This window comes from Paenibacillus sp. TCA20 (assembly GCF_000732325.1).
In the GTDB taxonomy this organism is placed as follows: Bacteria; Bacillota; Bacilli; order Paenibacillales; family Paenibacillaceae; genus Paenibacillus; species Paenibacillus urinalis.
In genome coordinates this window covers 57,672-171,314 of sequence record NZ_BBIW01000012.1, presented here as the reverse complement: position 1 = coordinate 171,314, position 113,643 = coordinate 57,672, and the positions used below count along the sequence as shown (strand labels likewise).

Genomic DNA, 113,643 nt, shown 5'->3' with positions numbered 1-113,643 from the left:
GGTCCGATACTGCAGAAGCAGATGTCGGACCTTTTTTATGAAATTCGTGTTAGCTGGCTGTTCCGCTTCGATAGCGAAAGGTACGTTCGATCGTTCTTGGTTTGGAGAGCTCTGATTGGATTATCTAAGGTTATCTCTCCAAACCAAATACGAGCGCTGGCGCTTCTCTCTGTACCCCTTCGCTCTCTTCGCTTATCAGCCAACCTCCGTTAAGAGCATCCCCCACACTTCTTATTAACTGATGTGGGGGAATTATGAAAAAGGTCCGATACTGCGGAAGCAGATGTCGGACCTTTTTTCTACTCCGAAAAAAATACAGCATGAAGGATTGCTTTCGCTTTCTTTAAATCACGTGAATCCAGCTTATTTAGCATCTCAGTGACTTCGCTCATTTCCTTGGAAACAATAGGATTACCTAGTACTTCGCTTGTACTCTGGCTGAGTTCATTTGGATTCTCATTTGTCTCCGGATAAATCCATGATGTCTGCCATGTTTCATGTAGAACCTTAACGAGAAATTCCAACTCCTCTTCGTTATACCGCTGCAAGAATCGATGGACCCCAAAATCTATTTTTTGATGCAATGCTTCATGCAAACGATTAATTTCTCTGCCTAGTGATGTTGTACGAAACAGAACTTCCTTTTTATTTCCAGGAATATATTCAAAATCAATAATTTTTTTATCTGCCAATCTTCTCGTGATTTTAGAAACATTCCCTTTTGAAAAGCCGAATTGCTTCGATATCGTTATCCCATTGACAGGCTCAAGCTTACCAATGGCGCTCAACACATGCAGCATACTGACAGTCATATCCTTCATCAATTCTGCAATGACTGGATTAGGACTATTTTGAATAAGCCACTGTTTTTCTTCATCCTCTTCTCCTTGAAATTTTTGCTGTAGAGCATTCACTGTTCCCATCAATTCGTTTATAAGTCGATCTTTTTTTGTACTCCTAAATCATCTGTCATCTATTTTCCTCCGGAAATGGTGGTTAACTTAAAATCCAGTATATCAAGAAGAAGCTCACCAATAAAGTTTCCACGAAACTATGTTGACATAAATCATTAAGCTCTTTAATATTGTTCATTAGAAACTTTATTATTTCTTAGAAACAAAAAAACGAATACAGAACAAAACAGGAGTGAACACTGAGATGACGATCAAACCCACCGACCAGCATTATATCGACGTACTTATTGCTGGAGCAGGTCCTACCGGCTCCACACTGGCTGCGGATTTACTCCGACGCGGCCTTCGCGTCCGTCTAGTCGACAAGGCAGCACATGCTTTTAAAGGCTCCCGTGCTAAGGGGATTCAACCCCGGACCCAGGAGGTCTTCGAAGACCTCGGCGTACTTGAAGAAGCTCACAATGAAGGCGGACCATACCCGCTTGCAGGACTCCACATCGGACCGATCACTATACCGTGGCGTATGCAAATGCAAAGCAAGCCAACTCCAGATATACCTTATCCAAATATCCTACTACTGCCACAGCTTCGTACTGACGCTATCTTGCACCGTCTCCTCGAACGTCAAGGACTATGTATTGAGTTTAATACCTCGGTGGAAGACTTTGAACAAGATGCAGATGGGGTGACAGTGACTCTCTCTACAGGAGAACAAATACGCAGCAGATATCTGGTCGGGGCCGACGGGGGTTCGAGCACCGTTCGAAAAGTACTGGGTACGCGATTCATCGGCGATACCGATGAATCCGACCGAATGATCATTATCGATGCTACAATTGATGGATTATCAAGCAAACGGTGGCATATATGGCCACGAACTCAAGGTAAATCTGTCGCAGCATGCCCCTTGCCCCACACGAACCAGTTCCAGGTTATGATTAAACTGGCACCAAACGAAACACCCGACCTTCACAATACCGCGTTGGCAGCCCATTTTTATAAGCTTACCGGTTTGAAGCTCCATGACATCACTTGGAGTTCGATATTCCGGCCAAACGTCAGGCTCGCTGAGCACTATCGCTCAGGAAGGATTTTCGTGGCCGGTGACGCCGCCCATGTCCATACTCCGGCTGGAGGGCAAGGTCTTAATACTGGAGTCCAGGACGCCTACAACCTCGGCTGGAAGCTCAGCCAGGTGATTGCAGGTGCTCCTGACCGTCTCCTTGACAGCTATGAGAACGAACGACTGCCAATTGCCGCATTCGTACTTGGCAGATCTAATGAGCTATACTCCGGACTCAAGCAGCATCGTCTATCCAGCCTTAAGCGAGGAGACGAAGAACGACAGCTCGGTATCTCTTATCATGGTGGTCTACTTGCACCAATGGAAGCACCTGCTACCAAAACCCTCCGTGTTGGTGACCGAGCACCGGACTCAACTTGTATCGGACAGGATGGGATACGGCGACTCTTTAACGTCTATCAAGGGCCGCACTTCACTCTGTTGGCCTTTGGAGCTAACGCTACCAAGGCACTTCACGAGCTGACGTGGCCAGCTACAGGTGCCAAACTACATCGCTACTCAGTGGAGACCCATGGCAGAATTGATCATAATTGCATCATTGACAGCACCGGTAATCTGAACAGTATCTATGGCATCACTAGAGACACATTAGTATTGATCCGACCAGATGGATACATTGGAAGCATTATTACGAAAGACTGGCATGCAGCTTTCGACGCTGCAGCCAAAGAGCTTACCCCACCACTACAATGAGGAATATATAAATGATTGCCCTTGAAGAGGGATTTTCTAGAGGGAATGATATTTTCATTATGCGGAAGATCAGCGAAAATCAATAAAAGATCCGAGACTGCTGTGGCAGATTTCGGACCTTTTATTGTGAAGCTGGTTCGTAGTTGGCTGGCTGCGCCGCCTATTTTTCCACGAGTATATTTGCAGCCGCATCAAGGGCCTGAATTACTTTATCGCACCAAATATCAAATTCCTTATCCTCTTTTTGCAGTTCTGGATGTGCAAGTATATGTTGGACAGTCTCCTTGATCCCTTGATCCAGCCGAGTCGTAGCCACATAATCAGGGACCAGTCGCTTCAGCTTGGAATTATCAAACACGACGGAGTTGGCTTTATCGCCAAGCAGACCTCCTCTATAGTCCTGAGTGCTGCACGCATCCAGAAACTCCGACGCCACATGAACGGCATTCAGCTTCACACCGAGGCTGTCGGCTATAATTTCATAGATTTGATTCCAGGTGACCGTCTCATCCGAGGTAATATGGACAGCTTCTCCAATGGCATGGATATTCCCCATTAGACCGATAAAGCCTTTCGCAAAATCACGATTATGGGTCATCGTCCATAATGATGTACCGTCTCCATGAATAATGACCGGCTTATGCTCAAGCATGCGCTTTGCAACCTGCCATGAACCGCCGCTGCCATGAACGCCGAGCGGAATTGATCTTTCATCATACGTGTGGCTTGGCCGAACGATCGTGATTGGGAATCCGTGCTCCCGATACTGCTGTGTTAGATACTCTTCACATGCGATCTTGTTCCTGGAATACTCCCAGTACGGATTGGATAGTGGAGTTCCCTCTGTAATACGGTAGTCCGACAACGGTGTCTGATATGCTGAAGCTGAGCTGATAAACATATACTGCTTGGTTTTATCCTTAAACAAGCGGTAGTCCCGCTCCACATGAGCTGGATGAAATGCAATAAAATCCGCCACGACATCAAACTGCAGATCCTGAATCAGTCCAGCGACCTGTTCTTCATCATTAATATCCCCTTGCAGAACCGTTGCTCCTGCTGCAAAGCTTTCGTTCCGATTCCCTCGATTGAGCAGATACAGCTCACAGCCTTGTTCGAGAAGCTGACGAGTGATCGCAGAACTGATGGTACCTGTGCCTCCAATAAAAAGCGCTTTCATGTTATCCACCTCCGCTAGATTATGACCGCAAGTACTTTTAATATTTCGGTGCAAGCATCAACTAAACGATCTATCATTCTAATGATAGCACGGGCTTATGACGTAAAACCACATTCATTGCCTTTCCAAATGATTTTGCATCTCTATGCCCATCAAGACCGTATTTCGACATCCGTCTGCATATCCCTCCTATTGTCTGACTTCTATTCGGGGCACTGCCATATTTACAAACCAAAAAGCATCCTGCAAAATACCTCCTTCTGCAAGATGCTTCAATTTAGCTTCGTTCACTATGCACATAGTCACTTAACTGCTTGTAGATATCGATAATTTCCGCCATTGGCATTCGAACCAGCCCGCTGGAGGACGGTGCCACAAATTCATGCATTCCTTTTAGATAAGGTTCAGATTGGAAACCCCAATCGGCTTTTGATCTTTTGGAATACTGGGCATATACACCCTTGCCAACGAAGCAGGCGACTTCTGGTCTATACTGTTCCAGCTTATTCTTCAGCAGGATCCTGCCTTCCGCATACTCCTCTTTCGTAATATCTTCAATACCTTTCGTCGGTCTTGCGACGATATTGGTGAACCCGTAGCCCAGCTTCAGTAAATCCTGATCTTCCTCTGCTTGATACAGACGAGGAGTCAGACCTGCCTGATATAGTATCCGGTAAAAATTGTTCCTTGGATTGGCATAATGATGACCCGTTTCCCCTGAACGTATGCTTGGATTAAACCCGATAAATACGACTTGGAGCCCTGGCTCCAAATGATCTAGAATTGCCTCCATATGTAACAAGCTCCTTAGCTAAAAAATATACATTGATCTCTGGTAGATCGTTGCTCCGATTATTTGATAAAGTAGATTCTATAATAACAATACCCGAACGTTGATAAAAGAATCCAATCTTCCAAGAAGCTCTTCCCATCCTTGTGCTGAAATGTTTGCTATAGAACAGAAATGAAATGGAGGCTGAACAAAATGGATATCACTCCGTTATTGAATAAGGTGACAACCCTTCTATCCCATGTTCCAGGCATTGTCGGTATCGTTCTTGGCGGCTCCCGCGCGAGAGGAACCCACCAAACGGACTCGGATATCGATATCGGCATTTATTATGATTTGCAGGCAGGATTTAGCATTGATGAGATCAATAAGGCTGTGATGGATCTAAATGATGAGCCAGTCCGCGAGCCTATTTCCCCGATTGGAGGCTGGGGACCATGGGTTAACGCTGGGGGATGGTTTGTTATCGATGGATGTCCTGTCGATCTGATCCTGCGGGATCTTGTACGTGTGGAGCACGTGATTCAGGAATGTCTCGGCGGAAAAATAGAAGCCAGCTATCAGCCTGGTCACCCTCATGCTTACATCAATGGGATGTATATGGGCGAACTCGCCATTGCTCAAATTTTGATTGATTCTGACCAACGTCTTGCCTCACTAAAACAAAAAATAACCCCTTATCCAGGGGCGTATAAACAGAATATGATCGATTTCTTCTCGTTTGAGTCCTCCTTCTCCTTGATGCTTTCCCAGAAAAGTGTCACCAAAGACGACAGCTATTATGTGATGGGTCATGTATTCAGAAGCCTGTCCTGCTTGAACCAGATCTTGTTCGCCAAAAATGAACAGCACTGCATCAACGAAAAACGGGCCGTTCAGTTGATCGAAGGTTTTGACTTGAAGCCTGCTCACTATAAGCAGCGTATTGATGAGATTATAGAGCTGCTCTCCCCTGATCCACATCAGCTGGGGCTCGCGGCGGCGAAGCTTCAAAGCCTAATCGAAGAAACCCATAATTTATAAACACAGGCTTATTAAAAAAAGAATGAAACTTACCATCTCCACAGCTTCGCTAAAGTGCTATAATGTAACGAGTGTTTGAAAACATTCAGAAATGTTACATAACTTGATAGAAAGAAGCTGAAAACTTCATGATTGCTGACATCTTGCTGGAAGTGGTTCTGCCTGTATTTGTGCTTATTGCGGTCGGGTCACTGATGCAGCGTGCGTTCAATCTCGATCTCTACACACTTTCGAAGATTAATTTCTATTTTATTACACCTGCTGCCGTGTTTATGAGCATGTACCTATCCGAAATGTCTGGGAAGCTGCTCGGGACCATCGTTTTATTTTATTTTTTGTATGCATTCATTTTATATATTATCGGGTCCATCGTCTCCAAATCCTTTAAATTCAGCAAAGGTATGAAGGCTGCCTTCAACAATAGTATTATGCTGGATAATGCCGGAAACTATGGAATGCCCATCAGTGCGCTCGTGTTTAAGGGAGATCCGATGGCTGCATCGGTTCAGGCCTTCATTATGTCGATGCAAAGCCTGCTGACCTTTACGTACGGGGTCCTGTCTATTCAAGGGGCCAAGCTGAAAGGGAATTATCGAAGTGTCATCATTGGTTTTTTAAAAATGCCTGTTCCTTACGCGCTTCTGCTCGGTATCCTGTGGAACGTACTTGATGCACCGCTGCCGACCTTTCTCTCCATGCGTTCGATTATGCGAGAGATTCCATGGTAGCCGTTGCGCTCCTCACGCTTGGAGCCCAGATTATGAAATATCCGCTCCGGTTTGGACGGCTCAGCGTATACATCAGTATGATCATTCGTCTGCTTGTGGGTCCTGCCATTGGTATCACATTGGTATTTGCACTTGGTCTTGAAGGCATTACAGCTCAGGCATTAATTATCGCTTCTGGGATGCCAACAGGCGTTAACTCCTCCATCCTTGCAGAAGAGTATCAGAACGAACCGGATTTTGCAGCACAGACCGTGCTTATCTCTACACTGTTTAACATCATCACCCTGATCGGACTTATCGCATTGGCTAAATCATTTGCATAAACAGAAGCAAAGCCTGGTATCGACAATTGATGGTCGATCCAGGCTTTTTGTAATTTAAAAGAAGGTAAGTATTGTGTAATTCCTTTTAAGGTAGTAACTATCCCTTTCATTAAATATAGACATTGGCTTATAATCACTTTGAAGTTCAAGCTCACACGTATCCACATAGATCGTCTTTTTAACAGCATCCGGAAACCGCCGATCAAAGTCTTCTACAATTTCATCTAAATAGTATCATATCTAATAATCTAGGAGTCGCCCATTATCATGCCATTGTCCGTACATCTTGTTTTTTTTCGTGTGAGCTAATAATTTGACTAACCTGCTGTTATACAGATCAGGCTCGTTCCGGACACTTTGTATCGTGTCGATTCGTATTCTTTGATACAGGGCTGGAAAAGCCAAGAAATTATTATACACTCTCTTATCCTCTTTGAGCCTGCTGTCTATAATCTGGTCGATTACAAAAGAATCAGGATTCATATCAGGAAGCACCTTTCTCCCTTCATTCATCATCAAGCCCAGCTTCTCGAGACGGCGGACACGTTCTTTATTAAGCTCCGTCCAAGAGCTCTTTTTACTTCTGGGCGACAACCTCTGCGCCATTTCCGTCTGCGATATTTTCTTCTTAAGCCCATCAATCCATCCAAAACACAAACATTCTTCCACCGCGTCCAAATACAGAATGGTATCTGGCTGTAGTGTCAGGCTCACGACAACCCAGCAAGATTTTTCACTGTTTCCATTCTCCTGCAGCCACACCCTCAAACCTTCTCTTGATGTAACAGACAGCAGATTATCCATCTTCATCAAATAAATCATCTTCCTTTATCGATTCATACCTTCGCAGCTTCCTGGTACCAATAAAACGAATAATCGTTCATCGTAGATGCATGACCGAGCTGACGCAGCATGGTCGATACATTGCCCCTGTGATAGGTTCCGTGATTAACGACATGCATCAATATTTCCGATAAGCGGGTTTGACGGACTCCGGCGAATGGATTATTTAGCAGGATCGTCTGTTCTAAATCGGTTTGGGCTGAGAGCCATTCTGAATAGCGCTCCGCTAACTCATCATAAGAGCTCGCATATTCATCCACTGAATGAAGAACACGCTCATTGATCGACATACATGCTTGAAACGCATCTGGCATTTCCATGCCTGTTAACACCAAATACCACATTTTATCCACGGCATAGATATGACTGAGTGCATGGGCAATGGTGGGAAACGAGCTGTTCACATTTTCTGAGAGCACAGAGGAAGGAAGTTCCTTCATTCTACGTAGTATGGTTTGGGTAGCCCAGGTATGATAATTAAACATTTCTACAGGATAATTCGTCATTCGTATCGACTCCTTTTGGGTTTTTATAAATTATTTGAATCGTTCCTGTAGATATAATAAAAAAAGATGTATGACAGCTGTCTGTCACACATCTTCATATAATTGGAGTGCTTTTTGGAGCTGTTCTTTGAGGATACCACGCAGAGAAGGAGGCTCAAGGACCTCAGCGCCGCCGCCAAAACTGAGCAGGATTGTCCACAGCCAGCGAGCTGTTAATGGCTGATAGACAGGGATCCGCATCGTCATGCTTCCATCCGCATGAGGCTCTTTGTCTACCTGATGGAACTGATCCATCGCTTCTGCCAAAGCCTCCGGCCCCACTCGAACTACAACTTCCTCCAATTGTTTCTCCCACCGCTTGTTTGATACGTCGATCTCCTTCAGCACCCCTTGATGCGGCTCAAAGGTTAATTCCGTCTTGTTCAAATTCATCAGCCGCGACAAACGAAACTCCCGATAATCCTGACGAGCTCGGCAGTATCCATAAATGTACCAATTCCGATATTTAAAATGAAGCTGCAGCGGTTCAAGCTCACGGGTCGTACGTTCATTATTTGCATTAATATAATCAAAGCGAACAACATTCCGCCCGGCAATCGCTGTTCGCAAATGACGAAGTGCATCATGATCTGTACGGCGGGTATCCAAATTCACCGACAGAATCGTGCTTTGTTGCGCGGGCGCAACCGTCTGTAGTCTTTCAATGGTTCCTTGTACTCGCTCGTCCTCAAAAATAGTGGAGAGACTTCTCAGCACCGTAATCAAGGAATGCACGTCAAACGAGCCGAGCAGGCTTTTATCCATTTTGTAACCGTCCATCATACCGTATCCGCCATTCGTCCCTTGATAGGATACGACCGGAAAGCCTGCCGCACAGATCACATCAATATCCCGATAAATGGTTCGTTGGGATACCTCATACTCTTCAGCCAGCTTGGAGGCTGACAGGACTTCGTGATTCAACAGCTTGTATATGATCGAGATTAACCGCTCCAGTTTCATAAAATAGCCCGCCTTACCCTTATTATTGGCCGCCACATCTTTCTAAAAGGAACAATCGATATCGTACCCCTTATCTGAGTAGAATTTCTCTCTATTAGAAAACAAACCAAAAGCTTTGAATTTCGGATCTAACGTCCATTCACATATATCGATCGAAATAGATTTTCCCTTCGAATCAGGGAATCTATAATCAAAATCCTGCACGATTTCATCCAGTACAATATCCGGTCTTTCTTCACCCTCACCCAAGAGTGTCCGGCTGCCTCACACGCCGGACTTCTCCAAACTCCTCTTCCAATCGAAGATGAGGAAGAGATGCTTCTTTTGCTGGCTCCCCTGCGGAGGGAGCGAAAAGTTGTCGGGAGAAGCGTAGCGCTCGTATTTGGGAGGGAATGGCTTCCTTCCTATCTAATCCTATGCCATTCCCGGACAAGAACGATCGGACGAAACTTTCGCGAACGCAGCACCCTTGAGCCAGCACTATCTTTTAATCTTTTATTCTTTTACTCATCATCACCCACAGCAATAAATCCGCCCTCTTCCACAACCTCCTGACCTTCCTCTCCTTGAAGCCACTCCACTATCTCCCGTGCTGCATGATCCTCCGGCAGATCCGATCGGGTTACAGCATAGAGCTCAGCAGTGTACGGATATTCGCCAGAACGTATCGAGTCCCTGTTCGGCATCACGTCATCGATTGCCAAAAATTTAACGTTTTCTTTCTGATACATCTCGCTCGCATAATAATGAAATGAATACCCGATGGCGTTCTCTTCATTGTTATATGCGGCAACTCGGTCAATCAAGCCGCCCATCAGGCTGACCTTCTGTTCCTTCGGCACCTCCGTAAGTACCGCATCGACCATGACTCCTTTTTCCATAAAGGTCTGACTGCCGGAATTGGCCTCACGCTGCAGAGCTAGTATCGGCTCATTTCTGCCTCCTACCTCACTCCAGTTCGTAATAAATCCGCCATATATATCCTGAATCTGCTCTGTTGACAGACCGCTGATCGGATTATGATCGTTGACCAAAAATATAAAGGCATCCTTCCCCACGGGATGAAGTTCGAGCTCTACCCCATTTTTGGTTGCCGTGGAAACCTCATCTTCAGAAGGACCTGCCACAAAGATAAGATCCGCTCTGCCTTCGATAAGGTTTAGATAGGCCTGATGCGTCGTGTTAAACCGGGTGTCATCCGCTGCCCTTAGCTGATTAACACCCGTTAATTCACTCTTCAGCTTCTCGGCAAAAGGAATGGCAGCTGTCGCACCATCAATTTGCGGATACTGGTGAACGGTATAGCTCCCCTTTGGCACCACGATGAAGATCAGCAGAGCGAGGACACTCAGTATAGGGAACGCCCCCCATACGAGAATGCGAGTACGATTACTCACGGCTACCTTAACTTTCCTTTGCAGCACGATACCAAGCAAGATACTAATACTCGGGACAAGCGCCATAACTAACGTGACAACAGTCATCCCCCCACCATAAGCAGATAATACTTTCAATACCGGGTTAGCCCAGTAGAGGTTCAGCGAATACCACATCCAGGACGAGCTCCACAGCTCCCTCGCATCTCCATCTGACAGCTGCATCCCCAATCCCCAATAATAGAGAGCAAATCCGAGCAGCGGAATAATCGACAGCAGAAGTATTCGCGAATACGCACCTGTATCTCTAGTTACATAAGCCCCAAAACTTACAAACACAGTAACCATTAAATAGAAATAAACTGCCGCAATCAGAAAAACGCCAAGATCTGGTACTTGATGATGCAACAGCAGCTTTCCTGCCGGAACCCCTACAACCCCCCCGATAAAGAATGTCAACACAACATACATTAAGCAGATTTGAATGCTTTTTCCAAACCATAAACCCCACTTGGAGGATACTGGCTCCCCTTGATTTGCAGTTTTCTTTATATCTGACACTCAAATGCCCCCTATTTCTCTGCCGTATAACGTCGTCTTACCTAATATAAACGTAACTTCCCTTGAACACTCCCACCACCTAAAGAGGTAGGGGATTCTTGGATTGTCAAACCCATCGGTTTGAAGTTGTCCTGCTTGTGCAGTCCCCCAAGAGAAGCTGCGGTTCCCACAACTTGTTAAGCGAGCAGCTATATAGCAACTCGCTTAATATTTTGAGCGGCATTGTTGTCCCGATCATGGCTCGTCTTGCAGGATGGGCAATTCCATTCCCGTATAGACAAATGTTTGACCTTTGGATTTACAAAGCCACATACATGGCAGGTCTGGCTTGTCGGTGCGAAGGGTTCCGCAAACTTCAACGTACGTCCATACCATTTCGCTTTATAAGTAAGCTGGCGTTCAAATTCACCCCACGACGCATCCGCGATTGATTTCGCAAGCTTCGTGTTTTTGAGCATGTTCACCACATCTAAGCCTTCTATGCTGATCGTTTGGTTTTCGCGAATCAGCTTGGTTGTCAGCTGCTGCAGGAAGTTCTGGCGAATGTTCGCGATCTTCTCGTAAATGCGAGCGACGTTCACCTTGGCTTTATGCCAATTCGAGCCTCCCTTTGTACGGCGGCTCATGCGGCGCTGCCAGAAGGCTAACTTCTTTTCATAGCGGCAAAATGCCTTTGGGCTTTCTACACGCAGCCCATCTGAACAGACGGCAAATGCCTTTAAACCCAAGTCAATGCCGATATGCTTATGTGCGGCAGGAAGCGGCTCTTGCTCCACTTCACAAAGGATGGAGACGAAATACTTGCCTGACGCATGGCGCCGCATCGTCGCTGAAATGATGCGACCTTCGCATGCCCTGGAGTTGGCAAAGCGCATCCACCCGAGCTTCGGAAGCTTGACCTCATGGCCACGGATCGCAATATTCCCGTTCGTTTGCTTAGCCGTGTAGCTCTGAACAGGATTGCGGCGGCTTTTGAAACGCGGAGCACGGCTTGTCTTCTTAAAGAACCGATCGAAGCTGTCTGCAAGATGGCGTACGGCAGTTTGAAGCGCCGTACTGTCTACTTCTTCAAGCCATTCCAGTGAGGTTTATAATACAGGTAGTTGTTTGGCACATTGGTTATAGGACAACCCCTTGCCTGTTTCGGCATATGCTGTATTCCACTTTTCCAGGAAGTGATTGAAGACAAAACGACAACAGCCCAGCGTTTTTTGAATGAGCAACTGCTGTTCATCGTTAGGGTAGATGCGATACTTGAAAGTCTTTTTTACCAACACGCCTAACACCTCCTTTATATGGATGATAAGACAGATTATAGCACACATGTTCGTCTAGTGGGCAAAAAAAGACGCGATTCCCCCCCCCCTTAGCAAGCACTTGAAGCGGGAATCTTCTCGCTAGGTTATGATAAAAAGTTGTACCGAGAAATTTTTATTATAAGTGATAAGTGAATCAATTTCATAAAACATTTAGCTGCTTCAATCAAGGGTATATAGATCAAAATGATTTTATTTGTCTATATAGTTTCAAATTCACCGATTTAATAATTTATGAAGTTGTGATAAATATCATTGCAAACCACAAAATTACAAAATTCAAACAACACGAATTTACATTGCTGAACGATACCGGGAAGTGGTATGATGCTAATGCACACTATTCCAACTAATTTAGTAGGTTATTTATTTATGCTCTTTTGAAGCTTGAATTCTACGACAATGGATACTGAGGATCTATCCTTCTGTCGTTTTTTGTTTATGTAGACTACGGAGGAGGCTTATTCATGAAAAAGAAAAAACGTTCCACGATGGCTGTGATTACCTTGGCTTTATCTCTGGTCGTAAGCGCATGCGGAAGCGACAATAGCAGCTCGGAAGGCGGTAAAGTAAAGATCAGCTTTATTCATTGGAACAGCGAAGCCGCTGTATGGAACGAGCTTATCAGTGAATTCGAAACCGAGAATCCTAATATTGATGTCACCATGCAGACCTTCCCGTCCGAGCAGTATCAAACGACGGCCCAAGCCAAGCTCATGGATGGTTCGGTCGGTGATGTGTTCGCATCCTTCCCGGGAGCCCAGTTCGAATCCATTCTGAAGGCCGGTTTATATACGGATCTGACGGGTGAGGCCTTCGTCGATAACTACAAGCCCGATCTGATTGAATCCGGTGCAAAGGACGGCAAACAGTATGCATTGCCCTACAATCTGATCTACAATGTGCCGGTATATAATGCCGGACTCTTTGAACAATATGGCCTTACGCCGCCGACCGATTGGGAAGGCTTTCTCGCACTCTGTGAGAAGCTGAAGAGCGAGGGCATTATCCCCATTGCCTTCCCTGGAGCAGATATCGGTCCTGGTCAATTCATGAATCCGATGATGATGAATAATGCACCGGATGAAGAAATCTTCGACAAGCTTGAATCCGGAGAAGCGAAGCTGACAGATGAATGGTGGGTGAAGACGCTTGCTCAGTTCAAGGAGCTTAATGATAAGGGCTACTTCCAGGAAGGCGCGCTGGGGACGAACACGGATGGTGCGATCGCCCTTATGGCTCAGCAAAAAGCAGCCATGATCGCAACAGGCTCCTATTCCATGTCTGCCATTCTTGCAGGTAACCCTGAATTAGATCTGAATCTGCTTGCACCGATCACAGTGCCTGCTGATGAAGCGACATATGAAGGTATTCATACAACGACGTTCATGCTGGGCATAAACAGTAAATCGAAGCATCCAGAGGAAGCGAAGAAATTCCTTGAATTCTTAAGTACGGCAGAAGCTGCAGGCAAGGTAGCTAACGAAACAGAGCAGGATGTCCCTGTCAAGGATATTGAATATACGTCGCCAGCTCTGACAGCGATCAGTGACTGGAGTACGAAGAACACTCGTTTCCAGCCTCGTTACCTCATTACTAATATTGAGATTCAAAAAGCGGTAACCAGCTCGATTCAGGAAGTGATGTCAGGAATTACACCGGAGAAGGCTGCTGAGAATGCCCAAGCCATTGTTGACCAGCAGCTGAACCTGTAATTATGGGTGTACGCAAATCAATCTACTGGTTTTTCGTACCCGGCCTGCTCTTGTATCTCGTGTTTTTTATTTATCCCACCTTGCAGGGGCTCTACTACTCCTTCACAGATTGGGACGGCATGTCGGATACGATGAACTTTGTTGGGCTCAGCAACTATGTCAATGTCGCGGAAAACACGATCTTTCACAAAGCCATCGGCAACAATCTGAAGTTCATGTTCAGTGTAGTTATTGTGCAGACGCTTGTATCACTGGTCCTATCGCTTCTGCTCGTCCGTAATTCCAAAGCCAACATCGGCCTGCGGGCATTGTATTTCTTCCCGACAATATTGTCCTCAGCGGCAGTAGGGTTTATCGGAACTTATATCTATGATCCGAATCTGGGGCTGCTCAATGAGGTACTGAATCGTATTGGCTTGTCCTTCCTTGCTAACAACTGGCTGGGTGATCCGTCCATCGCGATTTATTCCGTTGCAGGCATCCAGGCATGGGCGCATATCGGTCAGATGGTTATTCTGTTCGTGGCCGGTCTGCATGGAATTCCGGAAGAAATTAATGAAGCGGCCAGACTAGATGGCGGCAACCGCTGGCAAATATTTCGGTTCGTCACCTGGCCTCTGCTGGCACCGGCAGCTACACTGGTCATCGCCTACACAACGATTCAATCATTTAAGGCGTTTGACCTGATATATGTCATGACCCGCGGGGGTCCGGCTTACTCTACCGAGATTTTATCGACGTATATTTATTCTTCGGCATATCAAAATTACAACTTCGGGCATGCTTCGGCAGCATCGATTTATTTCCTAGCTATTATTGCACTGGTCACCTTCTTGCAGTTCAAAGCGATTCGCTCAGACCGTGCTGTATAACAAAGCCTAGCATGTGAAAGGAGGATGATATCCCTTGTTTGCTCGTACGCTCGGCAAGCTGCTGCTCACGCTATATGCCATTATTATTCTGCTTCCGCTGCTTGTTGTCGTTATGGCAACGATGAAGGACCAGCAGCAGTTCTATATGAATCCGATCGGAGTGCCTTCCTCCTTCTCGCTGGATAATTATATTCACTTATTTCAAAGCCAGCCGATGCTGATGTATTTCAGCAACAGTGTCATCGTCTCGTTCTCGACAGTCGCTGTGCTGCTTGTTCTCGCAAGCATGATCTCGTTCGGACTGTACCGTCTCAAGAATAAAATATCCAAAACGATATTGCTCCTGTTCGTCATTGGTCTCATGGTGCCTTCTCAGGTTAACATGATTCCGATTCACTCCTTCCTGCGGGATTTGGGGCTGACGAACAGCCGGATCGGTCTCATCCTTGTCTCCGTATCGGTTCTTATGCCGCTCTCTGTGTTCATGATCAACGGCTTCATGAAATCCTTGCCTAGAGAGGTATTTGAGTCCGCCAGTATCGATGGAGCTGGAGAGTCACGCATGTATCTCCAGATTGCGATGCCGCTCTCGGTCCCTTATCTAGCAGCGACGGCTACCTTCTTGTTTGTCTCGGTATGGAACGAGTTACTGTTCCCGCTCCTGCTGATTACGGATCAATCGAAGATGACCCTCCCGCTGGCGCTGCTGCAGTTCCAGGGTGAGTATTCTACGAATTATCCAGGACTCTTGTCAGGCGTTGTCATCATATCTCTGCCTATGCTGGTCATGTTCTTGTTCCTGCAGCGCTTCTTCATCTCAGGCGTGACGGCAGGCTCTCTCAAAGGTTAAATAAACACACAAAAGGACAAGTCAAGGGTTATCCCCTCAGAGCTTGTCCTTTTGTGTGTTTTTCACGGTATTTGGCTGGTGAGACGCCCTCATAGCTCTTAAAAGCTTTGGAGAACGAGAACAGATCGGGATATCCCACAGATTGGGCAATTTCTCCGAGCTTATAGTTCGTGCCTGTGAGAAGCAGCTTCGCCTCATTCATTCGCAGCTCCTGCATATATTTCATCGGAGAGATGCCATACGTTTTATGAAATGTTTTAGTAAAATGTGTGCGCTCAACGCCAACATAATCAGCTACACTCTTGATGGTAATGCCTCCAGCGTAATGAATTTCCAGATACTCTTTACCCTGCTGTACCCAAGAAGGCTCCTCCGGCGTCTCAGCCAGACTCGATTCATTCACAGCAAGCGCGTCAAATACCTTCTGAAGATAGGTCAGCCGCGATAAATCGGTCAGCTCCATTCGGCAGTGATCGAACCACGACTTCATGATCTCAACGGCTTCATCATTCAGTCCTCCCTGCAGATGGGGTCTTGACGGCCCAAGACCTGCTCTTGCAAGCAAGGACAGCGCATGCTTTCCGTCAAAGGCAAAAAAGATTTTCCGTAACGTCTTGTCCTCTGCGGTGTAATATTCGTGTGTAACTTGAGGAAAGAGACAGAACAAGTCCCCCGGGCGAAGCGAGTAGGTCTTCCCGCTCTGAATGAACGTCCCCTCGCCTTCAAGCACCATCAGCAGGTAGTAATATGGCGTTACCCGCGGTCCAATGCGATAGGCTGGCTTGGCAGCATTAGCCCCTAAACGGATAGGCCATGCAGCACTCCCCTTCTCATAAGCAGAAGGATTAAAAAAATGAATCTCCAGAAATTCGTGAACGTCTTCCTTCATATTTGTAAACATCTAACCCCTCCGATACCCACAAAATGATAAATCTGATTCCCTTCTATTGATATGGTTCGATTCGTTCAAGGTTGTTAAACTGATTAATATACTATTCCTACCGTATTAGTTGTAATTATTTTTATACCAAATATATAGAGTGAATGACAATAATGCAAGCATACCTTGAAAGGAGTGCATGATAATGAGCACAGCAGCACAATCCGTAGAGTTTGGTTGGTTTATTCCCACGAATGGGGATGGAAGATATATTGGTACCTTACTCGAGCGCAAGCCTTCCCAGGAGTATTTCGTACAGGTGGCACAAGCCGCAGAAAAAGCAGGGTACGAGTTCACACTCATTCCTGCCGGAGGAGATTGCTGGGATGGATGGATCGTCGGCTCTTGGGTCGCGGCTCATACCACCAAGCTGAAGCCGCTTATTGCAATGCGTCCAGGGCTGATCTCACCTGTGCTTGCAGCCCGTATGGCCTCCACTCTGGATCAAATGTCCGGTGGCCGTGCGCTTATCAATGTTGTTACTGGCCACTATCCTCAGGATCTCAAGGCAACCGGCGACCCGCTTCATGGAAGCCATGATGAACGTTATGAACGGACGAAGGAATTTTTGGATGTCGTTAAAGGTGTCTGGGGCGAAGATGGCAGCGGAGCAGGATTTGATTATGAAGGCAAACATTACGCGGTTGAAGGTGGTGTAAGCAAGCCTGCTCCTGTGCAGAATCCACACCCACCGCTATATTTTGGAGGAAGCTCTGTTTCAGGCAAGAAGGTTGCAGCGGAGAGCGCGGATGTCTACTTGATGTGGGCTGAGCCGGTGGAATGGATTCAAGGACAAATTGCCGAGATGGAGCAGCATCTTGCGGAGCTGAAAGACAACACAGGTGTAGAACGCACGCTTCGGTACGGAATAAGAGCTCAGCTTGTCGTACGTGAGACAGAGGAAGAAGCTTGGGCAGCCGCCTGGAATATTCTAAGCAAGGTTGAACCGGATCAGCTGAAGAGTCAGGAGAAGCTTCATGCCAAGACAGATGCGACGAACCAGAAACGCCAAATGGATCTGTATGAGCAATCGAAGGAGCAGGACTATATTATCGGACCTAATCTATGGTCCGGCCTATCTGCTGTCCGCGGCGGGGGTGCCGTAGCCTTCGTCGGAACACCAGAGCAGGTATCGGACAGACTGCTGGAATTTGTGGATGCGGGAGTCAGCTCCTTTATCCTCTCCGGATATCCACATTTGGAGGAAGCCGAGATTTCAGGTCGTCTATTGATGCCTTTAGTTAAGAAAAAGCTGGCTGACCGTTCCATTACAGTCAGTGTTTAAATGACTTAGAGCCTAATCTCGATTAGAGATTAGGCTTATTTTTGCTGCATCACCAGCGGACTTCTAATCAACAGATCGGTTTCCAGGGCATTAATTCTCCAAGCCTATCGAATTCCCCCTCCTTCCTGTTCCTGCTTATCTATCATTTAAAGTTACATTGTGATCAATCAATTTATTGAGATATGATAGTAAAGAACGACAATACTTTCCAACGACTTCGATTTAGGAGGATCATACGTATGAGTGATAAACGAGGCATTACAGCAGAAGATCTGTATCAATTCATCTGGACAAGCGACCCTTCTATTTCTCCCAATGGAGAACGTGTGGCTTATGTATCCAAGACCGTTAACAAGGAACGTAACGGATATAGCTCTCATATCCGGATGGTAGAGCTGGGCAGTCATGAGGATATCGTATTTACAAGCGGTGAACAGGATCGTCAGCCGATGTGGTCCCCCGATGGAGGAAAGCTTGCTTTTATACGTAACTATCAAGATAAACCACAGGTCTGGGTCATCCCTGCTAATGGCGGTGAGGCGCAGGTCGTTACCCATGCTGAGCATGGCGTAAGCGGATTTGCCTGGTCACCGGACAGCAGCAAGCTGTTGTTCCGTACGCAAGTTGAGCCACAGTCCACTGAGACAGATTCGAATACATCGGAAGATGCAAAGACAGAAACAGCAGATTCCAAGAAGCCGCTGGAAGAAGAAATCATTGATCGAATTCGTTATAAAGCAGACGGCACCGGGCGCTGGAACGGGCGCAGATCTCATTTATACATACAGCAATTAGGGTCCAATGCCGACGCAGCTCCGTTAACAGGTGGAGACTATGACATCGGAGATTTCTGCTGGTCACCGGATGGAGAGAATATCGCCTTCGTTGCAAAAATACCAGAGGATGATTCAGACCCAGATCTCAGTCTAATTACCGACGTCTACGTCATAAACGCAAGTGGAGAGAATCGCCGGAAGCTCACCTCTTCCGAATGGTCAGTATATGCAGTCAGCTACTCTCCGGATGGCGAGAAGCTAGCCATCTTCGGAAGTGATCGTTCTCATCATAATGCGACTCAAGTGAATCTGTTCATTCGTCCTGTTCAGGACGGTGAATGGCTATCCGTAACGAAAGCGTATGATATCCAGCTCACAAACTCCATGGTAACCGACATGCGATCCGGCACTCGTTCTAACGGACCCGTGTTCAGTGAGGATGGTCAATCGGTGTACAGTCTGGTCTCGCGTGAGGGCGGCGTTCATCTAGTGAAGATCGCAGCAGATGGTTCGGGCTACGAATGGATCTCGCAAGGCAACAGAGACATTTATCAATTCGAGAAGTCCTCTGATGAGAAATTCATTCTTGCTGCTGCAGATCCGGCTCAGCCAGGAGATCTGTTCCTCCTCGATACCGAATCACAGCTCGAGAGCAGACTTACACAGCATAATGAGGTCTTCCTCCAAGAAATCGAGCTCATTCAGCCGGAAGAATTCTACTATAAGGCATCAGACGGGGAAGCGATTCAAGGCTGGGTGATGAAGCCCGCAGGAACACCGAGCGGGACGAAAATTCCGACTGTACTCGAAATTCACGGGGGTCCGCATGCCATGTATGGATTTACGTTCATGCTTGAATTTCAGCTGCTGGCAGCTCGAGGCTATGCCGTCATTTATACGAACCCGCGCGGCGGCCACGGATACAGCCAGGAATTCGTTAATGCCGTGCGTGGAGATTACGGCGGCAGAGATTACGCAGATCTCATGGAAGCTGTAGACTATGCATTAACTAAGTACGATTTTGTTGATGAATCTCAGCTCTTCGTAACAGGTGGAAGCTATGGTGGATTTATGACCAACTGGATTGTAGGGCATACGAATCGATTCAAGGCAGCCGTTACACAGCGCTCCATCTCCAACTGGATCTCCTTCTACGGCGTCAGCGACATCGGATTCTTCTTCACAGAGGATCAAATTGGCGGTGACGTATGGAAGAATACCGAATTATTGTGGAAGCACTCTCCCCTGGCGTATGTCGAGCAAGTGGAGACTCCACTTCTGATTCTTCACGGCGAAGAGGATCTTCGCTGTCCGATCGAGCAGGCAGAGCAGCTCTTCATCGCACTCAAACGGCTTGGCAAGAAGACACAGTTCATCCGGTTCCCGAAATCCAGTCATGAGCTGTCACGCGGGGGACATCCAGGTCTGCGTGTCAAACGCTTGAATCATATTGTCCGCTGGTTTGACGAGCATAAATAAGCTCGCGATCTATTTCGAGACTTCGAATAGAAATAGAATGATATTGAGGTAAGGCTGCACATCGTCACGACTTCTTCATGAATGGTGATATATGACGTGCAGCCTTGCTTCATCTTCAATATAAAATGAGTATGAGGAGGATTAGAGCAGCTTGCCCGCTCCTGCGATGACCTGCTTCACCTTCGACTCTAGTTTATACTGTTCTTCCTTTTGTCTTACGATGTCCTCTGCAATGGTACATAATGCTGTAATCGATGAGAGAACCGCTGTGCCCTCCTTCTTCTTCGTCACAACATTGAAGTTCTTCATTTCCTGTGTAAATCGTTTCTTTGCTGCAGATATATTGCTCTTGGCTGCTCTAATCTGTACCTGGACCGGATTTTTCTGCGCAAGTGCTGTCCTGACCTTCTTGACTTCGGCATCTCTCGCCTTTTTAGCCGCGGTCAGCTTGTCCTGTTTACGCTTGATCTCTTCCTTTGCGAGCGTAACCGCGACTTTGGTTGAGTCTACCTGTGACTTCACTGCAGCCGTCAGATTCTTGTTCTTCAGCTTTCTTACGAGGGTCAGTTCCTTGTTCAGCGAGGAATAGAGGGCAAACAGCGGTTCATACCGTTTCTTCGTGCTCGTTACATCCTGTGTTAATTTATCAATTTGTGCAGCTTCATGCTGTCTGAGTCGTTCAAGCAGTCTCGTTTCCGATTCCTTATTCGCATAATAGATCGTCCGGATCTGCTGATCAACGGATTGATCCTGCTGATGGAGGGTCTTCAGCCTGCTCTCCTGCTTACGCAGCGCTGACGAGATGGCAGAGCCCGACGACGATACGGTTTGATCCAGCATCTTCTTGCCCGTAATGGACAATTCGAACCCTGCCGCAAGAGCTGAAGGTACAGTTAGCGTTATCGCTAGGCCGATGGAGGCGAGCAGCAGCCCGCCTTTTTTCCACCATGTACTTCGCACGCTCCCCTTCCTAATCCCTGATGTTTGAATCTCACTAGACTTGTTCACGTTCGTTCATTCTCCCTTCTCACTTCGATTGTTTACTCTGATCCACTTCAATAAAAACGCATAAACACAAAAAACCCGCAAGAATAGGCATCCTGCCTGTTCTTACGGGTTCTTCCTCATAAGCCGCTCATATTCAAATCGGATCTATTCATATATACTTCATTTTCCACCTAGCGTCAAGCTGCACGCTCTACATACCCTCTGGAAAATGCTCCATGCCGTTAATAAATACTTCGCCTGTATTCAGCTTGATCTTGACGAGATAGGGGGTATCCAAATTGTAATCATCGTATACGGACAGGTCCTTTCGATGTGTTAGCACATCCCACTGACTGACCTCCTCTGTTACGCTCGTTTCCCCAGATAGCTGCGCCATATGTTCATAGTATTTCTCGTTTAATTCCATATCCTCTTGACTGCCGGAGAAACCGGTGTTCGGAATGTTTCTTGTCACTGTCATTTCGCGGATATCTGAAGGATTCATTCTGGCTTGATCAGCAAGACCCTTCTCTACCATCCAGGCTTCCAGCTCCTCATAGGATTTGCTCCATTCTTGATACTGATAGCTTCCGTAACGTAGATTGGGACTCGTTAGCTCAATTGTCGCCCAGCTGTTTCCCATCTCAAGCTGTTCCTCATAACTCATGCTCACTATTTCTTTAAGTAAGATCTGCTTAAATTCCTTAATGTCCTCTGGATCCTTAATTGTAACCTTCTTATTCGCCTCCCAGCTTGTTAATGTAATTCTCGATGTATCTTCATCCAGAAGGGTGCTCTGAACATACTGCTTCTTATACTCTTCGTGCTCCATAACCTTCCTTAGACTGTTCTCCAGCTGACCTTCTTGCAGCTCATACTCGCGAACCCATTTATTCCCACTCTCTAGCTCGTAAGCAATAACTAAATTTCTTGAACGGTCTGAAGTCTTTACAGGTGTGATCTCACCTGCTTCATATTGGGCAATAAGCTCTTGATGCAGCTGAAGCACCGCTTCAATATAGGCAGGATTCTGACTGAAGCTCTTGCTGGTCAGCTTCGCTGGAATTTGCATTTGATTTACCTCATCCATATCAATGAGGTTAGTAAAATGCTCAGATACAGCGACACCTTTAATGTCCTCCGCCTTAGGGACACGAGTTTCAAAGCCATCGATATTGGATACAGGCAGATATAGCAGCAGAAGAAGCAAGAGACTGTATCCTATCGAGCTTGCGAGTGTGCGTTTGCTCCATATGAGCCAAGTCTTGCGGACGACCATCTCAGCAATAAGACAGCCTAGAATCCCTCCGATGAGATAACCAATTATTAAACCACGAGTACTGTATCCATTCGCCTCGGACAGATAGGCCCCTAATGCCATGGATATAAACAGCATGACCAGCAGACGGAACAGGAGTGTCATAAATGGAAAGACAATAGCTCGTCCTGAGGCGGCCGTATCTCTTTTTCGATATAAGAAATAACTGATTATAATAAACATGACACCTAACAGCAAGTAAATAAGAATCTCCATCCAGCCGAACGGTTGACCTGACAGTCCTGTCAGCCTCAGAAATGGCGAAATAGTGCCCAGTTCAAATCCAGTGCTATATCCCATTTCATAATATTCACTAGAGAAGCCGAATAGAAATCTCTCCATATGAATGACACCCAGCACAAGGATCCAGGCCGGGGTCAGGAGCAGACCATAGGTTACAATCAGCTGAAGGATCGTTTGTCCAAGACTTACTGCAAGCAGGACCGTGAGTCCAGACAAAAATAATATGATCGCTGTAGACAGCCACGCCCATTCCCAGACAACGGACAGCTCATATATGTAGTGATTACTTGCAAACAAACGAATCAATGCGGTTACGACAGCAATTACCCACACCGGTACTAACATGAGGATCAGTGCACTGAACAAATGTGATGTGAGCAGCTGGTTCCGTGTAATCGGCAAGCTGTGATATAAATCGGACGGAGCCTTACTATGCAAATATCGAAAAATAAAGCTTACGGTAAAGATCGGAAAAATCAGCAGCAGATTAAGCGTCAGATCGTCTGAAACATCAAACAAAGAATCGATCTCTCTGCCCTGGCCTCCACTAACGGGATGAACCAGCATAACAAATGGCAGCAAAAAGGCCAGAGCCAGCAGATACAAGATTCCAATCCATCCATGCTGCTTCAGATCTTGGAGAATCACTCCACGGTTAAAGAATAATCGGATGGATGTCATAGCCAGCGTCCTCCATTTCATAGATAAAAATCTCTTCCAGCGTGAGAGGCAGCATATCAAGCACATAAGGATCGTAAGCCTTGAATGCTTCCTTCACTTCCTGCTCATCGCCTTTCACGATATAAATTTCCACACTTCCCCGCTTCTCTCCATGCAGTATGCGAACATGGCTGGACAGGGTCTCCTCATGACGGTCATCTCGGAAGGCTACTTGAATCTTGTGGGTATCGGCCTTCAGATCATCCAGGTCCTTCTCAACCATGAGCACTCCGTTATGCATGATCCCGATATGATCGCACATATCCTCGATTTCTCTTAGATTATGAGAAGAAATAACGACGGTCAGCTCTCGTTCAGCTGCCTCCTGGAATAATAAATTCTTGATCATCTTGCGCATGACCGGGTCAAGCCCATCGATGGGTTCATCCAGCAGCAATACATCCGGCATACAGCTAAGAGCCAGCATAATTGCAGCCTGGTGCTGCATCCCCTTAGACATTCGGTACAGCTTCCGTGTAAGGTCCAGCTTGAACACCAATTCCAGCTGACGAAACCGTTCTTCATTCCACCCGGGATACATTCGCTTGTAGAAGGCAGCCATCTGGCGAATCGATGTATGAGGGAAAAAGTAAGGAATATCGGACATAAAAATAATCCGGCTTTTTAATTGTGTATTCTCATAAACGGGTACGCCGTCAATGGAGACACTTCCCTTGTCAGGCTTATAGATTCCTGCCATTGTTTTTAACAGCGTCGTCTTTCCTGCTCCGTTCGATCCCAAGAGGCCGAATATCGAGCCCTTCCGAACAGTAAGGGACAGATGATTCACCGCTGCCTCTGTCTCAAATACTTTCGTTACACCCGATACTTCAATCATGCTCTTCCCCCTCTACCCGATCCAAATGACGATCCTGCTGTGCCTTCTGATAAATCTCCCTGATTTCACCTTCTGTCATTCCCAGATAGACTGCTTCCGTAAGCAGCTTATGTATCTCCAGCTTCAGTTCCTGTTTTCTCTGATCAAGAGGTCTATGCTCCACCTTAGCAACAAAACTTCCCTTGCCCTGCAAAGAATAAATATACCCGTCCCGTTCCAGCTCACGGTAAGCCTTCTGAATCGTATTCGGATTCACGGTAAGCTCGGCTGACAAATGCCTCACAGAGGGCAGCTGCTCATCTGGCTTCAGCATTTCCATCATAATCAACTCCTTAATGCGTTCAATTAACTGCTCATATATCGGTTTACGGCTGCGCACGTCCAGTTCAAACATCGGATACCTCCTTCATAAATAATCAATACCAATGTAACGATGTAGAGCCCAAAGTTAATGCATAACACTGAATTAACTGTACTATTACTTATAATACAGTTAACTATTAAACTGTCAATAATCACTTTGTCATGCCACTTTCTCAAAAATGATATAATTAAATCGCATTACACACCTGTTTCTATGTCACCAGAAGGAGCTGAGCTGCATCATGTCATCTCGAATCTTGATCGTCACTGCCGTTGAGGCAGAGCGGAAGGCTATAGAGGACGGCCTGAAAGTCCCGGAGTATTATCACGTCATTGCAGGAGGAGCCGGACCTGCGTCCGCCGCGGCAGCAACCGCAGCAGCACTGGCTTCTGATTCGTACAAGCTGGTCATTAATGCAGGAATCGGCGGCGGCTTCCCGGGGCGTGCCGGAATCGGAGACGTCGTTATTTCTACAGAAATGATACAAGCGGATCTAGGCTCCGAGACGGCGGAAGGATTCCGCAGTGTGGACGAGCTCGGTTTCGGCAGATCACGAGTGACCGCCGATTTCGAAGCGATTCAATCCATTCAATCCGCATTACAGACATCAACAGATTTACCTGTCCACTACGGCCCCATTATTACGGTATCAACTACAACGGGAACAGCTCACACCGCCGAGGAATTGTTAAGACGTGTTCCAGAAGCATACGCAGAATCCATGGAAGGGTATGGCGTCGCCGCTGCGGCAAGCTATATGAATGTACCCGTACTCGAGATTAGAGCCATCTCTAATACCGTGGGTCCCCGTAACCGGGATGCGTGGCGCATTCCAGAAGCACTGCAAGCTCTAACCACAGCCAGCCAGAAATTATCGGAGGTCTTGTAATTATGAACATGAACATTGTTTACTCACCATGTCCCAATGACACATTTGTCTTTCATGCTCTAGTCCACGGGCAGATCCCAAATACACCGGATTTCACGGTTACATACGCAGATATTGATGTGACAAATACGCTTGTTACGAAGCCAAGTGACTATGATATCCTCAAAATTTCTTACGCCGCCCTGCCATGGCTGTCTGATGAATATCGCCTCATTCCATGCGGCGGTGCCCTTGGCAGAGGCAACGGTCCCCTGGTGTTGACAGCAGATCAGAATACCAAGCCGGAATCACTCTCTGGAAAAAGAATTGCTGTGCCTAGCGAGCGTTCTACCGCTTATCTTCTGTTCCGGCTATGGGCTGCCCAGAACGTGCCTAGCGGCATCGGCGAAATTGTGGTTATGCCATTTGACCAGATTATGCCTGCCGTTCGCGATGGTAAGATCGATGCGGGTCTCGTTATTCATGAAGCCAGATTTACGTACCCGTCATACGGCCTCTCACTAATGGCGGATATGGGTACTTGGTGGGAAGCGGATACGGGTCTTCCGATTCCGCTCGGTGCCATCGTTGCGCGCCGCAGTCTTGATCCTGCTGAGATCACCTCCTGGATTCAAGCTTCCGTTGATTATGGCTGGAAGCATCCCGAGCAGTCCAGACCCTATATTCTTTCTCATGCACAAGAAATGGACCCTGAAGTTGCACAGCAGCATATCAATCTCTATGTCAATGAATTCACCAGAAATCTGGGTGAGGAAGGCTTCGGAGCGATTGAAGCTCTCTTGGGCCGTGCTGCTGCCGAAGGTCTCGTACCTGAAATTGACTTTGAGAAATTGAGAAGCTAAATACATGAAGCTCGGGTTATACACATGTAGCTGTATCCCGATCGAGCACAGCAAGAAGAAGCCTGCACGGATATCCCCGTCAGGCTTCTTTCTTATTGCAGCAGTTGATCAGGACTCGGGGCCTGATTCATCCGTTAACAATACAGGCAATATCAATCGAAACGTCGAGCCTTCTCCCAGCACACTATGTACCGTAATGGAGCCTTTGTGATCCTGGGCAATCTTCTGGCAGAGAGACAGACCAAGTCCTGTTCCATCCTCCTTTGTCGTATAGAAGGGATTGAAGATCTGATGAAGCTGATCAGGAGCAATTCCTGTTCCAGTGTCTTGAATCTGGATGACCGCTTTATTGTCAGCCCGGCTCACTCTAATCTTCACTTCACCAGGAGTCTCCATCGCCTCAAGCGCGTTGCGCACGAGATTAAGCAGCACTTGAACAATCTTGTCTCGATCCATATAGATGTACATCGACTCGTCCTCAATGTCCAAAGTCAGCTGATGTCCTCGCGAAATCGCGTCTGACTCCGACAGGGAAATAACCCTTTCCGTACACACTGTCAGCGACTCTGATCTCATATTGCTGGCATGTGGCTTGGAGAACTGAAGAAATTCGGCGGTCAGCTCCGTTACTCTCGTAATCTCACTCATAATAACCTCATACCAGGGCTTGATATTGTAGGACTGAATCTTGGACAGCTGTACAAATCCCCGAATCGCAGTAAGCGGATTGCGGACCTCGTGAGCCATTCCTGCTGCCAGTTCACCGACAACCTTCATCTTCTCCGATCTGAACAAGTCCTCCTCCCGCTGAAGCCACTGCTCCCGCCTCATCTGAAACAGCTTGTCCTCTGCCTTCATAATGAGCTGATTATGATCTTCACTCTCCTCAGGATGAGACACGAAGCTGTACGATACCTGGTAACCGAGTGAATCCATCTCCAGCAATGCACCAATATGATCCGGCATATAATATTCAGTGGGCAGCAGTAAGGCATAACGATCTCCTGCATATCTGGAAACACCATACGCGTTAGGGAAAGTGGAGGTAAGTGCCTTACCCAGGTTAATGAGCGCCTCATTCCCGCTTTCCAAGCCATCATGATTGTAAGATTTGAAATTTTGCAGATCTAGCAGAATTAAATAAAAAGGAACCTTTTTGGATATCAGCGCTTGTATCTCGTTCATATATCCAAGGTAATTAAGAAGGCCGGTCAGCGGATCGTGAGTGGTGAGATAGTCATTCTTATCGAGAAGGACCTGCTTCTCTGATTCGGCACGAATGACATAATGAAATAGAAAAACGATAAAAATTAAAGTCAAGAAGTCAAAAATCGTAACGAGGATATTATACGCCCCTATAGGAACGTAACTAAACCGAATAATGGTATACTGCAGGATAAGCAGTACAGAGACAGGCAATGTTTTCTTGTAGGATTGTTTCTTATCAAAAATCGTCATGATCATAATGTAGTACAGCAGTACACACCAGTTCAGCTGGGTGATATATTGAAAAATGCCGAGCAGAATCAGCTGAACCCAGAGAAACCGCGGATACTTATGATCTAATACTACGGATAACAACAACAGAATGCTCACGACAATCATGGCACACAAACGATGCGTGCTCTGACCCAAAATAGAAGATGCGATAATGATCAGCAAGCAGCTAATCGGAAAGAAAATTAACTTGAGTCGATGGATTAACAATCGTTTTTGCACTCCCCTATGCCTGTTTTCAAATTTAGCAGTTATAGATAAGTGCATTATATACCATGAATGTGAAGATTGTTGTCGAATAGTGGCAAAAAGCGGTTGCAAAATCTGCGATCTTGCCGAAATGTTATATCACGCTGCTCTGCCGCCGATTCTTAGCCTTAAGTTCGTAGGTATTATATCCCTCCTTTAGCTTGCGATGAATTTCTTGTATTTTCTTTACATCCTCAAATGAATATCTTCGACTTCCCCCTTTCGTTCGTGCTGGAAAGACAAGCTGCTTCTCCTCATAATAACGAATTTGCCTCTCCGATAACCCCGTCAATTCTTTCACCATGCCAATGCTCATAATTTGATCATTCATCACAAACACCCCTAATGTTAGAATACTTGCCATATTACTGGAGTATCTTCTCCTGAAACTATGTTTGATGAACAGATTTAGCAGGGTATTTAGCTGTCGATGATAGTAACTATCGTTATGGCAACAATTTTAAGGATTTTCCGAACAAAATTCAATAGATTGAAGCAAATTGATAAGAAATTAATCGATTCGAAGTTACTATCACAAAAAAAGTGTGTTAGATTTCCTTACAAAAATTGAGACAATAGAGCTTCTTGTCTGCTAATATCTTCTCCACAAAGGTTCTTAATACGCACAAAGGAGATGAAGTATAGTATGAGCAATGCTGAACAGCCTCAGGACATGACAAGAAGACAATTCCTATCGACAGTTGGCAAGGTCGGGGGTTCTCTTGCCGTCTTCAGTCTAATGGGCAATTTGGGTCTTCTCTCTCCAGAAACGATGAAAGCTCAGGATTATACGCCTCCCGGGAAGAACGATCTTGCGCTGAGCAATCGAAACGGCAAGAAGATTATTATCCTGGGTGCCGGCATCGCAGGATTAACCGCGGCCTATGAGCTTGGCAAAGCCGGATATCAGTGTACCGTGCTGGAAGCGAAGCCTTTTGCGGGCGGCCGGAATTGGAGCATTCGCAAAGGAACCACGAATCAGGAAATCGGCGGAACACGGCAATACTCCCAATTCGGCAGCGATCTGTATTTCAATGCAGGACCGATGCGGATTCCCCAGTTTCATTCCACTCTCGAATATTGCAGGGAGTTCAATATCCCGATTGAGCCCTTCAACAATGTGAACGACAGCGGCTATTATTACAATGAGAATGTGGGGGCACTCTCCGGACAAAGAATTACCAAGCGTGCAGCCAAAGCCGATGTGCGCGGTTATGTCTCCGAAATGCTCGCCAAGGCTGTCAATCAGTCTGCTCTTGATCTCCCTATTACCCCAGAGGAGAAAGAAAAGCTGGTTGAATATCTCCGGCGGGAAGGGGATTTGAATGCCGACCTGTTCTACCGCGGCTCTTCCCGCGGCGGATATAAGGAAGAGCCGGGCAGCCGCCTGGATGCAGGCGTTGTAAGAGATCCGTTTGATCTCACAGCCATTCTTCAATCCGGATTCGGTAATTATTTCAGCAATGAATATGGTTATGACCAGCAAATGATGATGTTCCATCCTGTCGGCGGTATGGATATGATCGTGAAGGGATTTGAGAAGCGTCTTGGCAACCGGGTCAAGCTGAATGCTCCTGTTACCGAGATACGGCAATCCGGGGATGGCGTGCGGGTTCGCTTTACCCAGAACAAAAAGGAACAGGAAATAATCGGAGATTATTGTATCTGTACGATTCCCCTCTCCGTTCTTCGAACGATTCCAGGTGACTTCTCTCCATCCATGAAAAGTGCAATTCAGAACGCAAGATACGCATCTGCGGGTAAGATCGGCCTGCAATTCAAACGCAGGTTCTGGGAAGAGGATGAGCTGCTCTTCGGCGGCAACAGCCTCACCAATATGGACATCACCCAAATCTATTATCCTCCTACAGACTACTTTGGCAAGAAGGGCATCCTGCTCGGCTATTATGCAACCGGAGCAAATGCGGACAAGCTGGGCAGTATGAGCTACATAGAACGGGAACGGCATGCACTGAATCAAGGAGCCAAGATCCATCCTCAATACAAGACAGAATTCGAGAATTCGTTCTCCATCGACTGGAAAAAAATTAAATATCAAGAAGGTGCCTGGGTATCCTATAATGCCGAGGAGCGTGCAGGAATGTACAAGACCCTCTGCCAGCCGGACAACCGAATCTATCTTGCAGGAGATCATATCAGCCATATCGTAGCTTGGCAGGCCGGGGCCATTGATTCCGCAAGAGCTGTTGTTAAAGATATTCATCAACGTGTCATGAAGGCTTAATGCATACGGGATAGCCTACAGTTATCACAGAATAGATTGGCAATAGTGTATTTCAATCCAGGTATATGAATGTCCAGAGGAGGCAGAAGTTTATGATGAACAAAAAAATAAAAAGTTTAACGCTCGCAGCTATACTCATGGCAAGCTTAAGTGCAACCGCTTATGCAGCAGATAAAGCCCCTATCGAAGTTCAGGGAACCGTATCGGTGCCTGAGCCCGCCCCAATACAAGCCGCAGCACCTGATAATGGTACTGTCTTCTATGGTAATCCAAGCTCTAGTATTTCGGGTGGTGTCGTTGTACCGGAAGGGGCTGCCTATCTGTACACGAGCGGCACAGTTCCACCTGTACTGAATAAAGAAGGTAAGACCATCTATGAGCGATATGGAGATACCAAGACTCAGGCGGCCGGTGTTCTGGCATCCATTGAGAAGCAGCTTAAGGATCAGGGTCTCTCTATGAAGGATGTTGTCTATCTCCGCGCCTACTTGACGGCGGACGCCGCGAAGGAAGGCATATTCGATTATGCAGGCTGGAATGAAGCTTATGGCGAATTTTTTAACAACGAAAAAAATCCAGTCAAGCCCGCTCGCTCCACTGTTGGTGTGGCCAGTCTCGTAAGCTCTGATTGGCTGATCGAAATTGAGGCTGTCGCTGTATTTCCCAAAAAATAATCAATTACTACATGAGGAGGACATCTTATGTTCCAGAATATAGGAATAACCGGAATCATTATGATTCTGGTACTGGTCCTGATCTTATTCGGACCTTCCAGATTGCCTGAGCTTGGACGCGCCGTAGGTCGGACCTTGTTCGAGTTCAAATCTTCTGCTCGTGATCTCGTCGGTGATAGTAAGGATGAGGATGAATCGTCACCGAACAAAAAGTAGTTGCTAAATTTTGGATTCCTATGTTATTATGCTTTTAATAAATTTATAACTATTCCAGTCGGAATATACTACATTCAACCGGACAGCCGGAGATCATTCTTTTCTATTTAGGAAAGAGTCTGATCTTCGGTTTTTTTTGGTTGTCAGGAGGAGGCAAAGTATGTCCAAGAGAGAAATGAAGCTAGGCGCCTTTCTGATGGTTCCAGGTCATCATGTGGCTGCATGGCGCCATCCCGATGCAGATGTGAATGGTGTGCTGAACTTATCGTTCTACAAGGAGCTTGCTCAAACCGCTGAGCGGGGTAAATTCGATATGGTGTTTCTGGCAGACAGTCTTGCCGCAAAAGGAAATAAATCAATAGAAGGCCGGGCGGTGAATGCAACATTTGAGCCGCTGACCTTACTATCTGCTCTCTCTGCAGTTACAGATCGTATTGGACTGGCAGCCACCGTCTCCACCACCTACAACGAGCCTTACCATGTTGCCCGCAAGTTTGCCTCCCTGGATCATCTCAGCAATGGCCGGGCAGGCTGGAATGTGGTGACCTCCGGCAGTGAAATTGAAGCGCTGAACTTTGGGAAAGAGAATCATCTGCTCCATGAGCTGAGATATGATCGTGCCAAAGAATTTGTAGATGTCGTATCCGGATTGTGGGATACCTGGGATGACGATGCGGTTGTTAAGGATAAAGAATCGGGCGTGTTCTCCGCTCCTGATAAGATCCGCGCCCTCGATCACAAGGGAGAATGGTTTCAGGTGCAGGGACCGCTGAATATCTCCCGCCCTCCGCAGGGCAACCCTGTCATCATTCAAGCCGGAGCTTCGGAATCTGGCCGGGATTTTGCCGCACAGTACGCGGAGGCGATCTTTACCGCCTGGCAGACATTTGATGAAGCGAAGCAGTTTTACACAGATGTAAAAGGCCGGCTGCAGCACTATGGCAGAATGGCCGAGGATGTAAAAATCATGCCGGGCGTGTTCCCTATCATCGGAAGAACCGAAGAAGAAGCTGATGAACTAGAATCCAAGCTGAAAGAGCTGATTCATCCTACAGTCGGTGTAGCACTGTTATCAGGTCTGATCAGCTACGACCTCTCCCCTTATCCTGTAGATGGTCCCCTGCCTGAACTTCCTGATCTCTCGCAAATCAATGGTCAGAAGAGCCGCTTCCTTCTTCTCAAAGACATCGCTGACCGCGAAGGCTACACGATCCGCCAGTTGTACCAGCACATCGCCGGTGCACGCGGACATTGGAGCATCAAGGGAACGCCCGTTCAGATTGCGGATCAGCTGGAAGCTTGGTTCAATGGCGGTGCTGCTGACGGATTTAATGTGATGGCCCCGTATCTGCCTGGAGGCTTAACCGACTTTGTCGATCTCGTCGTACCTGAGCTTCAGCGTAGAAATTTATTTCGGAAGGAGTATACCGGAAGTACACTGCGGGAGCATTTGGGTCTGAGAAGACCTGTCTCAACCGGCACACAGCAGCCCCTCCAGCATTCTTAACTGTATAGCATATATGTCGGCATTTATCCTCTTCACGTTCCCCCGTATCCCCTCTCATACAAAAATAACCTTTGCTCGCCAGAGCAAAGGTTATTGGCTGTTTAGGAATTTTTGCATAGTGACTCGATGCAAAATTCCAGTTTATATCACTTTAGCTTACAGCAAGCTACTCACTACGCATAAGAAATGCCTTCGTCCGTTCAAGCTGCGGATTCCCGAAGATTTGCTCGGGTGTACCCGCCTCGGCAATCTCACCTTGATCCATGAATATAACACGGTCCGCGACATCTCTCGCGAAATTCATCTCATGCGTAACGATGATCATGGTCATGTTCTCATCGGCCAGCTTGCGGATAACCCGCAGTACTTCTCCCGTGAGCTCGGGATCAAGCGCCGATGTCGGCTCATCGAACAGGAGAATCTCGGGATTCATCATGAGTGCCCGAGCGATGGCAACACGCTGCTTCTGACCACCGGACAGGCTAGCCGGATACACATTCGCTTTATCTGATAAACCGACCTTAGCGAGCAGGTCTGCCACCCGCGGTTTAATGGCCGCTGCATTCTCCTTCTTGACCATTTTGGGAGCAAGCTCCAGATTTCCTTGAACCGTGAGATGCGGAAACAGATTGAAGTGCTGAAATACCATTCCCATTCGGGAGGTAATTCTTTTGATTTCAGGTGCACTCACATATTTGCCTTCGCTCACGAGTGACTCTCCCCCGATGCGTATCGTTCCGCCATTCACCGATTCGAGGTTAACCAGGCTGCGAAGCATTGTACTCTTGCCTGAGCCTGACGGCCCGATCACTGCGATAACTTCGCCTGGCTTTACATCAAAATCCACTTTTTTTAATACCTGCAAATCTCCAAACGATTTTTGCAGATTCACGACTTCTATCATATTGGTCATCACGCGACATTCCTTTTAAAGTTTATTCAAACCGAAACCGCTTCTCCAGCGCTTTAAAGAAGAGAGTAAGTACAAGCGTCATTAACAGGTAGACAACAGCTGCCACGGCAAAAGGCATAATGGTTGCATCCCGATTGACTGCGGTCTGTGCAAAGTGCAATACCTCGGGAACAGCAACGGCATAGAGAAGCGCGGTGTCCTTGACCAGGGTTATAGATTCATTCGCTGTGGAGGGAAGCACCACTCGAATCATCTGGGGCAGAATAACTCTGATCATTGTCTGCCATTTGCTTAAGCCAAGCACCTGTGAAGCTTCATACTGACCTTTATCAATCGACAGCAGACCGCCTCTGAAGATCTCTGCAAAATACGCAGCATAATTCAGTACAAAGGCAATTCCGGCCGCAACGCCGCGATCCAGTACCAGATACTCTCCGACCACCGGAAGCATCGGCAGGCCGTAACAGAAGAACAGCAGCTGAAGCAGCAGCGGCGTGCCGCGCATGACGTAAATATAGCTGTGCGCAATTGCGGACACCGGCTTAAATCGGCTGTTTGCCATTAAAGTAATGCCAAAGCCGAGCGGTATAGATAATATAATGGCTGTAAAAAATAACAGCACGGTCGTTCTTGCCCCTTCCAGCATGGGCAGAGTAATACTCCACAAATATTCTAAACTCATCGTTATCTTCGACTCCTACAATCCGGATTATGGATTCATGATTCCATTCATTGAAGTAAAAGAAACCGGGATAAACCATCACCCGGTTTCCAGCATATCATCTTTTTATTATTGCCTAGTTTAATACTTTGTCCTCTCCAAACCATTTCTCGGAGATGCTGGCCGCTGTTCCATCTTCACTCAGCTCGTCAAGAGCACTTTGCAGCTCATTCAGAAGCGCTTCGTTTCCTTTTTTCACACCGATTCCGTATTCTTCAGGAGCCAGTGATTCATCCAGCAGCTTGTAAGTCCCTTCTTCTAGAGACATGTAATACTTCGCAACGACCTCGTCTATAATAACAGCATCCAATCTGCCGCTCTTCAGATCACTTAGAGCAAGTACATTATCCGGGAACTCGGATACCGTACCAACCTTCTCGTTAATCGGGTGTGCACTCAGCGCATCCGATGCAGAAGAGAGCTTCTGCAATCCGATATTCTTACCTTCAAGCTCTTCCAATGAAGCAAGTGGTGAATCTGCAAGCACAACAGCGACCTGACTGTTTGACATATAAGGCTTCGTGAACAGCACCTTCTCTTTGCGCTCATCAGTAATGGTATAACCATTCCAGATCAGATCAATGCGTCCGCTGCTCAGCTCCGATTCCTTGGAAGACCAATCAATCGGCTGGAACTCTACTTCCTTGCCCATCTTCTCGGCCGCTGCTGCTGCATAATCAATATCAAATCCGACAATGTTATTACTCTCATCACGGAATCCCATCGGTGCAAACTTATCATCAATCCCGATGACGAGTGTATTCTCATCCTGTCCGCTTGTTGAGCAGGCGCTCAATACAAGAACGAACATACTTATCATAAGTAACCATGCTGACTTTTTCACGAGTTTCCCTCCACTAGATGTATATTAAATATAGAATAAATTGCATCCATTTCCAAACGCTTTAGTCCGCTACCATATTAGCAGAATGAAAACATCATAACATAGGATGAGAGATTACGCCACTGCAATGATGAAATTTGTTGAAATCTGTTGAAATGGGGCCGAGATTGGGATAGACAGATCATTGATCCAAGGATTACATCCACATAAAAAACAACCCCATGAATTGCGGATAGACACTGTTGTCCATCCCGATCCATGGGGTATCCTTATATTCACTACCTTATTTCTGCTTCCATTCATCCAACAACAGCTCGGCATGATGAGTCAGGTTCAGCCTTGCCCGCTCGCTAATCTTGTCCTTGCCGCCTCGCTTGTCCAGCTCTGCCATATATTTTTCCAGGAAGGAAGATGCTTGCTTATAAGCTCCTTTATTATAATGATGCACTGCTTGTTCTAGCGTATTGGCCAGCTGCTTCACTACAGCTCCTGACAAATCTCCTTCTTCTGCATATTGATCATGTAATTGCTCCAGCACAGGCAGCAGCCCGGCAATGGATAGATTCGGAAGCTTCACCTGAGCAAAATCCATATCGGACGCAAAATAGTAACTTGTATACACCGGCTGATTATAGCCCGTATTCTGCGTAGCTACACCTGCACGATATTGCGGATCATGCAGCAGGGTGTGCAGCTTGTGACTTGTCACTTCCGTATTGGAATAAATACGGATTGCGCTGCTATCTGCCGTACGGACTAACATCTCTTCCCGCCAATCTCCAAAGACATCCGCCACAAGGGACGGCGTGCCCTTCGTATGATTATTTGTACGGGTTCCTTCTGCAGTCAGCACCGTTCCTTTTTTCCAATCATCAATGGTCGGCGTATTCTCTAATGAGCCGTTTATGAGCTGGGTCGTCATATCCTTGGACCATTTGATGCTCATGTTGGTACCCGGGGCCGTGTCACTAATCTTCTGACCCGCTGCTGTATACAATCCGACAGCCCATGTTTCAAGTCCCGGATGATCCGGATCTACATCTCCAATCATGCCGCGTCCGGTATCACGTCCGGTATAAGCGCCGTAGATAACCTCACCTGTCCTCGCATCTCTAAGCGCATATCCATAGGGAGCATAGGCCCCGCCTTCATGCACCATATACACTTCAAGACCTTCGCGAGCTGGATCAATATTAGCAACATGCAGTGCATCTCCATGTCCCAAGCCTGCTACAGCCCCAGGATTGGCGCTTTGCGGCGGCATCACAGATGACGAATTCGACAAGACAGAACCATCATGATCAATGGTAGCCGAGCCATATACAATCTCCTGCTTGCCGTCACCATCTACATCCGCTACGCTGAGTGAATGGGCTCCTTGCGTTGTAATCTGCCCGTACTCAGGATCTGTACCTGCTCTACCATGCGGACCATCTCTGAACGGATTCGTCATCGGTGTCCATCCACTATCTACGTACCAGTACTCATTCAGCTTCTCTCCATCCCAGCTGTAAGAGACCAGTGTTGTCCGGGTATAGTAGCCTCTCGCAAATACTGCATAGGGCTGTTCTCCGTCCAAATAAGCTACGCCGGACAGAAATCGATCCACCCGGTTCCCCGGCTCGATCCGGTTCATCGCGTAATCTCCCCAGCGCAGTCCGTCATCATACCGCCCCGGCTTGTAACGTATGGTCTCAAGCTCTTCTCCGCTCTCTCCTTCAAATACGCTTAAATACTCGGGACCCGATAATATAAATCCTTCAAATTGCCGGAATTTATTCCGATTGGCATCCTTGGAAGGAGCAAATACGTCCATGAAATGATCAGCTAGATGCCCCGCATCCTCCCGGGATAAAGGATAATCATAAGCTGGAGCAATTCCGAAGGCTTCCTCCAGTGTTTGCGGCCAGCTTCCATCCTTAACCTCCTCATATTCATGCCAGTTCATGAACATCTCGACAATATGCTCATAGTAGCCCTCAGCGCTAAGTCTATAATCATCCTCATTAGAGTAGCCTGCAGCAAGGTCTTCCTTCAGCATCGTAATATGCCGCTCAGATATGACATCCCCTTGGTCATTATAACGAAGAGTCTTGGTACCCGGGGCAGTCTTGAACATGAGCTCGGCTCTGCCATCCCCATCGAAGTCATATACAAGGAACTGAGTATAATGGGCTCCCGACCGAATATTGACACCAAGATCTATACGATACAGCAGTCTGCCTTCATAAGTATAAGCGTCAATATAAGTGTTGCCTGTATAGCCGACTTGGGACACGTCCTTCGCATTACTCGGCTCCCATTTTACAAAATACTCTAGCTTGCCGTCTCCATCCACGTCTCCTACACTCATGTCGTTAGCTGAATAGGTGTAGGCCTCCCCTGCCGGTGTAATACCGTCCTGCGGCTTCTGGAGTGGAAGATCATAATAAGAATTCCCCCACGGTATAACGGCCTCACTCTGATCGACTTCTTCGCCTTTCACAACGGCAGATACGTAATAGCTGGAATCTGTCTCTCCCGCTGGATCCAGATAATTCGTACTGTCCGTCACTTGGGCAATTCTTTTACCATCCCGGTATATGTTGAAGTCCGTACCCGTAAGCCCCGTTTCATTACTGCCGGTTGCCTCGTTAGCAAGCAGTCTCCAGCTTAGAAATACACCGTTATTGGCAGGTACAGCGATAAGCCCGCGATCCAGATATTCCATTTGAATACGCCTGTCCATGTCCGGTTTCCCCTTCCTGCTTATATCATTAGCTGCAGATGCAATTCCTCCTGTAGTGATCAAGATCACACTTATGCCCGTCACAGCGATCTTTTGGAACAGTCCCATACTGAAATATGCCATCTTAACACCTCTTCATCCTATAGTGATCAGCCACCCCAAATTATAGACATGCCCTTCCCGTACCACCATTCAAATAACAGAGTTTATTGTTCAAAAATCAGTGTTTCTCTTATTTCCAAATCTCTCAATTGTTGCAGAAAAGTCACAACATATTTACCAATATTCGTGAATTAATCTATAATATTCTAATAGAAAGGAGGATGTAATGGAGTATCAGCGCACACTTGCCCAACCTATTGAACTGAACAGCATAACCCTGCACAGCGGAATTCCGGCATCCATGACCCTACATCCTGCTCCAGCAGACAGTGGAATTCGCTTCAGACGAGCGGATCTATCCCCTGGCGAGATCATCTGCGCCGTGCCGTATAATGTATCATCGACCGATCGGTGCACACAGCTCGCTAATGAACGTCACTATTCTATTTCGATGGTCGAGCATGTCATGTCAGCCCTTCGCGGCATGGGAGTTGATAATGCGATTATTGAAGCAGATGGTGAAGAGATCCCCGTCCTCGATGGCAGCTCTGTAATGATCAGCGACAGGATCGCCGAGACCGGGCTCGTAGAGCAGCATGCCCCCAAGAAATACATGCGCTTAACCAAAGCCGTCCGAGTACAGATCGGCCGTTCGTATCTGGAAGCCATTCCTGCTGAAGAGATAGCCTATGAGATCCAGTTTACGAACGATCATGAGCTGCCCTTTTTGACGAATCAAACTGCTTATTTTAACCCTGCCATCCATGATTATCGAAGCGAAATTTCTCCGGCACGCACCTTCGGATATGAACAAGAAGTAAACCTGCTGAGAAGCAAAGGCCTAATCCAAGGCGCATCCATGGACAACGCAGTACTCATCGGTAACGACCGAATTATGTCAGACCTTCGATACCCGGACGAATTTGCCCGCCATAAGCTGCTCGATGTGATGGGTGATCTGGCACTGGCACCTCCTGTTCTAGCCCAGGTTAGAGGCGTGCGGACTTCCCACCGTCTAAACACTCTTTTGGCACGGGAGATCATGAACAATCTGTATTCACAAGGAGATAGCAAAGATGGAGTACAAGCTTAAAGTCATTGCACAGGAACTGAACGGAGAGTTAATCGGTGACGGAGAAGTGACCCTACATAGCATCGCTTCCTTATCCAGTGCAGAGAGTGGACAAATCACTTATGTAACGGAGAAAAATATAAGCAAATTAATAGACTGCCGAGCCTCAGCCATCGTGGTTCCCGAGAAGATTACCGATGTGCACCTGCCTGTGATCCGGGTAAAAAACCCCCGGCTTGCCTTTATTCATGTCATGAACATGTTTCTACAGGAGACTAGAGCAAACGGTCTTATCTCTTCTTCGATGGTCGATTGTTCACTCCAAGCCGGGGAGGGCACACAGATTGATGAAGGTACCGTTGTCAAAGAGAACGTATCGATCGGTGAGGGAACACGGATCTCCTCGAATTGTTTTATTGGGGATCATGTTACGATTGGAGATCATTGCTTCATTCATCCTCATGTCACGATTCTGAGAGATACCTGTATCGGGAGCAACGTCATTATTCATTCCGGTGCCGTTATTGGCTCTGATGGATTCGGTTACGAGTGGGATGGGCAGCAGCATGTAAAAATTCCTCATGTCGGCAATGTTGTCATTCATGATGATGTCGAGATCGGTGCCAATACTACGATAGACCGCGGAACAATCGACCCCACTATTATTGAAAGGGGAACGAAGATCGACAATCTGGTCCAGATTGCTCATAACGTTCACATCGGCAAACACTGTATTATCGCAGGTACAACTGCAATTGCAGGTTCAGCTTCCATCGGGGATCATGTCGTGCTGGCCGGTGGATCTGCAGTCGTGGGTCACCTCACCATCGGGGCTCACTCCACGATCTTGGGCAAGTCTAACATTACGAAGAATGTACCTGCACAATCCCTCATTTCGGGCTACTATGCCCGTCCCCACCATGAACAACTGAGAAAGCAAGCCGCTATTGAACGTCTTCCGCATACATTGAAGAGATTCAGCACGCAGTTAGACTCCTTAGAGAAGAGCATAAAGAAGCTGACGAAGGAGGAATAACCATGTCTCTCCCTACTACAACGGTTCATCCTACTGCGATCATTCATCCTACCGCTGTTATTGGAGATCAAGTCGAGATCGGCCCTTATTGCATCATTGAGGAACACGTAAGGATAGGAAATGGATGTACCATTGAAAGTCATGTGCGAATCGGTTCGAATACTACACTGGGTGAACACAATCATGTATACCAGGGTGCTATTATCGGCTCTCCTCCCCAGGATCTTAAATATAACGGAGAGAAAACACAGCTGATCATCGGGGATCATAATACAATTCGAGAGTATGCAACGATAGCCAAAGGAACAGGCTCCGGCGGCGGAGTCACACGGGTAGGGAATCATAATTTTATAATGAACTATGTTCATGTTGCACATGATGCGGTCCTGGGAAATCATATCGTCATTTCCAACAGTGTGCAGATTGCAGGTCATGTGGAGATCGAAGATGAGGTTACACTTGGGGGCTTGGTTGGTGTTCATCAATACTGCAAGATTGGCGCATATTCCATGATTGGTGTCGGGAGCTGTGTCACTCAAGATATTGTCCCCTATTCACTTGCGAGCGGCGATCATGCCAGAATCTACGGCATCAACCTCATCGGTTTAAGACGCAAAGGCATGTCGGGGGATGACATTCGAATGATCAAGCAGATACATTCCCTCCTGTTCCGTAAGAACCTGACGCTGGCCCTTGCAGAGGATGCCATTGATCATTTGCCTCAGAGCGTGTTTAAAGAACACACCATTGCGTTCTTGAAGAAATCCAACAGAGGAATCGCAAGAATAGGAACGCGTCCTATGTAAAACTATTGTAGAGGTCTAACAGAAAAAACGCGATGTGTCGCGTTTTTCTGTATAGCCTGTTCTTACTTCTATCCCTGAATGCTGAGGATATAAGCTCCTCCAGCTTGTACAGGGAAGACCAGAACTCCGTTCTCCTTGACCTCTGCCTGTACTTCTTCGCCGGCTTTATTGGTTATCTTAATGACGGCAGCTCTCGTCCGAACCGCACACACTCCATCATGATCGGCACGAATCTCAGCTGCAGACAGCTGTCCGCCTTCCCATGCAAGATCAACCTCATAGCCGCCCCTAGCACGAAGTCCACGGATGGAACCTTTCTCCCAAGCCTGCGGCAGAGCAGGAAGAAGTTCTACATAGCCTTGATGTGATTGAAGCAGCAGCTCAATAATGCCTGAGGTTGCCGCAAAGTTACCGTCGATTTGGAATGGTGGATGTGCGTCGAACAAGTTCGGGTACACCCCGCCGCTCTCGTATCTTTCGGAGCCGTCACGAACGAGCTGAAGCAGATTGGACACAAGGCGATGCGCCCGATCTCCATCCTGGAATCGTGCCCACAGACCAACCTTCCAGCCAAGGCTCCAGCCTGTTCCACCGTCACCGCGTCTCTCCAGTGATACGCGTGCAGCCTGAAGAAGCTCCGGTGCAAGCCCCTCGGTAATTTGGCGTCCAGGATATACCCCAAATAGATGGGATACATGTCTATGGTGAACATCTTCATCCTCATAATCATGGAGCCACTCCTGCAGCTGACCATATTTGCCGATTCTCAGCGGCGGCAGCTGATCTCTGGCTGCGAGGACTTCTTGCGCAAATTCAGCATCTTCTCCCAAGACTTCGCTCACCTCAGCAATATTGGTGAACAAATCATACATAAGAGCAAGATCCATGGTCGCTGCTGTTGTCACCCCATACAGCTCACCGTCGATTCTGTATCGATGCTCCGGCGAGGTAGAAGGTGCGGTCACGAGCATCCCGTTCTCATCCGGAATGAGCCAATCCAGGCAGAAGAGCGCGGCGTCCTTCATGATCGGATACGCTGTATTTCTTAGGAAATCCTCATCCTTGGTAAATACATAATGCTCATATAAGTGCTGACAGAGCCATACGCCGCCCATTTGCCACAATGCCCACACCGGATCGCCATGTCCAAAGTTCCCTACAGGAGCGGTATGTCCCCACAGATCGGTATTGTGGGAAGCCGTCCAGCCTCTTGTTCCATAATGAATCTCCGCCGTCTTCTTGCCGTTGACGGACAGACGCTTAATCAGATCCATCAACGGCTCATGACATTCGGACAGATTGGCTGTCTCCGCCGGCCAGTAGTTCATTTCCGCATTGATATTCAATGTATAATTACTGCTCCATGGCGCTCTCGTTTCGTGGTTCCAAATGCCTTGAAGGTTCGCAGGCTGAGTTCCTGGTCTGGAGCTGGATATCATCAAGTAACGGCCATATTGGAAGAGAAGATTCACCAGATAAGGATCCCTGCCTCCATATTCTACGATCCGTTCATCTGTCGGAAGATCAGCTGGTGCAAGCCCTGGTCCGAGATCCAGCTCCACCCGTTGATACAGTCTTTGGTAATCTTCTACATGGCGTGCGCGGAGCTCTGTATAATTGTACTTCAGTGCGTTATCCAGATGCTCCTTCGCACAAGCCGATTCATCCTTGCCGTCTTTACCCGGTGAACGGTCATAACCATTAAAGCTGGTTGCCATACTCAAGTATATAGTAGCGCTGTCTGCATCCACTATACGAATACCTGATGCATCCACCTTGGATGTCCCGCCTTCATGGGTTACTGCAATTCTTCCTTCAAAACGCATGGCATCCGTTTCTCCAGATTTACCATATCGGATCGGATTGTCCGCAGGATAATAGCTGGGGTGCACTACTTCTGGTGCATATCCGGATAGAACGGCGTGATTTCCATCGGAAGACTGCTCATGTCGAAGCAAGCTGCTGAAGCTTGCCTTAAACCCTAATCTTCCTGGGATACTGGACTCCATCCGCATGACAATAATTTGATCTGGATAGGAGGCGAATACTTCGCGGGTATACACCGTCTCCCCGATTTGGAACTGAGTCGTAGCCACGCCTTCATTCAGCTCCAATGTGCGTTTGTAATTCCAGCCGATATCTCCGTGATCAAAGCTGATGTTCAGATCACCGAAGGGGAGATACGACTGAGTATAAGCACCCATCATTTTCTTGCTTAGCTTGTCCGCTTCTGCATACTTGCCTTCCTTGAGCAACCGGCGTACCTCAGGCAATACTTCAAGAGACTCCGGATTATTCGTTTCCTTCGGTGGACCAGACCATAACGTGTCTTCATTCAGCTGCAGTCTCTCCAGCTCCATCCGCCCAAATACCATAGCGCCCATTCTACCATTTCCGATGGGAAGAGCTTCCGTCCATTCCTTGGCCGGACGATTGTACGTTAAGAACATGTGCTTTCCTCCAAGCTTGTATTTTTTTATACCGAAATAGGTGTGCAGGGGGTGCCATCATCCTACTTCCTTATAATTTACCTAAAACGTTTTAGGAATCTTGCTATCCTGCTTCACTAATGCTTGATTCTACTCTTCAATTCGCAGATGAAAGCGGATTCCACTCTCCTCTGTTATCGTCCTAAAAAAGTGACAAAAAAGCAAGCCCTAAATGTTGAACAATCCTGTTGATTTACAAGAACATATGTTTGTATTAGTATACATATAGGAGGTGAATACGGTATGAGACCTAAACTAACAGATGACATTAGTGTACATAGCTTTAAAGACTATTATTGGTTAAAAGAAGAATTACAGGACTTTTGCAGAACACATGGAATGAGTGCATCTGGTTCAAAGACAGAACTTGCCGATCGAATCGAGGTTTTTCTGGAAACAGGCGAGATTAGAAGCCCTCTTAGGAAACAGAACTCGGCCCGGAAGACAGAACAGCATCCCCCTTTAAGTCTTGAGACGATCATTACAGAGCATCATCGCTGCAGCCAAGAAGTAAGGGCCTTTTTTAAGTCCGTCATCCCTAAATTTCATTTCTCTACATATATACAGAATTACTTTAAGAGCAATATCGGTAACACGTACCGTGACGTCGTCGAAGCTTGGCAGGAGGAAGAATACCGAAAAAAAGACCCTGCTTACAAAAAAACGATTGCTCCCCAGTTTGAATACAATCAATTTACTCGGGATTTTTTTGCTGATCCCGCTAATGAGGGAAAGAGTCGAAAGGAAGCCATTGACGCTTGGAACAAAATTAAACGCCTGCCCGGCAGCAACAAGTATGAGCGTGAATCATCATTATAGAACTCTTTGATCGTATAAGTGGTCTATGTAATGTAAAAAAGAGGGTCCCCTGCCTTGCTGCTGCGGGAGATCCTCTTTTTTAAATGAAATTTCGTGTTATGACACTTCAATATACTTTATGAATTACATCTTCAAAAACCGGTTCCTGCATCTCGACGTCCTCAATCTCACCCCATTCACCCAGCTCCTTCAAGATCTCCATGGTGGTGATCTTGCTTCGATTGGCTTCAACGGTAATCGTATTCCCCGTTATCTGTGACAATTTCATCATAGGGTAGTTATGCACGTCTGCAGATGGAGGAATAGAGCACCCTTCCCGATACGATACTTTTATAATAGTAGGAAGTCCGATATTATCGCGCAAAGCTTGAACCGTTCCATCATAGGTAAGCTGTCCATGGTTAATCACCATGACCCGGCTGCACAGCTGCTCAATGTCGTCCATATCATGGGTTGTCAGCAGGATCGTTTTGCCGAGTTCCTCGTTAAGCAGCTTCAGGAAGGAGCGAATATTTCGCTTGGCATTAACATCAAGTCCGATCGTTGGCTCGTCTAGAAAGAGAATGTCCGGTTCATGCAGCATGGCTGCTCCGAGGTCTGCCCTCATCCGCTGTCCAAGCGACAGCTTGCGCACAGGTGTATCCCAGAATTCCTTCAGATCCAGAAGCTCGGAGAATTGATCAATGCGCCTCTTCTTATCGGTATCCTCCACCCGGTACATCTTGGCAAGAATATCATAGCTGTCTCGGACGGGCAGATCCCACCACAGCTGACTGCGCTGTCCAAATACGACACCCAGTCTTCTAACGACCTGTCTGCGCTGTTCATGCGGGTTCATCCCGCTCACCGTTACCTTACCTGCGCTGGGATGGAGAATGCCGGTCAGCATCTTAATTGTTGTCGATTTCCCGGCACCGTTTGGACCGATGTAGCCGACAAATTCACCCGGTTGAATTGTGAAGCTGATGTTGGTCACTGCTTTTTTTACATGATATTGCCTGGAGAAAAAGGTACGCAGGCCAGAGAACCTGCCTTCCTGTACAATTGGTATCTTAAATTCTTTGTGCAGCTGCTGAACTTCAATCATTGTGAGTGATTCCTCCTTTAGCTTCCTGTACTCTGATATTTCGTTATGCCAAAACTCCAGAACCTGAGGCTTACTGCCAAGCACACGAATGCCGCACCCAGTACGAGTCCAAGCACCCAAGGTCCGACCTCACCGCGTAAAATGTAAAGTGCCGGTACATAATTGACCAGTCCCACAGGAAGGACTACCAGGAGCAGCGAAGCAAGCCAGTTGGGATACAGTGATATGGGATACCTTGCCGCCGTTCCGGCTGCGTCCTCAGTAAACGTCTGCAGCTCGCTGATCCGTGTCGTCCAGAATCCGAGCGTAGCCGTAGCAAGACCGATGGAGAACAAGATGACCGATCCGGTAAGAATGATAAACAGTGACTGCGGGATGGCAACCCAGCTGATCTGCCCCGAGTTCATCATGCCGTAAATGGACCAGCCGAACACAAAGCCTCCCTGCAGCCATTCACCAAGCATAATCCGGAAGCGCTGAGGCAATAACGTGAACAATACGGGCAGCGGCCTTGTGAGCAGCTGATCCATGTCCCCGCTGACCAGATATCTCTCCAGATGGTGCACTTCATTGGCAAGTGAGCGGTACACCGTTTTGGATAAGGTCATCATGGCAAACAAATACCCGACTTCATAGATGGACCAGCCTTGAATGGCTCCGAATCGGTTCAGGACGATGGCAATCATGAGAAATTCCGCAATTTGAATGAGCGCGGCAAGCAAGGAGCCTAGAAAGAAATTAAATTTGTACTGCATGGAGCTTTTGACGCTGGTACGTATGAGAAGAGAATAGAGTTCAAAGTATGCTGTCAGCTTGTTCTGCTTCATCCGCCCTGCACCTCCACTTTTCGTCTTAGAAAATAGGTCGCAAGGAAACAAAGCAAGGTGAGCAGCACACCCCAAATCACGGTACCTGCAAGCAGATGAGCATCCGGGTATCCTAGATAGATCCGGGTGGGTACATACAGAAGATAAGGATAAGGTGACAGCCAGGCAACGCTTTGCAGCCATTCCGGCAGCCATTCAATGGGGATAAAGAATCCGGCAAGCAAATTTACGAGTGCATGATGAGTCCACTGCAGCCAAGCCGACTCCGTCGTCCACATGGCTGTAGCACCAATGATGTAATTGATGCATATTCCCATGTAGGCAGCTCCAAGCAGACTCATTGCTGTCCATATGTAAGTCATGCCATCTGTAGGAAGCTGCAGGTTGAATGCAATGAGATAAACGAGGTAGATCGGAATGGATTTGAATATAAACTGGTACAGCACCTGTCCCCATTCCCGGCTCATCAGATGAGTGAACAGGTGGACGGGCCGCATTAAATCCATGGCAATATGCCCTGTCCGTACGGTCTCAGGGATACCGAGTCCACTCGTCAAGAATGTCGTAACCCACAAGGACGCTTGCGTGAACGCAATGTAACTGACCATCCCGTAGGTTCCGTATTCACCGAGCGCATTGTCACGACCGATGCCGATCCAGATACAGGCATACAAGTAGCCGAACAAGGCACTGGCGATATTGTGCACCATATGTGCACTGCGATACTGCAGGTTTCGTGCGTAGGCCTTTCGAGCCAGGGTGAAATAGAGCAATTTGATACACCTCCGATAAGCTTGATGAGACGCTGATTCATACGTCCACTTCAGACAAGGTGAAATGCGAGAGAAGGACACTATCATACCAAAACCATCCATTTTAGGCAATCTCTTTTTTAATCAACAAAAAGACCCTCGGGAAGAATCCGAATCCATAATGACCTCACCTGCAACAGTAAGGATTACCGCTTCGTCGTTCTTCGCGATGGCCTTTTTGTTCAATTTATAAATCTTTCCGCTGGAAGCGAAGAATGCCCCATACGAATACGATGGCTGTGTAGATGAGAGCATACACAACAAATGTGCCGGAAGGCGGATTACCAACAAAAAATTCGGCTACCATGCCGCTGATATCGACTAGCCCGCCTAGCTCATCCATTCCAATTAAACCGTGCAGCATTTTTCGTTGAAGCGCATCGACAGGCATCAGCATCGACATCAGTCCAGAGATATTGGACAGCTTGACAGCTACCTCCGCATCCATAATATCAATAATCCCTATGCTTCGAATCTTCTCAAGCATACCGCCAAGCCAGCCCGCGCCAAACAGCATCGTCATAAATACACCATTACCAAGGGAAGAGAACCTTGTGGAGCCCAGCATGGTCAACGAGATCAGCAGTACAATGACCAGCGCATACAATAAGAATGCCTGGATATGAACCATGGGATCCTGCGGGATTGCTGCATGGATATCGGTGATGATCATAATGGCTGTGTACAGCACGAGTGTATAACACAATAACAAGGATACATAACCAAGCCATCTGCCAATATAAAATTTCCATCTAGGGATGGGTCTTGGCAGAAGAGCTTGCATGACACCCTGTTCGGCCTCACCTGCTATGGAGGAGAAGGAACTGAAGATGGACAGCAGTGCCACAACGAATCCGGCGAAGAAAAAACCGATCATCATCATCAGTACGCCACTGGCATAGTCAGTGATCAAGTTACTTCCTGTCATAAAGCCACTGGACCGATTGCTGTCAGCAATCGCCGCTCCAATGAACCAATAAGCTATCAAAAATAGAATGGAAAGAATGCCTGCAAGGATCATGACACGCTTACGCAGCATCTCTTTCCAGGTCATATTCATAATCAGTATCATTCGTGTTCCCCCCGATGGCTAAGTCCCGATACGGCGGTAAGGAACCAATCCTCCAGCTTGCCGGTTACTCTGTTCACTTCATAGAGTGTCATCCCCTGCTCCATAATGAGGGAGTTGATCCAGCCTGCCTGCTCCTCGTTATCGAGCTCAGCGACAAGCCAGGTGGAGTGCTGTTCTTGAGAAGCGGGCAACGATCCTACCGTCTTACTGTCCACCTGTATCTCAATCCCGGTCTCTTCCTGCAGCCAGGTCAGGATCACTGGCGTATAGCCACCCACTTTAAACCGATAAGTGATCCTCTGTTGCAGGACAGAGCCCACATCGCCGGTACGTAAAATCTCCCCGTTGTTTAACAGCGCAATCTGATCACACACGGCTTCGACATCTTCAAGCATGTGGGAATTCAGAAATATCGTCTTTCCCTGAGCCTTCAGTCGTTGCAATATGGAGCGAACCTCCTTGCGTCCGACCGGATCAAGTGCGGAGGAAGGCTCGTCCAGGAAGATCAGCTTCGGATCGCTTACGAGCGCTGCTGCGAGTCCGAGGCGCTGCTGCATTCCTTTGGAATAATCCTTTACCTTGCCTTTGCCCCGGCTGCCAAGTCCAACCTCATCCAGCAGCTCAGGAATGCGCCGCTTTGCATCGGAAGAGCTAACGCCGCACAGCTTGGCATGAAGCTTCATGACCTCTTCGCCGGTCAGCCACTCCTGATATCGGAACAGCTCAGGCAAATAGCCAATTTGTCCTTTGGCTTCAACGGAGTGAATCGGATGTCCAAAGATCGATGCACTGCCGCCCGTTGGATAGGTAAGCCCTACCAGCATCTTAACGAAAGTACTCTTGCCTGCTCCATTCGGTCCGAGGAAGCCAAAGGCTTCCCCTTCCTGGACCGTAATGGATACGTCACGGCAGCCGCGTCCGTTGCTAAATTGTTTGGTTAAACCTTCGGTGTGAATGGCGGCCGTCATTCCGTAATCATCTCCTCCACCTGTGCGAGCAGTTTGTCTTTGGAATCAAACAACGAGTCGCCGGACAAATTGAACAATACGCAATCTTGCGTCCATGTAGCTGTATAAACAGGCTTCCCAGTTGAAGATACATAATCTTGTTCAACAATAACGACCGGCACTTCCTTCACTTCCACCTTCTCGGCATCTCCATCCGTGAACACTGGCATTGGAAGCTTGCCGGACAAGATACTGTCTGATTTAATCGCTGTCTTCAGATTATCTGGCAGCATCGGGAAGTCCAGCACTGCCTTGACCGCTTCCTCTACTGAGACAGAAGGATCAACCTCTACTGATGGAAGCTTCTGTTGAGATAACGAAGCGTACAGCTCCTCTCCATCTGTATCTGCATGGTAATATTGATGCAGCGTCGCTGGGATATGGAACGTAATTGGCTTCCCATCGAGAGATTCAGGCATTAATTCCTTGGCACCAAGCCGCGCCATTGTCGTGTTAACTTCATTAATGTTCAGTTTCATCGTAATCGTCTGTGAGGTAAATGCATAATAACTTTCTACATTGAAAATATCATTCTCATATGCTGTGAGCCCGGTTAGCTCTTCAATCTCTTGTAAGCTTAATTTTTCATTGTTGAGTTCAGGTCCATATGCATTCGTAAACGAACCATGCTTGTTGATAAAGTCCGATGAATTGCTTCCTCCAGATACTGAGTTGAAGAAGTCCATAACATCTCCTTCATTAACTACCGTTACCTCATCCATACGGAATTGGTTTAGTATCGCGGCAAGCGCCTTATCTCCGAGCGGAGTCGCGATCATGACTCCTGCCACAGCCGCCGCCGTTGCTATGCTGAGCCACTTCTTAACCGGCTTTTTCATATGATGCTTTTTCTTTACAACAGCGGTCTGCTTCTCCTGATTCTGATGATCCGTCATATCGTATCTCTCTCCCCTGATTTCATTTTGTAATACACCTTTTAATACATCTTCCTTTAATGGATGTGCTGCCTTAGGCCCGTTTCCACGCTCCATGGACCATGCTGACCACTTGGGGCTCATTTCTTCTTCTTCCAGCCTTGACGCCAGCTTGTTCCAAGCATCTTCAAGCTGCTTGTTCTCGTCTTTTCCGTTCGGCTTTGATGTCATGTGCACGTTCAACTCCTTACTATGCTAATTGGTATATCCTCAGGACTGTGGCGCGGACTTTCCTTGAACCTTTCTCCTCAGCTTGCTTGTAGCTCTGCTTAACATCGAGCCGACAAGAGGAGGCCTTACATTCAGCTCTTCCGCTATCTCTGCATAGCTGTATCCTGAGTATTTCAGCATTAGCAGCTGTCTGTCGCGCTCCGGCAGCTCGTCCATCCATTCACGTACTTCCTCCTGATCCATACGCTTCAGTACAATCTCTTCTCCAGAGGACAGGAGCTGCTCTCTTCTATCAAAATACTGCTCCTGCTTCTCCTTGAGCTTCCGTTCTCGTATTTGTTTACTCATATAATCATATCCGATGCGAGTCAGTACACGATGAAGCCATGCACCAATCGCAGCCGGATCATCTGGCGGATTCCGATACAGCCGAATAAATACCTCTTGCGCAAGATCTTCCGCGGCGGCTTCATCCTGGATCAGAGCCATCAGTTTTCGGCGTACAATAGGATAATGCTCGTCGAACACTGTACGGAAAACGTCGATTTCCTGTCCTTCCATATGTTTAACGTCTCCTTTCAGCTGCAGCTATACATAAGACGGACGACAGTTTATTTTTATAGCACGTTTTATAAAAATGTTTAATGGAGTCCTTTTCGAAACTCATCGAACCCGAGAATTTGAAACTATATCAACTACCTATATGAATTATACCGAAGCTGGAATATAGCTCATCATTCCAAATCTTGTGCATCCCTATTGAACAATTCGACAAAATGAAGTACCATCATGGGGTGAGCTTCGATTATTCCATTGTTTCTTCATATGAGGTCTCACTTATACATTACAATTAAGATCGTCGCATGTAACTGGCGTACACGGTGAACCGTGAGGGAGCATGTGATTAGATATAGCCGTACGCCTGGGCAGAGGTAAGGGAACTTAAGTTTCCCTTGCCTCTTTTTTACTTGGAAAGGGCGATGTGATGATGAGCGACAACACACTGATTCTGAACGGTCAAACGGTAGCAGATTACATGAGAGAAGAAACGGGAGCAAAGGTGAAAGAACTGAAGGAGCAGGGAATCCAGCCGTGTCTGGCTACCATTCTGGTTGGTGATGATCCTTCTTCGGCAACTTACGTACGTATGAAAGGAAATGCTTGTGCACGAATCGGGGTGGAATCGATCAAGGTGGTGCTTCCTGCCGAGACAACGACAGAGGAACTCATTCAAGAAATCAACAAGCTGAATCAAGACCCTTCCGTTCACGGAATTCTGCTGCAGCATCCGGTTCCGCATCATATTGATGAAAGAGCATGCTTTGACACGATCAGCATTGAAAAAGATGTAGACGGAGTAACGACGCTTGGTTATGCACTGAACGCGTTTGGCGAAGCAGATTATCCATCCTGCACACCGCAGGCCATTATTCGCATTCTTGACTTCTATAACATTTCAATGGAGGGCAAGCACGCCGTAGTCATCGGCCGCAGTCCGATCCTCGGCAAACCGGTATCCGCGATGCTGCTGAATCGCAATGCAACGGTGACGACCTGCCACTCCAGAACGGTAAATATTGAAGCGATTGTGAAACAGGCAGACATTGTGGTCGCTGCCGTAGGTAAACCGAATTTTGTACAAGGAGATTGGATCAAGCCAGGAGCCGTTGTCGTTGATGCAGGCTACAACAAAGGGAACATCGGTGATGTCGACTATGATGCCTGCTTGCCGCACTCCTCTGCCATCACACCTGTACCTGGCGGTGTCGGCCCCGTTACCATCGCGACCTTAATTGAGCATACGGTAAAATCGGCGTACAAGTCATTACTGAAGCAAGAGCAGTAATATCATGATGTAACACTTTGAAGCCATCAGCTTCCTATAATTATAAAAGAGCCCTTCCAACAGGAAGGGTTCTTTTATGGATGATATGCAGTATCACTAGCACTGAACTCCCCTTCGGATCATTTAATCCCCTTCAAATGCTCCCGGACCGTCTCATCTGTCAGCAGCTTTAATTGGAAGCTGTTCAGACTATGCGATAGCTTGGCTTGTTCCTTCCAGGTCAGATCTGTCATGAATATAGCCAGCTCTAGTGTATTCCCTTCCTTATCTGTCGCATACATAGCATTCGTCAGGACAAACATCGTAGAGCCTCCTTTTTGACCTGCATGCTGAAGCCATTCCTGGTTGCGGGAATCTCGCATGAGTCCTTCCATAACGGGATCAAGATATTGATGCGCTTCATTAGAGAAGTAAGATTTGCTGTTCAGCTTCTCCATAATGGATACATAATCCCGTGTTGTGGAACGGGGCAGCCGGTCAGACCAAACCTTCTGGACATCCAGACTGAGCCATTTGCTAAGCTTCTGCTTGTCTTCTGCGGTTAAAGGTGAACTGGATATTCGGTTATGTATTTGTATTGCTGCAAGGCGATATTCTGCCAGGTCCATCTGCTTAAGTGCGGAGAGTGTTTCTCCCTTGGTTAACTGCTGTTCCTTCATTAGATCACTAGCGACAAATAATGAGCTGACCAGAGGATATAAGGGCTCATGATATTGTAAATCCAACTCGGTTATTAGCTTCTGAATGGAATCCAATCCAAGCAGATCCATGAGATACTCCGTATTGGCGTTGGAGCTGAAGGCAATCATTCCATAAGCTATCTCACTTACAGGTACGGTATCTGACTCTTCCTTTAATCCTAAGTGAGCGATCCAGGCTTCATGCGCGCCGCCATCGGTTTTGGGAACATAATATTGGTTCAGCGCTTTCAGTTCTACCTCCATCTCAGGATCGATTCGTCCCTCTGCTGCCTGTCTTGCATATTCAATAGCAATGATGATCTTAACCGTGCTGGCGAGCGGAAGCGGCTCCTCGGGACGGAGCTCGATCAGCTTCGCCTGATTATATTGAAGTACCATTGAGAAGCGGGGACTGTCTTTATTCTCTTCAATAAATTGAATGAAATAGTCGGCTCCTGTGTTATTTAGCTCATGTCTAAAACGCATGCCGCCAATGAACATAACTGCACACACCAGCACGATAACGCCTACAATCGACCATATGATGATCGTCATGATGCCCTCCTTTTACTCTCCCATATTATTGCATGTTAATCTGTTTAAATGGTTTCTTGATCATCTGTGAACAACCTAAATAGCTGCCGAGCTTCGCTCTGACAGCTATTGTAGCATATTTCCCCAAATTAGTATTAAGCATAAATCGTACGTTCAAGCTCATCTGAAATGCCTGACTTACGATAGAAATAAGTATTGATGATATCTCTCCATTCCTTCGAATGAGCAAGCTGTCCTTCCAGACGCTCCATTATACCCTGATAGCGCTCCGAATCAATCTGTCCCTCAAGCTTGCTCCAGCGCCGAATCAACGTTTCAACGCCTTCCACACCATCAAAGTGAGTGTCATAAATATGCTGAATGACCGTCTTGCCGGACTTCAGGACATGCGTATACGGTACATGATGGAAGAAGAGCAGTAATTCATCCGGACAGGTCTCTAGTGATTCGTACCGTTCAGCATTTTCCGGGAAATATTGTGCTGTATATCCGGTTCCATTCTTGACCGTCCGATTGACACCGATGCCATGACAGTCTGCAAAATGATACGTTCCCCACCTGGAATATTCATAGCCGTCCACATTAGGTCCATAGTGATGCTCCGGGTTAACCATCCAGCCTACACCAAGCGGTGAAGTGTAGCTCTCATAGATGGGCCACGAATCCTGAAGCATCGTACTCACCGCCTCGAGCACTGCAGGGTTAGAGCCAAAGGTTTGCTTGATCCATTCAGAGGTAATCTGCTCTTCAGCTAAATCCGGATTCCAGGTTAATCGGCCATAGCCGTATAAATTTGCTTGGGCAAGCGTGTGACCCGTCCAATTATGATCATCACCCACATTAATGACCGCCGTAATTCCACTGTATTTATACGGATACAATTCACCTGACGCAACCTTCTTAATCTCTGATCCCGCTCCCTTGGCGTAAGTATCAAAATCAAAGATTTCCTTCCACTGTGGAATCAGGTAGCATAGATGTCTTTGCTGTCCGGTATATTCCTGAGTAATCTGGAACTCCAGAATTTGGTTCGTATGCGGCATGGCTCCGAGAAGCGGGGACACCCCTTCCCGAACCTGAAAGTCCATTGGTCCGTTCTTGATCTGGAGAATCACGTTATCCTTGAACTGTCCGTCAAGCGGCTTGAAATGATCGTACGCGGCACGGGCCCGATCCGTCTTGCGGTCTCTCCAGTCCTGAAGACAGTTGTAGACAAAGCATCTCCAGATTACAATCCCTCCAAAGGGCTCAAGTGCCTCAGCGAGCATATTGGATCCGTCTGCATGTGTCCGGTTATAGGTGAACGGTCCCGGACGACCCTCAGAATCCGCCTTAACGACAAAGCCCCCGAAATCGGGTATGTAGCTGTAAATTTCCTGTGCCTTATCCTTCCACCAAGCCGCAACCTTCTCATCGAGCGGGTCAGCCGTAGTTATCCCTGCAAGCTGAATCGGACTGGCATAATTGGCACTAAGAAACGTCTTAATCCCATACGCTCTAAAAATCCCCGCCACTTTCGCCACATCCGGCAAAAATTCCGGTGTGATCAGCCGTGTTTCCACCTCATGTACGTTCACGTTGTTAATCGCAATACCATTGATTCCAATCGACGCCATCAGGCGGGCATAATCACGAATTCGTGCATCATCAGTAACAAACTGATGATCCTTGAAGAAAATAGATCTACCCGCATAACCCCGCTCAATGGAACCGTCCATATTGTCCCAATGGTTCATCATTCTCAGCTGGTTCTTCGGATTCTCTATAATGTGAAGCTCACTTAAATTCTCTCCCATTTGTAGCAGACGAAGCAAATGGAATGTTCCATACAGCAGTCCTTTATCGGTCTTTCCCACAACATAAAGAGAATTTATTGCTGCACTGTTATCGGAAAAAGACTTTAGTACGTATCCTTCCTTATTAAGCTCTTGCGCCCATGGAGCTGCACCAAGTTCTTGCGGTAGCTCCTCATGGACGACAGCTAAACGAATACAGCCTGTTGTTAGCGTATCGGTAGAGTCCAGTACTTCAGGAAGTACACCGAACATTTCCGAGATGCCATATTGCAGCTCCCGAATGGCTGATTCTGTAATTTGAGAACGTTCCCTACATCCAATTTTAGAAATTTCAAAAGAACCCTGCCATGATGCCTTACTCTCGTATCTAAGCCAGCCGCGGTCCGCAGCAGAATGTGGAAGCTGTGTGTTCTGTGCCATGACGTGAAACTCCTCTCCCTTACCTTGCTTGAAATTGTGCCTAGCCTAAAGCGTTCCTCACACAAAATAATGCGGGTATTTCTCACGCAATATATCCTGATCTACAACGACAAGCCGCAGATGATTCTCCATCATTTTTCTGGCCTGTTCTCTCTCCTTCTTCACAATCAACTGATAGATCTGCTTGTGCTGCGAAATGATGTCCTCCCAGTTGGAATCCGATAGCAGCCGGAGCAGTCTTAGGCGATTGAAGTGAATGTTTAGCTGCTGAAGCATCTTCCAGGTCCGCTGCTTTCCGGTGCCGTGAAAAAGAATCTGGTGAAATTCTTCATCGAGCTCGAAGAGCTTCTGGTAGTTTTTCTTATCTGCACATACGTCCTGCATCGCAATGTTCGTTTCCAGCTTGAACTTGAATTCCTCAGGAAAATGCTCACAGCACAGCTCGACGATTTCCTTCTCCAGCTTCTCCCTGATAAATCTGCCTTCCTCTACATGAGCAAGATGAATTCGGGAGACCAGAGTACCGCTCTGTGGAATTATATCAAGCAGCTCCTCTTCAGCCAGCTTCATAAACGCCTCGCGGACCGGAGTTCTGCTGACATTCAGTTCATCGGCAATTTCTTTCTCTGAGATCTTCGTTCCTGGTGGAAGCTCCAGGCGTAGGATGCGATCCTTCAATAAATAGTAGGAATAGGCTCTGGTCGAGCCCTTGATCTTCTGCTCAGTCGACATACCGTTACCTCTTTCTTCGAAGCTATTTGGTTCCGTTCTTGTTATACTACCTGGAAGATGGGGGCAACTGGAATAAAGTGAACCGGCACATTCGGGAATTGCTGACGAATCCTGTCTGCGATTCGACTCATCCCCGGCTCCTCGCTGGCCGCATGCCCTGTGAGAAGCAGTGATTTGCTGCCTCCAAGGGTCATCGCATCCCGTATATATTCAGGGGTCTCCCATTCCGGTCCCTCGCCTGCAATAATGAGCTGCAGCTGTTCATTCTCATACAAGGGAATCAGGTGCTGACCTCCGCCTCTGTATCCTACTGTGATACCGATGCGTTCACATATAACATCCAGACCTCCAATAACTCTAACATGAGAGAGCTGAAGCTTCGCCTTGAGATGCTCCGCAATTTGCCTTACCGTTTGACCTGCCGGCAGATGAACAATCGATGCTGTGGACAAGTGCCGAATAGGGTATCCATCATAACCAATGGCTTCAATCAGCCCATCTGTAATTTCATCAGGAGAGTATCGGTGCGGATAATCATGAAATCGATAAACGGTTAGATGCCTCTCCTCAATAAGCGCCTGCTTGGCTTGGTATACCGGGTCTAACGTCAGCATTTCTTGTGCTCCTTCGTGATGACTGTAGAACAATCCCTCATGAGTAATAAACAGGTTGGCTCCAAGCTCTGCCGCTCTATTCAGTGCTTCATACGTTGCGGAGAAGGATACTGCAATGCCCTGGACGACTTCAGCAGAACGACCGCATACAATCTTGTCTACTGTCGATTCAAGCACACCAGCCGGCTCCTCCAGACTGCGGATCACATCCTGTACCGTGACATCCAATATTCTCACTCTCCAGTATCTTGATTATTGCAGTTCAGTTCGTCATCAATAAAAGAGGAGGCAGCCTTTTCGTAGGCGAAACGGCTGCCTCCTGCGATAACCTTAAACTTTTTGCTCGCCTGAACGTTTATTCCCCAGCTTTTTCCTTATATTCCTTGTACGTTTCATTCGCGATTTCTAGATATTGAGACACACCTTGGCTCTCCAGCTCCGATACGAAGGTATCGAATTCAGACAGATCCCGTTCTCCGAGAATGAACTTGAACGTATTTTGATCTGTGTAATCTTTAAGCGGAGTGCTGAGCAGAGTGACTCTTTCACGTTCTTCAACTGAATAAGGAATTGGCGGTTCAGCAGGAACGACATCCTTAACTTCCTTCATATCATTCTGGAATTTAAGCTCTTCTTCGCTGAACATGGAATGGAGCAGATCTGTCGTGCCTCCGTATGCAAATACACCGCCGGAGAAGCCGTACTCAATACGCAGATCCTTGGTTCCATCCGGGTTCAAACCATTATAGTTAATATCTTCTACAAGCTTGCGAACGCCATTCTCCTTCGTGAAGGTCTCGCCCTCTACGCCCCATTTTGCAAATTCCTGACCTTCGTCACTATAGTACAGCCAGTCAATGAATTGAATGATCGCCTCAAAGTTCTCGCTTTCTTTGGCTTTGGAAGAGATCATGACGCCGTTCTCCAATCTAGAACCGGACATCAGCTGCCCTGCAGGGCCGCCCGGCACAGTAATCTTCGCGATGGAATAGTTATCTTTACCGAGTGTCTTATCCATATCGTTACGATGCATTACTACCGTTTGAGAGTTGCCGTTGATTACAAAGGACTTGCCGGATACGAACTTTTGAATCGCCTGCTCATCATCCTGAGTGAAGCTTTCTTTGTCCAGAAGGCCTTCCTCTACTAGCTTATTGAAGTACTCCAGCATTTCTTTATATTCTGGTGTGGTTGCTGTATATACGAATTCATCCTGATCTTCCTTGTAAGTAAGTCCGTTGCCATAGCCCCAGCCGCCTTTGGTTCCAAATCCTGTTGCAGCAATATTCAGCGTGCTGTTGAATTTGAAGCGGTCAGAGAATGGAATGGAATCCGGATACTCTTCCTTCAGCTGCTTAAGTGCTGTATACAGCTCCTCCCAAGTTGTTGGAATGGCAATGTTATGCTTCTCAAAAATGTCCGTTCTCACAATAAGGGTATAGTCTGGCCATACTTCTTCATGGAGACCCGGAAGCAAATAATATTTACCATCCTCCTGCTTGAGTCCCTCAAGCTCGTCTTCCAGTCCCCATTTCTCCACCTTATCCTTATAGTTCGGCATAAGATCAACGTAATCGCTTACAGGAAGTGCTGCACCGGATGCGACGAATGGAGCTTCTTCTCCTGGATAGGTCTTAGGAATAATAAGCGGCGCATCGCCGGAGCTAATGAGGAGTGAGCGCTTCTGGCTGTAATCACTCATCGGTACAATGGTAGGCTCCAGAGTCACCCCTGTGATCTCCGTAATTTTCTTGAACAGCATCCAGTCTTGCTTGATCGGATAAGCCGGGTTGTCGTTGTACATAATCGATAGGTTAAATGGTTCGGTTGCTTTGAAGGTATCCCCTACGGCATAAGACTCCATTGCACCTTTGTTCTGAACTTCCGCTTCCTGAGTGCCAAGGCCGTTGCTGCATGCAGCCAGAGACAAGCTCAGTAATCCTGTGAGCAATACTTTACCCCATTTTTTCTTCATCTCAACATCCCCCTACGATTTGTAATCTCGCAATTAGTGGTTCTCTAAGCCTTGTGACCGAGAGATAGCAATCCTTACCCTTTGACAGATCCGAGCATGACACCAGAAACAAAGTACTTTTGAACGAAAGGATAAATCGTCAGTATAGGTAAAATGGTAAGAACCATGGTCACCGATTTGATGTTTGCTGATATCTGAGTCAAATTATCCGCAGAAGTCGCACCAACTGCCGCACCGCCTGTCGCTGCAGCGATCATATTCCGCAGATAGATGGTGACAGGGAACAGCTCCTTCTTATCCAGATAGATGAAAGCTGGGAACCAGGAATTCCAGTGTGCTACCGCATAGAAGAGAATCATTGTAGCCAGCACGGCTTTACTTAACGGAAGCACGATGCGGAGCAATATCCCGTATGTGTTCAGTCCGTCAATTGCAGCGGCTTCCTCCAGCTCCTCCGGCATATTCTCAAAGAAGGATTTCATTATAAGCATGTTATAGATGCTGATCGCACCTGGAAGAACAATCGCCCACATGGAGTTCGCCATTCCAAGGGTGTTAATCAGCACATAGTTCGGAATCAGACCGCCGTTAAAGAACATCGTGAACACAGCGAACACCGTCAAAAATTTGCGTCCCATCAGCCGCTTTCGGGATAAGGCGTAAGCAAAGATCGTAGTCAAGAACATCGATATCAGAGTTCCGACGACAGCGTATATGATGGTGTTCTTATAGTTGGTCCAGAACATGGAGTCGCTTGCAACCTTCTTGTAGGTCTCAATATTGAAGCCTCTCGGAATCAGATTGACTTGACCGGAATTAATATAGGCTTCACTGCTGAAAGATTGAGCAACAACGTTGAGAAAAGGATATAGCGTAATGAACACGATGAATATAAGAGCTGATGCGTTAAATACCTTAAAGACCTTATACGATACAGATTCCTTCATGTGGCTGCCTCCTTACCATAAGCTTCTTTCCGTTACCTTGCGTGAGATCGCATTGACGGATAATACAAGGATAAGTCCGATGATGGATTCAAATAATCCGATCGCTGTCGCGTAGCTGAAGTTACTAGATCCAAGGCCTACGCGATACAGATAAGTCGAGATCACGTCGGATGTCTCATAAATCAGCGGATTGTACAGGAGTAGAATCTTCTCAAAGCCGACAGCCAGGAAGCTGCCCATGTTCAGAATCAGTACAGTAACGATCGTCGGCAATATCCCGGGAATCGTTACATGCAGCGTCTGTTTCCATCTGTTAGCGCCATCAATTCTGGCTGCCTCATAGAGGGAATCATCGATCGTCGTCAGCGCAGCGAGATACAGAATTGCGCCCCAGCCCATTCCCTGCCATATTTCAGATGTGACATAAATGGTGCGGAACCAGTCGGCCTGCTGCATAAAGTTGATCGGGTCTCCACCGAAGAATTGGATCAGTGAATTGATCGAGCCATTCAAAGCCGTCAGCTGCAAGATCATCCCTGCGACAATAACAATGGATAAAAAGTGCGGCAGGTACGAAGCCGTCTGAACAAACTTCTTGAACTTCTTGTTCTTGACCTCATTAAGCAGTAGAGCGAATACGATCGGCATCGGGAAGGTCAGCAGCATCGTAAGTCCGCCAAGGATAAGTGTATTGCTAAATACTCGCCAGAAGGTTGGATCCTCGATAAACATGCGGAAGTAATGAAGTCCGACCCACTGCTCTCCAAAGATGCTGCCCCCGGGCACAAATCTTCTAAAAGCGATAACATTACCAATCATAGGCCCGTATTTAAAAATGAGCAGGTACAGAATCGGCAGAATTAATAGAGAATAGAGCTGCCAGTCTTTACGCAGGAGATAAAGGATCGTTCTCCGTTTACTTTTTCTCGCGACCTTCATCTCCGGTATGGGTGGATTTACAGTCTTCGGTTCCATAGCTTATTTCACTCCTATCCGTATAGACAAGTTAATAAACCGCTTTCAATTCTAAAATGAGCTGTTATTTACCCATTTCGTTCTAATCCGGATCTAGACCCCCTTCTGATATTGAAGCGCTTACAAATGTAGACTAAAATGATAATGTGAATTGATGCGACAAGTGGAATTGCGATCTGTAGCTGACATTGAAGCTGGATATCCAGCTGGGAAATGAAGCTATAAAAGTGAAGTGGCAATTGCATACTAGTCATACTAGTATGGTAGTTGCTCTTATTGTAATGAAGGTCCTTTATGAATTCAATACATTTTTATTAAATTTTGCTATATCTACTTTAAAACGCATAAAATGGGTAAATCTGAGCCCTATAAAGACATGATTATGAAAAGACAAAAAAATAACGGCTTCGCAATCGGATCTGCGGAAGCCGTTATTCATGAGCTCTTATATGTTGTGATCTGCTATGTTAACAGATACAGGTTTTACGTTTCTTGAACAGCTTACCCTTTTCTTCCACCCTGCGGATATACTCCTCTGCGAGCGGTATTTTGCAGGCTGTATTCCCCACATCCACATGGACTTTGCCAATCTCTTGCGCTACATCCCTTGCCTGCTCATGGAGTGACTGGACATAGCTGCCCACGCTGATGACAAAGCCATTCATCACAGACCTCACCCAATTCTGTTCCTCATGTATCGTCGATCTTACACGTTCCAGCAAACCAGCCAGTTCTCCCAGATCGAGCTCATCGTCTGGTGTAATGGATACATAATTCGAATAGGTACTCCAGCCGGCCGTTGCAACCATCTCTTCGTCCGATTGGATCCATTTCATCGCCAGTTCTGTGGCATAAGGACTCTCTGCGGTCAACCACGCCACCGGATATTCAGCTATCATGTACCAGTACGCCTGCTGCACCCAAGCTTCCAGCAGCTCCTTCGAGACCAGCTTCGGATTCACGGTAAGCCCTGCCAAATACATGGCATCACTATTACCTGTGCTAAATAGAGACTGCGCTACCTCCTGATCCTTCTTCACTTCCTTTACGAGCTTCTTCTTCATGTCTCCCACTTTGACGCCGAAGAATGGCTCACGAGCCCCGTGCCGTAGGAATGTCTTCTTGGTCTGCTCTGTCCCCAGCTCCTCCAGCGTGCTCATCACTTGATCCAGTGTTAATACTCCCACACCGCTTCACCTTCTATCCTGTCATATTTTTGTTCAATCGATTTATGTCATGGCCTCTTTCTTGATCTGACTGTGAAACAAATCACTGTAGAATCCTTCTGCGGCAAGAAGCTCATCATGTGAGCCCTGCTCAATCAAGCGCCCATCCTTCAGCACCAATATCTTGTCTGCCTGACGGATTGTATTTAAGCGATGGGCAATGACAAAGCTGGTTCTGCCTTTCATGAGCCTTGCAAGACCTTCCTGAATTTTGATCTCCGTCACCGTGTCAATACTGCTCGTCGCTTCATCGAGTACAATAATCGCCGGATTTGCAAGCATGGCGCGGGCAATGGCAAGCAGCTGCTTCTGTCCTTGACTGATCCCGCTGCCGTCTGCACTCAGTACTTGATCGTAGCCCTTTTTAAGCCGGGTAATAAAGGAATGCGCATTCGCCAGCTTAGCAGCTTCCTCCACCTCTTCATCGGTCGCACTCAGCCGGCCGTAACGAATATTTTCCCTTATCGTTCCTTCGAACAAGAAGGATTCCTGGAGCACAAAGGACATATGAGAACGAAGGCTCTCACGCGATATCTTGGTTACATCCTGTCCATCAACAGAGATCTGCCCTTGATCAGGATTGTAGAATCTCGAGATCAGCTGGATCAGTGTGGTTTTGCCAGCACCGGTTGGCCCAACAAGCGCAACCATCTCTCCCGGCTTGGCAGAGAAGGATATGTCCTGGAGTGTTGCCCCTTTTTCCTCATAACCAAAGGACACTTGCTCAAATCTTACCGCCCCTTCGACATGATTCAGCTTCTCTGCTCCGACCTCGTCCTTAATCTCCTCATCCTCATCCATGACCTCAAATACACGCTCGGCCCCTGCAATGGCAGACAGAACGGTATTCCACTGATTCGCGAGATCATTAAGCGGCCGGGTAAACTGGCGTGCATACTCTGCAAAGATAATGATTACCCCGATGGTTATCATATCGTTAATGACCATGATACCGCCGATTCCGGCAATGATCGCAAAGCTCAGATTGTTCAGGCTGTTCATCAGCTTCGGAATAAACCCTGATATCGTCTGCGCCCAGAAGCCTGAGAGTCTGATCTTATCATTTTTCTCCTGGAAGGAGGTAATCACTCGTTCTTCCTGTGAAAAAGCCTTGATGATCCGCTGCCCGGATAACGTCTCCTCTATGTAACCGTTCAGATCACCCAGATTCTTCTGACGCTCCTTGAATAAAGGTCCCGTACGGCGGGTAATCCAGCGCATACCAAGTACCATCAGCGGAACGACGATAAATGTAAGCAAAGTAAGCAGCGGACTGAGTGTCAGCATAACGGTCACTACTCCCACCAGCGTAAGGATACTTGAAGTCACCTGAATAATGGACCCATTCAGCGTAGCGCTGACATTCTCAATATCGTTCGTGAGCCGGCTCATAATCTCCCCTTGCTGCCGTTTGCCGAAGAACGGAATTGGCAGTCGGTGCAAATGGGTGAATAGATCAAACCGCATACGATAGACCGTTTCCTGTGCGACCTCAATCATCCATATGCTTTGTAGAAAGGCAAAGATCGGATGCAGCAGATACACTGCCCCTAGCGCACAGAGGAAGTAAATCCAATCTTGACCCGACTCTCCGACAAGATAAGTATCGATGGCAACACCAATCAGATAGGGGCCCAGCAGGGCAAGAGCTGAAGTAAGAACGACCATAAATACAACCAGAGTAAGCTTAAGCCGTCTCTTCGCAAGATAGGACCATATTCGTTTTAGCGTCCAGGACCAATCCTTGGCCTTGGCGGTCTTCTTAGCCGCTCCCTTTCCGAGCCCTGCTTTGTTCCTGAGCACCTCGGAAGGCGGCTGTCGAAAAGGTTCAACCAGTTGTTTAAGCATGCTTAGCCTCCTGTCCAAATTGGGATTCGTATATCCGTCTATACAATTCCGAATCCTGCAGAAGCTCCTGATGAGTCCCTTGAGCGATCAATCTTCCTTCATCCAGCAGCAGAATCAGATCTGACGACAAGGTTGATGAAATCTTCTGCGTAATTAGAAATGTCGTGCATGACAGCTCCGACAGCTCGTTAAGTAGTGCTGCCTCTGTCTTGACATCGAGTGCGCTTGTACTGTCATCCAGTATTAAAATTTGTGGTTTCCGGACAAGAGCTCTTGCAATGGACAAGCGCTGCTTCTGCCCACCCGACAAGTTGACTCCACGCTGGCCAAGCATCGTATCATAGCCATTCGTGAGCGACTCAATCGTGTGATGGATCTGGGCTTTGCGCGCAGCCTCCCTCACTTCTTCATCACTGGCCTGCGGATTTCCCCAAGCAATATTTTCCTTGACACTGCCTGTGAAGAGTACGGCTTCCTGGGGAACATAACCGATAAAGCCGCGCAGATCGTCCACCGGATATTGCTGTACATTCTTCCCGTCAATACGGATTATTCCTTCATCCGGATCATATAAACGAAGGAGCAGCTGTACAAGAGAAGTCTTGCCTGAGCCGGTTGCTCCCATAATCGCAATACGCTCTCCAGCCTTCGCTTCGAAGGACACGTTCTCCAGCACATGAAGGTCGCTTCCCGGATAACTGAAGCTTACCTCCTCATATTGCACACTCTGTTTAACGGCAGAGTTCTTGCCTTCTGTTGTTATTTTAGCAGCACTGCTTCCTTCCGCTGCCTGAACAGAATCGAACCCAGCCTGATCCGTATCAAGCACCTCACTAACCCGGTGTCGCGATGCACTTGCCCGTGATAATGTAGCGACGATCCATGAGAGCATGGATAAGGAGCCCATCGTTCTTACCGCATAATTGACGACCGCTACAACCTCTCCCATTGTCGCATCACCCGTGATGTTAATATCATTTCTCCCGAACCATAGAATGGTCAGAATGCTTGCATTCATAACAAGCATAATGAATGGCATCGTCGTTTCTGCGAAACGCTGGGCCGCCATCGTTGAATTCATCAAATGGCGAATCGAGCGTCCGAATCGTTCAATCTCATGGCCCATGCGGACGAACACCCGGATTAAACGAATGCCGATCAAATTTTCCTGTGCGACGCCATTGACTTCATCCAATCTCTTCTGAACGGTACGGAACATGAGGGATACTTTCTTCATAATGTAAAAAATGAACAGCAGCAGCACAGGCACCGTAACCGCCAGAAATAATCCCAGCTTCACGTTGACAACCAGTGCCATGATAACGCTTCCGATCACGACAAGCGGAACACGGGTCGCAAACCGCAGCCCCATAAACACCGTGTCCTGAAGCTGGGTGATATCCCCTGTCAGCCGGATAATCAGCGAAGAGGTAGCGAACCGGTTGAATACAGCGTAAGAGAACGACTGAACCTTCTTGTACAGCGATTCCCTAAGATCGGCTCCAAAGCCTTGACTTGCATGGGCAGCATAGAACGAGCTTGAGATCCCAGCCGCAAATGCTATGAAGGCACTGATCAGCAGGCACCACCCCACGTCCACACCACAGAGAGATTCTCCTGCTGAATACCGTCATCGATAATCTTCTGGATCAGATAGGGCTGAATCAGCTCAACCATAAGCTCAAGCAGCAGCATGAATAGTGCTGCAATTGCCGCTACCTTGTACTTCCGCAAATAACTGAATATTAGAGCCATGTACATTCCTCCGATGATTCACTGATTACTCCCAAAAATACACTCATATGTATATTATAACGTAGATTGATTGTTCTCTACCTCTCTATGAGCAAAAAAATAACCGCACCTATGCGTAGGGTGCGGTTATTCCAGTTCACGAATTCATCCATTCGGTTGATTTACGGTTTTTTTACAACAGGAATCCAGATCTCACTCCGATAATTCGGCAAGGAGGTATCCTTGCTCTCATTCCACAGCATCTCGGGTCCTGGCGCTGCTTCATAATTAGAAGAAGGGAACCAGTCTGCATAGATTCGGCCCCAAACCTCCTGCAGTTTATCCGGAAAATTACCCACCGCTTCAAACACGGCCCACGTTTGAGCAGGTACTTCAAGGACATGATAGTGCGAAGGCGGTGCCAGTGTCGTTGCTGCTCCAATATAATGATCCAGCTCTCCCTGCTCCTCCATTCTCCCCTCGGAGAATTGCGTTGAGGCACTGATCAAGCCTGCTGGCTCAATGTTGGATAATGCCTTAAGCTCTGTTATACGCTGTTCGTTAAGCTGGCTCCACATGGAAGCAATCTCTGGATTCACTCCGTGAAAGACGATAGGAACCCGCTTATACAGCCCGACAATGCGAAAAGCCTCTTTCTCTACAATTCGATAATTCATTTCTTCTCCTCCTCTAATTGACAAGTAGAAGCTCAGCTTGGGATAGGCTTTGAGATTTTTTCCGGTATGGAGGACTTCCGACGGCAGTATGCCATGCATGCTGTGAAAAGCACGAGTGAATGAATCTGGCGAGTTATATCCGTATTTGAGCGCTACATCAATAATTCTGAGCCCCGGCTTTGCCTCCATTAATTCCTGCCCTGCCAGCGTCAGTCTTCTGCGCCGAATATATTCAGAGATCGGAAGTCCGGCGAGAAAGGAAAACATCCGCTTAAAATGATATTCAGAGCAGCCCGCTGCCCTTGCTGCCTGTTTATAATCCAGCTCATCCAATAAATGTTCTTCCATATATTCCATTGCACAGTTCATGCCTGCAAGAAAATCCATACCCACACTGGCTTCCTCCTTCGCATTTAGATTAACAGGAACATAGAGAGACTCTCTCGACTTATGCTGCACGCATTGTGCAGGGTCTGCTTCAACCTTATCTTAGCAAAAAAGCTGTCCAAGCGAATCATCGTTTGGACAGCTCCTATTGAACCCTGAGGGATCGCCTATTGCTGGAAAATCAGCACTAGGGTACTAAGTATGCTATAGATTCAGCAGCAGCCATTACTTCTGCGCTCTTTGCTTCTCCAGTTCTCTCAGCTCGATCCGGCGGATCTTACCTGAGCTTGTCTTGGGAAGATCTGAGATAAACTCAATCCGGCGCGGATATTTGTATGGAGCGGTAATGCTCTTCACATGCTGCTGCAGCTCCTTAACAAGCGCATCTGAGCCTTCCACACCATCCTTCAATACGACAAAGGCTTTGACAATATTCCCGCGGGTTTCATCTGGACTCGCTACCGCCGCGCACTCCTTCACGGCTGTGTGCTTCATCAAGGCTTCCTCTACCTCGAATGGACCAATCGTATAGCCTGAGCTGATAATAATGTCATCACCGCGGCCTTCAAACCAGAAATAACCGTCCTCATCAAGGCTAGCCCGGTCGCCGGTGATGAAGTACTCTCCGAGAGTATTGGCCGGCTTGCGTTCCGGATCCAGATAGTAGCTGCGGAACAAGGCAGGCATTTCAATATGAACCGCGATATTTCCGACCGTGCCTGGTGCCACCGGCTGACCTTCATCGTCCACCACTTGTACGAGACCCGGCGAGATCGATTGCCCCATCGCACCCTTGCGGAATGGCATTCCCTTCAGATTCCCGATGAGCAGCGTGCTCTCCGTCTGTCCGTAACCGTCGCGAATCGTAATGTTAAAATATCGTTCAAAGGTGCTGATGACTTCCAGATTCAACGGTTCACCTGCCGATACCGCACTGCGAAGAGCAGACAAGTCGTATTGCTCCAGACCATCGGATTTGGCCATCAACCGGTACTCTGTCGGCGTACAGCAGAGCACATTAATCCGGTATTCCTGCAGCAGTCTGAGATATTGGGAGGAATCAAAGGAGCCGCTGAATACAAAGCCGGTTGCTCCATGTCCGAGTACAGATAGGAACGGACTCCAGATCCATTTCTGCCATCCCGGTGCGGCGGTTGCCCACACGGTGTCTTCCGGCTGAATATCCAGCCAAGGTGAAGTGATACGCAGATGGGCGTAACCCCAGCCGTGTGTATGTACAACCCCTTTGGGGTTGCCCGTCGTACCGGAGGTATAAGTCAGAATTGCAATGTCATCCCGGTGTGTTTCCACGGCTGCACGCATTTCAGGCTGATTCTCCATCAGCTGGCTCAGCATGGACCAGCCTTCTTGCTGTTCTCCTTCCTCAGCTGAGACAGCAATGCGGAAATCAAGCGCAGGCAGCGGCTCTTCGATCCGATTCACTTCATCTGTTACCGTAGACCATGCAATGACAGCCCTAGCCTTGGAATGATCCAGACGGTAAGACAGATCCTTCGATCGCAGCATTTCCGACGAAGGGATGATAACGAGTCCCAGCTTGAGACAAGCAATATAAATCGCATAGGCGATCACTCTTCGAGGTACCATGACCAGAACGCGATCACCCTTGGTCAGACCGAGACTCTCAAGTCCGCCTGCAATCTGGTTCGCCTTCTTGATCAGCGCTCCATATGTGATCTCTTCGTATTGATTGTGCTCATCCAGGCATTTGAGTGCAATCTTATCCTCACGATGCTGCTCCATTTCCGAAGTCATATTATATAGTTCAGGGGAAACCCAATGTTCATAATTCACGTTCATCTTCTCCTTCGTGACCATGTTGTTTGGGTTATTATAACATGTCCTAGTACCAGGTTCTAATCTTTTTACATCTTACTGAGACCAAGATGGGAATTATTGTAGACTGCTCTCTAATGGTCCACTTTTGCCTACCGTATTATGCAGGCTCTTCCCTTCCTTAATCTGGATTCTATGACCAAGGATGAGGAAGAGACGGCAAACATTAATTTCTGATCTTAGGACCAGATTTTCTTCAAAATAAAAACACCCTGCCCCCAACCCCGGAGTACCGAGCTTGAAGACAAGGTGTATGAACTTAGATCATATGTAGGCTTGCAAGAGTATCGCCCTGCTAGGACAGCATTCCCTTATATACACCGGGTACTGAGCCTTCAATAACTGTGGCACCCGTTGTTTTGGCATAGAAATCGACAGGTCCTGCTCCTCCAATCACTGCATAGCCATATCCATCCTGCTTCATGTAGTCAAGAGCATAGAGCAGCAGCATTTTGCCGATTCCGCGGCCACGTTCATGCTCATCTACTCCCGTTGGTCCAAAGAAACCTTTAACCGTTGCATCGTAGCAAGCAAATCCAAGCAGCTTGCCGTTCTCGACAGCAATTAGACAAGTGATGGGCGACTTGGCGAACGCAACCTCACATTCACTTACCCACCCTTTTCCAAAATGGGCTCCGACCCATTCACTTACAACATGCTTCTCCGGTGCAATCGCCCGGCGGATGGTGACTCCTGTTCGCCCCTCATAGCTGGCTCTCCCTTCCACCTCAGGCAAATCATACAGCTTAACGAGCATATCCGGCATAGTGTCCTCCCTATTCGTCTGTTTCGGTAAAAACAGAATGATGTGCTACCTAGAGTATAATGGAGATCTGCCTGCAAATGCTTGAGCTAATTCGCTCAAAATTTTCAAAAACTTGCTGTTTCGGGTCAATTCCATCATTTATTAGAAAGGTTCATGTGCATAATGTGTGGTCATTTCACAAACCATGATACAACAATCACCGAAGAAGGAAGGGGTCCCTCATGGAGAACACAGACAGCTACAAATTTGCCGAGCTGAATGATCAAGGGGATGCTGTAGAACTGATTCAACGTACTGAGGCGCTGCTAACTGAACAGTATGGAGCACCTATCACCCTTATAGCTTATGAAGTAGAAAAGGATAAGGATTCGGCTGCAGACTAACTTTCTTAGATTGACTTCTCTAGAAAGCAAGGGTCAGCATAATCATCATCCAGCGAACAAACTCGGAAGGATCAAATTCATCCCAATTAAATGATATTCCGTAATCGACTGAATAGTTAGGAGGCTCGGGAGCAGGTTCTTCAAGGTCATATTGCTCCATGAGTCTCTGCTGAATTTCCTTCGACGTTTCACTTTCCTCAAGACTTAACGGGCCATTGGTCGATTGATCAGCTGATACAGAAGCTGCGTGAGTCTGATCCGCTCCATATGCATCTGCATGAACACCCGATGCGAGGGAAGCGGATAATAGGAGCGTCATAATTACTGCGGTGCATTTTCTTTTTAACATCAAATGAGTTCATCCATTCTGTCTTCATACTTATGTAGTCGAATTCTATTTTAGCAGAAACCGGTAACTTGCACACTTAGGATAAATGAAGTAAACACAGACGAAATGGTCCTTTTTTCACAACAACAGGATCGCTATAAGATGTAGAACAGCAAGGTAAAGATATGCTTGATATACTGTGCCCACACAGTCAAATTGAGGTCCATTTGGAAGTTTGCTCCTAGATCTCCTATGAAGGATAATATTGAATCGTTAGTCGGGACTGGCTCTTCCAGTCCATATATCTCTCTAAGTCGCTCCTGTTCATTTTCTGACACGGCAGCAGCCTCTTTTCATTATTGGATAACATCCAAATTATACCATATAAGAAGACAAAAAAGGCCCTCATATCCCTATGAGTGCCTCGGTGACTCCATCATTTTTATTAACCCGCCTTCTAATTATCCTACCTTCTGTACCCTTGCTTTTCCTAAAATCCCTTTCATCCGGCTGCCGCATTTACAAGAGATGCTGTGCTTCAATATTTTTAATTCTCCGCCGCAGACAGGGCAAATTGAACGAACAGAACTCATATCCAAATGTAAATCCTCCTTCATTAAAGATGTTATGCCATTATTTAAATCATTCGATGCTCGGTATTGCCTTGTTCAAAAAGAACAGCTGGCTCCTGTCGCTGAATAGAATAGAATGTTGTATGCTATAGCTTGTTGCATAGAAATGCTTTATAAGCATGTGATATAGAAATTATTCATAAAAAGGAGCATTGAATTCATGAACACACCTGCAGTCCAGCTTCAACCGCCTTACTATGCCGTGATCTTCTCCTCCAAGCGTACAGAAGGGGATAACGGTTATGGCAACATGGCGGACAAGATGGTAGAGCTTGCTTCACGTCAACCCGGCTTTCTTGGTGTTGAATCGGCCCGTGATGAAGAGCTCGGAATCACTGTTTCCTACTGGAAGGATCTCGAATCCATTCGTGCCTGGAAGGAACATTCGGCGCATCAGATCGCACAGGAACGCGGCAAAAAAGAATGGTATCGCTCCTTCTCTCTCCGTGTTGCCTTAGTTGAAAGGGATCGTTTTTTTGAGATGTAGCATGCAAATCCCATACATAGAATAACATCTTCTGTTTCAAAAACTCCTCATCTTCGTAATATCTTAATATACTCTTCCCTAAACTCTCATACTAAGCTGCTGAATGAAAGTTTTATGTAAATCAAACAATACTATTTAAAGATGGCCCTTGTGACTAGAGGACAAAACAGGCCATCTTTTCTTTGATATTAAGATAATCTTTCCTTAAAATTTGTGTTAGCAGCTTAGCTAGCTCTGCATTTATATTTCCAGCCGGTTAATGATACCGTTTTCAAAATAGTGGTAAAAGTCTGCCTCAGCTGCAGTAAACAGGAAAGGAGCGTGAAGATATGGAGAAGCCCAGTAAGCGAACCGTGCTCATCGTAAGGTTTCTTCTAGCTTCACCCAGCCGTTATACCACTGTCCGTGAACTGTCGGATGCACTTGATGTCAGTGAACGAACAATTAAACGCGAGCTGCCCCTTACTGAAGTGTGGCTGGATGAACAAGGAGTCACCCTGACACGTAAACCGGGCTACGGACTTATGATCGAGGGCGACAGCGATACTCTCGCAGCACTTGAGGCTGAGATGGAGTCGATATCAGTAAGTCCTACATTCTCAAGAGAGGAGCGCCGCTACTTTATTATTTCGGAGCTGCTCCTTGCTTCTGAGCCGATTAAGCTGTATGCCTTTGCTTCCAGGTTCAAAGTAACGGAAGGGACACTGAGCAATGATCTGGATCGGATTGAGGAATGGCTGAGCGGCTTTCGTATTGAACTCATACGCAAACCGGGATATGGCGTATACGTTCATGGCAATGAAAAAGACGTCCGTACTGCCTTAATCCACCTGCTGCATGAGCATTTGGACGAATATGAATTAATCCATCTCATCAGGGATCGGGATAAAGAAAGTGAAGACAATCTGAGTAAAGTGCAGTCTCATATTCGCAATCGTCTCCTAAACCTGGTTGAGGAGAGCACGATTGTGCAGCTGGAGAAATATTTAACCGAGCTGGAGCAGCATATGCAATTGAAGCTGACCGACAGCGCCTTTATCGGCCTTGCCGTCCATCTGGCACTTGCAATTGAACGAATGAGGACAGGTCAACGGATTACCATTCCGGCACAGGTGCTTCAAGAATTGAAGCGTCACCCTTCGTTCAAGGCTGCTCAAATGCTGGTGAATCGGCTTGAGGATGCTTTTTCCCTGACCATTCCCGAGGATGAAACCGGCTATATTACGATGCATTTAAAGGGTGCGGAGATTAAGCTCGATGCCGAAAAGGAAGCGGATTATGAAAATGTCAGCTTTGAGCTGGTACGGCTGGCACGAGACATCCTGAAAAAGGCTGAGGCTCTCACCGGTCTTGAACTGAAGAGCAACAGCCGCCTCTTCTTTGGCTTCATTAATCATCTAGGTCCTGCTGTTGAACGGTTAAAGCTGGGTCTGGATATACGTAATCCGCTGCTTCGACAGATTAAAGAGCAATACGCAAGCGTGTACGACATTGCACGTAATTGCTCCAAAGTACTTGAAGATTATGTCGGGCTGCTCATACCAGATGCCGAAATCGGCTATATCGCGCTCCATCTTGGAGCCATGCTGGAATATGCAGAAGCCAAATACATGAAAAATTCTTTGCAGGTATTGGTTGTCTGTGCAAGCGGAATTGGCACTTCCAGTCTGCTCCAAACCCGAATCCGCAAGGAATTTCCAACGCTTCACATTGCTGCTGTTGTATCTGCTGCTGAAACAGAAAGCTATGAAGCTCAGGTTGACCTCATCATCTCAACAGTGGATCTCGTCAGCCGGCTGCCCGTCGTGCGCGTGTCCCCCTTGCTTGGTGAAAGAGACATCGAAAAAGTCAGAGCCATGCTTGAGGACACATCACCAGATACGGACCGGGTACCACTGAGTAAAGAGTCCTCGGCTTCACTCGCTGAATCACTGCAGAAGCAAAAAAGGCTGATTGAAGGCATTCAGGATCTGCTGAATAACCTCGTTATCCAGGATGGAGCTCACTTTGGTTCGATTGACGAGCTGATTGAGAGAATCGCCGGAAATTATGCCAAGGATGAAGCCGGGACGTCCCAGTTAATTCAAGAGCTGCACGAGAGAGAGAAGCTGGGTGAGACAATTCTGTCCCAGGAAGGTATCTTCCTGCTTCATTGCCGCTCAACCGTCGTTACGAAGCTGGCGCTGAGCGTTCTCCGATTCACTGAGCCGATCACGTATGGCTCGGATAAGGAGTCTCAATTGTCTGCAGCCATCGTACTGCTCGCTCCGCGCGGCAGTGACCGAACCTACCTTGAGGCGGCCAGTGAAGTCAGCAAGTCACTGATTGACCGTCCCGGCTTTGCCGCCCGCCTGACAGACGGCACATCGGCAGCATTAAGCCTGGATATCCAGGGCATTATGAAAGACCTGTATTTACGAAAAATAGAACAATATACAATGGAGGTAGAACAATTATGAGTACGCTCGAACAAAGCGCTCCGGCTCCGAAGAAGACCGGAGGAGTCAAGCAGGCCACACAGAAGTTCGGCCGGTTCCTCAGTGCCATGGTCATGCCGAATATCGGTGCATTTATTGCCTGGGGCTTCCTGACGGCACTCTTCATTGAAGCCGGATATCTGCCTAATGAAGATCTGGCTTCTCTTGTAGATCCCATGATTAAATACCTGCTTCCTCTGCTAATTGCCTACAGCGGCGGTAAAGCAATCCATGATCATCGCGGCGGTGTGCTTGGTGCCATTGCAGCGATGGGGGTTATTGTCGGTGCAGACATCCCGATGTTCATCGGTGCCATGATTATGGGCCCGCTCGCCGGTTATGTTATTAAGCAATTTGACAAGTATATTGGCAGCAAGACTCCTTCCGGATTCGAAATGCTCGTCAATAATTTCTCCGCAGGGATTATCGGTATGCTGCTGGCCATTGCCGGATTCTACGGCGTCGGTCCTGTGGTATCTGCCTTTACTGATTTACTGGCATCCGGAGTGGATGCAATTCTGGGCTGGGGATTGCTCCCGCTCGCATCGATCTTTATTGAGCCAGCCAAAATCCTGTTCTTGAACAACGCGATTAACCATGGCATACTCAGCCCGATCGGGATCCAGCAGGCTGGTGAGTTCGGTAAATCGATCATGTTCCTGCTCGAAGCGAATCCAGGTCCTGGTCTTGGACTGCTGCTGGCCTACTCGATCTTTGGCAAGGGCTCGATCAAAGGCTCTGCGCCAGGTGCAGCCATTATTCATTTCTTTGGCGGTATTCATGAAGTGTACTTCCCGTATGTCCTGATGAAGCCAATCATGTTTGTATCTGTCATCGTATCCGGTATGGCAGGGGTATTTACCTTCAGCCTGCTTGATGCAGGACTGATTGCAGCCGCTTCACCCGGCAGTATCATTGCTCTTATGCTCATGTCTCCAAAAGGAGGCTACATTCCGGTTATCGCAGGTGTGCTTGTAGCTACCGTGGTTTCCTTCCTGCTCTCCTCCCTCTTCCTTCGCAGATCTGCTGCGACAGACGAGGATCTTGACAAGGCAAAGGAAGCCGTATCGGATCTGAAGAACAGCAGTAAAGGCATCAGTACAAATGAAACGGCTGGTACTGCTGATCTGAGTAACAAAGCACACATTAACAAAATTATTTTTGCATGTGATGCAGGTATGGGATCAAGCGCAATGGGCGCTACTTCGTTCCGTAAAAAAGTGAAGAATGCAGGTCTACCTATTGAAGTTACCAACACGGCTATCGAAAATATTCCGCTGGATGCAGACCTTGTTGTCACGCAGCAGAATTTAACACCGAGAGCGAAGGCCAAAGCTCCAAATGCAATACACGTATCCATTGATAATTTTGTAAACAATCCGATTTACGATCAGCTGATTGAAGACTTGAAAGCAAAGGCTGAACAGCCTGACACTTCTCCTGTTCCGGAATACGCACAGGAGGATGTAACAGAAAGCCTGGATAAGACTTTCCCTGAGAATGCTGTGAATACAGAGAATAATGACGAAACCGATGGCAGCGGAGTGCTTCGCAAAGAAAATATCGTCCTCCAGCTTCCATCTGTAAGCAAAGAGGATGCAATCCGCCGCGCGGGTGAATCCCTCGTCTCCGCCGGATATGTGCAGCCGCATTACGTGGATGCCATGATTGAACGGGAAGGTGTAGCAACGACATATATTGGCAATGGTGTAGCGATCCCTCACGGTGTAGGTGAGGCGAAGAAGGAAATCAAGACGAGCGGAATCGTCATCCATCAGTATCCGGAAGGTGTCGAATTCGAAGGCGGCACGGCATATCTCGTCATCGGTATTGCTGGAGCAGGCCGTGAGCATCTGCAGATTCTTACCAAAATTGCTGAGGCTATCGAGGATGAATCTACCGTGACAAGACTGGCCAAAGTTACAGATCCAGACGAACTGTATAACACTTTCGGGGTATAAGACTTACATTAAACGCAATCTTCATATAAAGGCGGGAATAACAATGAAAAAAGCAATACAATTTGGGGCAGGTAATATCGGGCGCGGCTTTATCGGCGCCCTTCTCTCCCAGGCAGATTATCATGTCGTTTTTGCCGATATTAACGAAGAAATGATCAATGAATTGAACCACAAGAAGAGCTATCAGATCCACATCCTTGATCTGGAGCAAAGACAAGAGACGATTACCAATGTATCCGGCGTATTGTCCAATGGACCTGACATTGTAAATACGATTGAAGAAGCCGATATCATTACGACTGCAGTAGGTCCTAATGTGCTGAAGATCATCGCCTCAACCTTAGCTGCCGGTATTGAAGCACGCCGTGCTTCCGGACAAGGTACACTCAATATCATTGCCTGTGAAAATATGGTGGGTGCAAGCAGTCATCTGAAGGAACAGGTGTATACGCATCTGTCGGCTGAAGCAAGAGCTTATGCGGATGAGCATGTCGGCTTTGCCAACTGCTCCGTAGACCGGATCGTGCCTCCTTATGAGGGAGAGAACATACTAGATGTCGGCGTGGAATCCTTCTATGAATGGATCGTTGAAGAGCCTTCCCTCAAGGGGGAAACACCTCACATTCCAGGAATGAAGCTGACAGACAATCTGCTGGCTTATGTGCAGCGCAAGCTGTTCACCTTGAACACGGGGCATGCCATCACCGCTTATCTCGGTTTCCTGGCAGGAACAGACACGATCGAGGAGAGCATCAATAACGAAGCGATCCGTGAGGTCGTTCGCCAGGCGATGGAAGAAAGCGGCGAAGCTCTGATCAAGAAGCATGGATTTGATAAGGATGAGCATTACAACTACATCGACAAAATCGAGAACCGGTTCAAAAACCCCTATATTCGGGATGAAGTCATCCGTGTAGGACGCGAACCTCTTCGCAAGCTAGGTGCTAATGACCGTCTCGTAGGTCCAGCCAACATGGCGATTGAATATGGGCTTCCACACGAGGGGTTGCTGACCGGCATTGCTGCGGCACTCCATTATGACAATCCGCAGGATCCGCAATCGCTCGAACTGCAAAGTCTGATCAAGTCCACAGGAATTGAAGCTGCCATCACGGAAGTGACGGGAATTGCCTCTGGCAGTGAGGATCATCAAGTCATCCATAAGAAATATCTGGAACAATCCAACTAAGTTGTTATTAGGAACGCCCTTCTGAACTGCGGTTCAGGAGGGTTATTTTTATGATTACGCAGCTGGATCTCCACTGATTTTTGCATATCTGCCTTCTTTTGAACTATGGTACACTGATGAAAGAATAGCATTACAATTATTGGAAGGAGTTCATTGTATTCATGCCTAAAATTCTCAGCTGTTATCCAGAAGGTAAATTGAAAGCGCTAACGATGAGTTATGATGACGGTGTCCTCTCGGATCGGCGATTAGCCGCTATTTTTAATGAGAATGGGATCAGAGGTACCTTTCATATCAATTCGGGAATGTTCGGTGATACAAGATATCGTGCCCGTCTGACAGAGAATGAATCATTGGAAGTCTATCAAGGTCATGAAGTCTCCGTACATACCGTAACTCACCCATCTATTGCCCGCTGTCCCAGAGAGCAGGTGCTCTATGAGATCATGGAGGACCGCAAAAACCTTGAAGCACTATTTGGTTATCCTGTCCGTGGCATGTCCTATCCTAACGGCTCCTATAGCCAGGAGATTATCGAGATGCTCCCTGTGTTCGGCATCGAATATGCACGTGTCGTACAGACGTCGGGCGGCTATCAGCTGCCGGAGAATTTTCTCGAATGGAAGGCGACCTGTCACCATAACCAGAACCTGATGCAGCATGCGGAGACTTTCGTTTCTCTACCGCGGAAGAACATTCACCTGATGTATGTCTGGGGCCACAGCTATGAATTTGATGATCAAGATAACTGGCATGTTATCGAGGAGTTCAGCAAATATATAGGTGGACGCGAGGACATCTGGTTTGCGACGAATATTGAAATCGTGGATTATGTGAAAGCATATAAGAGCTTAAGATTCTCGGCCGATCAGCATTTGGTGTATAATCCTTCTGCTGCGAGCGTATGGGTGCTGCTGGACGAACAGCCTGTTGAGATCAAGGGCGGCAGTATCACAACTCTATTCTAGTATTTGAGCCAATGACCTCTTCTCTATGCTCATCAAAGCTATACCTCGTTCTGAACCTCCTCCCCTTAAATAAAAGAATAAGGACATGCCGATGACAATATCGGCCCCTCCCCCTTCTCTTCCTTCCATGAACTTACCAAGCACAAGCGATGCCGTATAAATATAAACAAATCCAGACGATGCAACCACAAACTTCTATGTACGGCAGTTTATATTAAGTTTATTTACTTGTGCTAGAGTGAGAGCGATCAATTTAGGAGGGGGAATAACAGTTGAGAAGAATACTAAGTCCCATCACCGACTGGGTCTCAACCAAACGGGGGATGTGGATTACCATTGTGGTCTGGCTGGCAGCCATGATTGGCTTAAGCGCAGGCCCCATGCTGAGTGAGTACAAGGTGACCAACTTCCAGTCGCTCCCGGATGAAGCTCAATCCATCATAGCAGAGCAAAAATTAGCGGAAACGTTTCCTAATGAACAAGGAGCCCCAGGAATCCTCGTTTTTCATAACGAATCAGGGGTAATCGACGTTGATGAAGTGAGGCAGATTCTGAGTGGAATCATCTCGGCTAATATTGAAGGCGTCGATTCCATTGTCGATATCAGCGCATTGCCGGATCAGGCGCTGTCAGGCTTCACCTCGGAGGACGGATCCACCATGATCGTTCCTATGAGCCTGGAGGCTGGAATTGGCAACAGCCAATACTCAGAAATTAATGATGAAGCCTATGTAATCGGCAGTGAAATTGCCAAAGATCTTGACACCAAGTTTTATATCACCGGTCCCGCCGGAATTGCCGGCGATACCGTCAAGCTGTTTGAGCAGGCTGACCTCGTCTTGCTGCTTGCCACAATTGTTATCATCCTTATTTTGCTGATTGCCATTTACCGCTCTCCGCTTCTGGCCATCATTCCGCTGCTTGCTACGGTCATTGTATATCAAGTAGCGAATCAATCGATCGCTCTGATGGGTGCAGCCGGGCTGGAAATTAACAACTCGACGACCTCGATCATGAGCATCCTGCTGTTTGCGGCCGTAATCGACTACTCGCTGTTCGTATTCTCGCGCTATCGTGAGGAATTGAACAAATATGAAAGTAAATATACGGCGATGCAGCACGCCATGCGGGCAACGGGTGAACCCGTGTTTTTTGCAGGTGGTACTGTACTCGCAGCTATGCTCATTCTATTTTTCACGGATTTCCGCGATTATCAAAACTTTGCGCCTGTATTTGGGCTGGCCATGTTTATCATTATGCTGGCTTCCGTGACCCTGGTACCTGCCTTGTTTACGCTGTTCGGGCGTAAAGCTTTCTGGCCTAAGGCTCCTAAAATCGGGCAGGAGCATGAAATGAAGCACGGCATTTGGGGCCCGATCGCCAAGTTTGTCGTCAACAAGCCGCTGTTAACTGGCGGAATTGTCGCTGTCTTTATGGTAATTACGGCGCTGAATGTGTTTAACCTGAGATATGAATTTGACACGGTCAAGAAATTTCCCGTTGATTTACCTTCACGCGTAGGCTATGAAATCGTCGAAACGAAATACAACAAGGGCGAGCTTGCCCCTTCCACAATTCTGTTGGAATCCGAGGCTGCTCTGTCTGAGGATCAGATCAATCAATTTCTAGGGAAATTGGAGAACTACGAAGAGATTAACTCGGTTCGTACTTCTGGTGTCACGGAGGATACCACGGCTGCCAAGTTCAGTGTTGCTCTGACGATGAACCCCTACTCTACAGAGGCCATAGACTTTGTTGAAGAACTTCGCAGCCAATCCGAAGCAATCCTTAACGAATTATCCTTGCAGGGGGACGTTTACTTCGGCGGTGTCACAGCCAAACTAGTCGATGAACGGACTATAAACAATAGTGATATCGTTAGGGTCGTCATTCTGGAAACTATTCTGATTCTGGTACTTCTCATCGCATTAACTCGTTCGTTAAAAATGTCGATTTACATGATAGCGACCATTCTTATTTCTTATGTGTCTGCTCTGGGGCTTGGTCTATTCCTGGTGGATGTGCTGTTTGGATATGATGCAATCAGTACCCGGGTTCCCGTTTATGCGTTTATTTTCCTGGTGGCGCTCGGCATTGACTATAACATTATTTTGATTTCACGCTTTCTCGAAGAGAGAAAAACACGGAAAGTTAAAGATGCTCTCGAAGTAGCCATTCGCAATACCGGAGGCGTTATTTCCTCGGCAGGTGTCATATTGGCTGCAACGTTTGCCGCCCTGACGACGATGCCGATTGCCGATCTCTTTGTGTTCGGGTTTATAGTTGCGATTGGAATATTAATTGATACGTTTCTGGTAAGAGGTATGCTGCTGCCATCCTTAATCTTGTTCTTTGAAAAAGATAAGGATATGTAGCAACCCTCATCCTAAGCGCAGAAGGTATGGAGGGGATTCTCGTGAAAATTTTAGTCGTGGATGATGATTATGATATCCTGCAGCTCGTGACGATTCATCTAACCCGTGAAGGCTACGAGGTTATACAAGCCCAGAACGGACAGATTGCCCTTAAGCTGCTAGAGGAGACGGAGGTTAACCTGGCAATTGTGGATGTCATGATGCCCGGAATGGACGGCTTCTCCCTAACTAAAATTTTAACAAAAGAGCTGGAAATCCCCGTCATTCTTCTAACTGCAAAAGGACAGCTGGCCGATAAGGAGCAAGGGTTCAAATCGGGTACTGAGGATTATCTGGTGAAGCCGTTCGAGCCGAAGGAATTGCTGTTTCGGGTAGCTGTAGTTTTGCGGCGCTATGGCAGGGCCCTGGAAAGTATCCTGAAGGTCGGGAATGTAAAAATCAACCGAAACGATTTTGAAGTCGTGATTAATGAAGAAACGATTCTGTTTCCTCTAAAAGAGTTTGAGCTGCTGACGATGCTCGCAACCCGAGTTAACAAGGTTACACCCCGAACTCTTCTGCTCGATCAGGCGTGGGGCGAGGATTATGAGGGCAATGAGCAGACATTAAATACACATATGAACCGGATCCGCGAGCGGCTGAAGCGATATGGCGCTGCAATTGAAATTCAGACGATCCGCGGGGTCGGTTATAAGCTAGAGGCGACCGAATGAGAACCTTATACCGAGAGTTTATTTCAGCGATCCTGCTTATTCTAGGAATCAGTGTATTCATCGGATTTGTTCTGGCTAACATTGTTTACCTTGTATTCACCAAGGACGAAATGACCGAGCAAAATTTAGAGGTTGCCGAGCAAATTGTTTATGTTCTCGAAGAAATGCATGTGGAGTCCTCTTCCATCCGGCCCTATCTGCAGTCTGTTGGACAACTAGGCTATCAGATCTATCTTGTTGACCGAATTGGAAATGTCATTACCTTTGGCCAGTCCTTTGAAGAGAGCAGCCTGCCCGATCAGACGCTGGAGCGGGTACTGCAGGGGGAGAACTATATGGGCAAGGAAGGCTTTTGGAATCAGCTCTGGATGATGGGCCATTTCTCGAATGATATCAGAAACACGGTTGGTCTTCCCTTACAGATTGATGACCAGTCTTACGCATTGTTTATAAAGCCGAACAGCAAAATCTTGTTCTCTGATATTCATATGATGCTGGCCGGATTCATTGTTGCCATTGCCTTTGTAAGTGTGGTGGGTGTGATTATCATGACCAAGCGGCTTATTCACCCCATATCCGAATTATCGGAGGCGACCAAAGCGATTGCCAATGAAGATTTTACGTATACGCTGAAAATTAACCGGCAGGATGAGATTGGCCAGCTGGCCGATAACTTCCTGCGAATGCAGCAGCAGCTCATGCATAATGATGTTGCAAGAAAATCCTTCATCAATAATGTGTCTCACGACTTTCAGTCCCCTTTGATGAATATTCAGGGATATGCGGAGCTGCTCCTCAATCCGAAAATGGATGAAAAGGAGCGGCTTCAATATGCAGGCATCGTCAATGATGAGGCCAGAAGATTATCCAATCTGACGAAGCAGCTTCTGCTGATTACGTCCCTGGATCAATCTGGCTACCCCATAAAGAAGAGCTGGATCCGGCTGGACTTGCAGATTAAGGAATCCATTAAGAAGCATCAATGGAGCCTGCAGGACAGGAACCTGACCATTTCATACAAGCTAGACGAAGTCATGTTCTTCTCGGACCCGGAGCTGCTTGCGACCGTATGGGACAATCTACTTACGAATGCTATTAAATATAATGAACCAAACGGACATATCTTTATTTCATGTAGTACAGATCAGGATCAGATTATACTCACTTTTCAGGACAGTGGTGTGGGCCTGTCAGAAGAGTCAGCCGGGCAGGTGTTCGAGCGTTTCTTCCGGGTGGATACGACTCGCAAAAGAGACGGGACGGGCCTTGGCTTGTCCATCGTGAAGGAGATCATTACGTTATTAAACGGAAGCATCACGCTTGAGAGCGAGCTGTCGAAGGGCTCCACCTTTACCGTGATATTTCAGAAGGAAGGAAATGATTAATAATTGGAGAAAATCTGGAGCATACGATTAATACGCTTTGCAGCGTTGTTCGGCATACTCGGGACCTTTATCGGGTCCCAAATGTCCGGCAGTATGGATTATTCCATGAGACCGATTCATGCTCACATATTGCTGGTAGGCTGGCTGTCCGTGTTTGCCTGGGGAATTTTTTATAAGGTATACAAAGTAAAATCTAAATTACTGGTCGCTGTCCACAGCTGGCTGGCTATGCTGGGCGCATTCGGCTTAACGTTCGGGATGTGGATGTACAATTTAAATCCGTTCCTATGGGACGAGACCCTAGTGATGATTCTCTTCATCGTAGGTGGTTCGCTTCTGCTGGTTGCGTTCTTGTTATTTGCCATCATTACTTTTCTAATAGAAAAAGAATAGAATAATAATGCAGCCCTGACGCTCTTAATGAGATCGCTGCTATTCTTTTGTAATAGGATAAGAACATACTTAGCCTGATGTTATGAGAATAATCTTTATCCCCTGCAATTTTGCAGGGGATTTGTGTTTTCTGCAGAATGAATAATGTATTCAATTCCCCTTTACATACGAATCTAATCCACTCTACTGCCTGCATACGAATTCAGTGCCACTCTACTGCATACTCAACAAATTACAGAATCTCCTTGTTTACAGGTATATACATTAGGTCTTAAGTCATACTGATTCATAAGAGCGAAAATGATTTAATACTAAGTAAGCGATTTCAAAAATATATCTTCATTTTTCTCTCCCTTCTACCGACATAGTTATTATGAACTAAAGCATGCGCGAATGGAGGAATCCATATGATTCAAGAACTACGAAAAGCCGAACGAAAAAGATACAATGTACACTTATCTCTAACGGACGGATCTACTTATTCCGGTATCGTAAGTTTGAATATGGGTCAAATGAAGCTTAGGCTAAAATATCGTGGAGGCATCGTTACCGTTCCCTTCCATGAGATCAAGCACTGCTCGACACTCATCCCCATGTCAGTATAGCCGCTACACAAGATGCAGGTTATTGAATGAAGAAACAGCTCATTCTTAATGAGCTGTTTCTGTGGTCAGTTGACGATCCAACCGACAATGTTGAAAATTCCACATTCCACTCCAACGAAATGATCCAACTTGAAGCTGCAGTTATTCTGCCTAGCTCCCGATAAAAAATAGTGCAGCTGCCCCCACGGCGAGCAGTATGAACGACACAACTGCGGTCCACCTTCTATACTCTATGTATCGAATGACATACACTAACGCCATCACTACAAAGAACCATCCCAGTGAGAACCCCGGATTCATGAAACCAATAACCAGCATGATAAAAGCAAGCACAGTCAGCCCTGCCTCCAGCTTTGCCAGCATCGGATTACGCTCCTTCTTGTCCTTCGGATTAAAAATTCAAATCACCTCCTCAGCGAATTTCATGATGTCATTTATTGACCGTCGTATCTATTAAATACACTCGATCCTCAAATCCGCCACGTAGTTTTTGTTTCTCCACCCTTTTGTTCTCCAATGCTTCAGGTGTTGAGCCATGTACCTTTGACAATGCCCTAATGACTTCCAGTACATCTGCCAGTTCAGCAAGAGCCTCTTCATCATGATCTGTTGCATAGTATTCCTCTATCTCTTCCATTAGCTTGATCCTCAGCTCAGCTCTATATTGTTCGTGATCAAGCACTGTAATTCTGCAAGAATCCCCCTTCGAAGCTATAATCGTGGGAATTTGATCACGTACAAGCTTATTATACGTTTTTTTCTCTCCGGCAAAAAAAGCTTCTGATTGTCCTTCATTCCCCACGATCACTACTTCATTGTCTTTCTCTTCGCTAAATACCGATGAAGATTCTGAATCCCATGGAATTCCTTAAATCGTTCTCCATTTTTGTATAAATCAATTTTATAGGCCATGCTCGAGTCTCCCCTTATGCTGAAGAATGTAGATCACCCGTGATTAAATCCAATTATACCATTTCCACATAAGGCTTTTTACCTGCTTCAAGTAGTCTACAGCTTTAACAAAAAAACAACCGTTCCCGACAAGCAGTATAGCGTAAAAAAACCTGCTATATGCCCGAAGAACGGTTGTTTGTAAGCATCATGCTTTTGACACGAATGCCTAACGTCTCAGTACTTTACTCATCGCCTCAAGGAGAGTATGGGAAGCATCGCATTTATACTCCCAGAACATGATGCCCGCAAGCTCCTGTTCAATGACATACTCACACTTTGCTGTGATAGATTCCGGATCATCGTAAGAGATGAACGTGCTGCCGTTGAACAAATACGGTGCCTTCGCCTCGTCATCCCAGTATCTCGTGTATCCATCATTATTGATATAATCTGCTGACAACTCCGTATAATCCGGTCCATATCCTCCGGTCGTCGCTGCCATCTGGTGCAGACCGTTATTCCGCGCCGGAACCCCTGCCCACTTGCGGGAATAGAACGCAGCTCCAATGACGATCTTATCCATGGGAACGCCTGCCTTGTGGAACATGCTCACCGAAGCATCCGTGCTGATCCGGTACAAGTCCCCTGTCGCCGTATAAAGACTCGTGTGATGCCCGGTCAGCACTTGGAAGCCTCCGCGCATGTCATAAGTCATTAGCTGCACGTAATCAAGATAGGGCACGATGTGCTCCAGCTCCGTACCGTCAATATAATATTGATCCGCACCGGCAGCAATGCTTAGCATGTAATGCCTGTTCTCCTGTTCACCCAGCTGATCCAGTTCTTCCCTGATCGTACTCAGCAGCTGTGTGAAGTTCTGCTTGTCCATGGGAGAGGCAGCAATGCCTGCCTGACCATAACAAGGGTATTCCCAGTCCAGATCTATGCCGTCCAGCGAGTAGCTCTTCACGACGCGGGCTGCTGATACTGCCAGCTTCAGCCTGCCTTCCTCGGTTGCTGCTGCTTCAGAGAAGCCGCCGCTGCTCCATCCGCCTACCGACAGAATGATCTTCAGATCAGGATGCTTCTCCTTAATGACCGGGATCTGTTTCATATGTAGCAGATGGCTGGTCTGAATCACGCCGTCCTGAATGACGCCAAAAGCAATATTAATGTGCGTCATCCGGCACAGATCCGTTTCCGTGACTTTATCCAGATCTTGATGACTGACATATCCGATGATCCATTTGTTGTTCATTTTCGCTTATCCTCCCGTCTGCTTCACTTCGCGAAGCTGCCGGTTCAGCTGAGAGCTGACCTGAATGGCTTCCCTTACGGCACCGATGCGATAGCCGGACGAAGCATAACGAATCTGACTTGCTTCATCCAGTACGACTAGATGGGGATACCCGGATTCTATGGCAGAAGGAGTTCGGAACAGCTCGGGCAATGAAGAAGGATCACCTTCAGCTATATGAACCTGTCTTGGCAGCTTCTCCAATTGCTCATTTCTCAATTTCATTGGGTTCCCCGTAGAGCCGGTGATTAATACGATTGAAATATTTCGTTCCGCCAGCTCCACCTTAAGATCGATCAGCTCTTTAATTAAGTGCATGGTCGGTTCTCTCTCAGGCTCAATCCAGGCAGCAAGGATGCCTCGATCCGTATCAGGCAGCTGCTTATTAGGCATAGCAGTTGCTGTACCATCCTGCAAACTCAGTGGAACATTACTGTTTACCGTCCCCAGAACGGGGATCTCTTCCTCACTGCTGCGGAAGGTGATATTAGCTTGGGTTTCCTTGCCTTCCTCCACTTCAAAGTAAGTACATCTTGCTCTCACAGTACCGTCTTTGAGACGAACTCCGGTAACCATACGGTAGTGGCCTGCTTCGACTTCCAGTGGCTCTGCAAACCAGTCCTTCTCGCCAAACGGAAAATGCAGAGTCACATATTTCCCTTGAACAAGCCGAGCGATAGAAACATTCTCATAATAAGCAGCTCCTGTCGTACCTTCTGGTGTCTCTCCCAGCTCAAGGCGCAAGGAACCCGTTCGCTCGTTCACCTCATCGTTACTGCCTAGATCCGCATAGATCCAGCTTCCCTTTTGCCAATACTGCGGTTTTCGCTCGTTCGGATGCAGACGAGAAGGAATTCCGAAGCTGCGGCACATGGCAACAAACAGGATAGCGAGAGAGTCCTCATCACCGGCCATCAAGCGGTAGGTCCCAGCGACTGTACCTTTACCTTTCAGATTCGGCAGATGTTCTGAATACAGATACTGTTCTTGCAGCTGTTCGGCCAGAAGCTCAGGCCGTTCTATAATGGAGGCTTGTTCGTCCCGGCTATAGGCAGTCTGGAACTGCTCTCTGTATAGACCAAGCATCTCATAAGCTACACGCGGACAGAGCACATAAGGAATGAACAAGCTGTCAGGCAGCATATTTCGTAGCGGGAGAGCCCTTCTCAAATGTTCGTGAAGCACAGGACGAAATGTATCAATTAAATCCTTGCTATTCAGCGACTCCAGTAGAATAAGGGGCCACTCTCCATTCTCAGGAGAGCTTTCCTTGAGAAATTCCGCGATTTCGTGACTGTTGCCGCGAGCCTTCTGCATGACTTCCCACACTCTTGTCTCCGGTAAACCCAGCTGCTCAGCAAGAATTCTGCTCTCGGCCGGGGAGACAAAGCTGTCTTCAAATGCTGCGCGAATAGCAGCACCTTCCTGCATTCGCTTCTGATGCATGGATTCCGCCTGTTCCGTCAGCTCCGGAAGCACCTCGCCTTCCAGCTCAGGAGGAGGAACCAGATCCAGATCCACAACGCCGCTCTCTTGTACCTGTGGAGTAGAAAGACTCAGTACCAGCTCTACCTTGTCCATCTCGGCAGCACTCACCTTACGCTCCTGCCAGTGATTCTGATATACAGCACGAATCAGCAGATCTCCGTAACCTGTCTTGAAGAAGACTTCCCCTCTCTCATCTGTCGAAAGCTCTGCAATCGGATAAAACTCCGCCATATTGTATAACTCAAACCGAACCACCGCACCCTGCACGGCCATTCCATCCTGATCTTTGATTGAAACAACAAGCTCTTTGGCAGGAGCATAGTTCTTAAGGAGATTGAGCTCGGTAAACCACGGCTTGGCGATCGTAATATCCTCTGATCCATGATAGCTGCCCAGCACCCTTGTGTTCATCAGCATTGAGCGTCTTGCCGGCGGTGTAAACCATCCTTGATTAAGGCGTGCTTCCGGTTCGCATGCACCAATGTAATACCAAGTACCATCCGCCCAAGCTTCTACCCAGGCATGATTATCATCACAATGGGCCCACCTCGGCGTATATACCTGACGAGCAGGGATACCGACACTGCGCAGGGCAGTAACGGCAAGCGTGGATTCTTCACCACACCTCCCCCGCGCACTTCGGATCATGGTCAGCGGCGAAGCAGTTCTCAGATCGCTGCCGATATAAGTTGCTTTCTCGTAGCACCAGTAATTGGTTTCTAGGATGGCGTCTTTCATGGATAATGAACGGGTACGATCCGCAAGCTCTGCATAAAATAGGTCCCGGCAATCCTCGATATTCTCGGTATTCACCCGGGCCGGCAGCACAAAATGCAGAAAGATTTCATCAGGGACCTGCATCCCCCACGGAACCTCTTGCCGTATTCGTAATACAGAACGTACATGACTTAGAAACACCGAGCCTGGGACATCTGCTAGATCCTGCAGCGGGCTGTATGCATACACATACTTCAGTGCCCATTCCTCTTCTAAAGACATCGGCTCCTGAAAAACAGCAAATATCTCATCCGCTCTAGTTCTGACAAGCTGCTGCTTCATACGAAGCTGTTTCTCCATATCCTGCATTCTCTCAGGTGTAAGTGAAAATACCGAGGTATGTGTATTCATATTCGATTACTCTCCTTCCACAATTTACCGTCCTCACGAATAATCCATGTGCCGCTTCCGTCTGCTGCCGCAGTCGTAATTTGGAACAAACGCTCCCCTGCATAAACCTCTGGATCGATCACCAGCTCCGAGGACCAGCCGAGCTGTGTTAAATCCTGCGTATAGCTCCCCGTCTGTTCTGCGAAATTACGCTGCAGATAGTAGAGCTTTCTCAGCTCCCACTTTATTCGTTCATCCTCAGAGATACAGAACGCATCAGGACCCTCATCATCTGCAAATACGACATATCCCCACAGCTCAGGATAATGCATATTGATTAGTCCCATAGGTGACCAGACCCAGTTATCCTCCGGGTAAGGCTTGCCGGTATCCGGATGAATCACTTTGCTGTAAGCTCCATCAACCACCTCTGTCCTCCACTCCACCCTTGAGAAATTCACTTTCCAGAACTCTCCCGGCAGCGGAGCGCGGTGTTCCTTCGCACATTCCTTCAGACTGGTCCAAGGTATAGCCACTTCAACAGACCATTTGCGGTTAACGGCCTCCGGATGATTGAGCTGGCCGTCGATATGCACCGCTGTCTTCAGCCCCTTCATGTCCCAGCTGTCCAGCGGAGGACCACCGTCTCGATAAGGCTTGATAAGGAGCAAATCCCACACCGTGTTCAGAGCATTGATCTCAAACTCATAATACCCATGACTATCTCCGTCCGGATCAATAAAAATCTCGAAGTCATTGTCATAGAAGATGACCGAGTCACGTTCTGTCAGCGTAGCCCAGATGCTGTCCTCCCACAGCTCAGCCCCTACATAAAAATAATCATCGTCCCATAGCATCTTCACTCTTGTATCTTGCCTTGGCTGGGGACGGATATCGCCTTCAATATCGACAAACTTATCCGTCCACGCTGCACTGTCCCAGAATGGCTTGTCGAGTCTTCCGTCAAGTGTTGCCTCGCCCTTAGCACGCTGGCAAATATAATGCTTCGGTTCATACGCTGCGATCTGAGGGACAGGTACCCCGCTTAGGCTCATGATGTCCCCTCCTCATTCAGGATTCCATCCTGCCAGGCCTGATAAATAAATTGGGAGAACAGACTGTTCGACCAGGCGAACCAGGATCTCGTATAATGGTGCGGATTATCGGCGTGAAAGCCTTCGTGCATATAGCCGGTATCGGCGTCCGTTGCTTCCAGCATTTGAATAAGGGCCAGCTTCTCCTCAGCGGACTCGGCAGTGATTCCCTGCATAGACAGCGCCATATGCCATATAAATCGGTCTGGTGTATGCGGGCTTCCTATCCCCCGTGCATGACTCCCTTCGTAGTAGAATGGGTTCTCCTTGGAGAGAGCGAATCGGCGTGTATTCTGATAAATCGGATCATCTGCAGTGCAGTATCCAAGATAAGGGATAGATAAGAGCCCTGGTGTACCTGCATCATCCATCAGACAGTAGTTCCCGTATCCGTCTGTCTCATAGGCGTAGATCGGGCCGAATTCCGGATGCCGGTAAATACCGTATAGAGCAATACCGCGGTCAATTTCGGCTTCCAGCTGTTTGAGCTCCTGTACAAACGAGGAATCCCTGTAAATGAGGTCTGCCATCTCCTGCATATAGCGGAGTACTACAACCGCAAACATATTCCCAGGGATGTTATAGTGAAAATCACATGCATCATCACTAGAGCGGAAGCCGGACCAGACCATCCCCGTATAGTTGACCGGCATACCGAGTCCCTCATTTGCGAGCGTATCTTCCGGTATTCCATTATGACGCATGAATCGATAGGGAGACCGCGCCTCATGATGCTGCTCCGTACGGAAGAGATCATATATAATTCGCATCGCCGACTTGAACTCGGCATTATAGACCGCTGTATCTCCTGTCTCTTGCCAATAACGATAGGCAAGTCGCATTGGGAAGCAGAGGGAATCAATCTCGAATTTGCGTTCCCACACCCATGGAGACATGTCGGTTACATCAGCTGTGTTCCAATGCCAATCGCTTGCTGATTCATTAAATGCATTGGCATATGGGTCCAGATGGATATACTCGACATGCTTCTTAATGAGACCGCTTATTATTCTTCGAAGATCGTTATCCTCCTTCGCGAAGGGGACATAATGAATGACCTGTTCGACCGAATCCCGAAGCCATGACGCCGGTATGTCTCCTGTTATAACAAATGTCGTTCCGTCATCCATCAGCTTCACTGTTGTCTCCAATGTATTCGGGAAGCAATTTCGAAACAGCCTGGAGAGCTTGGGCCTGTGGGAGAGCGCCTGCTCCGCCTCACCCAGCACCTGCTGGATCGCTTCAGGCAGCGGAAATTGCGGAATGTGTATGCTTGGCAGTTGAAAAGAATCCATGAAAAAATAAAGCTCCTTTCTCGACAATATCGCGAGGTATATTGAACATAGGCCCAGCACTGCTCACCCATTTAATTATGAGTGACCACTGTACCAGAACCGCCGTACATTTCAACTTCTTCATCGAACTCCAGCTTAACGACGGTAGTCAGCTCATGTGTATCCTCATGTGTCAGATGAATCCAGGTTGTACCCGGAATTTGAAACCACGGAACCCCGCCATGAATTTCGTAAGTCAGCTCCTTGCCCGAGTGGAGCACCGATGCCTTCTTGATTTGGTTACACAGCCCTTTGAGACAAATACTGTCCTTCGGATCTCCATGCACAAATAAATAAAGCGTCTTATGATCTGCGGAGAGCGTACTCCCTTCACCGTAGTAACGGCTCATAATTCCTTCCCTTGTCCCGTATACTGCTTCCTCATGAGCTCTGATCCACTTTCCTAGCCCGAGCAAAATAGCTTCCTGTCTGTCGTCAATTGTACCGTCTTCTCTAGGTCCAATATCGAGCAGCATATTACCGCCCATCGAGATACAGTCACAGAACATTCGGACAATCTGATGCAGTGATTTGTAATGCTGATCCGTCGGCACATAACCCCAGGAGGTATTGATCGTCGTACAGAATTCCCACGGTCCTTCCGGACGCGTAATTGGCAGCCCTTGCTCCGGAGTCTTATAATCTCCGTGTCCCGCAAGGCGTGAATTGATAATGACATCTGGCTGAAGGGATTGCAGGTAATGCTTGAATGCAGGCAGATTCCACTGCTCCGCACTCCGTTCCCAATCCCCATCAAACCACAGCAGGTCTACCTGGCCATATCCGGTAAGCAGCTCTTCCAGCTGATGATTGTTGAACTCGAGAAATCGGCTCCACTTCGCCTCGTCCTGAATTCCGTTTACCGGATAAGAATATTTATTCACAGAAGCCATGTCCTCTGGAACCTTGCCTCCTTCGTATACGCTTGGATAGTCCGGATGAGACCAGTCGATCAGCGAATAGTAGAGCCCCAGTCTCAGTCCCTTAGCCGCGATTGCATCCGAATATTCCCTTACAATGTCGCGATGTGCAGGCGTGCTCTTCACCGTATTGAGGTCACTGTACTGTGTGTCCCACAGGGCTACACCATCATGATGCTTGGTAGTGAGCACCGCATACTTCGCTCCCGATTGCTCGATGAGATCAGCCCAAGCCTCGGCATCAAACTGGGAGGCTGTAAAGCCGTCCAGCTGCTTCATATAGTCGTCGTAAGTCATTCGTCCGTTATAAAAGGACCACGATTCCGCAACTCCGTCTACTGCATAAATTCCATAGTGAATAAAGATTCCCAGCTTCGCATCCTCAAACCACTTCTGCATATGGATCTGCACCTCTCGATTTATGAGATTCTGAATACATGAGCGATCGGTGCGGCACCGGTCAGCTCGCCTTCCGGCAATTCAACTTCAATCCCTTCCCCTGTCTTCGTAAACTGGATATCCTCAGCTCCCGCCACCAGATCAACCCGGGCAACATCCTGATTATTTAGTGGCAGCACCACCGTGGGTTTAACCTCCTGTTTCTCATCCCCATAGAGATAAAAAGCATAGGTCTGCTCATTTTTTTGCGTAAAATGAATATTACCGATCGAATAGGGCTCACAGACCCTTGTGCCATATATGGATTCGCCGTAAGCCTTCAGCCATGTCCCCATGCCCTCAATCCGGGAGATGGCTGTTCTGGACAATCGGCCGTCTGGCTGAGGTCCGACATTCAGAGCCAGATTTCCTCCCTTTGCAACAATCTCAATCAGCATATGAATCAGCTGCCGCACGGTTTTGTAGTCATCGTCGTAGCGGTATGAAAAGGAGGTGCCCATCGTAATACAGCTCTCCCAAGGCACATGAAGTGCACGTTCCGGCATCGTCTGCTCTGGTGTGATCAGGTTCTCGTAGGGTCCTCCCACCGTGCGATCAGCAGATAGGAGCCAAGGCTGTAATTGACGGGCCTTCTCCACCACTTCGCCGATGCGGATATTTTGAACCCTGTAATCGTTAACCCATCCGGCATCCAGCCATAGAACATCGATTCGTCCGTAGTCTGTCATCAGCTCCATAATCTGCTCATGCGTAAACTGTACAAATTCCTCCCATAGCCAAGGGTACTCCTTAGGGTTATAGCTCGGACCACGCGATGTCTTGATGCCTCTCTCCATGCCTTCCGTCCAATAATAAGGAGAATGCCAGTCTGCCTTGGAGAAATAAGCCGAGATTCCAAGCCCTCGCGCACGGAATGCCTCAAATAGATGCTTGGTAATATCCGCATACTGATGCCTTGAGAAGGGACAATCTCTCCCAGTAATCCGATATTCAGTTGTACGGGTATTCCACATACAGAACCCATCATGATGCTTCGTTGTAAAGTTCAAATATTTAAATCCATTATTTGCGGCCAGCTCTGCCCATTTCTCTGGTTCAAAACGAATCGGGTTGAAGGTTTTGTTCAGTTCGAAATACTCCCGTTTCATCTCTTCTCCGTCAATATCCCAATCAATATCGGCACGGGACCAATTTGCATCCTCATCACTAAGAGCCCAAGACTCCACAATGCCAATCTGAGAATAAGGACCCCAGTGCATCATCAGTCCGAGCTTCTGATCCTTGAACCATTCCAAACGTTCCAGCAATAACGGATCTTCGGGCTTAACCCACTTATCCTCGCTGCTGTAATTATGAACTCCCTGCTCTACGACAGGTGAAGCTTCTGTCTGCGTCTGATCTTGACTCATCATGTATTCCTCCTATTTAGCGAGATTTGTATGTCCAAATCTTTTTTTTATTGCTATCATGTATAAGAAATGACCATTTCATAGGAAAAGGAGGCGGCATTTCACCTTGAGAATGGACTATTTCAAATCCAAGCTGTTTCTGAAGTACATCCTGTCCTATCTGTTCATTCTGTTAATCCCTCTCGTACTCATGACTGTGTTTATTTATGAAAATGCTGTAGAAACCCTCCGTACTGAAATTGAAAGCTCTCGTCTTGCCCAACTCTCTCAAACGAAAGTAACCATTGATGGCCGAATGAAAGAGCTCAGTGACATTGCTTCACGGATCTCTTATGACGATCGGCTCTCGTCTTATCGTGTGAACAATACACGTACCAGCCCGGAAGCGATTCGCGCTCTGGATCAATACAAGGCGACCAGTTCCATGATTGATGAAATTCATTTATACTTCCACAACGACAAACGCATATACTCCAGCAAGGGTCTGACTGACTTTGAAGTATTTGCAGACAACTTCAGCTTTGCAAGCTGGGACAAGCCGTCCTTGTATCGTGATCTGAATGAAGTGAAGCATCCGACGGTAAGACCTGCTGACCTGGTAACCAGGATCGGAGGTGTGCAGGATCGCAAGCTGGCCTTTCTCATTCCGATTACACCCAACAGTCTTAATCCTCATGCCACCGTTATGTATTTCATTAAGGAGGCAGAGATAACGAATCTGATCGACTCGATCCTTGGCAACTATCAAGGTCTCACCTTCGTTCTGGATGCAGAAGGCCAAGTACTGGCTGCGAATCGTCAAGGTGATACCCTGAGCCAGGAAGCTTCACAAATCCTGTTTAAAGAAACGGCTCCAGGCATCCATGAACAAACACTGGATGGAAAAGAGCATTCCATTGTATCCGTTCAATCCGAATCCAATGGATGGACTTATATGACGGTCATGCCGAGCTCCCAGTTCTTCAGCAGTGTGATCGATGTCCGCAGCGTCATGATTATGATCAGTGCGCTCGTGCTGCTAATCGGAGCTGTCATCGCGCTTGTTCTGGCACGAATGCAGTATCGTCCGATCTCGTCGCTGGTCGAATTCGCATCCTCACGTTATCCTGAGACTCAGAATAATGGAAAGCACAGCTACCGTAACGAGCTGGAACGGATTCGCTCTGCCCTGCAGGATTACAGCTCCCGCATGGATATCCAGGAGCCTTTTGCCCGGAATCACTATCTGTCCACACTCATAAAGGTTGGAAATACCGAGCATCTGTCTCCTGAACTTACGCAGCTGTTTGATCTTAATCTAAATAAACAAAGTCTGTTCGTGATGGTTATCGGCTGGAATGAAGCTAAGCCCTCTAATATGGACCATCGCAGCCGTATTATTCATCACCTGGCTCGCTTTGAACTGCCCGAGCTGCAGGCAACGGGTTATGGAGTAGAACTGACGCAGCTGGATCAATTCGCTATTATTATTAATTTTGATACCGTCGAAGCACTGGATGAACTGGCGCAAATGAAGCAGATTACTGAACAAATACGCAGCATGCTGATGAATACATTTGCCATAACACCTATGATGGGTACAGGCAGCTGTTACCATCATCTTCATGAGCTGAATCAATCTTATATCGAGGCTTGCTCTGCCTTTGATCTGCTCGTTCCAGGGGAATTCGGGTCTGTAGCGCTGTTTGCAGACTTGTCGAAGACACCAAGTCATTCCTTCTGGATACCGAATCATGTTCAGCTCAAGCTCACACAGAGCCTTAAGCAGGGCAACTATGAGATTGCTTCCCAGATGATCCGCTCGTCAGTGGACAGTCTTACGACTTCCAAGCTGCCAGCCCTTCTCGTTCGCTGCATCAGCTTTGATCTATTGAACACCATTTTAAAGACCGCTACTGAACTCGGAGAGCATCATATGCTGCAAAGAATCGCACCAGGCATGGTATTCAGCAGCTCACTTAAGGAGCTGGAATCTGTTCTGCTCTCTCTTGCCTCCCAGGTCTGTACCGAGGTGGAACAGGATTCGAAACAGGAAGAACAGTCCTTAATTGACCGAATTATTGAGTATATCGATACTCACTTTACAGATCACAACTTGAGCCTGGATACAATTTCCTGTGAATTTGAAATCTCACCATCCCATGTCAGCCGTTCATTCAAGGACAAGACAGGCATCAATTTCGTTCAGTACATTTGGCAGAAACGACTCGATCGAATGATCCATCAGCTGAAGACAACCGATACACCGCTGAAGGATCTCATTCAGGAGGTCGGTTATCTGGATACACCGAACTTTATCCGTAAATTCAAGAAGGAAACCGGGCTAACGCCAGGACAATATCGCAAGCAGCACCGCAATACCGCTAATGATGAAGAAAGCGGATCCGCCAGCTAGTGTGCGAAAAAAGCCAACATCCGTAAACTACGGTCTTTCGTAGAGGATGCTGGCTTTCTTCTTTTTTCACACTAGAGCAAGAGAATCGGTTTTATTGTCCTGCAGCATTCCATGTATCGTATACTTCCTGATAAATCTCCTGGATGCGCTCCCCGCCCATCTTCTTCACCTGCTCCACGTAGCTGTCCCAATTGGACATAGGCTCTTCCCCGGTTACAAACTTTGCTTCCATTTGTGTTACATACGTGTTGAGGTCGGAGAGAAGTGCTGAGGCTTCATCCTGCTGCTCATTCGTCAAGTAAGCATTCGGAAAAGGCGCTTTACCGATTGGTACGAGCTTCTCCTCATTCTCCTTGGCAATCCAATCATCGAAATCTGTTCTAAGGCCATTGGTCAGCTCAGGCGTGTTATATCCAGGAGTCAGCATGCCAAAGTTTGGCGTAATCGTCCCTCTGTACTCCTCACGATCTCCACCGCCTGGAACAGGAAGCCACTCTTTTTCATACGTATCCTTATTGGTATACTTCCACAGTGTTCCTTCAGGGCCTTGGTTGAACAAGGTCTGCCCTTCAATCGTATACAGGTAGTCAATCCAGCGCATAGTCGCTTCCGGATGCTCATTCACACTCGTAATCGCAAAGGTTCCGTTAGCAGACAGTCCTGGATGCATTCCATAGACTGGAGAACCCTCAATCTCGCTCGCAACCGGAGTCATCAGCGGATTATTCATCGCGTCATTCGGATCTCCGCCCAGGGTGAAGTAGGAGTAGTAATCATTAAAGACCGCAATCTGATTATTTTCTCCTTTGGCTTTCTTCTGCTCAGGCGTCTGGGAGAAGGTCTCATGATCCAGCAGTTCCTCTTCCCATAGACGGTTCATGAATTCCAAATAACCCTTGTAGCCTTCCTGCATCGGACTATAAAAAACTTGATCCTGCTTATCTACATAAACGACCGGATCATACATGCCCCAGAAGCCTAGGAAGTACATCCGCAGATCATCCAGCTTGACCGACGTCAGCGGAATTTCGTCAGCCTGACCGTTGCCGTTCGGATCCTCTGTCTTCACTCTTTTCAGAAATTCATACAGCTCCTCTGTTGTTCCCGGAAGCTTGTCTACACCAAGTGCTTCCAGCATTTTGCCGTTATACCACATTGGACTGCGGTACCAGACAGCAGCACTGTCGATGAATGGGAGGGCGTATATATGTCCATCAGGTGTTGTAAAGGATTTGCGAATGTCGGGATTCTCATCGAATAACTTCTTAATATTCGGTGCATAACCCCCATCAATGTAAGGCTCGAGCGGGATAAGAGAACCTTGAGTCCCGTAAGTCACTTGCTCTGCCGGTGTGAGATCTGCTGCGTACAGAACATCTGGCAGATCACCACTCGCAAATACAAGGTTCTTCTTCGTTGCGAAGCTGTCAATCGGTGTAAGCTGATATTCGAACTTAATGTTCGTGAGCTTCTCTGCTTCCTGCAGGACCGGCATATTGCTCCAGTCCGCTACACCAGCATCCTGGGACATCATGGTCATCGTGATCGGCTCGTCCACAATCGGAAAGCCTTCCTTCTTAACACCAGTCTCCTCCGGGGTACCGGGCTCCGCCGTCTCGCCTGATTCAGATGGTGAGGTTCCGCATGCGGCAAGCATGCTTGCGGAAAGGATCAAACTGAGAAGAACCGCTGACTTCTTACGAACTCTCTTCATGACAACAACTCCCTTTTCTGATGGTTTATATGGTAACGATCAGCCCTTTACGGAGCCAATCATAACACCCTGTACAAAATAGCGTTGCAAGAATGGATAGATAATGATGACCGGCAGCGTAGAGACGATGATAACGGCATAGCGGACAAGTGCTGCTACCTCCGCTTTGTTATTGAGCGCTGTAGCGGATGTGCTGTCCATCATGCCAGAGCCTTGGGCCGACATTTCCTGCAGAACGAGAATCTGTCTTAACACGAGCTGCAGTGGATATTTATCTGAATCATTGAAATAGATCATGGCGGAGAAGTAGCTGTTCCAGTGTCCTACCCCATAGAAGAGCGCCATGACGGCAATGATTGGCATCGAGAGCGGTAATATAATCTTGAAAAACAGCTTCAAATTTGAGCATCCGTCGATTTGAGCTGCTTCATGAAGCTCGCCTGGGATCGTCCCCTGGAAGAAGGTGCGGGAGACAATAATGTTCCATACCGACGCAGCGGAAGGAAGTATCAGCGCCCACATGCTGTTGATCATGCCCAGTTCCTTGATCAGCAGATAGGTTGGCACCAGGCCTCCTCCGAAGAACATCGTGACCATGAACATCCCCATAAAAAAGTTTCTTCCTACAAAATCTCTTCTGCTGAGTGCATAAGCTGCAGGTATAGTGACCATCAGATTCACCGTAGTACCGACTACGGTATATAGAATGGTGTTTGCGTAACCTGACCAGATTCGTGTATCCTGAAACACGCGCTGATACCCCTCAAAGGTAATATCTTTGGGAAAGAGCCACATCGCTCCGGAAGCAACGGCTTTTGGATTACTGATCGAAGCACTGATCATATAGACCAGCGGATAAGCGACAACAAGGAATGCAATCGTGACATAGAGATAATTTAGTGCCAGAAAAATTTTGTCTTGTCTCGTTTCTTTAATACCGGTTAGCATGGTCCAGCCCCCTCCTCTACCACAGACTATTCTCACTTGTCCTGCGAGCGATCTGATTCACTACAATGAGCAAAATGGCATTGATTACAGAATTGAACAGCCCGACAGCCGTTGAGAAACTGTACTGCGCATTCTCAAGACCTGAACGATATACAAAGGTGGAAATAACATCTGAGGATTCCATATTCAGCGGATTCTGCATGAGGAGAATCTTCTCAAAGCCGACACCGAGCAGACTTCCCATGTTCAGAATGAGCAGAATGGTCATCGTTGGCAACAGTACAGGAATGTTAATGTTCCATATGCGCTGCAGCCGGTTCGCCCCATCAATGATAGCTGCCTCATGAAGACCGGGATCTGCAGCTGACAATGCAGCCAGATAGATGATCGTACCCCACCCGGCACTCTGCCATACTCCCGACAGAACATAGACCGTCTTAAACCAGGCTGGACTTGTCAGAAAGGCTGGAGCATCAAAACCAAGCCATTCAATAAAATGAATAAGAATCCCCGTTGAAGGTGAAAGGAATGATATAATCATCCCGACCATAACGACCATGGAGATAAAATGAGGTGCATAAGTGATGGTCTGGGCGAGCTTCTTGAAGCGCTTATGCTTCAGTTCATTGAATGCCAGCGCCAGAATAATCGGGATTGGAAAGCCAACAGCCAGCTCATATAAACTGATCGTCAGCGTATTCCACATCAAATCCCAGAAATAATAAGAGTCAAAAAATCGAATAAAGTGATCAAAGCCGATCCAAGGGCTGCCGAATATCCCGCGAACCGGATTGTAATTCTTGAACGCGATCTGGATGCCGTACATCGGTCCGTAATGGAATATAAGAAAATACAAAAATGCCGGTGCAATAAACAAATACAGCTCCCAGTTTCTCCAGATCTTCTGCCATTGCTTTCTGCTGCTTTTTGGCTTCGACATGGTCTGTTGTCTTCTGACCGTCTTGATCTCCTGCACACAGGTTCGCCTCCTTCTGTCATCACTCATCTTGGTCTTGCGCCAGGGGCAAGCCTCCAAATACAAATCCTGCTATGTCAGTTTTGTTGGCGCAGCTTTAGGATAACGATAGTGGATAAGGCATCATTTCGTAAACATGTCATTTTGGCACACGGTAAAAGCGTTGATATATCAAGGTTTTTTCAGGTTGAGACCAATAATTTACAATTCAAAAATGTGTTATTTTCGCACAAAAGAAAGCGATTACATATGTAAAAACGGAAAAATACCAATAGAAAATGACCGATTATTTTGATCTAACTTTACATATATTTTACTTCATTTTATTTGTAAGCGATTTTACGGTGTAAAAGTAAGTGACATGTTTATTAAAAAACATAAAAAAATATCTTCGACCCGCAATTAACTTAACATGGTCGAAGATACTCTCCAAGACTATTTTATTTTTATCGTCTTAATTTCATAGGGCCGGAAGCTGAGATCAATGACTCGCTCCTGATGATTCAGCACACTCCGTTCTTTCTCCAGTGCATCGGATTCAAACACCTCGCTCAGCTTGCCAGGCCAGTTAAGACTTGCCTGTCCACTTCCACCAGAAGCTTCATACATTCTGACAATCCAGCCTGTACCGTCTTCTGCCGGTTTGAGTGTATCCAGAATGACATGCTGACTATGAAATGGAAGCAAAGAATATACTTCTGGCAAAGTTCCTGAAGAATTAGGGCGTGCCTTACTCACCTGAATATCGGTATTCAGCTCCGCTGCCTTGCGAAGGGTTCCTGCCTGCTGCCAGCTTCCTTGATGCGGATATAGCGAGTAAGTAAAGCTATGCTCTCCCAAATCCGCTGTGAGATCCGGCCACTTCGGAGCCCGCAAGAGAGATAAACGAATCGTGCTCTCCTGAATGTCATATCCGTATTTGCAGTCGTTCAGCAGACTGACGCCATATCCATGCTCTGACAGATCAACGAAGCGATGTCCGCACACCTCGAACTGGGCTTGTTCCCAGCTCGTATTCCGATGAACTGAACGCTCAATGGTGCCGAAAGGAATTTCGAATACCGCCTTGTTGGTCACGACCTGCACTGGGAACGCAGCCTTGAGCAGCTTATGCGCTTCATTCCATTCCACATGGGTCTTGAAGTCAATACGCTTGTCGTGATGATAAAAAATAACGTCCTGCCGAATCGTCGACTGGCTCAGCTTCCAAGTGAACCGGAATATGTCCTGTACCTTGCCATGACTGAGCAGCTGTCGATGGACTAGGATCGGATCATCCGCCTTCTGCTGTTCATACCGAGGATCAATATCCCAAGCATCCCAATAGGTTGGCCGGTCGTGATACAGCTCCAATCGGTTGAGCTGCTCTCCTGGCCTTACAATTTCACGTGCGGCTTCCTTATCCCATAGACTTGTTATTTCTCCATTTGCTCCAAATGTCACGGAATAATAGGCCGTTTCCCATTGATCAGGGAATTCCGCGGGTTGAGATGTTGCCTGTTCCTGAGCAAGGTCGTTCCCCGTCACGATTCCTTGTTCTTTCAACCAAATGGTTCGATAACCAAAGGCTGGAATATCCTTCACAAGCACATGTAGACGCGAAGCTGGTTGTCCCTGCTCCTTCTGCTGCTTATCCTGCTCTTGCTCGCTATCCGGCTGATCCTCCTGCTCCTCCTGCTCGTTATCCGGCTGCTCATTCCGTTCATATTGCAGAACCTGACCCGTCTCATCATAAGGAATCATATTTGCACCATGTACATCAATGTCCACGATCGCATCTCTGGCCCATCCAAGACTGTTACATACGACATAGGGAATTCCTTCTCCATCAAGTGAAACGCGCTCTGCGATTTGCTGCAAACGTTCAGCTACCACTTCCGAGCCGATGTTAAAAATCTGCTCATACTCCTCAGAAGAGGTATCGTAAGTTTCCGTAATGGCAGAGCCAGGGATGATATCATGGAATTGATTCAGCAGAATCAGCTTCCACCCTTGCTCCAAATTGACGGAATCCACATACCCATCCTTATCCCCTCCCGCTGCCAGCTTACTCAGACTGTGCCATACTTCAGCCTCTCTATACAGAACTTCAGCCTTTCGGTTAGCCCGTTTATTCCTGGCATGTGTCGTATAGGTACCTCGGTGCAGCTCCAGATATAGATCGCCATGCCATTTGGGAAGCCGGTGCCGGGCTTCTTCTGTCGTCTGGAAGAATGCTGCTGCGGTGCTGTACTTGACCTCCGGCTGGCCAACGAGCAGCTCACTGCGGTCCATGTATTCCAGCATCTCCCGGGTTACCCCGCCTCCGCCGTCTCCATGTCCATAGAGCAGCATCTGCTGTGGATGAACAGCACGCTGCCGATAAGACTGCCAGTGCTCTTGTATATCCTTCGGCGATGTATCCTCATTCAATCCATGATTGAGATAAGAGAGCATTGGTGTACCATCAATACCGACCCATTGAAAGAGGTCAAACGGAAATACATTGGTGTCATTCCAGTTCAGCTTGGTCGTCATGAAATAATGAATACCGCCATGCTTCAGAATCTGGGGCAAGGATGCACAATAACCAAACGTATCAGGGAGCCACTCGATCTCCGAAGTACGTCCGAATTCTTGTTCATAGAATCGCTGTCCATAGAGCATCTGCCGCATCAGCGACTCACCACTCGGAATATTCAGATCCGGTTCCACCCACATCCCCCCGACCAGCTCCCAGCGGCCTTCTTGAATGCGCCTTTTGACCCGTCCATATAGTTCAGGGTCATGCTCCTTCAGGAATTGATACAGGATCGGCTGACTCTGTGCAAATTGGTACTCAGGATACTCATCCATTAATCGATCCACGGTGGAGAAGGTTCGACTCGTCTTGCGTACCGTTTCCCTGACCGGCCAGAGCCAGGCAATATCAATGTGTGACTGACCGACCATATGCTCTATCCCTTCCGCACTTCCACCAATCTGCTTCACTAGAGCAATGAGCTGCTCCTCCAGCTCCCTTATCCGGCTTCCTTCACGAATGTCAGCTTCACTCATTCCGAGATAACCATCCATCGTCCGGAACATCGCTTCAAGCAGTCTGACTCTCCGCATATCACTCTCCGCCAGCTGCTGCGCCGTGCCCAGCAGTGTTCGAAGAGTATACATTAAGCTCTGAACTGGACGATTCACCTTTACTAACAGGCTCGTTATGCTGGAGATCGGTCCAGGTCTGTTTGCTTGATGATTTAGCGGGTCAATCGGCTCTGGGATCGGATCATAGAGCTCAATCGTTAATTCCAGCTTTGAATTCTTCTCGGTATACGCCGGGTCAAGTGTCACATAGGTATGGTTCCGATCCAAGCCCTGATAAGAAGCCCCATTGACTCTGATTAGTCCTTCCCCGCTCCCGGCGTTAAACACAAGGCCGATCCCTTCCTTCCCCCAAGTCTCAGGCCAATCCAGCTCTTTTCTGAAGAAATAGGTGATTCCGTGCTGACCGGGAAACTGCGCAAGTGCTGTCCCCTCTGGAAGGGAGGTCTCCTCATCATATTCACCAGGCATGTGATACGTTGTGCTCGTTATCTTCCAATCGTTAATCTCTGTACTCTCCAGCCACTGTCTCTCTAATAGTTCCCGAATCATTCTTTGAATTCGCTGCATTTCGCTTAACCCTCCAGTACAGTAAGTTCTGTGCTCAGCGTGTCATTTACATGTCTGCCAATCCTGATGTGAAAAAGTCCGGGCTCAACAACCCGTTTATGATCTGCTCCAACATACTCTAGTTCTCGGCGTCCAACAGCAAACGTAATGCGTCTCTCCTCACCCGGTTCAAGCTCTACCTTCCGGAATCCTTTCAGCTCAAGCTCCGGTCTTGTATACAGACTTGCTGCATCCGAAATATACAGCTGAATAACTTCTGCCCCTCGGCAATCTCCTGTATTCTTTACAATGACTTCGGCTTCGACCGTATCATCTATATACATCTCGGAAGCAGACAAACGAAAATCGCTATATGTAAACGAGGTGTAACTGAGTCCGTATCCGAAGGGATACATCGGCTTACTATCCTCCTCCAAATATCTTCTCCCGCGTGAGCGCTTGCCCCGGTAATGTACAGGCAGCTGACCGACATGCTTCGGTATCGAAACCGTCAGCCTTCCTGATGGATTAACATCACCAAATAATATACCGGCTGCAGCATGACCTCCCTCCTGTCCGGGGTACCAGGCTTCGAGAATGGCATCCGCATGTTCATCAAGCCAGGGCTCTGTTATCGGACGGCCATTAATATAAATAACGACCAGCTTCTTGCCCAGCTTATGAATCTCCTGCGCCAGCTGCAGCTGTACACCCGATAAAGTCAAGGTCATCCGGTCAATTCCTTCTCCACAGTCCATATCATTCCATGTATCTGTAACGACAGAAGCGCCGGTCCGAAGATCAATGGTCCCTTCTCCAAAATCTCTTGCGCTCGACCCGCCAAGCACAAGCACAACTGTATCTGCCTGGGCCGCACAGGCAAGAGCCGCCTCGAAGCCTTCACGGCTGTCTCCTTGAATTCGGCAGCCCGGCGCATACAAGACCCGCTCGGGATGATCAGCTAGCTTGGCCTTGATTCCGTCCAGCACTGTCGTTACAGCCCCATCCGGCTGTGGAGAAGTATAATCACCGAGCTGATTATAGGCTTGATCCGCATTGGGCCCGATGACGGCGATTACACCGTTCGTCCTTGAGAGCGGCAGGGTCTGGCCCTTATTTTTGAGCATAATAATTCCTTCGGCTGCCACCTGTCTTGCCAGCTGCTGATGCTCTAAGCTGCCGATGACTTCCCTGGCCTTCTTAGGGTCGCAATATGGATGATCGAACAGACCCAGTCTGAATTTCAGCGTCAATACCCGCCGCACCGCACGATCCAGTACTTCTATATCTACCCTTCCTGTCTCTACGGCTTCTCCCAAATACTTCGCGAACATCTCACCGGACATCTCCATATCAATACCGGCTGTGATCGCTTGAACTGCGGCAGACAGTCCATCCTCCGCGGTATCATGACCCCAGGCCAGCATGTTGATCGCACCACAGTCAGTAATGACCATACCGTCGAAGCCCCACTCTGTGCGAAGAATGTCCTCCAGCAGTTCTTTATTCGACGTGCACGGTGTACCATCAATTTCATTGTAAGCCGGCATAATAGAAGCGGCTCCTGCTTCGACTGCCCGGCGAAACGGATACAAATCGACCTCTCGCAGCTCGCGCATTCCCATATGAGCAGGACCGGCATTTCTTCCGCCTTCTGAGCTGCCATACCCCGCAAAATGCTTCAGCGTAGCAGCAACACTGTTCTGTTGCTCGAGTGAATCTCCTTGCAGTCCTTTCACGGAGGCCACAGCAAATTCACCAATCAGATAGGGGTCCTCACCGAAGCATTCTTCTGTTCTCCCCCATCTCGGATCACGCACCACATCAAGCACAGGCGAATACGTCACCGCTCCGCCCTGACTTCTCGTCTCCGCTGCAACAGCACGGCACATTTCGCTGTACAGCTCGGTATTCCATGTGCTGCCGATTAACAGGGGGACGGGAAATACAGTCGCACCAATGGCCATATGACCATGAGAGCATTCCTCTCCGAACAAGATCGGAATGCCGAGCCGCGAGTGCTGGATCGCATAACGCTGAATTTCATTGACCGCTTCTGCCCCCAGCTCAGGTGATAGTCCGTTCTCTATCGTTACCTCTGTCCACGGGTCTGCCCTGAGAACACCATAGAGAGAGCCAATACCGCCTTTTTGCACCTGTGTTCGAAATTCCTCTGTTAAATTAATCTGACCTTCTGCGTTCTCGTACACTTTCCAGCCGAACGGCTGCACCAGCTGTCCGATCTTCTCTTCCATCGTCATTTGCTTCAGCAGATCTTCCGTACGCTCTGTCACCGATCTTGCTGCATCTTTATAGATCATCATGCCAGCTCATCTCCTCTTTGTCTGTCGCATCAGCACTCAGCACTCACATCAAATCTCTTCTTATAAGAGAGACTCTTAAAGTCTATCCTTGCGAACACCATATCAGCTTTGATCTGACTGTAGAAGATAAGAGCAAAAATAACATATGGGCCGAAAATAACACACTTACAAGATTGTTTAAGATCCATTCCAGCCAGCAGCTCAAGTAAAGACCAAATTATGCAGTATCCTGGAACGCAAAAAAAGTCCGGCTCTCCGCCGGACTGCAATTGAGATATAGTCGATTCATGTATACAATTCTCTATCAATAGTTAGCTGAACTATTTCACACCGTTGTACACAAACGCCTTGATAATCGAACGCTGTGCGAAGAAGAAGACGACGAGGATCGGCAGAACCAGAATAAGATTGGCTGCCATAAGAATATTCCAAGTCGCGACGCCCTCCGTCTGACGAATCTTCGCGATCCCGAGCGGCAGCGTTCTTGCCGTTTCATTCGTTGTCATGACAAGCGGCCAGAAATAGTCGTTCCAGTGGCTGATGAAGCTGAACAGAGCGATCGTGATCAGTGCTGGACGCGCCATCGGAATCATCAGCTTCCACATAATCTTCCACTCCTTGGCCTTGTCGAGTCTGGCTGCTTCAATCAGCTCCTCGGGAACCTGTTTAAAGGACTGACGAAGCAGGAAGATACCAAAAGCACTGGAGGCAAAGGGCAAAATCAGACCCAGATGTGTATTCAGCATATTCCAGGAGCTAAGCTGCAAATAGACGGGCAGAAAGATCAGCTGGGACGGAATCATCAAGGTAACCATCACAAGCCCGAACAAAATCCCCGAGCCCTTGAACTGAAATCTCGCAAAGGCATAGGCTGCAGGGATAATTGTCAGCATTTGCAGGATCAGGATCCCGACAGCGATGAGTACACTGTTCATAAAATAATGGAGAAACGGACCCGAGTTCCAGGCCTGAATAAAATTCTGCCACTGTGGATTATTCGGTATCCAATCCGGAGGAAAGATCATCGTCTCCGGCAGTGTTTTCAGAGATGTTGAGATCATCCATGCAAAGGGCAGTGCGAAGATCAGGACCAGGATCAGCAAGCCAATGACGTTGACGACCTTCAGGACGCTGTTCATTGCGCTCAGCCCACTCCAGCTCTTCTGTTTGCCCGTTCCCTCTGCAGTCTCCCTCGTTCTAGCTGTAGGATCTATTGCATTCACTTCATTTCCTCTCCTTCCTCATGCTTACCGGTAATGGACGCGTCTTGATAACATACGGAAATAAATGATGGTAAGCAGGCCGACAATGATAAGTAATATGACACCCGCTGCAGATGCGTAACCGATCTTGAAGAAGCGGAAGCCGTATTCATAAATGTAATAGACCAGCGTATTGGTCGAATTCACCGGTCCGCCCTGTGTCATAATGGCAATGGTTTCGAACACTTGGAACGAACCGATCATGCTCATAATCGCCAGGAAGAACAGCGTTGGTGACAACATGGGCAGCGTCAGCTTCCAGAAGGTCCGCAGCGGCTTGGATCGATCGAGCGCAGCGGCTTCATAAATACTTGGCGGTATGCTCTGAAGTCCTGCGATAAAGACAAGTGTATTAAAGCCGATCCCTTTCCACACCGCCACCAGAATGAGTGACATGAGAGACGTATCCGGATGCGACAGCCAATCCAGCGGCGCCATGCCAAACAGCCCGATAACCCAGTTCAGCAGCCCGTATTCCGGATCCATCAGCCAGCTCCACAGCAGGGAGATCGATACCAGAGAAATGATATGCGGACTGAAGATTGCACCCTGAACAAACCCATAGAACAGTCCCGAGCGGTTAAGCCACAGTGCGATCAGCAGTGAGAAGCTGAGCGTCAGTGCCACGGTGGCGAAGGTGTAAATTGTCGTATTCAGTAGAACCTGCATAAACTCCGAATCCGACAAAAGATCCGAAAAATTTTGCAAGCCTACATAATTCTTCGTCGGACTGACAAAATTCCAATCAAAAAAACTAAGATAGATCATATAAAAAATTGGATAGATAAAGAACACACCGAAGATCACCAGGGAAGGAGATATCATTCCATAAGGTCTAAGCTTCTCCCATAAACGAGATGTCATGCTACAGCCCTCCACCGATCGAGATCAATTCCGGAGCATTCGGCTTCGTGCCTTCATGCCCTTGCCTGATTTCATACTGCTTCAGTCTCTGGCCTTCGGTATTAAAATAGTACAGGCGCTCATACGGAACCGTAATACTGACTCTGTTATCCGGTACAAGCGGCTCTAGAAAGGTCTTGATCGAGAACATGCCAAATGGAGACGCAATCTGATAGATATTCTCTGCACCCAGACTTTCCCGTGTCATGACCTCACCATCCAGACGAAGACCTTCAGAGGAAGAATCCTGTGGATTTAGGAGAGCATGCTCCGGACGGAAGCCGAAGCTTGCTATGTCCTGGGATTTGCCTTGTGCCGAATGGAGCTTGAATCCCTTATACGGGAGCACGTTCATAGCCGGAGTACCAATAAACTGGGCTGCAAACACATTCGCCGGATCGTTGTACAGCGTCATCGGCGATGCTGCCTGCTGAATGACCCCTTTGTTCATAATGACAATCTCATCTCCCATAGACATGGCTTCTACTTGGTCATGAGTGACATATACAAAGGTCGTGCCAAGCCGTTTATGCAGCTGAATCAGCTCGGTCCGCATCTGGTGACGCAGCTTCGCATCGAGGTTCGAGAGCGGCTCATCCAGAATGAACACCTGCGGCTTCTTAACCATGGCACGCGCCAGCGCTACCCGCTGTCTCTGCCCGCCGGACAGCATCTCCGGCTTCTTCTTCATATAATCGCTGAGACCTACAATCTCAGCGATGTCCTTGATAAGCTTCTCCCGTTCCTTCTTCGGCACCTTCCGGTTAACCAATCCAAACTCAATATTGTCATATACGTTCATTGTCGGGTACAAGGCATAATTCTGAAATACCATGGCCACATCGCGGTTGCCTGGAGCAACTCCGTTGACACACATGTCATCAATCCAGATCTCACCCTTTGTCTGCTCATCCAGACCTGCAATCATCCGCAGTGTCGTCGATTTACCGCAGCCCGAGGGTCCGACGAGGACGGTGAAGGAACCGTCCCGAATCGTCAAATCCAAATCCTTGATAACCTCTTCTTCCTTAAAAAACTTACTGATTCCCTTCAGCTCGATTCTGCCCATACTAGAGCCACCTCCCGATTATTTGCTGAGCAGCGCGTTTGCTTTCTCAGCCGCTTCATCCAGCGCCTGCTGAGGCGTCACATTGGCGTCGAGAATTGTTTTTTCAATTGCGCTCTTCATGATTTGTGCAACTTCCGGATAAGCCGTCTCCATTGGACGAGGTCTTGCATATTCAAGCTGGTCCACAGCTACTTTATATTGCGGATATTCTTTGTACAGGGACTGCATTTCTTCGGTCTCCAGTGCAGACAAACGAGTCGGCAGGTATCCTACATGCTCACTTTGATAAATCGTACTCTCGGTCGTTGTCATGAATTTGATGAACTCCCATGCTGCCGCCTGCTCCTCCTCTGTGAGCTTGGACGTCATCACGAGCTGACAACCCCCTGTTGGTACACCATAGGATTTATTGGCTGGCATAAAGGCCGTATCGAATTCAAAATTGTTCCCTTCCGAAATATCAATCGCTCCAGCTACACCAGCAGTAGAACCGAATTTGAATGCCGACGTCTGGTTAGCCCAGTCCTTGTCAGCCGTTGCTCCTGCCTCATCCCCTACCGGGATTTTGATCAAGCCTTCGTTCGCAAGCTTCTTCCAGAATTCTACCGGCTCAACACCTTCTGGCGAATTGAACAGTGCCGATTTACCGTCTTCAGCCAAAATTTGTCCTCCGGATTGGGCAACAAGTCCTTCATAGAACCAAATATCGACCGGCATGGTCATCAGTGAGATCCCTTTTTCCTTGAGCGTACGTCCGTATTCCTCGAATTCTTGCCAGTTCTTTGGTCCGGCAGGATCAAGACCTGCTTCTTCAAGCACAGTTACGTTCATGTACATGATTGGTGTGCTGCGCATGAAGGGCAGTCCGTACAGCTTATCGTCTACATATGCATTTCCCATAAGGCCCGGGTTAAAATCATCCATCTGTACTTCCTCAGCATCCTGCTCTGCTAAAGGACCAAGCTCTTGGATCATTCCGTATCTGGCAAACGTTGCAGTTGATGCGATCTCCAGGTCAGACACGGCAGGTGCATCCCCTGCTGCAAAGGCTGCCTGAACCTTGGCATGCAGATCGTCATAATTTCCTTGGTATTCAGCAATGACCTCAATCTCATCCTGGGATTCATTGAAGCGTTTAACCAGCTCCTGCTTTGCCTCTTCGATCTTGTCTCCGAAGGCATACCAGTATTTGATCTGAATCTTCTCCCCTGTCCCTTCACTTGCACCTGCCGAGCCTGCCCCCGCATTCGTTGCCGAGCTTCCTCCGGATTCACCGCCGCAGGCGGACAGCATAACCGCCATCCCCAGCATCAGTGATAAGAAACCGCGTCTTTTATTACTTTTCATTTTCTATTTCCTCCTAATCGTTTTAAAGCCGCTCTTAGACATGACAAAAGAAACCTGAACGAAACCATTCAAGGCTCTATACAAGGCCTCTCTGGTCTGTTCAGGTTTCTCCATCACTCCAACCCACTGGCTATTTACTTGTCTATTTATAAGTGGATGCTTGTCTCTTCATCCTGCACTTATCTTATCTTTTCTTTGTTAACGGCATTAATTGTAATTGTTAAACATGAGTTAAGTTAAAGGATTCCTTCCACATGGAGGCACTCGACGAGGAAACAGCTGTTGCCCCATACTTGAGACATTCCTTGGCATGTCTGCGCTCGGTGAGCAGTCCTCCTGAAATAATGGGCAGCTCTGTCATCGCCCTCACTTTACCCAGCACTTCAGGAATACGAGCCGGCATGATCTCAATGACATCAGGCTGTGCCTGATCCAGCGATTGGGCAATGTTATCCAGCCCTTCCGAATCGATGAGGAAAAAGCGCTGAATCGTCAACAGTCCAAGCTTCTGTGCCTTTTTGACCACCTGAATCTTCGTCGTAATGATTCCGTCCGGTTTAATCGCATTAGCGAGGTAATCCAGCCCTGGCTGGTCATAGGATAAGCCCCCGATCTTCTCAACATGCACGAATACCGGAATTTCGTGCTTGCGAAACAGGTCCACATAGCCCTTGATGACCCCGATGCTTCCTGTCAGCAGAAATACACAGCTTAAACAATCTTTATGCTCAAGCGCCGTCTCCAGCTGTCTGGCATCACGAATGGAGGCTACATTTCGATAAGTTTCAAGTCTCTCAAGCAGCGTGCTGACCGAAGCTTTTGCCTTGGTGCTGGTCAGGTTCTTCCTTACATAAGGCTGCTTGATAGCACTCATGTGCTCTTTAGACATGACCTTGACCAGGTGCTGTTGCGTCTGCAGATACGAATACATCCTGTTCCTGCTCATTCGTCAGCATCACACGGCAGCCTCTCTCAAGCTCTGTTCCTCTTGCATGGGCGGACGGGGAGAAATGCTTCATGTGAAGATGGATTTCCGGGAGCTGCTTAGGAAGCTCCGCATCTTCAATGTCAACTGCCGTGACGTCGATATAATCGTCTCCCAGCTCCACCATCCGGAATGCATGCTCGTCCAGGCAGGCGGACAGCTGAACAAACGTCCAATTATTCTGCTTGGTAATGGAATCCACATGTGTATGTCCGTTAAAATAAACAGCCGTTCCTTGCTTCTTGCTTAAGATCCGCCACATATCGATAGATGGGTCGATTGAACCCTTATCCCGATCCGAGCCCGTTGTCGTCAAATGAATCGGATGGTGAGCGAACACCAGCATCGGCTTCGTGCCTGAGCTGACGATGACATTCTCGAACCAGCTTAGCTGCTCCTCATCCATCCATCCTCCCCAGTTGGTCAGATCCATCTCTCTTGTCGTATCCAGAAACACAAGAATTGCTTTGTCCATCGTAAGTGCCTGGTAGCGGGCTTGTCCGGTCAAAGTGAGCAAATCCCTCTTGGTCTGGGAATATGTATCATGATTGCCAAGCACGTGGAAAAAGCTTGCGTCATATTGTTCAATAATGTCATACACTTCATTAATTTCTCTCTCTGTACCGAAATTCGTAAGATCACCCAGCGATATATGCATATCGGCTTCAGCGCTCATGAAATGGTGCAGCATCTTTTTATAAAACGCATCTCTTGCCGTAACCCACGCCTCAGTACTCTCGTCCGCTTCGTGGTAATGCAAATCTCCCAGGATCGCCAGCTTCATGTTCTAACACTCTCCTTATGCGTTTGGTTAGGTCAAGTATAGGAAGAGAATGTTATCTGGAAGTCACATCCAATAGCTGTTTATGTAAAAATTTAAATATTAGATCAATAAAATAGCGAATCTTCCGCTTTAATGGAGATTCGCCGTTTAGCTCATTAACCTTATGCTTGCATTACACTCGTTTCAATCTGGATCGTTGTTCTTAACCCGAGGGCATTCATGATGGATTGAATCTTCTCTGTTGTGGCCCCGCTGTACTCATTGCGTTCATCCCTTGATACCTGTGCCTCGGACACACCTAATCTTTTGGCAAGCTCAGCCTGCGATATATTCATAAAGATCCGGTATGCGATCAGATTCTTTCCGAGATCCGTTATGCTCTCCAGCGGACCGAATGATCCCTTCTTGATCATTTCATAGTCGTAAATCTCTTCAGCCAGTTCCTCTTTAAAAGACAACAACGGACGAAGGGCCATGTCTGTCTGTTCTTTGCTCATCCCGATGCTCTGATAACGCAGCTTCTCATTCGCGATATAGGCCTTATGATCCTTCATTTTTTCCAAAGCTCTTCGGTAAGCGGTTTCAGTCTTGATCATTTACACTCATTCCTTTACTCCTCATACTTGTGATGCTTTTGTCAGCAGATCATATAAATATGTATGGCTTAATATGCTCAGAATATACGTAAATCAAGCAATTTTTATTAACATTTTTGTTAATAATTATATGGCAGAATAAACAAGCGGTCAATAATGAAGGGAATGAAAAAAGCCTGTCCCCACCTATAGGGACAAGCTCTCAGATTATGTATGGTGATTGCTGCTTACGATCTACGTCTTACCGAATAAGGTATTTCTTTGAGCAGTACTCCTAGCAGGAGAAAACATAAATAACTAAACATTACGACCATATCCATACTTTTTACCATTATTTTCTCCTCCAATATACTTTTATCCTAAATTTAACAGCTGGTTTTCATTTTGTATACTATATATCGAATTTTCACAGTTGCTTTTTAACGCCTTACTGCACTAATGAAAAAAAAACGACAACGACAGCTTCGCTGTGTTGCCTAAACATTGTGAATTAAGTTTAGTTTCCAACCTTCTCGCGGTCCTTGCCTTTGTCGGACTCCCCCGCATTTTTATTCGCTGCTTCACGATCCTGCTGCATTTCCTCAATGGTCTTCACTTTAAGCCTTGCCGCCCCTTGATAGTCCCGGGTTGGAATCAGGTTGCCTGCAGCAAGCCGTTCCTTGGCAGAAGCAATCGCTTCGGTATATTGCGGAAGCCACTTCTCGCCAGCGACCAGCATTTCATCAACCATTTGCCATATTTCCTTCGGATTGCAGACCGCTCCTACGAGGGGGTCCATCATAAAGGCTTGACGAAGCAGCTGATCATCTCCATGAATGGCCGCTTCGACTGCAAGACGCTGTACAGAGATGCTCACATTGCATACAGCAGCCGGTCCAAGCGGGAGATCCCCGACATGCGGCATCGAGATCCCGTTCCGATCGACATAGCCTGGCGCCTCAATAATGGCATCATTCGGTAGGTTGGAAATAACACCGTTATTCACTCGGTTGAAATGTCCCCGGTATACTCTGCCAGTCTCCAGACTCTCAATGATATAGGAGCCATGCTCCTGTCCACGTTTCTCCGGTACAAATTGGTTCGGCTCCTCCTTCATCCAGTTAGGAAAGTCCGTTTCGAACCAGTTTCTTCCCTCTGTACACACCCGAAGATATCCGCCGGTTTCCCCATTAATCCAGCTGCCCAGATCAATCCATTCCTGGATTTCATCCGGACGCTTGCGATACCACGGTACATATTCACTCAGATGGCCATTCGATTCAGTACTGTAATAACCGAAGCGGCGCAGCATATCGATTCTCACTTTTTCTGTACGGCTGAACTCTGGATGCTTCTCGAAAGCCTCTAGCAGTCCTGCCGTCAGATCCTTTCCTTCATGGCTTGCTTTGATATACCAGGTTTGGTGGTTGATTCCGGCACAGACGATATCGACATCCTTCATCTCAAGCCCATACACCTGTGCGATTTGATGATGTCCATGCTGTACGCCATGGCATAAGCCTACTGTATTTACACCGCCGTATTTGTTGCAGGCCCAGGTCAGCATCGCCATCGGATTAG

93 protein-coding genes, 3 pseudogenes and 1 riboswitch (1 of these 97 cut by a window edge) are annotated in these 113,643 nt (G+C 47.5%); of the genes and pseudogenes, 32 read left to right on the top strand and 64 right to left on the bottom strand.

The window, feature by feature from the left end; all coding sequences use genetic code 11:
• Positions 1 to 213: hypothetical protein (locus tag TCA2_RS27700; protein WP_238546463.1), on the top strand; the 213-nt coding region annotated here is incomplete at its 5' end.
• A gap of 86 nt (positions 214 to 299) precedes the next feature.
• Here the strand turns inward: TCA2_RS27700 and TCA2_RS20555 are convergent.
• Positions 300 to 923 carry a MarR family transcriptional regulator gene (locus tag TCA2_RS20555; RefSeq protein ID WP_081872699.1) on the bottom strand — a complete coding sequence of 208 codons (624 nt, stop codon included), beginning with the start codon at positions 921 to 923 and terminating at the stop codon, positions 300 to 302.
• A 235-nt stretch (positions 924 to 1,158) separates the two neighbouring features.
• On the opposite strand from TCA2_RS20555, the gene TCA2_RS20550 reads away from it, so the two are divergent.
• Positions 1,159 to 2,691, top strand: coding sequence for an FAD-dependent monooxygenase (locus TCA2_RS20550; RefSeq protein ID WP_047913471.1), 1,533 nt, complete (start codon positions 1,159 to 1,161; stop codon positions 2,689 to 2,691).
• A 160-nt stretch (positions 2,692 to 2,851) separates the two neighbouring features.
• On the opposite strand, the gene TCA2_RS20545 is transcribed toward TCA2_RS20550, so the two are convergent.
• Both TCA2_RS20545 and TCA2_RS20540 read right to left on the bottom strand, forming a co-directional pair.
• Positions 2,852 to 3,871: an SDR family oxidoreductase gene (locus TCA2_RS20545; protein WP_047913470.1), complete on the bottom strand. Its 1,020-nt coding sequence runs from the start codon at positions 3,869 to 3,871 to the stop codon at positions 2,852 to 2,854.
• A 277-nt stretch (positions 3,872 to 4,148) separates the two neighbouring features.
• Complete coding sequence (locus TCA2_RS20540; protein WP_047913469.1) at positions 4,149 to 4,664, bottom strand: mismatch-specific DNA-glycosylase; 516 nt, start codon at positions 4,662 to 4,664, stop codon at positions 4,149 to 4,151.
• 192 nt (positions 4,665 to 4,856) lie between these two features.
• Here TCA2_RS20540 and TCA2_RS20535 point away from each other — a divergent pair, with 192 nt between their 5' ends.
• Both TCA2_RS20535 and TCA2_RS20530 read left to right on the top strand, forming a co-directional pair.
• The gene (locus TCA2_RS20535; RefSeq protein WP_047913468.1) at positions 4,857 to 5,684 is read left to right on the top strand and encodes a nucleotidyltransferase domain-containing protein; all 828 of its coding nucleotides are present in this window, start codon (positions 4,857 to 4,859) and stop codon (positions 5,682 to 5,684) included.
• Between the two features lie 128 nt (positions 5,685 to 5,812).
• Positions 5,813 to 6,735: pseudogene (locus tag TCA2_RS20530) on the top strand (AEC family transporter).
• A gap of 240 nt (positions 6,736 to 6,975) precedes the next feature.
• Here the strand turns inward: TCA2_RS20530 and TCA2_RS20525 are convergent.
• The 5 genes and pseudogenes from TCA2_RS20525 to tnpB all read right to left on the bottom strand — a co-directional run bounded on the left by TCA2_RS20525 (position 6,976) and on the right by tnpB (position 12,300).
• The gene (locus tag TCA2_RS20525) at positions 6,976 to 7,545 is read right to left on the bottom strand and encodes a YdeI family protein (protein WP_047913467.1); all 570 of its coding nucleotides are present in this window, start codon (positions 7,543 to 7,545) and stop codon (positions 6,976 to 6,978) included.
• Positions 7,546 to 7,571: 26 nt separating this feature from the next.
• Positions 7,572 to 8,084 carry a DinB family protein gene (locus tag TCA2_RS20520; protein WP_047913466.1) on the bottom strand — a complete coding sequence of 171 codons (513 nt, stop codon included), beginning with the start codon at positions 8,082 to 8,084 and terminating at the stop codon, positions 7,572 to 7,574.
• A gap of 84 nt (positions 8,085 to 8,168) precedes the next feature.
• Positions 8,169 to 9,086, bottom strand: a complete 918-nt coding sequence (locus TCA2_RS20515; protein ID WP_047913465.1) for a YafY family protein — start codon at positions 9,084 to 9,086, stop codon at positions 8,169 to 8,171.
• Between the two features lie 503 nt (positions 9,087 to 9,589).
• Positions 9,590 to 11,023: a PstS family phosphate ABC transporter substrate-binding protein gene (locus TCA2_RS20505; protein WP_052512249.1), complete on the bottom strand. Its 1,434-nt coding sequence runs from the start codon at positions 11,021 to 11,023 to the stop codon at positions 9,590 to 9,592.
• Between the two features lie 188 nt (positions 11,024 to 11,211).
• Positions 11,212 to 12,300: pseudogene (gene tnpB / locus TCA2_RS20500) on the bottom strand (IS200/IS605 family element RNA-guided endonuclease TnpB).
• A gap of 506 nt (positions 12,301 to 12,806) precedes the next feature.
• Here tnpB and TCA2_RS20495 point away from each other — a divergent pair.
• Genes TCA2_RS20495 through TCA2_RS20485 form a run of 3 tightly spaced genes read left to right on the top strand, consistent with a single transcriptional unit; the run spans position 12,807 to position 15,776 of the window.
• On the top strand, positions 12,807 to 14,054 hold the full coding sequence (locus tag TCA2_RS20495; RefSeq protein WP_047913463.1) for an ABC transporter substrate-binding protein: 1,248 nt from the start codon (positions 12,807 to 12,809) through the stop codon (positions 14,052 to 14,054).
• Between the two features lie 2 nt (positions 14,055 to 14,056).
• Positions 14,057 to 14,926, top strand: a complete 870-nt coding sequence (locus TCA2_RS20490) for a carbohydrate ABC transporter permease (RefSeq protein WP_047913462.1) — start codon at positions 14,057 to 14,059, stop codon at positions 14,924 to 14,926.
• 34 nt (positions 14,927 to 14,960) lie between these two features.
• Positions 14,961 to 15,776, top strand: a complete 816-nt coding sequence (locus tag TCA2_RS20485) for a carbohydrate ABC transporter permease (protein ID WP_047913461.1) — start codon at positions 14,961 to 14,963, stop codon at positions 15,774 to 15,776.
• 28 nt (positions 15,777 to 15,804) lie between these two features.
• Here TCA2_RS20485 and TCA2_RS20480 read toward each other — a convergent pair whose 3' ends face one another.
• The gene (locus tag TCA2_RS20480) at positions 15,805 to 16,677 is read right to left on the bottom strand and encodes an AraC family transcriptional regulator (RefSeq protein ID WP_047913460.1); all 873 of its coding nucleotides are present in this window, start codon (positions 16,675 to 16,677) and stop codon (positions 15,805 to 15,807) included.
• A gap of 184 nt (positions 16,678 to 16,861) precedes the next feature.
• Between TCA2_RS20480 and TCA2_RS20475 the strand changes: the two genes are divergently transcribed.
• Both TCA2_RS20475 and TCA2_RS20470 read left to right on the top strand, forming a co-directional pair.
• Positions 16,862 to 18,001 (top strand): LLM class flavin-dependent oxidoreductase, encoded by a 1,140-nt coding sequence (locus TCA2_RS20475; protein WP_047913459.1) that lies wholly within the window; start codon positions 16,862 to 16,864, stop codon positions 17,999 to 18,001.
• A 239-nt stretch (positions 18,002 to 18,240) separates the two neighbouring features.
• Positions 18,241 to 20,256 carry a S9 family peptidase gene (locus TCA2_RS20470; RefSeq protein ID WP_047913458.1) on the top strand — a complete coding sequence of 672 codons (2,016 nt, stop codon included), beginning with the start codon at positions 18,241 to 18,243 and terminating at the stop codon, positions 20,254 to 20,256.
• Between the two features lie 141 nt (positions 20,257 to 20,397).
• On the opposite strand, the gene TCA2_RS20465 is transcribed toward TCA2_RS20470, so the two are convergent.
• The 4 genes from TCA2_RS20465 to TCA2_RS20450 all read right to left on the bottom strand — a co-directional run bounded on the left by TCA2_RS20465 (position 20,398) and on the right by TCA2_RS20450 (position 24,756).
• The gene (locus TCA2_RS20465) at positions 20,398 to 21,264 is read right to left on the bottom strand and encodes a hypothetical protein (RefSeq protein WP_152557814.1); all 867 of its coding nucleotides are present in this window, start codon (positions 21,262 to 21,264) and stop codon (positions 20,398 to 20,400) included.
• A gap of 190 nt (positions 21,265 to 21,454) precedes the next feature.
• Positions 21,455 to 23,485 carry a sulfite exporter TauE/SafE family protein gene (locus tag TCA2_RS20460; RefSeq protein WP_047913456.1) on the bottom strand — a complete coding sequence of 677 codons (2,031 nt, stop codon included), beginning with the start codon at positions 23,483 to 23,485 and terminating at the stop codon, positions 21,455 to 21,457.
• The gene (locus TCA2_RS20455) at positions 23,460 to 24,362 is read right to left on the bottom strand and encodes an ABC transporter ATP-binding protein (protein ID WP_047913455.1); all 903 of its coding nucleotides are present in this window, start codon (positions 24,360 to 24,362) and stop codon (positions 23,460 to 23,462) included. Before TCA2_RS20455 ends, TCA2_RS20460 begins: the two co-directional genes overlap by 26 nt.
• Positions 24,355 to 24,756 carry a GntR family transcriptional regulator gene (locus TCA2_RS20450; protein WP_047913454.1) on the bottom strand — a complete coding sequence of 134 codons (402 nt, stop codon included), beginning with the start codon at positions 24,754 to 24,756 and terminating at the stop codon, positions 24,355 to 24,357. Before TCA2_RS20450 ends, TCA2_RS20455 begins: the two co-directional genes overlap by 8 nt.
• A gap of 211 nt (positions 24,757 to 24,967) precedes the next feature.
• Between TCA2_RS20450 and TCA2_RS20445 the strand changes: the two genes are divergently transcribed.
• Together TCA2_RS20445 and TCA2_RS20440 are read left to right on the top strand one after the other, a co-directional pair.
• Positions 24,968 to 25,615 (top strand): futalosine hydrolase, encoded by a 648-nt coding sequence (locus tag TCA2_RS20445; RefSeq protein ID WP_052512248.1) that lies wholly within the window; start codon positions 24,968 to 24,970, stop codon positions 25,613 to 25,615.
• Between the two features lie 8 nt (positions 25,616 to 25,623).
• Positions 25,624 to 26,457, top strand: a complete 834-nt coding sequence (locus TCA2_RS20440; protein WP_047913498.1) for a 1,4-dihydroxy-6-naphthoate synthase — start codon at positions 25,624 to 25,626, stop codon at positions 26,455 to 26,457.
• A 108-nt stretch (positions 26,458 to 26,565) separates the two neighbouring features.
• On the opposite strand, the gene TCA2_RS20435 is transcribed toward TCA2_RS20440, so the two are convergent.
• Both TCA2_RS20435 and TCA2_RS20430 read right to left on the bottom strand, forming a co-directional pair.
• The gene (locus TCA2_RS20435; protein WP_047913452.1) at positions 26,566 to 28,164 is read right to left on the bottom strand and encodes an ATP-binding protein; all 1,599 of its coding nucleotides are present in this window, start codon (positions 28,162 to 28,164) and stop codon (positions 26,566 to 26,568) included.
• Between the two features lie 133 nt (positions 28,165 to 28,297).
• Positions 28,298 to 28,534, bottom strand: a complete 237-nt coding sequence (locus TCA2_RS20430; RefSeq protein WP_047913497.1) for a MerR family transcriptional regulator — start codon at positions 28,532 to 28,534, stop codon at positions 28,298 to 28,300.
• Between the two features lie 315 nt (positions 28,535 to 28,849).
• On the opposite strand from TCA2_RS20430, the gene TCA2_RS20425 reads away from it, so the two are divergent.
• From TCA2_RS20425 to TCA2_RS20410, 4 genes are all read left to right on the top strand, one after another.
• On the top strand, positions 28,850 to 30,448 hold the full coding sequence (locus tag TCA2_RS20425; protein ID WP_047913451.1) for a flavin monoamine oxidase family protein: 1,599 nt from the start codon (positions 28,850 to 28,852) through the stop codon (positions 30,446 to 30,448).
• 92 nt (positions 30,449 to 30,540) lie between these two features.
• Positions 30,541 to 31,122, top strand: coding sequence for a RidA family protein (locus TCA2_RS20420; protein WP_337999912.1), 582 nt, complete (start codon positions 30,541 to 30,543; stop codon positions 31,120 to 31,122).
• 27 nt (positions 31,123 to 31,149) lie between these two features.
• A complete protein-coding gene (locus TCA2_RS20415; protein WP_047913450.1) occupies positions 31,150 to 31,338 on the top strand; it encodes a twin-arginine translocase TatA/TatE family subunit in 189 nt (62 codons plus the stop codon).
• A 160-nt stretch (positions 31,339 to 31,498) separates the two neighbouring features.
• Positions 31,499 to 32,845: an LLM class flavin-dependent oxidoreductase gene (locus tag TCA2_RS20410; protein ID WP_047913449.1), complete on the top strand. Its 1,347-nt coding sequence runs from the start codon at positions 31,499 to 31,501 to the stop codon at positions 32,843 to 32,845.
• Between the two features lie 166 nt (positions 32,846 to 33,011).
• Here the strand turns inward: TCA2_RS20410 and TCA2_RS20405 are convergent, their stop codons facing one another.
• From TCA2_RS20405 to TCA2_RS20390, 4 genes are all read right to left on the bottom strand, one after another.
• On the bottom strand, positions 33,012 to 33,761 hold the full coding sequence (locus tag TCA2_RS20405; protein WP_081872695.1) for an amino acid ABC transporter ATP-binding protein: 750 nt from the start codon (positions 33,759 to 33,761) through the stop codon (positions 33,012 to 33,014).
• Positions 33,762 to 33,780: 19 nt separating this feature from the next.
• A complete protein-coding gene (locus TCA2_RS20400) occupies positions 33,781 to 34,440 on the bottom strand; it encodes an amino acid ABC transporter permease (protein WP_047913447.1) in 660 nt (219 codons plus the stop codon).
• A 115-nt stretch (positions 34,441 to 34,555) separates the two neighbouring features.
• Positions 34,556 to 35,299 (bottom strand): amino acid ABC transporter substrate-binding protein, encoded by a 744-nt coding sequence (locus TCA2_RS20395; RefSeq protein ID WP_090726409.1) that lies wholly within the window; start codon positions 35,297 to 35,299, stop codon positions 34,556 to 34,558.
• A 307-nt stretch (positions 35,300 to 35,606) separates the two neighbouring features.
• Positions 35,607 to 38,174, bottom strand: coding sequence for a rhamnogalacturonan lyase (locus TCA2_RS20390; protein ID WP_047913445.1), 2,568 nt, complete (start codon positions 38,172 to 38,174; stop codon positions 35,607 to 35,609).
• A gap of 205 nt (positions 38,175 to 38,379) precedes the next feature.
• Between TCA2_RS20390 and lpxC the strand changes: the two genes are divergently transcribed.
• From lpxC to lpxA, 3 genes are read left to right on the top strand one after another with little or no spacing between them, the layout of a single operon-like run.
• Complete coding sequence (gene lpxC, locus TCA2_RS20385) at positions 38,380 to 39,246, top strand: UDP-3-O-acyl-N-acetylglucosamine deacetylase (RefSeq protein ID WP_052512247.1); 867 nt, start codon at positions 38,380 to 38,382, stop codon at positions 39,244 to 39,246.
• Complete coding sequence (lpxD, locus tag TCA2_RS20380; RefSeq protein ID WP_047913444.1) at positions 39,230 to 40,261, top strand: UDP-3-O-(3-hydroxymyristoyl)glucosamine N-acyltransferase; 1,032 nt, start codon at positions 39,230 to 39,232, stop codon at positions 40,259 to 40,261. Before lpxC ends, lpxD begins: the two co-directional genes overlap by 17 nt.
• Before the next feature lie 2 nt (positions 40,262 to 40,263).
• Positions 40,264 to 41,067 carry an acyl-ACP--UDP-N-acetylglucosamine O-acyltransferase gene (gene lpxA, locus TCA2_RS20375; RefSeq protein ID WP_047913443.1) on the top strand — a complete coding sequence of 268 codons (804 nt, stop codon included), beginning with the start codon at positions 40,264 to 40,266 and terminating at the stop codon, positions 41,065 to 41,067.
• A 68-nt stretch (positions 41,068 to 41,135) separates the two neighbouring features.
• Here lpxA and TCA2_RS20370 read toward each other — a convergent pair whose 3' ends face one another.
• The gene (locus tag TCA2_RS20370; protein ID WP_047913442.1) at positions 41,136 to 43,517 is read right to left on the bottom strand and encodes a glycoside hydrolase N-terminal domain-containing protein; all 2,382 of its coding nucleotides are present in this window, start codon (positions 43,515 to 43,517) and stop codon (positions 41,136 to 41,138) included.
• A 282-nt stretch (positions 43,518 to 43,799) separates the two neighbouring features.
• Between TCA2_RS20370 and TCA2_RS20365 the strand changes: the two genes are divergently transcribed.
• The gene (locus TCA2_RS20365; RefSeq protein WP_047913441.1) at positions 43,800 to 44,375 is read left to right on the top strand and encodes a DUF6434 domain-containing protein; all 576 of its coding nucleotides are present in this window, start codon (positions 43,800 to 43,802) and stop codon (positions 44,373 to 44,375) included.
• Positions 44,376 to 44,481: 106 nt separating this feature from the next.
• Here the strand turns inward: TCA2_RS20365 and TCA2_RS20360 are convergent, their stop codons facing one another.
• From TCA2_RS20360 to TCA2_RS20330, 7 genes are all read right to left on the bottom strand, one after another.
• A complete protein-coding gene (locus TCA2_RS20360) occupies positions 44,482 to 45,462 on the bottom strand; it encodes an ATP-binding cassette domain-containing protein (protein ID WP_047913440.1) in 981 nt (326 codons plus the stop codon).
• 17 nt (positions 45,463 to 45,479) lie between these two features.
• Entirely contained in the window at positions 45,480 to 46,289 is an 810-nt protein-coding gene (locus TCA2_RS20355; protein ID WP_193746100.1) for an ABC transporter permease, read from the bottom strand.
• Complete coding sequence (locus tag TCA2_RS20350; RefSeq protein WP_047913439.1) at positions 46,286 to 47,062, bottom strand: ABC-2 family transporter protein; 777 nt, start codon at positions 47,060 to 47,062, stop codon at positions 46,286 to 46,288. Before TCA2_RS20350 ends, TCA2_RS20355 begins: the two co-directional genes overlap by 4 nt.
• 226 nt (positions 47,063 to 47,288) lie before the next feature.
• Positions 47,289 to 48,173, bottom strand: a complete 885-nt coding sequence (locus TCA2_RS20345) for an ABC transporter permease subunit (RefSeq protein ID WP_047913438.1) — start codon at positions 48,171 to 48,173, stop codon at positions 47,289 to 47,291.
• A complete protein-coding gene (locus TCA2_RS20340) occupies positions 48,170 to 49,141 on the bottom strand; it encodes an ABC transporter ATP-binding protein (protein WP_047913437.1) in 972 nt (323 codons plus the stop codon). The genes TCA2_RS20345 and TCA2_RS20340 overlap by 4 nt, the downstream gene beginning before the upstream one ends.
• A complete protein-coding gene (locus TCA2_RS20335) occupies positions 49,138 to 50,286 on the bottom strand; it encodes a hypothetical protein (protein ID WP_047913436.1) in 1,149 nt (382 codons plus the stop codon). Before TCA2_RS20335 ends, TCA2_RS20340 begins: the two co-directional genes overlap by 4 nt.
• A gap of 39 nt (positions 50,287 to 50,325) precedes the next feature.
• Positions 50,326 to 50,847, bottom strand: a complete 522-nt coding sequence (locus TCA2_RS20330; protein WP_047913435.1) for a sigma-70 family RNA polymerase sigma factor — start codon at positions 50,845 to 50,847, stop codon at positions 50,326 to 50,328.
• A 294-nt stretch (positions 50,848 to 51,141) separates the two neighbouring features.
• Positions 51,142 to 51,221: riboswitch (ZMP/ZTP riboswitch) on the top strand.
• Between the two features lie 53 nt (positions 51,222 to 51,274).
• Between TCA2_RS20330 and TCA2_RS20325 the strand changes: the two genes are divergently transcribed.
• Positions 51,275 to 52,132 carry a bifunctional 5,10-methylenetetrahydrofolate dehydrogenase/5,10-methenyltetrahydrofolate cyclohydrolase gene (locus TCA2_RS20325; protein WP_047913493.1) on the top strand — a complete coding sequence of 286 codons (858 nt, stop codon included), beginning with the start codon at positions 51,275 to 51,277 and terminating at the stop codon, positions 52,130 to 52,132.
• Positions 52,133 to 52,251: 119 nt separating this feature from the next.
• Here the strand turns inward: TCA2_RS20325 and TCA2_RS20320 are convergent, their stop codons facing one another.
• From TCA2_RS20320 to TCA2_RS20260, 13 genes and pseudogenes are all read right to left on the bottom strand, one after another.
• Positions 52,252 to 53,367 (bottom strand): serine hydrolase, encoded by a 1,116-nt coding sequence (locus tag TCA2_RS20320; protein ID WP_047913434.1) that lies wholly within the window; start codon positions 53,365 to 53,367, stop codon positions 52,252 to 52,254.
• A 134-nt stretch (positions 53,368 to 53,501) separates the two neighbouring features.
• Complete coding sequence (locus TCA2_RS20315) at positions 53,502 to 55,583, bottom strand: alpha-glucuronidase family glycosyl hydrolase (protein WP_047913433.1); 2,082 nt, start codon at positions 55,581 to 55,583, stop codon at positions 53,502 to 53,504.
• A gap of 57 nt (positions 55,584 to 55,640) precedes the next feature.
• Positions 55,641 to 56,315, bottom strand: coding sequence for a GntR family transcriptional regulator (locus tag TCA2_RS20310; protein WP_047913432.1), 675 nt, complete (start codon positions 56,313 to 56,315; stop codon positions 55,641 to 55,643).
• A 41-nt stretch (positions 56,316 to 56,356) separates the two neighbouring features.
• Positions 56,357 to 57,166 carry a Nif3-like dinuclear metal center hexameric protein gene (locus TCA2_RS20305; RefSeq protein WP_337999911.1) on the bottom strand — a complete coding sequence of 270 codons (810 nt, stop codon included), beginning with the start codon at positions 57,164 to 57,166 and terminating at the stop codon, positions 56,357 to 56,359.
• Positions 57,167 to 57,284: 118 nt separating this feature from the next.
• Positions 57,285 to 58,904, bottom strand: coding sequence for an extracellular solute-binding protein (locus TCA2_RS20300; protein ID WP_047913430.1), 1,620 nt, complete (start codon positions 58,902 to 58,904; stop codon positions 57,285 to 57,287).
• Between the two features lie 74 nt (positions 58,905 to 58,978).
• Positions 58,979 to 59,851 (bottom strand): carbohydrate ABC transporter permease, encoded by an 873-nt coding sequence (locus TCA2_RS20295; protein ID WP_047913429.1) that lies wholly within the window; start codon positions 59,849 to 59,851, stop codon positions 58,979 to 58,981.
• A gap of 12 nt (positions 59,852 to 59,863) precedes the next feature.
• Positions 59,864 to 60,826, bottom strand: a complete 963-nt coding sequence (locus tag TCA2_RS20290) for a sugar ABC transporter permease (RefSeq protein ID WP_047913428.1) — start codon at positions 60,824 to 60,826, stop codon at positions 59,864 to 59,866.
• A 467-nt stretch (positions 60,827 to 61,293) separates the two neighbouring features.
• Positions 61,294 to 61,986: a DNA alkylation repair protein gene (locus tag TCA2_RS20285; protein WP_047913492.1), complete on the bottom strand. Its 693-nt coding sequence runs from the start codon at positions 61,984 to 61,986 to the stop codon at positions 61,294 to 61,296.
• A gap of 69 nt (positions 61,987 to 62,055) precedes the next feature.
• Positions 62,056 to 63,900, bottom strand: coding sequence for an ABC transporter ATP-binding protein (locus TCA2_RS20280; protein WP_047913427.1), 1,845 nt, complete (start codon positions 63,898 to 63,900; stop codon positions 62,056 to 62,058).
• Positions 63,893 to 65,655 (bottom strand): annotated as a pseudogene (locus tag TCA2_RS20275) (ABC transporter ATP-binding protein). The gene TCA2_RS20280 and the pseudogene TCA2_RS20275 overlap by 8 nt, the downstream one beginning before the upstream one ends.
• A gap of 161 nt (positions 65,656 to 65,816) precedes the next feature.
• The gene (locus TCA2_RS20270) at positions 65,817 to 66,698 is read right to left on the bottom strand and encodes an AraC family transcriptional regulator (RefSeq protein ID WP_047913491.1); all 882 of its coding nucleotides are present in this window, start codon (positions 66,696 to 66,698) and stop codon (positions 65,817 to 65,819) included.
• Positions 66,699 to 66,923: 225 nt separating this feature from the next.
• Positions 66,924 to 68,474, bottom strand: a complete 1,551-nt coding sequence (locus tag TCA2_RS20265) for an acyl-CoA synthetase (RefSeq protein WP_370510376.1) — start codon at positions 68,472 to 68,474, stop codon at positions 66,924 to 66,926.
• Between the two features lie 376 nt (positions 68,475 to 68,850).
• On the bottom strand, positions 68,851 to 69,321 hold the full coding sequence (locus TCA2_RS20260; protein WP_047913425.1) for a GNAT family N-acetyltransferase: 471 nt from the start codon (positions 69,319 to 69,321) through the stop codon (positions 68,851 to 68,853).
• 221 nt (positions 69,322 to 69,542) lie between these two features.
• Here TCA2_RS20260 and TCA2_RS27335 point away from each other — a divergent pair, with 221 nt between their 5' ends.
• Complete coding sequence (locus TCA2_RS27335; protein WP_193746099.1) at positions 69,543 to 69,704, top strand: hypothetical protein; 162 nt, start codon at positions 69,543 to 69,545, stop codon at positions 69,702 to 69,704.
• A gap of 19 nt (positions 69,705 to 69,723) precedes the next feature.
• Here TCA2_RS27335 and TCA2_RS20255 read toward each other — a convergent pair whose 3' ends face one another.
• The 3 genes from TCA2_RS20255 to TCA2_RS27330 form a co-directional block, all read right to left on the bottom strand.
• The gene (locus TCA2_RS20255; protein WP_047913424.1) at positions 69,724 to 70,053 is read right to left on the bottom strand and encodes a hypothetical protein; all 330 of its coding nucleotides are present in this window, start codon (positions 70,051 to 70,053) and stop codon (positions 69,724 to 69,726) included.
• A gap of 134 nt (positions 70,054 to 70,187) precedes the next feature.
• On the bottom strand, positions 70,188 to 70,370 hold the full coding sequence (locus TCA2_RS20250; RefSeq protein WP_047913423.1) for a hypothetical protein: 183 nt from the start codon (positions 70,368 to 70,370) through the stop codon (positions 70,188 to 70,190).
• 123 nt (positions 70,371 to 70,493) lie between these two features.
• Complete coding sequence (locus TCA2_RS27330) at positions 70,494 to 70,631, bottom strand: hypothetical protein (protein WP_193746098.1); 138 nt, start codon at positions 70,629 to 70,631, stop codon at positions 70,494 to 70,496.
• Positions 70,632 to 70,824: 193 nt separating this feature from the next.
• Here TCA2_RS27330 and TCA2_RS20245 point away from each other — a divergent pair, with 193 nt between their 5' ends.
• The 10 genes from TCA2_RS20245 (at position 70,825) to TCA2_RS20200 (ending at position 83,217) form a co-directional block, all read left to right on the top strand.
• On the top strand, positions 70,825 to 71,151 hold the full coding sequence (locus TCA2_RS20245) for an antibiotic biosynthesis monooxygenase (RefSeq protein ID WP_047913422.1): 327 nt from the start codon (positions 70,825 to 70,827) through the stop codon (positions 71,149 to 71,151).
• A gap of 329 nt (positions 71,152 to 71,480) precedes the next feature.
• Positions 71,481 to 73,610 carry a BglG family transcription antiterminator gene (locus TCA2_RS20240; protein ID WP_047913421.1) on the top strand — a complete coding sequence of 710 codons (2,130 nt, stop codon included), beginning with the start codon at positions 71,481 to 71,483 and terminating at the stop codon, positions 73,608 to 73,610.
• A complete protein-coding gene (locus TCA2_RS20235; RefSeq protein ID WP_047913420.1) occupies positions 73,607 to 75,589 on the top strand; it encodes a PTS mannitol transporter subunit IICBA in 1,983 nt (660 codons plus the stop codon). The genes TCA2_RS20240 and TCA2_RS20235 overlap by 4 nt, the downstream gene beginning before the upstream one ends.
• Positions 75,590 to 75,632: 43 nt before the next feature.
• Positions 75,633 to 76,778 (top strand): mannitol-1-phosphate 5-dehydrogenase, encoded by a 1,146-nt coding sequence (locus tag TCA2_RS20230; RefSeq protein WP_047913419.1) that lies wholly within the window; start codon positions 75,633 to 75,635, stop codon positions 76,776 to 76,778.
• A gap of 161 nt (positions 76,779 to 76,939) precedes the next feature.
• The gene (locus tag TCA2_RS20225; protein WP_047913418.1) at positions 76,940 to 77,746 is read left to right on the top strand and encodes a polysaccharide deacetylase family protein; all 807 of its coding nucleotides are present in this window, start codon (positions 76,940 to 76,942) and stop codon (positions 77,744 to 77,746) included.
• Positions 77,747 to 78,069: 323 nt separating this feature from the next.
• On the top strand, positions 78,070 to 80,121 hold the full coding sequence (locus TCA2_RS20220) for an MMPL family transporter (protein WP_370510375.1): 2,052 nt from the start codon (positions 78,070 to 78,072) through the stop codon (positions 80,119 to 80,121).
• A 41-nt stretch (positions 80,122 to 80,162) separates the two neighbouring features.
• Complete coding sequence (locus tag TCA2_RS20215; RefSeq protein WP_047913416.1) at positions 80,163 to 80,834, top strand: response regulator transcription factor; 672 nt, start codon at positions 80,163 to 80,165, stop codon at positions 80,832 to 80,834.
• Positions 80,831 to 82,219 carry a HAMP domain-containing sensor histidine kinase gene (locus tag TCA2_RS20210; RefSeq protein WP_047913415.1) on the top strand — a complete coding sequence of 463 codons (1,389 nt, stop codon included), beginning with the start codon at positions 80,831 to 80,833 and terminating at the stop codon, positions 82,217 to 82,219. Before TCA2_RS20215 ends, TCA2_RS20210 begins: the two co-directional genes overlap by 4 nt.
• A gap of 3 nt (positions 82,220 to 82,222) precedes the next feature.
• On the top strand, positions 82,223 to 82,612 hold the full coding sequence (locus TCA2_RS20205) for a hypothetical protein (protein ID WP_047913414.1): 390 nt from the start codon (positions 82,223 to 82,225) through the stop codon (positions 82,610 to 82,612).
• A gap of 407 nt (positions 82,613 to 83,019) precedes the next feature.
• Complete coding sequence (locus tag TCA2_RS20200) at positions 83,020 to 83,217, top strand: hypothetical protein (RefSeq protein ID WP_047913413.1); 198 nt, start codon at positions 83,020 to 83,022, stop codon at positions 83,215 to 83,217.
• A 150-nt stretch (positions 83,218 to 83,367) separates the two neighbouring features.
• Here the strand turns inward: TCA2_RS20200 and TCA2_RS20195 are convergent, their stop codons facing one another.
• From TCA2_RS20195 to TCA2_RS20160, 8 genes are all read right to left on the bottom strand, one after another.
• Positions 83,368 to 83,580 carry a hypothetical protein gene (locus TCA2_RS20195; RefSeq protein WP_047913412.1) on the bottom strand — a complete coding sequence of 71 codons (213 nt, stop codon included), beginning with the start codon at positions 83,578 to 83,580 and terminating at the stop codon, positions 83,368 to 83,370.
• 67 nt (positions 83,581 to 83,647) lie between these two features.
• On the bottom strand, positions 83,648 to 84,019 hold the full coding sequence (locus tag TCA2_RS20190; RefSeq protein ID WP_047913490.1) for a nucleoside triphosphate pyrophosphohydrolase: 372 nt from the start codon (positions 84,017 to 84,019) through the stop codon (positions 83,648 to 83,650).
• A gap of 318 nt (positions 84,020 to 84,337) precedes the next feature.
• Positions 84,338 to 85,369 carry a glycoside hydrolase family 18 protein gene (locus TCA2_RS20185; protein WP_047913411.1) on the bottom strand — a complete coding sequence of 344 codons (1,032 nt, stop codon included), beginning with the start codon at positions 85,367 to 85,369 and terminating at the stop codon, positions 84,338 to 84,340.
• Positions 85,370 to 85,375: 6 nt separating this feature from the next.
• Positions 85,376 to 88,024: a transglutaminase domain-containing protein gene (locus TCA2_RS20180; RefSeq protein WP_047913410.1), complete on the bottom strand. Its 2,649-nt coding sequence runs from the start codon at positions 88,022 to 88,024 to the stop codon at positions 85,376 to 85,378.
• Entirely contained in the window at positions 88,021 to 89,058 is a 1,038-nt protein-coding gene (locus TCA2_RS20175) for a carbohydrate-binding family 9-like protein (protein ID WP_047913409.1), read from the bottom strand. The genes TCA2_RS20180 and TCA2_RS20175 overlap by 4 nt, the downstream gene beginning before the upstream one ends.
• The gene (locus TCA2_RS20170) at positions 89,055 to 90,392 is read right to left on the bottom strand and encodes a glycoside hydrolase family 125 protein (RefSeq protein WP_047913408.1); all 1,338 of its coding nucleotides are present in this window, start codon (positions 90,390 to 90,392) and stop codon (positions 89,055 to 89,057) included. Before TCA2_RS20170 ends, TCA2_RS20175 begins: the two co-directional genes overlap by 4 nt.
• Positions 90,393 to 90,463: 71 nt before the next feature.
• A complete protein-coding gene (locus tag TCA2_RS20165) occupies positions 90,464 to 91,750 on the bottom strand; it encodes an alpha-L-fucosidase (RefSeq protein ID WP_047913407.1) in 1,287 nt (428 codons plus the stop codon).
• 20 nt (positions 91,751 to 91,770) lie between these two features.
• Positions 91,771 to 93,159, bottom strand: a complete 1,389-nt coding sequence (locus TCA2_RS20160; protein WP_047913406.1) for an alpha-L-fucosidase — start codon at positions 93,157 to 93,159, stop codon at positions 91,771 to 91,773.
• Positions 93,160 to 93,271: 112 nt separating this feature from the next.
• Here TCA2_RS20160 and TCA2_RS20155 point away from each other — a divergent pair, with 112 nt between their 5' ends.
• The gene (locus TCA2_RS20155) at positions 93,272 to 95,554 is read left to right on the top strand and encodes a helix-turn-helix domain-containing protein (RefSeq protein ID WP_238546465.1); all 2,283 of its coding nucleotides are present in this window, start codon (positions 93,272 to 93,274) and stop codon (positions 95,552 to 95,554) included.
• A 91-nt stretch (positions 95,555 to 95,645) separates the two neighbouring features.
• Here TCA2_RS20155 and TCA2_RS20150 read toward each other — a convergent pair whose 3' ends face one another.
• The 13 genes from TCA2_RS20150 to TCA2_RS20090 all read right to left on the bottom strand — a co-directional run.
• A complete protein-coding gene (locus TCA2_RS20150; protein ID WP_047913404.1) occupies positions 95,646 to 97,268 on the bottom strand; it encodes an extracellular solute-binding protein in 1,623 nt (540 codons plus the stop codon).
• Positions 97,269 to 97,307: 39 nt separating this feature from the next.
• Positions 97,308 to 98,216: a carbohydrate ABC transporter permease gene (locus TCA2_RS20145; protein ID WP_047913403.1), complete on the bottom strand. Its 909-nt coding sequence runs from the start codon at positions 98,214 to 98,216 to the stop codon at positions 97,308 to 97,310.
• 16 nt (positions 98,217 to 98,232) lie between these two features.
• Positions 98,233 to 99,156: a sugar ABC transporter permease gene (locus TCA2_RS20140; protein WP_047913489.1), complete on the bottom strand. Its 924-nt coding sequence runs from the start codon at positions 99,154 to 99,156 to the stop codon at positions 98,233 to 98,235.
• Between the two features lie 471 nt (positions 99,157 to 99,627).
• Positions 99,628 to 102,834, bottom strand: a complete 3,207-nt coding sequence (locus tag TCA2_RS20135; RefSeq protein ID WP_047913402.1) for an alpha-mannosidase — start codon at positions 102,832 to 102,834, stop codon at positions 99,628 to 99,630.
• A 5-nt stretch (positions 102,835 to 102,839) separates the two neighbouring features.
• Complete coding sequence (locus TCA2_RS20130) at positions 102,840 to 105,137, bottom strand: glycoside hydrolase family 3 N-terminal domain-containing protein (RefSeq protein ID WP_193746097.1); 2,298 nt, start codon at positions 105,135 to 105,137, stop codon at positions 102,840 to 102,842.
• A gap of 320 nt (positions 105,138 to 105,457) precedes the next feature.
• Positions 105,458 to 106,276 (bottom strand): carbohydrate ABC transporter permease, encoded by an 819-nt coding sequence (locus TCA2_RS20125; protein ID WP_047913487.1) that lies wholly within the window; start codon positions 106,274 to 106,276, stop codon positions 105,458 to 105,460.
• A gap of 108 nt (positions 106,277 to 106,384) precedes the next feature.
• The gene (locus TCA2_RS20120; protein ID WP_052512246.1) at positions 106,385 to 107,263 is read right to left on the bottom strand and encodes a carbohydrate ABC transporter permease; all 879 of its coding nucleotides are present in this window, start codon (positions 107,261 to 107,263) and stop codon (positions 106,385 to 106,387) included.
• 1 nt (position 107,264) lies between these two features.
• Positions 107,265 to 108,371: an ABC transporter ATP-binding protein gene (locus TCA2_RS20115; protein ID WP_047913400.1), complete on the bottom strand. Its 1,107-nt coding sequence runs from the start codon at positions 108,369 to 108,371 to the stop codon at positions 107,265 to 107,267.
• An 18-nt stretch (positions 108,372 to 108,389) separates the two neighbouring features.
• Positions 108,390 to 109,718: an ABC transporter substrate-binding protein gene (locus TCA2_RS20110; RefSeq protein WP_047913399.1), complete on the bottom strand. Its 1,329-nt coding sequence runs from the start codon at positions 109,716 to 109,718 to the stop codon at positions 108,390 to 108,392.
• Positions 109,719 to 109,938: 220 nt separating this feature from the next.
• Entirely contained in the window at positions 109,939 to 110,592 is a 654-nt protein-coding gene (locus TCA2_RS20105; RefSeq protein ID WP_081872701.1) for a glycerol-3-phosphate responsive antiterminator, read from the bottom strand.
• 7 nt (positions 110,593 to 110,599) lie between these two features.
• Positions 110,600 to 111,487, bottom strand: a complete 888-nt coding sequence (locus TCA2_RS20100) for a metallophosphoesterase (RefSeq protein ID WP_081872693.1) — start codon at positions 111,485 to 111,487, stop codon at positions 110,600 to 110,602.
• Between the two features lie 161 nt (positions 111,488 to 111,648).
• The gene (locus tag TCA2_RS20095) at positions 111,649 to 112,083 is read right to left on the bottom strand and encodes a helix-turn-helix domain-containing protein (protein WP_047913398.1); all 435 of its coding nucleotides are present in this window, start codon (positions 112,081 to 112,083) and stop codon (positions 111,649 to 111,651) included.
• 496 nt (positions 112,084 to 112,579) lie between these two features.
• A protein-coding gene (locus TCA2_RS20090; protein ID WP_047913397.1) for an alpha-glucosidase/alpha-galactosidase crosses the window boundary here: on the bottom strand, positions 112,580 to 113,643 show its 3' portion. 442 nt of this gene lie beyond the right edge of the window; the window shows 1,064 of its 1,506 coding nt (coding positions 443–1,506); its start codon lies beyond the right edge, outside the window; it ends in the stop codon at positions 112,580 to 112,582.

Bases quoted from the DNA above. Each gene is read 5' to 3' on its own strand.
- TCA2_RS20555 (WP_081872699.1), bottom strand. From the start codon at position 923: ATGGGAACAGTGAATGCTCTACAGCAAAAATTTCAAGGAGAAGAGGAT.
- TCA2_RS20550 (WP_047913471.1), top strand. From the start codon at position 1,159: ATGACGATCAAACCCACCGACCAGCATTATATCGACGTACTTATTGCT.
- TCA2_RS20545 (WP_047913470.1), bottom strand. From the start codon at position 3,871: ATGAAAGCGCTTTTTATTGGAGGCACAGGTACCATCAGTTCTGCGATC.
- TCA2_RS20540 (WP_047913469.1), bottom strand. From the start codon at position 4,664: ATGGAGGCAATTCTAGATCATTTGGAGCCAGGGCTCCAAGTCGTATTT.
- TCA2_RS20535 (WP_047913468.1), top strand. From the start codon at position 4,857: ATGGATATCACTCCGTTATTGAATAAGGTGACAACCCTTCTATCCCAT.
- TCA2_RS20525 (WP_047913467.1), bottom strand. From the start codon at position 7,545: ATGAAGATGGATAATCTGCTGTCTGTTACATCAAGAGAAGGTTTGAGG.
- TCA2_RS20520 (WP_047913466.1), bottom strand. From the start codon at position 8,084: ATGACGAATTATCCTGTAGAAATGTTTAATTATCATACCTGGGCTACC.
- TCA2_RS20515 (WP_047913465.1), bottom strand. From the start codon at position 9,086: ATGAAACTGGAGCGGTTAATCTCGATCATATACAAGCTGTTGAATCAC.
- TCA2_RS20495 (WP_047913463.1), top strand. From the start codon at position 12,807: ATGAAAAAGAAAAAACGTTCCACGATGGCTGTGATTACCTTGGCTTTA.
- TCA2_RS20490 (WP_047913462.1), top strand. From the start codon at position 14,057: ATGGGTGTACGCAAATCAATCTACTGGTTTTTCGTACCCGGCCTGCTC.
- TCA2_RS20480 (WP_047913460.1), bottom strand. From the start codon at position 16,677: ATGTTTACAAATATGAAGGAAGACGTTCACGAATTTCTGGAGATTCAT.
- TCA2_RS20475 (WP_047913459.1), top strand. From the start codon at position 16,862: ATGAGCACAGCAGCACAATCCGTAGAGTTTGGTTGGTTTATTCCCACG.
- TCA2_RS20470 (WP_047913458.1), top strand. From the start codon at position 18,241: ATGAGTGATAAACGAGGCATTACAGCAGAAGATCTGTATCAATTCATC.
- TCA2_RS20460 (WP_047913456.1), bottom strand. From the start codon at position 23,485: ATGACATCCATCCGATTATTCTTTAACCGTGGAGTGATTCTCCAAGAT.
- TCA2_RS20455 (WP_047913455.1), bottom strand. From the start codon at position 24,362: ATGATTGAAGTATCGGGTGTAACGAAAGTATTTGAGACAGAGGCAGCG.
- TCA2_RS20450 (WP_047913454.1), bottom strand. From the start codon at position 24,756: ATGTTTGAACTGGACGTGCGCAGCCGTAAACCGATATATGAGCAGTTA.
- TCA2_RS20445 (WP_052512248.1), top strand. From the start codon at position 24,968: ATGTCATCTCGAATCTTGATCGTCACTGCCGTTGAGGCAGAGCGGAAG.
- TCA2_RS20440 (WP_047913498.1), top strand. From the start codon at position 25,624: ATGAACATTGTTTACTCACCATGTCCCAATGACACATTTGTCTTTCAT.
- TCA2_RS20430 (WP_047913497.1), bottom strand. From the start codon at position 28,534: ATGAATGATCAAATTATGAGCATTGGCATGGTGAAAGAATTGACGGGG.
- TCA2_RS20425 (WP_047913451.1), top strand. From the start codon at position 28,850: ATGAGCAATGCTGAACAGCCTCAGGACATGACAAGAAGACAATTCCTA.
- TCA2_RS20420 (WP_337999912.1), top strand. From the start codon at position 30,541: ATGATGAACAAAAAAATAAAAAGTTTAACGCTCGCAGCTATACTCATG.
- TCA2_RS20415 (WP_047913450.1), top strand. From the start codon at position 31,150: ATGTTCCAGAATATAGGAATAACCGGAATCATTATGATTCTGGTACTG.
- TCA2_RS20410 (WP_047913449.1), top strand. From the start codon at position 31,499: ATGTCCAAGAGAGAAATGAAGCTAGGCGCCTTTCTGATGGTTCCAGGT.
- TCA2_RS20400 (WP_047913447.1), bottom strand. From the start codon at position 34,440: ATGAGTTTAGAATATTTGTGGAGTATTACTCTGCCCATGCTGGAAGGG.
- TCA2_RS20395 (WP_090726409.1), bottom strand. From the start codon at position 35,299: ATGATAAGTATGTTCGTTCTTGTATTGAGCGCCTGCTCAACAAGCGGA.
- TCA2_RS20390 (WP_047913445.1), bottom strand. From the start codon at position 38,174: ATGGCATATTTCAGTATGGGACTGTTCCAAAAGATCGCTGTGACGGGC.
- lpxC (WP_052512247.1), top strand. From the start codon at position 38,380: ATGGAGTATCAGCGCACACTTGCCCAACCTATTGAACTGAACAGCATA.
- lpxD (WP_047913444.1), top strand. From the start codon at position 39,230: ATGGAGTACAAGCTTAAAGTCATTGCACAGGAACTGAACGGAGAGTTA.
- lpxA (WP_047913443.1), top strand. From the start codon at position 40,264: ATGTCTCTCCCTACTACAACGGTTCATCCTACTGCGATCATTCATCCT.
- TCA2_RS20370 (WP_047913442.1), bottom strand. From the start codon at position 43,517: ATGTTCTTAACGTACAATCGTCCGGCCAAGGAATGGACGGAAGCTCTT.
- TCA2_RS20365 (WP_047913441.1), top strand. From the start codon at position 43,800: ATGAGACCTAAACTAACAGATGACATTAGTGTACATAGCTTTAAAGAC.
- TCA2_RS20360 (WP_047913440.1), bottom strand. From the start codon at position 45,462: ATGATTGAAGTTCAGCAGCTGCACAAAGAATTTAAGATACCAATTGTA.
- TCA2_RS20355 (WP_193746100.1), bottom strand. From the start codon at position 46,289: ATGAAGCAGAACAAGCTGACAGCATACTTTGAACTCTATTCTCTTCTC.
- TCA2_RS20345 (WP_047913438.1), bottom strand. From the start codon at position 48,173: ATGATACTGATTATGAATATGACCTGGAAAGAGATGCTGCGTAAGCGT.
- TCA2_RS20340 (WP_047913437.1), bottom strand. From the start codon at position 49,141: ATGACGGCCGCCATTCACACCGAAGGTTTAACCAAACAATTTAGCAAC.
- TCA2_RS20335 (WP_047913436.1), bottom strand. From the start codon at position 50,286: ATGACATCAAAGCCGAACGGAAAAGACGAGAACAAGCAGCTTGAAGAT.
- TCA2_RS20330 (WP_047913435.1), bottom strand. From the start codon at position 50,847: ATGGAAGGACAGGAAATCGACGTTTTCCGTACAGTGTTCGACGAGCAT.
- TCA2_RS20325 (WP_047913493.1), top strand. From the start codon at position 51,275: ATGAGCGACAACACACTGATTCTGAACGGTCAAACGGTAGCAGATTAC.
- TCA2_RS20320 (WP_047913434.1), bottom strand. From the start codon at position 53,367: ATGACGATCATCATATGGTCGATTGTAGGCGTTATCGTGCTGGTGTGT.
- TCA2_RS20315 (WP_047913433.1), bottom strand. From the start codon at position 55,583: ATGGCACAGAACACACAGCTTCCACATTCTGCTGCGGACCGCGGCTGG.
- TCA2_RS20310 (WP_047913432.1), bottom strand. From the start codon at position 56,315: ATGTCGACTGAGCAGAAGATCAAGGGCTCGACCAGAGCCTATTCCTAC.
- TCA2_RS20300 (WP_047913430.1), bottom strand. From the start codon at position 58,904: ATGAAGAAAAAATGGGGTAAAGTATTGCTCACAGGATTACTGAGCTTG.
- TCA2_RS20295 (WP_047913429.1), bottom strand. From the start codon at position 59,851: ATGAAGGAATCTGTATCGTATAAGGTCTTTAAGGTATTTAACGCATCA.
- TCA2_RS20290 (WP_047913428.1), bottom strand. From the start codon at position 60,826: ATGGAACCGAAGACTGTAAATCCACCCATACCGGAGATGAAGGTCGCG.
- TCA2_RS20285 (WP_047913492.1), bottom strand. From the start codon at position 61,986: ATGAGCACGCTGGAGGAGCTGGGGACAGAGCAGACCAAGAAGACATTC.
- TCA2_RS20280 (WP_047913427.1), bottom strand. From the start codon at position 63,900: ATGCTTAAACAACTGGTTGAACCTTTTCGACAGCCGCCTTCCGAGGTG.
- TCA2_RS20270 (WP_047913491.1), bottom strand. From the start codon at position 66,698: ATGGATTTTCTTGCAGGCATGAACTGTGCAATGGAATATATGGAAGAA.
- TCA2_RS20265 (WP_370510376.1), bottom strand. From the start codon at position 68,474: ATGACTTCGGAAATGGAGCAGCATCGTGAGGATAAGATTGCACTCAAA.
- TCA2_RS20260 (WP_047913425.1), bottom strand. From the start codon at position 69,321: ATGCCGGATATGCTCGTTAAGCTGTATGATTTGCCTGAGGTGGAAGGG.
- TCA2_RS27335 (WP_193746099.1), top strand. From the start codon at position 69,543: ATGGAGAACACAGACAGCTACAAATTTGCCGAGCTGAATGATCAAGGG.
- TCA2_RS20255 (WP_047913424.1), bottom strand. From the start codon at position 70,053: ATGTTAAAAAGAAAATGCACCGCAGTAATTATGACGCTCCTATTATCC.
- TCA2_RS20245 (WP_047913422.1), top strand. From the start codon at position 70,825: ATGAACACACCTGCAGTCCAGCTTCAACCGCCTTACTATGCCGTGATC.
- TCA2_RS20240 (WP_047913421.1), top strand. From the start codon at position 71,481: ATGGAGAAGCCCAGTAAGCGAACCGTGCTCATCGTAAGGTTTCTTCTA.
- TCA2_RS20235 (WP_047913420.1), top strand. From the start codon at position 73,607: ATGAGTACGCTCGAACAAAGCGCTCCGGCTCCGAAGAAGACCGGAGGA.
- TCA2_RS20230 (WP_047913419.1), top strand. From the start codon at position 75,633: ATGAAAAAAGCAATACAATTTGGGGCAGGTAATATCGGGCGCGGCTTT.
- TCA2_RS20225 (WP_047913418.1), top strand. From the start codon at position 76,940: ATGCCTAAAATTCTCAGCTGTTATCCAGAAGGTAAATTGAAAGCGCTA.
- TCA2_RS20220 (WP_370510375.1), top strand. From the start codon at position 78,070: ATGTGGATTACCATTGTGGTCTGGCTGGCAGCCATGATTGGCTTAAGC.
- TCA2_RS20210 (WP_047913415.1), top strand. From the start codon at position 80,831: ATGAGAACCTTATACCGAGAGTTTATTTCAGCGATCCTGCTTATTCTA.
- TCA2_RS20200 (WP_047913413.1), top strand. From the start codon at position 83,020: ATGATTCAAGAACTACGAAAAGCCGAACGAAAAAGATACAATGTACAC.
- TCA2_RS20195 (WP_047913412.1), bottom strand. From the start codon at position 83,580: ATGCTGGCAAAGCTGGAGGCAGGGCTGACTGTGCTTGCTTTTATCATG.
- TCA2_RS20185 (WP_047913411.1), bottom strand. From the start codon at position 85,369: ATGAACAACAAATGGATCATCGGATATGTCAGTCATCAAGATCTGGAT.
- TCA2_RS20180 (WP_047913410.1), bottom strand. From the start codon at position 88,024: ATGAATACACATACCTCGGTATTTTCACTTACACCTGAGAGAATGCAG.
- TCA2_RS20175 (WP_047913409.1), bottom strand. From the start codon at position 89,058: ATGAGCCTAAGCGGGGTACCTGTCCCTCAGATCGCAGCGTATGAACCG.
- TCA2_RS20170 (WP_047913408.1), bottom strand. From the start codon at position 90,392: ATGGATTCTTTTCAACTGCCAAGCATACACATTCCGCAATTTCCGCTG.
- TCA2_RS20165 (WP_047913407.1), bottom strand. From the start codon at position 91,750: ATGCAGAAGTGGTTTGAGGATGCGAAGCTGGGAATCTTTATTCACTAT.
- TCA2_RS20160 (WP_047913406.1), bottom strand. From the start codon at position 93,159: ATGAGTCAAGATCAGACGCAGACAGAAGCTTCACCTGTCGTAGAGCAG.
- TCA2_RS20155 (WP_238546465.1), top strand. From the start codon at position 93,272: ATGGACTATTTCAAATCCAAGCTGTTTCTGAAGTACATCCTGTCCTAT.
- TCA2_RS20150 (WP_047913404.1), bottom strand. From the start codon at position 97,268: ATGAAGAGAGTTCGTAAGAAGTCAGCGGTTCTTCTCAGTTTGATCCTT.
- TCA2_RS20145 (WP_047913403.1), bottom strand. From the start codon at position 98,216: ATGCTAACCGGTATTAAAGAAACGAGACAAGACAAAATTTTTCTGGCA.
- TCA2_RS20140 (WP_047913489.1), bottom strand. From the start codon at position 99,156: ATGTCGAAGCCAAAAAGCAGCAGAAAGCAATGGCAGAAGATCTGGAGA.
- TCA2_RS20135 (WP_047913402.1), bottom strand. From the start codon at position 102,834: ATGCAGCGAATTCAAAGAATGATTCGGGAACTATTAGAGAGACAGTGG.
- TCA2_RS20130 (WP_193746097.1), bottom strand. From the start codon at position 105,137: ATGATGATCTATAAAGATGCAGCAAGATCGGTGACAGAGCGTACGGAA.
- TCA2_RS20125 (WP_047913487.1), bottom strand. From the start codon at position 106,276: ATGAACAGCGTCCTGAAGGTCGTCAACGTCATTGGCTTGCTGATCCTG.
- TCA2_RS20120 (WP_052512246.1), bottom strand. From the start codon at position 107,263: ATGACATCTCGTTTATGGGAGAAGCTTAGACCTTATGGAATGATATCT.
- TCA2_RS20115 (WP_047913400.1), bottom strand. From the start codon at position 108,371: ATGGGCAGAATCGAGCTGAAGGGAATCAGTAAGTTTTTTAAGGAAGAA.
- TCA2_RS20110 (WP_047913399.1), bottom strand. From the start codon at position 109,718: ATGAAAAGTAATAAAAGACGCGGTTTCTTATCACTGATGCTGGGGATG.
- TCA2_RS20105 (WP_081872701.1), bottom strand. From the start codon at position 110,592: ATGAGTGCTATCAAGCAGCCTTATGTAAGGAAGAACCTGACCAGCACC.
- TCA2_RS20100 (WP_081872693.1), bottom strand. From the start codon at position 111,487: ATGAAGCTGGCGATCCTGGGAGATTTGCATTACCACGAAGCGGACGAG.
- TCA2_RS20095 (WP_047913398.1), bottom strand. From the start codon at position 112,083: ATGATCAAGACTGAAACCGCTTACCGAAGAGCTTTGGAAAAAATGAAG.